77 protein-coding genes, 1 tRNA gene and 3 pseudogenes are annotated in these 92,311 nt (G+C 69.1%); 38 read left to right on the forward strand and 43 right to left on the reverse strand.

The genetic code is table 11. The features are described from left to right. On the reverse strand, positions 1 to 1,364 hold a 1,364-nt coding region (locus tag CHC08_RS30070), incomplete at its 3' end, for a hypothetical protein (protein ID WP_143653392.1). A 191-nt stretch (positions 1,365 to 1,555) separates the two neighbouring features. On the opposite strand from CHC08_RS30070, the gene absR1 reads away from it, so the two are divergent. Beyond that, positions 1,556 to 2,641 carry a beta-glucuronidase AbsR1 gene (gene absR1, locus CHC08_RS30075; protein ID WP_089210753.1) on the forward strand — a complete coding sequence of 362 codons (1,086 nt, stop codon included), beginning with the start codon at positions 1,556 to 1,558 and terminating at the stop codon, positions 2,639 to 2,641. A gap of 226 nt (positions 2,642 to 2,867) precedes the next feature. Here absR1 and CHC08_RS30080 read toward each other — a convergent pair whose 3' ends face one another. Next, a complete protein-coding gene (locus CHC08_RS30080) occupies positions 2,868 to 3,683 on the reverse strand; it encodes a crotonase/enoyl-CoA hydratase family protein (RefSeq protein ID WP_089210754.1) in 816 nt (271 codons plus the stop codon). 393 nt (positions 3,684 to 4,076) lie between these two features. On the opposite strand from CHC08_RS30080, the gene CHC08_RS30085 reads away from it, so the two are divergent. The 6 genes from CHC08_RS30085 to CHC08_RS30110 all read left to right on the forward strand — a co-directional run bounded on the left by CHC08_RS30085 (position 4,077) and on the right by CHC08_RS30110 (position 12,076). Continuing rightward, positions 4,077 to 5,627 (forward strand): acyl-CoA synthetase, encoded by a 1,551-nt coding sequence (locus tag CHC08_RS30085; protein WP_089210755.1) that lies wholly within the window; start codon positions 4,077 to 4,079, stop codon positions 5,625 to 5,627. A 138-nt stretch (positions 5,628 to 5,765) separates the two neighbouring features. After that, complete coding sequence (locus tag CHC08_RS30090) at positions 5,766 to 6,668, forward strand: Zn-ribbon domain-containing OB-fold protein (protein WP_089210756.1); 903 nt, start codon at positions 5,766 to 5,768, stop codon at positions 6,666 to 6,668. After that, positions 6,669 to 7,697 carry a thiolase domain-containing protein gene (locus CHC08_RS30095; protein ID WP_089210757.1) on the forward strand — a complete coding sequence of 343 codons (1,029 nt, stop codon included), beginning with the start codon at positions 6,669 to 6,671 and terminating at the stop codon, positions 7,695 to 7,697. It abuts the gene before it with no gap. Continuing rightward, positions 7,690 to 8,841 (forward strand): thiolase domain-containing protein, encoded by a 1,152-nt coding sequence (locus tag CHC08_RS30100; protein WP_089210758.1) that lies wholly within the window; start codon positions 7,690 to 7,692, stop codon positions 8,839 to 8,841. The genes CHC08_RS30095 and CHC08_RS30100 overlap by 8 nt, the downstream gene beginning before the upstream one ends. Before the next feature lie 21 nt (positions 8,842 to 8,862). Beyond that, positions 8,863 to 10,449, forward strand: coding sequence for an acyl-CoA synthetase (locus CHC08_RS30105; protein WP_089210759.1), 1,587 nt, complete (start codon positions 8,863 to 8,865; stop codon positions 10,447 to 10,449). A 160-nt stretch (positions 10,450 to 10,609) separates the two neighbouring features. After that, positions 10,610 to 12,076, forward strand: a complete 1,467-nt coding sequence (locus CHC08_RS30110; RefSeq protein ID WP_089210760.1) for an aldehyde dehydrogenase (NADP(+)) — start codon at positions 10,610 to 10,612, stop codon at positions 12,074 to 12,076. A gap of 173 nt (positions 12,077 to 12,249) precedes the next feature. Here CHC08_RS30110 and CHC08_RS30115 read toward each other — a convergent pair whose 3' ends face one another. The 3 genes from CHC08_RS30115 to CHC08_RS30125 all read right to left on the reverse strand — a co-directional run bounded on the left by CHC08_RS30115 (position 12,250) and on the right by CHC08_RS30125 (position 18,365). Then, entirely contained in the window at positions 12,250 to 16,275 is a 4,026-nt protein-coding gene (locus CHC08_RS30115; protein ID WP_089210761.1) for an Ig-like domain-containing protein, read from the reverse strand. 450 nt (positions 16,276 to 16,725) lie between these two features. Continuing rightward, positions 16,726 to 17,082, reverse strand: a complete 357-nt coding sequence (locus tag CHC08_RS30120; RefSeq protein ID WP_089210762.1) for an antibiotic biosynthesis monooxygenase family protein — start codon at positions 17,080 to 17,082, stop codon at positions 16,726 to 16,728. Between the two features lie 68 nt (positions 17,083 to 17,150). After that, a complete protein-coding gene (locus CHC08_RS30125) occupies positions 17,151 to 18,365 on the reverse strand; it encodes an FAD-dependent monooxygenase (protein ID WP_089210763.1) in 1,215 nt (404 codons plus the stop codon). Positions 18,366 to 18,514: 149 nt separating this feature from the next. Here CHC08_RS30125 and CHC08_RS30130 point away from each other — a divergent pair, with 149 nt between their 5' ends. Beyond that, positions 18,515 to 19,144 carry a TetR/AcrR family transcriptional regulator gene (locus CHC08_RS30130; protein WP_089210764.1) on the forward strand — a complete coding sequence of 210 codons (630 nt, stop codon included), beginning with the start codon at positions 18,515 to 18,517 and terminating at the stop codon, positions 19,142 to 19,144. A gap of 248 nt (positions 19,145 to 19,392) precedes the next feature. Here CHC08_RS30130 and CHC08_RS30135 read toward each other — a convergent pair whose 3' ends face one another. From CHC08_RS30135 to CHC08_RS30170, 8 genes are all read right to left on the reverse strand, one after another. Beyond that, the gene (locus tag CHC08_RS30135) at positions 19,393 to 20,730 is read right to left on the reverse strand and encodes a pectate lyase family protein (RefSeq protein WP_089210765.1); all 1,338 of its coding nucleotides are present in this window, start codon (positions 20,728 to 20,730) and stop codon (positions 19,393 to 19,395) included. Positions 20,731 to 20,851: 121 nt separating this feature from the next. Continuing rightward, positions 20,852 to 22,168 (reverse strand): ABC transporter substrate-binding protein, encoded by a 1,317-nt coding sequence (locus CHC08_RS30140; RefSeq protein ID WP_089210766.1) that lies wholly within the window; start codon positions 22,166 to 22,168, stop codon positions 20,852 to 20,854. A 241-nt stretch (positions 22,169 to 22,409) separates the two neighbouring features. Continuing rightward, complete coding sequence (locus CHC08_RS52805; protein ID WP_089210767.1) at positions 22,410 to 24,449, reverse strand: DUF6807 family protein; 2,040 nt, start codon at positions 24,447 to 24,449, stop codon at positions 22,410 to 22,412. Then, entirely contained in the window at positions 24,446 to 25,540 is a 1,095-nt protein-coding gene (locus CHC08_RS30150) for a mandelate racemase/muconate lactonizing enzyme family protein (protein WP_245878650.1), read from the reverse strand. The genes CHC08_RS52805 and CHC08_RS30150 overlap by 4 nt, the downstream gene beginning before the upstream one ends. A gap of 34 nt (positions 25,541 to 25,574) precedes the next feature. Further along, positions 25,575 to 26,447: a 5-dehydro-4-deoxyglucarate dehydratase gene (locus CHC08_RS30155; RefSeq protein WP_089210768.1), complete on the reverse strand. Its 873-nt coding sequence runs from the start codon at positions 26,445 to 26,447 to the stop codon at positions 25,575 to 25,577. After that, complete coding sequence (locus tag CHC08_RS30160) at positions 26,448 to 27,332, reverse strand: NAD-dependent epimerase/dehydratase family protein (protein ID WP_089210769.1); 885 nt, start codon at positions 27,330 to 27,332, stop codon at positions 26,448 to 26,450. Positions 27,333 to 27,431: 99 nt separating this feature from the next. Next, on the reverse strand, positions 27,432 to 28,313 hold the full coding sequence (locus CHC08_RS30165) for a carbohydrate ABC transporter permease (protein ID WP_089210770.1): 882 nt from the start codon (positions 28,311 to 28,313) through the stop codon (positions 27,432 to 27,434). Next, positions 28,310 to 29,224, reverse strand: a complete 915-nt coding sequence (locus CHC08_RS30170) for a carbohydrate ABC transporter permease (protein ID WP_089210771.1) — start codon at positions 29,222 to 29,224, stop codon at positions 28,310 to 28,312. Before CHC08_RS30170 ends, CHC08_RS30165 begins: the two co-directional genes overlap by 4 nt. Before the next feature lie 244 nt (positions 29,225 to 29,468). On the opposite strand from CHC08_RS30170, the gene CHC08_RS30175 reads away from it, so the two are divergent. Beyond that, a complete protein-coding gene (locus tag CHC08_RS30175; RefSeq protein WP_089210772.1) occupies positions 29,469 to 30,440 on the forward strand; it encodes a LacI family DNA-binding transcriptional regulator in 972 nt (323 codons plus the stop codon). A gap of 49 nt (positions 30,441 to 30,489) precedes the next feature. Next, entirely contained in the window at positions 30,490 to 31,443 is a 954-nt protein-coding gene (locus CHC08_RS30180; protein WP_089210773.1) for an aldose epimerase family protein, read from the forward strand. A 104-nt stretch (positions 31,444 to 31,547) separates the two neighbouring features. On the opposite strand, the gene CHC08_RS48595 is transcribed toward CHC08_RS30180, so the two are convergent. The 3 genes from CHC08_RS48595 to CHC08_RS30185 are packed head-to-tail and all read right to left on the reverse strand — an operon-like array spanning position 31,548 to position 32,859. Further along, positions 31,548 to 31,991, reverse strand: a complete 444-nt coding sequence (locus CHC08_RS48595) for a hypothetical protein (protein ID WP_143653393.1) — start codon at positions 31,989 to 31,991, stop codon at positions 31,548 to 31,550. Beyond that, positions 31,988 to 32,512: a helix-turn-helix domain-containing protein gene (locus CHC08_RS48600; protein ID WP_143653394.1), complete on the reverse strand. Its 525-nt coding sequence runs from the start codon at positions 32,510 to 32,512 to the stop codon at positions 31,988 to 31,990. Before CHC08_RS48600 ends, CHC08_RS48595 begins: the two co-directional genes overlap by 4 nt. Next, positions 32,509 to 32,859 carry a hypothetical protein gene (locus CHC08_RS30185; protein WP_089210774.1) on the reverse strand — a complete coding sequence of 117 codons (351 nt, stop codon included), beginning with the start codon at positions 32,857 to 32,859 and terminating at the stop codon, positions 32,509 to 32,511. Before CHC08_RS30185 ends, CHC08_RS48600 begins: the two co-directional genes overlap by 4 nt. Before the next feature lie 498 nt (positions 32,860 to 33,357). Here CHC08_RS30185 and CHC08_RS30190 point away from each other — a divergent pair, with 498 nt between their 5' ends. Genes CHC08_RS30190 through CHC08_RS30200 form a run of 3 tightly spaced genes read left to right on the forward strand, consistent with a single transcriptional unit; the run spans position 33,358 to position 34,606 of the window. Beyond that, positions 33,358 to 33,720, forward strand: a complete 363-nt coding sequence (locus tag CHC08_RS30190; RefSeq protein ID WP_143653395.1) for a type II toxin-antitoxin system RelE/ParE family toxin — start codon at positions 33,358 to 33,360, stop codon at positions 33,718 to 33,720. Positions 33,721 to 33,743: 23 nt separating this feature from the next. After that, the gene (locus CHC08_RS30195) at positions 33,744 to 34,163 is read left to right on the forward strand and encodes a helix-turn-helix domain-containing protein (RefSeq protein WP_089210776.1); all 420 of its coding nucleotides are present in this window, start codon (positions 33,744 to 33,746) and stop codon (positions 34,161 to 34,163) included. Beyond that, positions 34,160 to 34,606, forward strand: a complete 447-nt coding sequence (locus tag CHC08_RS30200; protein ID WP_143653396.1) for a DUF6941 family protein — start codon at positions 34,160 to 34,162, stop codon at positions 34,604 to 34,606. The genes CHC08_RS30195 and CHC08_RS30200 overlap by 4 nt, the downstream gene beginning before the upstream one ends. Before the next feature lie 42 nt (positions 34,607 to 34,648). Here the strand turns inward: CHC08_RS30200 and CHC08_RS30205 are convergent, their stop codons facing one another. The 3 genes from CHC08_RS30205 to CHC08_RS30215 all read right to left on the reverse strand — a co-directional run bounded on the left by CHC08_RS30205 (position 34,649) and on the right by CHC08_RS30215 (position 36,662). Further along, entirely contained in the window at positions 34,649 to 35,293 is a 645-nt protein-coding gene (locus CHC08_RS30205) for a LysE family translocator (RefSeq protein WP_089210778.1), read from the reverse strand. A 178-nt stretch (positions 35,294 to 35,471) separates the two neighbouring features. Further along, entirely contained in the window at positions 35,472 to 35,681 is a 210-nt protein-coding gene (locus CHC08_RS30210; protein WP_179282295.1) for a hypothetical protein, read from the reverse strand. A gap of 90 nt (positions 35,682 to 35,771) precedes the next feature. Then, on the reverse strand, positions 35,772 to 36,662 hold the full coding sequence (locus tag CHC08_RS30215) for a LysR family transcriptional regulator (RefSeq protein ID WP_089210779.1): 891 nt from the start codon (positions 36,660 to 36,662) through the stop codon (positions 35,772 to 35,774). 83 nt (positions 36,663 to 36,745) lie between these two features. Between CHC08_RS30215 and CHC08_RS30220 the strand changes: the two genes are divergently transcribed. Continuing rightward, positions 36,746 to 37,261, forward strand: coding sequence for a cysteine dioxygenase family protein (locus CHC08_RS30220; RefSeq protein ID WP_089210815.1), 516 nt, complete (start codon positions 36,746 to 36,748; stop codon positions 37,259 to 37,261). Between the two features lie 24 nt (positions 37,262 to 37,285). Here the strand turns inward: CHC08_RS30220 and CHC08_RS30225 are convergent, their stop codons facing one another. From CHC08_RS30225 to CHC08_RS30245, 5 genes are all read right to left on the reverse strand, one after another. Beyond that, the gene (locus tag CHC08_RS30225; RefSeq protein WP_089210780.1) at positions 37,286 to 38,032 is read right to left on the reverse strand and encodes a PspA/IM30 family protein; all 747 of its coding nucleotides are present in this window, start codon (positions 38,030 to 38,032) and stop codon (positions 37,286 to 37,288) included. A gap of 10 nt (positions 38,033 to 38,042) precedes the next feature. Beyond that, positions 38,043 to 38,777, reverse strand: coding sequence for a hypothetical protein (locus CHC08_RS30230; RefSeq protein WP_089210781.1), 735 nt, complete (start codon positions 38,775 to 38,777; stop codon positions 38,043 to 38,045). Then, positions 38,777 to 40,600 (reverse strand): substrate-binding and VWA domain-containing protein, encoded by a 1,824-nt coding sequence (locus tag CHC08_RS30235; protein ID WP_089210782.1) that lies wholly within the window; start codon positions 40,598 to 40,600, stop codon positions 38,777 to 38,779. The genes CHC08_RS30230 and CHC08_RS30235 overlap by 1 nt, the downstream gene beginning before the upstream one ends. Positions 40,601 to 40,663: 63 nt before the next feature. After that, positions 40,664 to 42,460 carry a substrate-binding and VWA domain-containing protein gene (locus CHC08_RS30240; RefSeq protein ID WP_089210783.1) on the reverse strand — a complete coding sequence of 599 codons (1,797 nt, stop codon included), beginning with the start codon at positions 42,458 to 42,460 and terminating at the stop codon, positions 40,664 to 40,666. 203 nt (positions 42,461 to 42,663) lie between these two features. Continuing rightward, entirely contained in the window at positions 42,664 to 44,010 is a 1,347-nt protein-coding gene (locus CHC08_RS30245; protein WP_089210784.1) for a M20/M25/M40 family metallo-hydrolase, read from the reverse strand. A gap of 297 nt (positions 44,011 to 44,307) precedes the next feature. Between CHC08_RS30245 and CHC08_RS30250 the strand changes: the two genes are divergently transcribed. Together CHC08_RS30250 and ald are read left to right on the forward strand one after the other, a co-directional pair. After that, positions 44,308 to 45,699: an aspartate aminotransferase family protein gene (locus CHC08_RS30250; RefSeq protein ID WP_089210785.1), complete on the forward strand. Its 1,392-nt coding sequence runs from the start codon at positions 44,308 to 44,310 to the stop codon at positions 45,697 to 45,699. A 293-nt stretch (positions 45,700 to 45,992) separates the two neighbouring features. Next, positions 45,993 to 47,108, forward strand: coding sequence for an alanine dehydrogenase (gene ald / locus CHC08_RS30255; protein WP_089210786.1), 1,116 nt, complete (start codon positions 45,993 to 45,995; stop codon positions 47,106 to 47,108). A 118-nt stretch (positions 47,109 to 47,226) separates the two neighbouring features. Here the strand turns inward: ald and CHC08_RS30260 are convergent, their stop codons facing one another. The 6 genes from CHC08_RS30260 to CHC08_RS30285 form a co-directional block, all read right to left on the reverse strand. Beyond that, entirely contained in the window at positions 47,227 to 48,639 is a 1,413-nt protein-coding gene (locus CHC08_RS30260) for a tetratricopeptide repeat protein (RefSeq protein ID WP_089210816.1), read from the reverse strand. 195 nt (positions 48,640 to 48,834) lie between these two features. Next, positions 48,835 to 50,157 carry an urease accessory protein UreH domain-containing protein gene (locus CHC08_RS30265; protein WP_089210787.1) on the reverse strand — a complete coding sequence of 441 codons (1,323 nt, stop codon included), beginning with the start codon at positions 50,155 to 50,157 and terminating at the stop codon, positions 48,835 to 48,837. Positions 50,158 to 50,431: 274 nt separating this feature from the next. Beyond that, entirely contained in the window at positions 50,432 to 50,710 is a 279-nt protein-coding gene (locus CHC08_RS30270) for an SHOCT domain-containing protein (RefSeq protein WP_143653397.1), read from the reverse strand. A 313-nt stretch (positions 50,711 to 51,023) separates the two neighbouring features. Beyond that, positions 51,024 to 51,686 (reverse strand): Uma2 family endonuclease, encoded by a 663-nt coding sequence (locus CHC08_RS30275; protein WP_245878651.1) that lies wholly within the window; start codon positions 51,684 to 51,686, stop codon positions 51,024 to 51,026. 86 nt (positions 51,687 to 51,772) lie between these two features. Further along, positions 51,773 to 52,420: a response regulator gene (locus tag CHC08_RS30280; RefSeq protein WP_089210790.1), complete on the reverse strand. Its 648-nt coding sequence runs from the start codon at positions 52,418 to 52,420 to the stop codon at positions 51,773 to 51,775. Continuing rightward, positions 52,417 to 53,529 (reverse strand): sensor histidine kinase, encoded by a 1,113-nt coding sequence (locus CHC08_RS30285; RefSeq protein ID WP_089210817.1) that lies wholly within the window; start codon positions 53,527 to 53,529, stop codon positions 52,417 to 52,419. The genes CHC08_RS30280 and CHC08_RS30285 overlap by 4 nt, the downstream gene beginning before the upstream one ends. 168 nt (positions 53,530 to 53,697) lie before the next feature. On the opposite strand from CHC08_RS30285, the gene CHC08_RS30290 reads away from it, so the two are divergent. After that, positions 53,698 to 55,446 carry a gamma-glutamyltransferase family protein gene (locus tag CHC08_RS30290; protein ID WP_089210791.1) on the forward strand — a complete coding sequence of 583 codons (1,749 nt, stop codon included), beginning with the start codon at positions 53,698 to 53,700 and terminating at the stop codon, positions 55,444 to 55,446. 356 nt (positions 55,447 to 55,802) lie between these two features. On the opposite strand, the gene CHC08_RS49835 is transcribed toward CHC08_RS30290, so the two are convergent. Next, entirely contained in the window at positions 55,803 to 55,970 is a 168-nt protein-coding gene (locus tag CHC08_RS49835; RefSeq protein WP_179282296.1) for a hypothetical protein, read from the reverse strand. A 143-nt stretch (positions 55,971 to 56,113) separates the two neighbouring features. Here CHC08_RS49835 and CHC08_RS30295 point away from each other — a divergent pair, with 143 nt between their 5' ends. Together CHC08_RS30295 and CHC08_RS30300 are read left to right on the forward strand one after the other, a co-directional pair. After that, positions 56,114 to 56,869: an SURF1 family protein gene (locus tag CHC08_RS30295; protein ID WP_089210792.1), complete on the forward strand. Its 756-nt coding sequence runs from the start codon at positions 56,114 to 56,116 to the stop codon at positions 56,867 to 56,869. Between the two features lie 47 nt (positions 56,870 to 56,916). Then, positions 56,917 to 57,234 carry a DUF3817 domain-containing protein gene (locus CHC08_RS30300; RefSeq protein ID WP_245878652.1) on the forward strand — a complete coding sequence of 106 codons (318 nt, stop codon included), beginning with the start codon at positions 56,917 to 56,919 and terminating at the stop codon, positions 57,232 to 57,234. A 166-nt stretch (positions 57,235 to 57,400) separates the two neighbouring features. Here the strand turns inward: CHC08_RS30300 and CHC08_RS30305 are convergent, their stop codons facing one another. Beyond that, complete coding sequence (locus CHC08_RS30305; protein ID WP_089210819.1) at positions 57,401 to 57,592, reverse strand: hypothetical protein; 192 nt, start codon at positions 57,590 to 57,592, stop codon at positions 57,401 to 57,403. 477 nt (positions 57,593 to 58,069) lie between these two features. On the opposite strand from CHC08_RS30305, the gene CHC08_RS30310 reads away from it, so the two are divergent. Continuing rightward, on the forward strand, positions 58,070 to 58,990 hold the full coding sequence (locus tag CHC08_RS30310; protein ID WP_179282297.1) for a winged helix-turn-helix transcriptional regulator: 921 nt from the start codon (positions 58,070 to 58,072) through the stop codon (positions 58,988 to 58,990). Here the strand turns inward: CHC08_RS30310 and CHC08_RS30315 are convergent. From CHC08_RS30315 to CHC08_RS30330, 4 genes are all read right to left on the reverse strand, one after another. Further along, a complete protein-coding gene (locus tag CHC08_RS30315) occupies positions 58,974 to 60,314 on the reverse strand; it encodes a protein kinase domain-containing protein (RefSeq protein WP_089210794.1) in 1,341 nt (446 codons plus the stop codon). The genes CHC08_RS30310 and CHC08_RS30315 overlap by 17 nt on opposite strands. Before the next feature lie 165 nt (positions 60,315 to 60,479). After that, a complete protein-coding gene (locus CHC08_RS30320; protein WP_089210795.1) occupies positions 60,480 to 62,009 on the reverse strand; it encodes a protein kinase domain-containing protein in 1,530 nt (509 codons plus the stop codon). Beyond that, entirely contained in the window at positions 62,002 to 64,011 is a 2,010-nt protein-coding gene (locus CHC08_RS30325; RefSeq protein ID WP_089210796.1) for a protein kinase family protein, read from the reverse strand. The genes CHC08_RS30320 and CHC08_RS30325 overlap by 8 nt, the downstream gene beginning before the upstream one ends. Further along, on the reverse strand, positions 64,008 to 65,606 hold the full coding sequence (locus CHC08_RS30330) for a protein kinase domain-containing protein (protein ID WP_179282298.1): 1,599 nt from the start codon (positions 65,604 to 65,606) through the stop codon (positions 64,008 to 64,010). Before CHC08_RS30330 ends, CHC08_RS30325 begins: the two co-directional genes overlap by 4 nt. Before the next feature lie 471 nt (positions 65,607 to 66,077). On the opposite strand from CHC08_RS30330, the gene CHC08_RS30335 reads away from it, so the two are divergent. The 3 genes from CHC08_RS30335 (at position 66,078) to CHC08_RS30345 (ending at position 71,771) form a co-directional block, all read left to right on the forward strand. After that, entirely contained in the window at positions 66,078 to 67,019 is a 942-nt protein-coding gene (locus tag CHC08_RS30335; protein ID WP_089210798.1) for a GNAT family N-acetyltransferase, read from the forward strand. A 250-nt stretch (positions 67,020 to 67,269) separates the two neighbouring features. Then, positions 67,270 to 67,959: a response regulator transcription factor gene (locus CHC08_RS30340; protein ID WP_218825566.1), complete on the forward strand. Its 690-nt coding sequence runs from the start codon at positions 67,270 to 67,272 to the stop codon at positions 67,957 to 67,959. 197 nt (positions 67,960 to 68,156) lie between these two features. Further along, positions 68,157 to 71,771 carry a DUF4153 domain-containing protein gene (locus tag CHC08_RS30345; RefSeq protein WP_245878653.1) on the forward strand — a complete coding sequence of 1,205 codons (3,615 nt, stop codon included), beginning with the start codon at positions 68,157 to 68,159 and terminating at the stop codon, positions 71,769 to 71,771. 157 nt (positions 71,772 to 71,928) lie between these two features. On the opposite strand, the gene CHC08_RS48610 is transcribed toward CHC08_RS30345, so the two are convergent. The 3 genes from CHC08_RS48610 to CHC08_RS30355 all read right to left on the reverse strand — a co-directional run bounded on the left by CHC08_RS48610 (position 71,929) and on the right by CHC08_RS30355 (position 74,733). Further along, positions 71,929 to 72,363: a plasmid mobilization protein gene (locus CHC08_RS48610; RefSeq protein ID WP_143653398.1), complete on the reverse strand. Its 435-nt coding sequence runs from the start codon at positions 72,361 to 72,363 to the stop codon at positions 71,929 to 71,931. Next, the gene (locus CHC08_RS30350) at positions 72,360 to 72,674 is read right to left on the reverse strand and encodes a DUF4258 domain-containing protein (protein WP_089210801.1); all 315 of its coding nucleotides are present in this window, start codon (positions 72,672 to 72,674) and stop codon (positions 72,360 to 72,362) included. Before CHC08_RS30350 ends, CHC08_RS48610 begins: the two co-directional genes overlap by 4 nt. 343 nt (positions 72,675 to 73,017) lie before the next feature. Continuing rightward, entirely contained in the window at positions 73,018 to 74,733 is a 1,716-nt protein-coding gene (locus CHC08_RS30355; protein ID WP_089210802.1) for a glycosyl hydrolase family 8, read from the reverse strand. Between the two features lie 135 nt (positions 74,734 to 74,868). On the opposite strand from CHC08_RS30355, the gene CHC08_RS30360 reads away from it, so the two are divergent. The 6 genes and pseudogenes from CHC08_RS30360 to CHC08_RS30380 all read left to right on the forward strand — a co-directional run bounded on the left by CHC08_RS30360 (position 74,869) and on the right by CHC08_RS30380 (position 80,598). Further along, on the forward strand, positions 74,869 to 76,392 hold the full coding sequence (locus CHC08_RS30360) for an N-acyl-D-amino-acid deacylase family protein (RefSeq protein WP_089210803.1): 1,524 nt from the start codon (positions 74,869 to 74,871) through the stop codon (positions 76,390 to 76,392). A gap of 206 nt (positions 76,393 to 76,598) precedes the next feature. Beyond that, complete coding sequence (locus CHC08_RS30365) at positions 76,599 to 77,708, forward strand: alanine racemase (RefSeq protein WP_089210804.1); 1,110 nt, start codon at positions 76,599 to 76,601, stop codon at positions 77,706 to 77,708. 14 nt (positions 77,709 to 77,722) lie between these two features. Continuing rightward, the gene (locus tag CHC08_RS30370; RefSeq protein ID WP_089210805.1) at positions 77,723 to 78,109 is read left to right on the forward strand and encodes a Rid family detoxifying hydrolase; all 387 of its coding nucleotides are present in this window, start codon (positions 77,723 to 77,725) and stop codon (positions 78,107 to 78,109) included. A 31-nt stretch (positions 78,110 to 78,140) separates the two neighbouring features. Next, positions 78,141 to 79,352 (forward strand): hypothetical protein, encoded by a 1,212-nt coding sequence (locus CHC08_RS30375; protein WP_089210806.1) that lies wholly within the window; start codon positions 78,141 to 78,143, stop codon positions 79,350 to 79,352. Positions 79,353 to 79,458: 106 nt separating this feature from the next. Beyond that, a pseudogene (locus CHC08_RS53005) lies at positions 79,459 to 79,651 on the forward strand (hypothetical protein); the annotation flags it as partial. Next, positions 79,648 to 80,598: a hypothetical protein gene (locus CHC08_RS30380; protein ID WP_089210807.1), complete on the forward strand. Its 951-nt coding sequence runs from the start codon at positions 79,648 to 79,650 to the stop codon at positions 80,596 to 80,598. The pseudogene CHC08_RS53005 and the gene CHC08_RS30380, both read left to right, overlap by 4 nt. A gap of 156 nt (positions 80,599 to 80,754) precedes the next feature. Here the strand turns inward: CHC08_RS30380 and CHC08_RS30385 are convergent, their stop codons facing one another. Further along, positions 80,755 to 81,375 (reverse strand): LysE family translocator, encoded by a 621-nt coding sequence (locus CHC08_RS30385; protein ID WP_089210808.1) that lies wholly within the window; start codon positions 81,373 to 81,375, stop codon positions 80,755 to 80,757. 106 nt (positions 81,376 to 81,481) lie between these two features. Here CHC08_RS30385 and CHC08_RS30390 point away from each other — a divergent pair, with 106 nt between their 5' ends. After that, positions 81,482 to 84,259: a helix-turn-helix transcriptional regulator gene (locus CHC08_RS30390; RefSeq protein WP_089210820.1), complete on the forward strand. Its 2,778-nt coding sequence runs from the start codon at positions 81,482 to 81,484 to the stop codon at positions 84,257 to 84,259. A gap of 136 nt (positions 84,260 to 84,395) precedes the next feature. Here the strand turns inward: CHC08_RS30390 and CHC08_RS30395 are convergent, their stop codons facing one another. After that, the gene (locus CHC08_RS30395) at positions 84,396 to 84,785 is read right to left on the reverse strand and encodes a response regulator transcription factor (RefSeq protein WP_204358673.1); all 390 of its coding nucleotides are present in this window, start codon (positions 84,783 to 84,785) and stop codon (positions 84,396 to 84,398) included. A gap of 171 nt (positions 84,786 to 84,956) precedes the next feature. Between CHC08_RS30395 and CHC08_RS30400 the strand changes: the two genes are divergently transcribed. The 8 genes and pseudogenes from CHC08_RS30400 to CHC08_RS53010 form a co-directional block, all read left to right on the forward strand. Beyond that, positions 84,957 to 86,153, forward strand: a complete 1,197-nt coding sequence (locus CHC08_RS30400; RefSeq protein ID WP_245878654.1) for a C40 family peptidase — start codon at positions 84,957 to 84,959, stop codon at positions 86,151 to 86,153. An 80-nt stretch (positions 86,154 to 86,233) separates the two neighbouring features. Then, positions 86,234 to 86,308, forward strand: a tRNA-Arg gene (locus CHC08_RS30405). Between the two features lie 267 nt (positions 86,309 to 86,575). After that, positions 86,576 to 86,860, forward strand: coding sequence for a hypothetical protein (locus tag CHC08_RS30410; protein WP_089210822.1), 285 nt, complete (start codon positions 86,576 to 86,578; stop codon positions 86,858 to 86,860). After that, a complete protein-coding gene (locus CHC08_RS30415) occupies positions 86,857 to 87,129 on the forward strand; it encodes a hypothetical protein (RefSeq protein WP_089210810.1) in 273 nt (90 codons plus the stop codon). Before CHC08_RS30410 ends, CHC08_RS30415 begins: the two co-directional genes overlap by 4 nt. Positions 87,130 to 87,499: 370 nt before the next feature. Next, positions 87,500 to 87,892: pseudogene (locus CHC08_RS30420) on the forward strand (transposase); the annotation flags it as partial. 294 nt (positions 87,893 to 88,186) lie between these two features. Beyond that, positions 88,187 to 89,269, forward strand: a complete 1,083-nt coding sequence (locus CHC08_RS30425; RefSeq protein WP_089210811.1) for a sodium:calcium antiporter — start codon at positions 88,187 to 88,189, stop codon at positions 89,267 to 89,269. A 504-nt stretch (positions 89,270 to 89,773) separates the two neighbouring features. Continuing rightward, positions 89,774 to 90,052 carry an LCP family protein gene (locus CHC08_RS30430; protein ID WP_245878655.1) on the forward strand — a complete coding sequence of 93 codons (279 nt, stop codon included), beginning with the start codon at positions 89,774 to 89,776 and terminating at the stop codon, positions 90,050 to 90,052. Beyond that, positions 90,052 to 90,171 (forward strand): annotated as a pseudogene (locus tag CHC08_RS53010) (PDZ domain-containing protein); the annotation flags it as partial. The gene CHC08_RS30430 and the pseudogene CHC08_RS53010, both read left to right, overlap by 1 nt. On the opposite strand, the gene CHC08_RS30440 reads toward CHC08_RS53010, so the two are convergent. Continuing rightward, positions 90,153 to 91,601, reverse strand: a complete 1,449-nt coding sequence (locus CHC08_RS30440) for a glycosyltransferase family 4 protein (protein WP_089210812.1) — start codon at positions 91,599 to 91,601, stop codon at positions 90,153 to 90,155. The pseudogene CHC08_RS53010 and the gene CHC08_RS30440 sit on opposite strands and share 19 nt — an antisense overlap. A gap of 302 nt (positions 91,602 to 91,903) precedes the next feature. Next, a partial coding sequence (locus CHC08_RS30445) for a PepSY domain-containing protein (RefSeq protein ID WP_245878656.1) occupies positions 91,904 to 92,311 on the reverse strand: 408 nt, incomplete at its 5' end.

The following is a 92,311-nucleotide window of genomic DNA, read 5'->3' on the forward strand; positions in this document are numbered from 1 at the left end:
GACGCGTCGTGCGGGACGGGCACCTTGTACGGAGCGAACACGTCATGCGAGGCGAACATGTCATGCGAGGTGGACGCGTCGTGCGGGACGGGCACTTCGTGTGGAGCGAACACACCGTACGAATCGAACGCGTCGTGCGAGGCGAGCACGGAGACCTCCGTGAGAGATCGCAGTGCCCCGTCGAGGTCCCCCTCGGCCGCCAGCAGCCACGTGCGGGCCGGGGTGGACGCGGACGCTCCGCCCAGAGCCCACCGTGCCGTCTCCAGGTCACCGAGATAGGCGGCTGCGTGGGCGAGTTCGGCCAGGCAGGCGGAATGGTCCGCACGCCGGCGCAGCCCTTCACGACTCCAGGAGAGGGCGTCGCGGATCTCGCCCCGCAGCCTGGCGAGCCGGGCACGGCGGGCACAGAACTCCGGCATCGCCGGCTCGTCCCAGCCGGCGTCCTCCTCGGCCAACCGGTCCCCGACGCCGGCGGGGAGTTCCCGGACATTCCCGCTTCTGGAACGTTCCATAAGGTCGTCGCACTCTGCGGCCAGTGCCGCGCCGAGATCCCGATCGGTACGGCGGAGCCTGTCGGCACGCAACCTCCCGGTCCGGGCACGCAGCACCGGACCGTGCAGGGGATGGACGAGGCGGGCCGCCGACCGGTCGTCGACGTCGACGAGCCTCCTGGCTTCCAGGCGTTCGAGCACGGCCTCCGGCAGGACCGAGGCCTCCAGCGGCTCGCCGAACGCCAGCAGTTCCAACGTCTCCCTCTCCTCCGCGTCGACGTCGCCGATGGTGGCCTCCGCCAGCTCGCCGACACGCGAGGTGACCGGTACCGGGCCCCGCCAGGTCCACGGGCCGGCTTCCCTGGTCAACCGCCCGCTCGCGCGAACGGCGTCGACCAGCTCGCGCAGCAGTCGCAGGTCGCCCTGGCACGCCCGGTGCAGACGACCGGCGGTGAGAGCCTCCACGTGGCCGCCCAGCTCCGCCTCGATGAGCCGGGTCCATGCCTCCCGGGGAAGGGGGTCCAGGGTCAGGCGCGGCAGGAGGTCGCCCGTCCAGAGCCGCGACACCGCTTCCGGCGCACCGCCGTCCGGCCGGGCCAGGACGAGCAGGCGAGTCCGTCCGTGCACCGCCAGGTGGTGGACCAGCGTCGCCGAGGCGTCGTCGAGCAGGTGGGCATCGTCCACGACCAGCACGCGCACCGCCCGCAGCGCCTTCGCCGCCTGGTGAAGGGAGATCGTGTCGGGCAGCAGGTGGGCGAACGCGGCGAGGGGGATCGACCGGGCTCCCGGTGTCCCGGCGACCATAACGTGCTCCGTGCCTCGTACGGCCTCCGTCCCGAGGCGGGTCTTGCCGATCCCGGACGCGCCGATCACGGCGGTGCCTCGGTGACCTGCGGAGAGGCTTCGCCGTACAAGCTCGAGTTCTTCGTCCCGGCCGGCGAACGGCCAGGACGGCCAGAGATTTTCCACGGTAGTGGGAGCCGTACTACTCACATCTGATACAGGCACGATTGAGTAGGTCTCGACCCATGCGCCCGCCGGGTGGCCGCCCTCAGCCTGTTCCCATGAACATTAACTACTGCTCGCTTCCTCCACAGCCCCCGCCGTCGCTGCCGGCGGGCCTCGAAGCCGACCGGCTCGACGCGCTCATCGCCGGGCAGTTCATGTGGCTGAACGGCACGGTCCTCCACTACTACTTCTTCGACGGGGAGACCGACGGGTCCGTCATCCCGATCCCGGGAGAGGGCACCACGCGCTGGGTGTCCTGGGTCGGCGGCAAGGACCAGCAGGACGTCGTCCGCGAGAGCTTCCAGGCGTGGAAGGACCTGGGCATCGGCCTGGAGTTCGCCGAGGTGACCGACAGGACCGAGGCGGAGATACGCATCGGCTTCCAGCGCGGCAACGGATCGTACTCCAGGTTGGGGCGCAGCGCGCTCACGGTCGGGACCGACCAGCGCACCATGAACTTCGGCTGGAGCCTCACGCCCCCGGGCGAACGATCCACGGCCCTGCACGAGATCGGTCACGCCTTCGGGATGGTGCACGAGCACCAGAGCCCGTTCGCGGGCATCGTCTGGGACGAGGAGGCGGTCTACGCGGACCTGGCCGGTCCGCCGAACTTCTGGCCACCGGAGAAGACGCTTAACAACATCATCAGCAAGTACAGGCCCAGCGATGTGAACGGCTCCGTCTGGGACCCGGACTCCATCATGGAGTATCCCTTCCACCCGAGCCTCATTCTGCAGCCGGAGAAGTACCGGGCGGGGCTCTTCCCGCCGGGAAGGATCTCCGAGATCGACGCCGCGTTCGTCCACCGCTGGTATCCGCCGCTCGGAGCCGCCGAGCCGCCCCTGCTCGTCCCCTTCCGCTCGGTCCCGCTCGGTCTGGAAGCGGGGGCCCAGGCCGACTTCGTGATCGTGCCGGAGGCGACGCGTGACTACACCGTCGCCACGTTCGGCGAGAGCGACGCGGTGCTCGTGCTGTTCGAGGAGGTCGACGGGGAGCCGCGCTACCTGACCGGCGAGGACGACGGCGGGCGGCCGGACAACGTTTCCGTGTCGGCTCACCTGCTCAAGGGACGCCGCTACGTCGTCCGGGTGCGTCTGCACTCCGCGTGGGGATCGGGCCAGACGGCGGTCATGTGCTGGTGACCGTCCGGCACGGCCGGGCCCGGGGCGTCGGGGGCCGCGGAACCCGCGGAAGGACCAAGCCGGGCAGTGCGGGTAGACGGGGCTCAGGGTTCCGGGGACCCGTGACGGGATCGAGTTGGGCGGTGCGGGTCGGCTCCGAGGGCGAATCACTCGCCCCGGACCCGAGGGTGAATCACTCGCCCGGGGCTTCGAACGCGAATCGCTTGCCCTGGGCTCCGAGGGTGGCTCATCTGCCCTGGTAGAGGGCCGGGCGCTTCTCCCTGAAGGCTCGGGAGCCCTCCTTGGCGTCCTCGGAGCCGATCACCGGCCAGCCGATGCCGTCGGAGACCTTCAGCGCCTCGGCCTCGGGCAGGCCCAGGGTCTCGCGATAGGCGCGGAGGATGGCCTGTACGGCGAGCGGGCCGCACTCGGTGATCTGGGCGGCGATCTCCAGGGCGACCGTGAGCGCCTGCCCGTCGGGGACGACGCGGTTGACCAGACCCATGCTCAGAGCCTCCTGCGCGGTGACGGGCCGGCCGGTCAGCAGGATGTCCATGGCGAAGGCGTAGGGGATCTGGCGCGGGAGCCGTATCGCGGAACCGCCCATCGGGAACAGCGCGCGGCGGGCCTCGAACAGGCCGAGAGTGGCCGATTCGGAGACCACGCGCAGGTCGGTGCCGACGAGCAGTTCGGTGCCTCCGGCCACGGCGTAGCCCTCGACCGCGCAGACGATCGGTTTTGCAGGCAGCGCCTCGGAGTCGCGAAGCAGCCCCTTCCAGTGGTAGTCGGGGATCTCCGCCACCCGCCGCTGGACCCGGGGGTCGTTCGACGGGGTGCCCATGGCCTTCAGGTCGGCGCCCGCGCAGAAGGTCCCGTTCGCGCCGGTCAGTACGGCGACCCGGACCTCGGGCTCGTCCGAGACGTAGGCCCACGCGTCGGCCAGGCCGACCAGCATGTCCGAGGAGAGCGCGTTCTTCGCCTCGGGCCGGTCCATGGTGACGACGACGATGTGATCGTCGCGCTCGATGCGGCAGTGCGGTGTGCTGATCGGCAGAAGTTCCACGGACGACCCCTATCGCACTAGCAAGCAATTGCTAGGGGATTGTAGATCCGCCCCGGCTCCCACCGCCAGCGGCCTGGCCCATCGCCGGCGCGACGGCCCCGGAGGCGACACGCGGGAGAGGTGATCACGGCCTTCGCGACTACGGCGCCGGTCTCCTGGGAATGAGGGCCGAGGTGAGCGTTCCCCGCGGTTCCGGGTGAAGTGGACCAAGATCGCACTCGGGCTCACAGTTTAGATCAAGCGATTGCTCGCCGCCTCTTCACCGGGTTAGTCTGCCCCTGCGTACGAGAACAGATTCTTGTTCTATCCCTCCCGTACCGCCAGGGTCTTTCGCGATATCTAGAACGTGATTCACTTTGGTGGCAGGGAGCCTTTCGGCGGAGAGGATTTCCGATGGGCACGCTCGGTTTCTGGAGGCTGGCGCAGGCGGATCCGGACTGGATCGCCGCCGTGGACCCGGACGGCGCCGAGCACCGTGCCGGTGACCTGCTCGCCCGTGCCAACCGCCTCGTGCACGGTCTGCGAGAGCTGGGACTCAAGGCGGGCGACGGCCTCTGCGGCCTCGTGCCGAACGGCTCCGACGGGCTGGTGCTCTATCTGGCCGCGCTGCAGGCCGGCTGGTACTACACCCCGATCAACTGGCATCTCACCGGACCCGAGATCGGCTACATCGTCGCCGACAGCGAGGCCCAGGCCTTTTTCATCGACGAGCGCTACGCGGAGGAAGGTCTGCGGGGCGTCACCGAGTCGGGCATCTCCCCGGAGCGCGTCTTCGCGTTCGGGCAGGTGGAGGGGGTGGCGCCTGCCTCGCAGCTGACGGACGGCCGGCCCGCCACCGCCCCCGCCGGCCGTACGGCGGGCGCCACCATGCACTACACCTCCGGCACCACCGGCAAGCCCAAGGGCGTGCGCCGGGCACTCACCGGCCTGGACCCGGACGACGCCGCCGAGTCGATGGCGTTCCTGCCCAGCCTGTTCGGCATCACCCCGGGCAAGGAGAACGTCCACCTGGTCACCTCGCCGAACTACCACACGGCGGTCACCCAGTTCGGCGGCACGGCCCTGCAGATGGGCCACACGCTCGTCTACATGGACAGGTGGGACGCCGAGGAAACACTCCGGCTCTGCGAGAAGTACCGCGTCACCAACTCGCACATGGTCCCCACCCACTTCAAGCGCCTGCTCGCGCTCCCCGAGGAGACGAGGGGCAAGTACGACCTCTCCTCGCTCCGGTGGATGATCCACGCCGCCGCCCCCTGCCCGGTCCCTGTCAAGTGGGCGATGTTCGAGTGGTGGGGCGACTGCATCTACGAGTACTACGCGGCGACCGAGGGCGGCGGCACGCTCGCCACCCCGGAGGGCTGGAAGAAGCACCCGGGCACCGTCGGCAACGCCTGGCCGATCAGCGAGCTGCTCATCGTGGACGAGAACCTGAAGCCGGTCCCGACCGGGACCCCCGGCACGATCTACATGAAGATGATGGGCCTCGCGTTCGAGTACAAGGGCGACAGGGCGAAGACCGAGGCCAACCGCCTCCGGGACCATTTCACCGTCGGCGACATCGGCTATCTCGACGAGGACGGGTTCCTCTTCCTCTGCGACCGCAAGGCCGACATGATCATCTCGGGTGGGACCAACATCTACCCGGCCGAGATCGAGAACGAGCTGACGGTCCACCCGAAGATCGCCGACGTGGCCGTGTTCGGCATCCCCGACGACGAGTGGGGAGAGCAGATCAAGGCGGTGGTCGAGCTCATGCCCGGCGTCGCCCCCTCGCCCGAGCTCGTCACGGAGATCCTCGACTCGCTCAGGGGCCGCCTGTCGAAGATGAAATGGCCCAAGTCCATCGACTTCATCGAAGAGATGCCACGCGAGCCCAACGGCAAACTCCTCAAACGCAAGTTGCGTGATCCGTACTGGGAGGGGCGAGACCGTGCGATCTGAGAGTCACGAGCGCCGGCGTTCCGCCGACCGGGAAGACGCCGTGTTCACGGTGCCCGGGCACCCGGCGTCGCGCCGGTGCCCCGCGATGCACGGGCACCCGGCAGGAAACCGGCACTCAGTGGGGAAGGAAAGGCGCGGATGACCGTGGAAGCGCGAAATCTGGAAGCGCGGTATGTACTGGAGTTCCCCGGAGGTTACACGCGGACGACGGGGCCGGTGATCGGGCGTTTCCTCACCGAGCTGAGGGACGGGCGCATCGTCGGGGTCCGTACGGCCGAAGGCCGGACGCTGGTGCCGCCGCTGGAGTACGACCCGGCGACCGGTGACGCCGTCACCGAGGAGTTCGTCGAGGTCGGCCCCGCCGGGACGGTCGAGAGCTGGTCGTGGGTGCACGCCCCCAGAAAGGCCCACCCGCTGGATCGGCCGTTCGCCTGGGCCCTGATCAGGCTGGACGGCGCCGACACCGCGCTCGTCCACGCGGTCGACGCGGGCGACGTCAAGAGCATGCGCCCCGGCCTGCGGGTCCGTCCCCGCTGGCGGGCCGAGCGCACCGGGCACATCACCGACATCGAGAGCTTCGTGCCCGACGTCACCAAGATCGTGTCCGTGGTCCGCAGCGAGTACGTCGTGAAGCCGGGACTGGCGCTCGCCCGCTTCCTGGAGGGCGTTGCCGAGGGTGTTTTCATCGGCGGCCGGTGCGGCTCCTGTCACAAGGTCTACGTGCCCTACCGGACCACCTGCCCCGAGTGCGGCGTCGCGATCACCGAGGAGGTCGTTCTCCCGGACACCGGAACGATCACGACCTTCGCCATCAACAATCTGCCCGATCCGCGGGCCCCCGAGGTGCCGTTCGTCTCGGCGTACATCCTGCTCGACGGATCCGACCTCCCGATGATCGCCCTGGTCGGTGAGATCGCCGCCCACGAGGTACGGCAGGGCATGCGGGTGCGGGCCGTGTGGGTTCCCGAAGAGGAGCGGACGACGTCCATGTCGAACATCAAGTGGTTCGCCCCCACGGGCGAGCCGGACGCGGAGCTGTAGATGCGGGAGATAGCGGTCGTCGCGTTCGCGCAGACCCGGCACAGCGCCACCGACGACGGGCAGAGCGAGGCCGAGCTGATCGTCGGTGTCCTGGACGAGGTCAGGGCCAAGACGGGGCTGCGCAGGTTCGGCTTCACCTGCTCGGGATCGTGTGACTATCTGGCGGGTGCGCCGTTCTCCTTCGTCTCGGTGCTCGACGCGATCGGCGCCTGGCCGCCGATCTCGGAGAGCCACGTCGAGATGGACGCCGCCTGGGCGCTGTACGAGGCCTGGGTCGCACTCCAGCACGGCGACATCGACTCGGCGCTGGTCTACGGCTTCGGAAAGCCGTCGCAGGGAGACCTTCGGGAGATCATGACGCTCCAACTCGACCCCTACTACCTGGCCCCCCTCGGGCTCGACCAGGTCTCCTTCGCCGCGCTCCAGGCCTCGGCCGCCGGGGCCGGCCGCGCCGAGCTGGACGAGATCGTACGGCGCAGCCGTGCCGACGGCAGGGCGAACCCCTACGCCCTCGACCTGCCCGACCCCGCGGGGAACGACTTCGAGGTCGAGCCGCTGAGGCCGTACGACATCGCTCCGAGCGCCGACGGCGCCGCCGCGGTGGTACTGGCGGCCGGGGATCTCGCCAGGGAGCTGTGCGAGAACCCCGCCTGGATAACCGGCATCGCCCATCGCATAGAGCCCCACTATCTGGGCATGAGGGATCTTGCCCGGTCGGCCTCCGCCGCCGACGCCGCACGCGCGGCGGGGGTCGGCAAGGGTCATGTCGACGTGGCTGAACTGCACACGCAGTTCAGCCACGAGGAGCTCATCCTGCGCGAGGCGCTGGAGCTCGGCGAGGGCACGGTCGTCAATCCGAGCGGCGGGCCCCTCGCGGCGAACCCGGTCATGGCCACCGGCCTCATCCGGATCGGCGAGGCGGCCCAGCGCATCCTGGACGGCGGCGCGAGCCGTACCGTCGGACACGCCTCCAGCGGCCCCTGCCTCCAGCACAACCTCGTCACCGTCATGGAGGCAGAGAATGGGTAATCGTTGCGCGATCATCGGTGTCGGTCAGACCCACTACACGACCAAGCGGCGGGACGTCTCCATGGCCGGGCTGGTCCGTGAGGCGGCGCTGCGGGCACTGGAGGACGCGGGGCTGACCTGGAAGGACATCGACGCCGTTGTCATCGGCAAGGCGCCCGACCTGTTCGAGGGCGTGATGATGCCCGAGTCCTACCTGGCCGACGCGCTCGGCGCCTCGGGAAAGCCGATGATGCGCGTGCACACGGCCGGTTCGGTCGGCGGGTCCACCGCGCTGGTCGGCGCCTCGCTGATCCAGGGCGGCGTGCACGACCGGGTGCTCGTGGTGGCCTTCGAGAAGCAGTCGGAGTCTAACGCGACCTGGGCGCTCTCCACGCACCTGCCGTTCAGCGCCTCGCTGGTCGTCGGCGCGGGCGGCTACTTCGCCCCGCACATCCGCGAGTACATCCGCCGCTCCGGTGCCCCCGAGCACATCGGCCACCTGGTGGCGGTCAAGGACCGCCAGAACGCCCTGAAGAACCCCTACGCCCACCTGAAGATCCAGGGGATCAACCAGAAAATGGTCGAGTCGACCCCGATGCTCTGGGAGCCGATCCGCTATCTGGACACCTGTCCCTCCTCGGACGGCGCGTGCGCGATGGTCCTGTCCGCCGAGGACAAGATCACCGACAGCACCCCCGCCTGGGTTCTCGGTACGGCGATGCGCTCCGAGCCGATCTCCCGCGCGGACCGGGACACGGTGAGCCCGCAGGCCGGCAAGGACTGCGCGGCCGATGTGTACCGGCAGGCCGGGATCACCGACCCGCGCAGGGAGATCGACGTGGCCGAGGTGTACGTGCCCTTCTCCTGGTACGAGCCGATGTGGCTGGAGAACCTCGGGTTCGCCGCCGAGGGGGAGGGCTGGAAGCTCACCGAGTCCGGCGCCACCGCCCTGGACGGCGACATCCCGTGGAACGCCTCCGGCGGAGTGCTGTCGAGCAATCCGATCGGCGCGTCCGGGCTGATCAGGTTCGCCGAGGCGGCGCTCCAGGTCAGGGGGATGGCGGGGGAGCACCAGGTGGACGGGGCCCGGCGAGCCCTCGGGCACGCGTACGGCGGCGGCGCCCAGTTCTTCGCGATGTGGATGGTCGGCAGCGACAAACCCTGATCTCCCCCCAGGAGGGGCTCTATGGAGTTCAACCACGCAGATCTGTTCGAGGGACTGGCGGACGCGATCGGGGACCGCACCGCCGTCATCTGCGGCGACAGCCGCATGACCTACGCCGAGCTGGACGCGCACGCCAACCGGCTCGCGCACTACCTGGAGGCCCGGGGCGTCCGGGCCGGACAGCACGTCGGCATCCATCTGTACAACGGCATCGAGTATGTCGCGGGCGTGCTGGCCACGCTCAAGATCCGAGCCGTGCCGGTCAACGTGAACTACCGCTACGTCGAGGCGGAACTGCTCTACCTCTACCAGGACTCCGACATCGTGGCGTTGCTGTTCGACGTGGAGTTCGACGACCGGGTGGCGGCGGTGGCCCCGCGGGCGCCCGAGCTGAAGCACCTGATCTCGGTGGGCGGCCGGTCCGGGATCGAGGGGGCGGTGCCGTACGAGGAGGCGCTGGCGGGGCAGCCCGAGACGCGCGGATTCCCCGAGCGGTCGGCTGATGACCTCTACATCATCTACACGGGCGGCACGACCGGCATGCCCAAGGGCGTGATGTGGCGGGTGGAGGACCTGTTCTTCGCCTTCGGCGGCGGCAACGCCTACGGTGAGCCGCGCGCCACGCCGGACGAGGTGATCGAGGCCGCCGTGGTCGCCGGGCCGATGACCATGATGGCGGCGGCCCCGCTGATGCACGGCGCGGCCCAGATGGCCACCTTCATCAGCTGGTGGATGGGCGGCACGATGACCTACGTCCGCAAGTTCGACGCGGCCGAGGTGCTGCGGACGATCGAGCGGGAGAAGGTCCTCACGATCAACATCACCGGGGACGCGATGGCCCGCCCGCTGGCCGAAGAGATCGCCACCGGCGGCTACGACCTGTCCTCGCTGTTCGTGCTCAGCTCCACCGGCGCGATCCTGACCGGTTCCGTACGTGCCCGCCTGGAAGAACTGCTCCCCGACCGGATGATCATGGACAGCTTCGGTTCCACCGAGTCCGGTTACACCGCCTCAGCTGTCCCCGGCTCCTCACCCGAGTCGGGCCTGCGGTACCAGCCCAACCCCGTCGCCAACCTGGCCGTGCTCAACGAGGCGCTGGAGCCGGTCAAACCCGGCACGGACGAGCTCGGCACGGTCGCCAGGAGCGGCCGGATCGCCTCCGGCTACTACAAGGACGAGAAAAAGACCCGCAGCACCTTCGTGACCGACAAGGACGGTGTCCGCTGGCTGCTCACCGGCGACATCGCCAAGGTCGAGGAGGACGGCACGATCGCGATCTTCGGCCGGGGTTCGGCCTGCATCAACACGGGCGGGGAGAAGGTCTTCCCCGAGGAGGTCGAGGCGGTGCTCAAGGGCCACCCGGCGGTCTTCGACGCGGTGGTCACCGGGATTCCCGACGAACGATGGGGCAACCGGGTCGCCGCCGTGATCGAGCTCCGTCCCGGCATGAAGCCGTCGGCCGAGGAACTCGGCGCCCACTGCCGGGAGAAGATCTCCGGTTACAAGGTTCCCCGGACGTTCGCCTTCGTCGACGAGATGGTCCGCTCCCCGGCCGGCAAGGCCGACTACCGCTGGGCCAAGGAGACCGCCCAAGCCGCCCAGGCCTGACCACCCTCGCCGAACTTCGCCCGCTGGGATGCCGGGACGGCGGGCGACCTCGCGTTCGGCTACTGGTCCGCCACGGAGTCGCCACTGTCGGGGAAAGCGCTTACCGTAAGAGGGTGGCACCGTACGCGATGTGGCGTGCTCCGTGACGAAAGGCTCTGCGTTGATCCATTCATATGACCCCCGGACCGGCGAATCTCTCGACGAGCCCCTGGCGTCGACCTCGGACGAGGAGGTGGACGCGGTCGTCGAGGCGGCCCGCGCGGCGGGGCCCGCCTGGCGTTCCGGCGACCGGGCCGCGGTGCTCGACGCGATCGCGGGCGCATTGGAGGAGAACGTCGAGTGGCTGTGGCAGGCGGCCGACGCCGAGACGGCGCTGGGGGAGGTCCGTCTGCGCGGCGAGGTCGCGCGGGCCGCCGGGCAGTTCCGGCTCTTCGCCCAGGTGTTGCGTGACGGCGGGTACGTCGAGGCGGTGATCGACCACGCGACGGCCCAGCCGCCGGTCCCCGACCTGCGGCGGATGAACCACCCACTGCCCGGCGTGGCCGGGGTTTTCGCGGCGAGCAACTTCCCGTTCGCCTTCTCGGTCGCGGGCGGTGACACCGCCTCGGCCCTGGCCGCCGGATGCCCGGTGGTGGTCAAGGCGCACGACGGCCACCCGCGCACGTCGGAGCTGTCGGCGGAGATCATCCGAGGCGCCCTGCCCGATCCGGCGCTCCTCGGCCTGGTCCGGGGGCTGGAGGCGGGCAGGCGGCTGGCCCAGCATCCGGCCGTCGTGGCCGTCGGGTTCACCGGATCCATTCCCGGCGGCAAGGCCGTGCAGGCACTGATCGCCGAACGCCCCGATCCCATCCCGTTCTACGGCGAGCTGGGCAGCGTCAATCCCGTGGTCGTGCTGCCCTCGGCCTCCCGTGAGGGGCTCGCCCAGGGGTTCGCCGCCTCGCTGACCCTCGGAGTCGGGCAGTTCTGCACCAACCCCGGGCTGCTGTTCGTCCCCGACGACGTCGAGCTTCTGACCTCCCTCGCCGAGGCGGTCGCCGCGACCACGGGCGGGCCGATGCTGACCGAGCGGATGCAGGGCGGGTTCCTGCGTGGGCTGGCTCGACTCGACGGGCTCACCTCACTGGCCGAGGGGCAGCCCGGGGAGGGCGCCTTCGCGGTGACACCCAAGGTGTTCGTCACCGACCTCGCGGCCTTCGCCGGAAACCTTCAGGTCCTTTCCGAGGAGTGCTTCGGCCCGGCCGCCGTCGTGGTGGTCTACGGTGACCCGGCGGAGCTACCCGCCGTACTGGAGCGGCTGGACGGATCACTGACCGCCACGATCCACGCGACGGACGCCGCGGAGGCGCGCGAGAGCGCAGAGGTGCTGCTCAGGAAGGCGGGACGGCTGATCTGGAACGGCTGGCCGACGGGGGTCGCGGTCCGCTGGGCCATGCACCACGGCGGCCCCTGGCCCGCCAGCACGGCCGCCACCCACACCTCGGTCGGCGCCGCGGCCATCCGCAGGTGGCTGGTCCCCACCGCCTACCAGGACTGGCCGGCCGAGCTGCTCCCGGTCGAACTGCGCGACGACAACCCGCTCGGCATCCCCCGCCGCGTCGACGGAGTCCTCGTCGAGGGCCGCCCCTGACCACATCACTTAAACAGCCAGGACGCCCCCGCGCAGACTGTGCGCGGGGGCGTTTTCCGCCCTCCCGGCCCGGACCCGTTCTCGGCATCCGCCGGATCCTCGGGGTGGCATTGAAGCCGGAACGTTCGCCGACCGCGGCGGTCTCGCAGCCGCGGTCGGCGAACAGTCGCTTGTTACTGGACGGTCACCGCCACCGTGGCCGCGGCCGCGGGCGTGGCGGTCACGTCGGTGGCCGTCGCGGTGAGCGTGTGCTCTCCCGCGGCCAGGGCGGTGGACGAGGAGCAGGTCCACGTGCCGTCGTCCGACGCGGTGGCCGTGCAGACCGGCGTCCCCTCCGCTGTCACGGTCACCTTCGCGTCCGGCTCGCTCGTTCCCGAGACGGCCGGGGTGCCGGTGACGGTGGCGCCCGCCACCGGCGAGGTGATCGTCACCGGCGGAGCGAAGCGGGTGACGGTGGGCACGCCGTCACCGCTGACCTTCACGACGACGCTGTGCACCGTCACCTGCCCGCCGCCGTTGCGGAGCCGGAAGTCGGCGTCGGAGTGCTGCTGGCCGCCGAAGTAGGCGTCGGAGACGCTCACCGTCGCGGTCTTCCAGGTGTTGGTCCCGGTCAGCTGGATGCCGGCCGTTGACTTGTACGGGTCCGAGCTGCCGTTGTCGTAGTGCACGGCGAACGAGCCGGAACCCTGGTCGTAGTAGGAGATGGTGAACGTCGCCGAGTAGAACCCGGCATGGGCGATCGAGTCGTCGATGTCGAAGTAGATGTTGCTCTGGGTGCTGGTGCGTGCGGTCAGACCGTCGATCACCGAGGCGGTCGTCGGCCCGTCGAAGCCGCCGGAAGGCTTCTCGTCCTCACTCATCCCGTACGCGTGGTTGGTCGGTCCCACGACCGCGCCGACCACGGCCGTGCCGGGCGGCAGGTCGGAGGCGTTGAAGCTGACCGCCGCCGAGGCGTCGCCGGTGAGTCCGGTCGGGTCGGCCACCGTGGCGTTGATGGTCTGCTGTCCCCGGGCCAGTCCCCCGTCGGGGGCACAGCTCCAGGCGCCGGCGCCGTTCGCTGTGGTGGTGCACACGACCGCCGATCCCTTGCGCACGGTCACGACACCGTTCGGGATCGTCGTGCCCGAGATGGAGGAGGCGAGCTTGACCGTCGCACCGCCGCGCGGCGTGACGATCACCGGTGCCGGCGGGAACACGCGCCGGTTCGGCACCCAGGGCCCCGTGACGGTCACGCCGACGCTGTGCACGGTGATGCCGTGGTCGGCGTGCAGCCGCAGGTCGGCCCCCGCGTTCTGCAACCCGCCGAAGTAGGCGTCGGCGACGGGGACTTCGGCGGTCTTCCAGGTGCGGCTGTCGGTGAGCGCGATGCTGCCGGCGACCTGGTAGGCCTTCCCCGGCCCGGCGTCGTACTGCACCGAGACGTCGCCGGTGCCGGCGTCGAAGTAGGACACGGCCACCTTCCCGTCGTACGACCCGGTCGCGGCCACGTTGTTGTCGACGTCGAAGTACATGTCGCTGCCGTCGGCCCCCGTCCCGGTTCCGGTCGTGCGCGCGGTCAGGCCGCTCACGTCGCCGGCCGTGGTGGTGGCGCCGGCGGAGCCGCTGTAGTCGACCTGGGTCAGGCCGTAACTCTGGTTGGTGCCGCCGAGGACGGTGCCGACCGTGGCGGTGCCGGACTGCGTGGTCTTGTCGAGGCCGAGCTGCACCTTGCCCAGGTGGCGCGCCGCGGTCGGCGCGCTCCCGGTCACCTCCGCGAACGGCAGGCCGGTGGTGGGCGCGGAGACCTGCTGCACGAGGTACGACTTGTCCTTCTTCACCGGGACGGTCAGGATGTCCTGGCTGGTGGGCGCCACCACCTTGTGGCCGTTCTTGCCGTCGACGACCTCCACCTGCTGACCCGGCCACGGGTTCTTGACCCGCAGCGTGCCGGAGGCGGAGGCCCCGGTCTCGATCGCGGCGGTGACGAGACGGCCGTCCTGCACCTGGACGTCGACCTTGCCGTTGTCCCGGATGTAGACGGTGCCACTGACGTTCCAGTCGCTCGGCCACGCCGGCGCGAAGCGGATGATGCCGTCATAGTCCTGTGCGAGAGCCTCGTTGACCGCGGTCGCGACGCCGGACGCCTGCTCGATGTAGGGCTGGTAGCCGACGGTGTTGCCGAGGTCGGCGAACCCGTTCGGATAGACCTGGTGTCCCTCGGTGATCGAGATCAGGTTGCTGCGCACCTCGGCGGGGTTCTGCAGGCGCGCCGCGTGGATCGCGTCCATCGACCAGTCATTGCCGCCCTTGTTCGGCCGGTGGGCGTAGCTGCGCTGCTCCAGCGCGAAGAGGTTCGGATCCTGGTCGCTCACCGTGCTCCACGGCCAGAGCGGCTCCAGTTCGATGTTCTCGCCGTTCCTGCGCGCCGCGGCGGGCTCGTAGGAGATCGCGAGCACGTCGGTGCCGGTCGCGTCCGCGGCGGCCGTCTCCGCCGCGGTGTAGTGCGGGTTGAGCAGTTGCTTGAGGGTGGGGTCGGTGCGCGGGTACGGCGGGATCTGGGTGAGGGCCTTCGTGGCCTGCTGCACGAGGGCGGCGTCGGCCTTCTTGTCGGTGCCGAGCTCCTTCGCGGCCTGCTGGATGATCGGGAAGAGCACCAGGTCGGCCGCGATGTCGGTGGTCGGGTCGTTGACGGACCACTGGGTCTCGTGCGCGTTGGCGTTCGCGTGCAGCAGGCCGTCCGCGCCCACCTTCTGGTACGCGAGCTGGAAGACCGCCGTGGACTTGATGAAGGGCCAGTACTTCTTCAGCATCTTGAGGTCGCCGGTGGCCTGGTACTGCTGCCACATGTACATCGCCACTTCGGGCCCGCTGGTGATGTTCAGCGCGTTCCAGTTCGGTGCGCTCGCCTGGCTGCAGCTGCCGTTGCCGTTGACCTCGATGCCGTTGCCGTTGAAGCGCATGGTCTCCGACACGCAGGAGCCGGGAAGTCCGCCCATCGCCATCTTGGTCCACGCCTCGATGTCGGCGAGGTCGTCGGAGTACATGTCGAAGATCGGAGTGTTCAGGTCGTATTTACCCGAGCTCATGTTCGCCGAGATCTGCGTGCGCAGATTCCACAGCCAGTACGCCGACGGGTTCCAGGTCTGGGCGTCCTTGTTCCAGGAGAACATGTCCGCCTGGCCCGCCTGGCTGCCGGGGTAGATGCCCTCCCTCATGGACGCCGCCTCCTCGTAGAGGTAGAGCGTGCGCAGGTTCTCCATGTAGGCGGCGGTGCCGTCGGCCGAGTCCATCGCGACCAGGCCCGAGTGATTCCAGTAGCGGTCCCACCAGCGGTCCTGAGCGGACATCAGCTGCGACTCGGGGACGGTCGCGTCCTTGTCGATCAGCTTGCTCGCGGTCTTGGCGGCGTCGCCGCCCGTCCACGCGGGCGATGCCACGACGACGCGGAACGTTCCATCCTCGTGCGGCTTGAAACTGACCTTCACCTGCGTCGGGCCGGCGACCGTGGTCGTCACCTGCCTGCCGCCCGCGGTGATGGCCGCCAGCGAGCCGAACGTCTTTCCGCTGCCGATCGAGGGAGCACCGTCCACCCAGGTCTCGGCGAGGGTACCGATGTCACCGGACACCGCGGCGGCCGGCTTGCGGCCGGACCACAGGTTGATGGTGGCCGTCTGGGCGAGGTCGGGGTTCGCGCCGGAGACCTCGACGATCAGCTCGTCCTTCTCCGCCGCCACCCACGCCTTCATCGACATGCCGCCGCCGGACTCGCGCAGCACGCCGTCCGTCAGATCCAGCCGTCCGCTGAAGTCGGCGGCGTGTGAGATCGCCGACAGGCCCGGGATGTTGACCTGGCCCGGGGACTTGCGGTCCGGCATGGTGTCCGACCGGTTGAGCTGCGCGGTGAAGCCACCCGCCGCCCACGCCGCCACACCCAGCGACCCGTTGCCCAGCGGCATGGACGCCGTGGGATCGGTGTTCGGCGATCCGAGCACGAGGTCGGAACGGCTGACGACCCCGGCCTGGTCGAGCCGGAAGTTCCCGTTCTGCCAGGCCGTCGTCGCCCCCGCCGCCGCCTCGGCCGTACCGGGGTTCACGATGACGATCCCCGCGAGCGCGGCGAGCAGCGCCGACCAGAGCGAGAGGATGCGCCGGAGCGGGACCCGGCGACTGCGGGGGGTGAACTGCACGATGCCCTCCAGGGCTGTACGACGCTCGACCAACGGTCGAAAAATAGTCCGATGAATAATCCGTGCCCGGGGAATAAATGAGCACTAAGTGACCAGATGTGTCGGGATGGCCCGATAACATCGGATGAATGTCCGTTCTAATCCATCCGCTGAGCCGCTGTAAAGACCCGCGACACACAAACGTCTCAGCTCGGAAACCTGAGTGACCCGTACGCAGGGGAAGCGCACGGCCTCGCCACCGGCTTCGGCTGCCGGGCCGTACGGGTTCGGGGGACCGCCGCGGGCTCAGCCGGCGTAGCGGTCGAAGGTGTTCCGGCCGGTGATCGTGCCGGACGCCGTCGTCATCTGACTTGAGGGCCGCGCGAGACGAGCGTTCGATCAGGCGGCGGGAGGTTCAAGGCACCTGCGTAGAGCGGCCTGATTATGAGCGACCCGTTTCTGAACGGTGCGCCAGGTCGCTCGCGTCATCACTCTCGACGCAGATCATGACGCATGCCCTGACAGGTCGCGGTCGAAGGCGTAGGTCCGCTCGACTCGCGCGACCTCGACCCGGTAGCGGGCGTACCAGCGTTCCCGCCCGAGTCGCTGGGCTTCGAGGTGCTCAAGGTCGCCTTTCCAAGCCGTTATCGACTCGGCGTCCGCGTAGTACAGCACGGTGAGGTCGCTGCCGTCGTCGGCGGTGAGCGACTCGCGCCCGAGGTAGCCGGGCTGGGCAACGCCCAACTCCGTCATCCGACGGCTCATCTCGGCGTACCCGTGGGGATCGACGCCGCTCGGCTCGGTGGTGATGATGACCGCGTAGTAGGGCGGCGTGGGGCGTGACACGTAAGGAGCGGCCATGCCTCATGATATTGACCCTTCGCTTCGGCCGGCGGGTGAGGTGCCGTGTGGCAGCGCCGCTTCTCCCGTCAGCTTCGGTAGTCCTTGAGCGTGATGGCGGTGGCGGCCTTGCGGATCGTTTCGGTGATGCGGCCGATGACCCGGTCGCTCCAGGACGCGGGCAGGTGGGGGAGCAGCCTGAGCATCCGGGTCTGGACCCAGATCTGTGCCTTGGACGTCACCACCATCCCCTTGATGTTGGTCTGCGCGAGCTTCTGGTTCTGGGTGACGAAGTCGCGCATCTCCTCCTCGTAGCGGGCGAACGCCGTACGGTGGTCGCCCGCCGCGGCGGCCAGCTCGCCGGCCAGCACGTAGGCGCCGACCAGGGCCAGGCTCGTGCCCTGGCCCGACGCGGGAGAGGGGCCGTAGCCCGCGTCCCCGACCAGCGCCGTCCGCCCGCTGGACCAGCGGTCCATGTGGATCTGGCTGATGGAGTCGAAGTAGAAGTCCGGCGCGTCCCACATGGAGTCCAGCAGCCGGGAGACCTCCCAGGCCCCTCCGGCGAAGGTCTCGGCCAGGATCTTCTTCTGCCGCGCGACGTCCCGGTGGTCGTGGTCGAGGGCCCCCGAGGCGAAGATGAACATGGCCTTGGCCTGGGCGTCCTGCCGCGTGCTGTACATGCCGGCGCTCTTCCCCGGTGCGGGATGCATGAGCTCCCAGCGGTCCAGGCCGAGGTGGTTGGGGGTGGTGAAGATCGAGATGTGGTAGCCGAGGTCGCGGATGAACCGCGACTCGTCGCCGAAGACCAGTGAGCGCACGTTGGAGTGGAGTCCGTCGGCGCCGATCACGAGGTCGAAGGTTCGCGGTGCGCTCCGCTCGAAGGCGACGTCGGCGCCGTCCGCGTGTTCGGTGATGGCGGTGATGGAGTCGTCGAAGATGTACTCGACGCCCTCGGTGATCCGCCCGTGGAGGATGCGGGCCAGGTCGCCCCGCATGATCTCGACGTCGTCGCCCTCGCGCCCGCCGAAGAGATCGGCGTCCATGGTCGCGAGCCGCCTGCCCTCGCCGTCGACCAGCGACGACCCGAGCATGTCGGTGCTCTCCCTCCGGATCTCGTCCAGGATCCCCATGCGCTCGACCACGCCGAGGGCAGCCCCGCGAATGTCGATCTTGTAGCCGCCGGGGCGTGGCGCCGGTGCCCGCTCCACGACGGTGGGGTTGAAGCCGTGGTGGCGCAGCCAGTACGCCAGTGCGAGTCCGGCGACGCTGCCGCCGGAGATGAGGACGTCGAGGTTCTTCGGCACGGGGGGCTCCTGGGTGTCTCGGTCAGGCGGGCGGTTTCGCCGGGGACGTTGCGGTCCCTGCCTGCTCCACGAACTGTACAAGCGTTTAAAACGAACGTCTAGTACAAGCGTTCAAGACAAATGTTTAAGACTCCGATAGGATCCGGGGCATGGGAAATCGTGAGGACCTGCTCGCCGGAGCCAAGCGCTGTCTGTACGAGAAGGGTTACGTGCGCACGACCGCGCGTGACATCGCCACGGCCTCCGGCGTCAGCCTGGCGGCCATCGGCTACCACTACAGGTCCAAGGACGCTCTGATGAACGCGGCGCTCTACCAGGCGATGCAGGAGTGGGGCGAGGAGATCGAACGGGCCTTCACCACCGAGGGCGTCGCCGGAGCCACCCCGGCCGAGCGCTTCGCGGCGACCTGGGACCGGGTGATCGAATCCTTCACCACCCACCGGCCGCTCTGGGTCACCCAGTTCGAGATCATCGCCCAGATCGACCATCTGCCGGAGGTGCGCGAACTGCTCGCGGCGGGAGTGGACGCGGCGCGCGTCGGGCTCGCCGAGCTGTTCCAGAACATCCTCGCCACGGGCGAGGGAAAAGAGGAGGAGCAGGCGGCGGTCGGAGCGTTCTACCAGATGATGCTCACCGGCGTGCTCGGGCAGTGGCTGATCGCCCCGGACAGCGCCCCCTCCGGCCGCGACCTGACCGTGGCGCTCCGGGCCGTCGCGGCGAACATCGCACCGGCCGGCGGGGCGGACCAGGCCGGACCGGCCGGCGAAGGGCGTGCCTGAGCGGGCGGGCGCGACCGAGCCCGCGACCTGTCAGCCGGATCCGGCGACCCGTCGGCCCAGGTGAGGCGGCTCCGTTCGGGACCGGAACGAGGAGAGGGCTCCCGCCTGTGACGGGAGCCCTCTCGTGAGCGAGTGAGCGCGGACGGGCGCGCTCCGTTCTGCCGTGCGGGGTTCAGCCGGCCATTCCGCCGTGGGAGGTCAGCCGGCGGTTCCGCCGTGCGGGTAGTCGGATGCGCTGCCGTGCGAGGTCAGCTGATCTCGCCGACGCCCGCGTGCCGGGAGACCGACAGGCGCACCGACTCCGCCGGGTCGACCCCGGTGTGCAGGGTGGGGGTCCAGCCCGCGTCGGTGCCGAAGTCGGGGTCGTTGACCGCGTTGTAGACGGCGATGAGGTCGATCGGGGTGACCCGGCCGCCGACGCGCAGCACGTTGCCCCGGGCGGTGAGGGTCGTGCCGGCCCAGTTGTAGAGAAGCTTGGCCGGGTCCACCGCGCGGCCGAGGCGGAAGAAGTTGTTCTCGGCGAAGATCTGCGACTGCACGCCCACGCCGAGCGCGTAGACGAAGGTCGAGGCGTCCGGCACCTCGTAGTAGTTGTTGTAGACGTGCACCTGTCCGAAGCGGACGCGGGGGAGCCGCTGGAGCACGTCGTCGAAGTGGTTGTGGTGGACGGTGACCTTCAGCTTGCCCACGTCGGCCCCGGGGGTGTTGGTCGAGCCGATCAGCATCGTCTTGTCGTGGCCGGCGAACCGGTTCCACGAGGCCGTGACGTAGTTGGCGCCGTTGGTGATGTCGAGCTGCCCGTCGTGCACCTGGTACGGCCTGCCGAAGTACAGGGGCTGGCTCGAGTCGGGGTTGTCGCCGTCGGTGAAGGTGTTGTGGTCCACCCACACGTGCGTGGAGCCGGTCACCGAGATGTTGTCGTAGAGGGAGTTCCAGTTTCCCTCGGCGCCGTCGGTCGGGTCCCACTGCGGGAAGCAGTCGGCGGTGTCCTCGAAGCCGATGTTGCGGACGATGACGTTGTCGGCCTTGTCGACGTGCAGGTTGACGCCGCGGATGCGCGCGTTCTTGCCGAGGCCGACGATGGTGGTGTTCGAGCCGACCTTGAGCTTGATGTTCGCGGTCTGCTTCGCGGCCGAGGCGGCCCGCGCGTCCTCCAGCGGGCCCGAGGGCTCGGTGGTCCTGCCCCACACCGCCGGGTCGTACGCGGCGAGGTAGGCCTGCAGGGTGTAGCCGCCGGTCGTGTAGTCGGCGCAGGTCTTGTCGGTGCCGATCGTCCCCTTCACGTAAATGATCTTCGGTGAGGGGGCGGCGAGCGCGGTGGCCAGCTGGGTCCGGGTGGAGACGGTGTGCACGTTCGAGGCCGGTGCGGCCGAGCCGCCGGTGGTGCCGGAGCCCTCGGCGGCCCAGCCGTCGTTCGCGGGCAGGACCTGGCGGCCCGGATCGGTGTGCCGGCCGCTCGGGGAGGCGGAACCGGTGGCCGGGGAGGCGGGGCCGGCGGTGGTCCGGGAACCGGTGGCGGCGGACGCGGGCGGGGTGGCGAGGATCGCCAGGGACAGAAGAGCGGTGAGCGCGACGGCTCGTTTCATGGGGATTCCTCCACAGGTCAGGTGGGAGGGAGGCTCCGTACGGCCCCCGAGAGCCTTCCGGAATGCAACGGACGGGCGCCCCCATGGTCAGGGGATGGGGGCGCCCGCCCGAAGTGGTGGGTCAGCCGCCGTTGCGCTGCTTGTACGCGGCCTGCGCCTCGGTCAGCTTGGTCGCCAGCACGTCCAGGAAGTCCTTGGCGGGCAGGGAGCCCTGCAGGACCTTCTGGAACTCCGGCTCCGAGTCGGTCTTGGTGATCGCGTTGAACTCGGGCAGGTGGTACGGCAGCTGCACGATCTTGGTGGCCGGGTCGTTGAGCACCTTGACCGCCATGGAGACGTGCTGCGACTGCTGGATCCACGCCTCGTCGGCGACCTCGGTGTTGGCCGGGAGCACGCCGGTCTGCTCAGCCCAGTAGCTGTTCATCGCCTTGGAGGCGGCGAACTCGGCGAACTTGTAGGCGGCGTCCTTCTGCTTGCCGCTCGCGAACAGGCCGATGCCCGCGACGGGGTTGGACAGGATCGCCTGCACGCCGGCGTCGGACTTCGGCACGGCCATCGCCGCCACCTTGTCCTTGCCGAGCGTCTCGACGTGGTCGGTGTACGACCCCAGGTTGTGCTGCATGATCGCGATGTTGCCGCCGTCGAACTGGGCGACCATCTTCACGTAGTCGTTGCTGATGTCGGCCTCGGGGGTGACCTTCTTGTACATCCCGGCGAGTTTTTCGAGCGCCGCCACGTTCTTCGGGTCGTTGACCGTCGCCTTGCCGGACGCGTCGAAGACCTCGGTGATGCCGGACTGGCCGTACATCACCTCCAGCATCTGGGCGATCGAGCCCGCGCCGCCGCGGATGGTGAAGCCGTAGCGGTTCTTGGCGGTGTCGGTCAGCTTCTCCGTGGCGGCGAAGAAGTCGCTCCAGTTCGTGGGCGCCTCCAGCCCGGCCTCCTTGAACCAGTCGGTCCGATACCAGAACACGCCCATGTTGGTGGACATCGGCACCATGTAGGTCTTGCCGTCGGGGACGGTCCCCTTGACCGTCGCGACGACCTGCTTGTTCAGCTTGCCGCTCAGCGCACCGCCGGAGAGCCGGTCGTCCACCGCGTCCAGCGACTTCTGCGCCACCAGGCTCGACAGCATCGCGGTGGAGACACCGCCCACGTCGGGCAGGCCGCCGCCGGCGATGGCGGTGTCGTACTTCTGCTGCACCTGCGCGATCGGGATACCGACGTATTTGACGGTGATCGTCGGGTTGGCCTTCTGGAACTCGGCGATGATGTGCTGCCACACCGGGGTGCGCGCGGGGCCGCCGTTGTCGTCCCAGAACGTGATCGTGGTCTTGCCGTCGGCGGACTTCGTCTCGTCCGAACCGCAGGCGGCCAGTCCCGCGCCGAGCATGAGCGCCGTGGTCAGGATCGCCAGGTGTTTCGAGCGTGTGATCATTGTTCGCTGCCTCTCTGTGTCATGTCCCCCGACATCGCTGTAACCGTGCAATCACTGAACTTCGCCCGCGACCTGCCCTTCATCGCGAGACCTCCGCGTAGCCCTTCCGTCCTTCATCGCGAGACCTCCGCGCAGCCCTTCCGTCCTTCATCGCGAGACCTCCGCGCAGCCCTTCCGTCCTTCATCGCGAGACCTCCGCGCAGCCCTTCCGCTCTTCACCGCGAGACCTCCGGCCTGCTCTTCACCGCGAGACCTCCGAGGCGAGCGCCGCGGCGTCGGCACGGCTCAACCGCCCGTCTGCCACGACGGTGACGATCCTTCGCGCGAGGGTGCCCTCGATGAGCAGCGGCGTTTCCCACGCGAGTGCCGGTCCTGCTCCCGGGTATTCCACGACCCGGACGAACCAGGGATCGTCCCGCTGAACGAAGACCAGGGTCCAGTCGGCCGACGCCATGGCGAGCCAGGGGGAGGTGGAGCCGTGCACCGCCTCCTCGCCCTCCGCGTCCTCGGTGAAGACCTGGCGATCGGCGGCCGACCCCGGCGCCCGCCAGAAGAACCCGCCGTATCCGGCTCCGGCACGTCCCTTGGTGGCCGAGCTCCTGACCGGCAACGGCGCGCCGGTGAGGTTCGTCAGCGTGAAGGAGAAGTCGAGGGCCCAGCACCCGTCGAGCTCCACCGCCCGGACGCTCCGCGCCTCGCGGGCGATCTCGGAGCCGTCCGCCCCCTCCCAGGCCAGGGACTCCCCGAATCCGGACGAGTCCCGCCAGGAGAATCCGAGATGCCGCTGCGTCCCGTGGTCCCCGAGCCAGGACGGTCCCCGGTCTCGGACGTAGGTGCGGCCACCCCAGAAGTTGCTGCCGCCCACGTCGGAGACCGCCACGCTCACCCCCAGGTGATGCACGTGGTCGGCGGGGGCGAACTCGGTCACGACCGTCCCGCCCAGGGTCCGTACCGGATGCAGGTAGGGCCGGGGTGATGACGTCCTCGGCAGCCGCGTCCCGATGACGTACTCGGCCACCCGCACTCCCGAGATGTCGACGCCCACCGTCTCGGCGCCTTCGTCCCCGAAGGCCCCCGGCGTCTCGGGCCGGGCGTCCTGTGCGGTCGTCCTGGACCGGGTGTCTTGCGCGGGCGTCGCGGATATCGGGGTGCCCGGTGCCAGTGGCACCCCCACCGGTGTGAGGTCTCCGGCGCGGCGGCCGGCCGGGGCCCACGGCAGTCCCAGCTCCGAGTAGAGCGCGAGACGCTCCGCGCTGGCCGCCGTGACCTCGGCGATCCCGGGCAGCACCCGGCGTTCCTCGTCGATCTCCTGGAACCGGTCCGCGATCGCGAGGGGGTCGGGCGCCAGCCGTACCGACTCCAGGACGCGCATGAAGCCGGCGGTCCGCTCCAGCGGGACGAGCAGGTCCGTGCCTTCGCGGAGGTGGGCGACCAGGTTCTCCAGCAGGTCGGTCCTGGGGTACACCGTGGAGGTCCCGCCGAACTCGACCCGGTCCTCGGTGTAGGTCAGCCGGATCTGCCCGGTCTCGCCGTGCACGATCAGGTAGGGCTCGTGCCGCCGGTCCGCGCACAGGGTGACCGCCACCGTGACCGGGGTTCCGTCGTCCATGCGCAGCCGCAGGCACGAGGTGTCGTCCGCCTCGATCGTGTTGGCGCGGTAGAGCTCGACCTTGACGCTCTTGACGTCGCCTCCGGCGATGGCCAGCGCGGTCGCCGTGGCGTGCGCGAGCGGGTTGGTGAGGGCGCCGTCGACCACCGCCACCCCGTCGACCTCGCGTTTCCCGGCCCACGGGACCCGGCTGAAGTAGGAGTAGGGGCGCTCCCACGCACCCGCGGCGCCGATCCCGGCGACCCGGCCGATCAGCCCGTCGGCGATCATCTTCCGGATCGCGGGGATCGCCTCGGAGCCGAGGCTCTGGAACCCCACCTGGCAGGAGAGACCGGTCTCCCGGGCCACCGCGACGATCTGCTCGTAGTCGGCGAACGTGGCGGCGGGCGGCTTCTCCAGCAGCACGTGCGACCCGGCGCGCAGCGCTCTGGCCGCGAGCCCGGTGTGGGTCTGGATCGGCGTGCACAGGATCGTCACCTCGGCGCCGGTCCGCCCGATCAGCTCGACCAGGTCACCGGAGAACTCCACCCCGGCGGGGAGCCCGTCGACCGGCCGCACGTCGCATACTCCGACGAACTCGACCAGCCCGGCCTCGGACAGCCGCCTGAGATTCCGAAGGTGCCACCAGCCGTGCCCGTGCGCCCCGGCGAGTATCACGCGAACCGGTTTCATTCCGTCACCTTCCAGCGCAGTCCCAGGCCGGAGTGGTCTCCGGCGCGCAGCTCGCACTTGTCGACCGAGACCGGGTACGGCTCCGCGATGAGGCCGAGCGCGGCGAAGGAGGCGTCCTCGACCTCCTCGGCCATGCACGGCAGCGGCAGGGACAGCGCGAGCTGGCCGGAGATCTCCGGCAGCAGGTGCGGATAGACCGGCACCCCGAACGTCCTGGCCAGCTCGGCGATCCGGAGCAGCGGGGTGATCCCGCCCACCCGCACCACGTTCGGCTGGAGGATGTCGCACGCCCCGGCGATCAGCAGGTCCCTGAAGTCGTAGATCGAGTAAGCGCTTTCCCCAACGGCGATCGGAATGTCGACGCTGGCACGCAGCCGAGCCTGCCCGACCACGTCGTCCGCCGGCAGCGGCTCCTCCACCCAGTGCAGTCCGTACTCCGACAGTGCGGCGATCGCCCGCCGCGCCCTCGGCAGGTCCCAGCGCTGGTTGGCGTCGACCATGAGCAGCGTGTCGGGGCCGATCACCTCGCGGACCGCGGCGACCCGCGCCACGTCCTCGCTCAGCGCGTCACGGCCCACCTTGATCTTCACGGCCGGGTGGCCCGCCGCCCGCCAGCGTCGTGCCTGGGCGAGGAGCTCTTCGAGCGAGTAGTGCAGGTTCACGCCGCTGCCGTACACCGGCACGCTGTCCCGTCGCCGCCCGAGCGTCTCGACCAGCCCGGCCGCGCCGCAGCGCAGGTCCCACAGCGCCAGGTCCACCCCGGCCATCGCGATCGTGGTCAGACCGCCGCCGCCCGCCTCGCGCAGATGCCGCCAGAGCAGATCCCAGACGACCTCCGGGTGCGGTTCGAGACCGATGACGGCCTGGCGGATCTCGTTGTCGAGCAGGGCCTGTACGGCCCGGGCCCCGATCTGCGGGGTCCACGAGAACCCGGCTCCCGTCCGCCCGTCGGCCAGCGTCAGCTCAACGATGATCACGTGGTTGGCGGGCACGTCGGCGCCCCACGGCCGGGGCAGCGCCACGGTCTTGAGCGTCGTCGTCAGATCCGTGATCACCGGTCGTTCGCCGCGCCGGGTTCGCTTCGTGCTCATCACTCGCTCACCACCCTTCCTTCGCAGCTCCTCATCAGCCCTCCACCAAGGTCAGACCGGACTTGATCAACCGCACGAGCTCTTCGACGTGTTCGGGGGAGGGGTCGACCAGCGGCGGGCGGACCCCGCCCACGTCCAGGCCGCGGTGCCGTACCCCGGCCTTGACCAGGGAGACCGCGTAGCCGGGCACCTTGGCGCGCAGCCGTACGAGGGGGGCGTAGAACTCCTTGATCAGGTGCTCGTCGCCGTTCAGGTAGGCGACGGCGATCTCGGGGGCGAAGCAGAACACCGCGCTGGAGTAGAGCTCCACACCGATGCCGCGGTAGGCGGGCATGGTCAGCTCGGCCGTCGGCAGCCCGTTGAAGAACAGGAAGTCCGGCTGCTCCTCCCGTACGGCCAGCACGATCCGCTGCATGCGGTCGATGTCGCCGACGCCGTCCTTGATGCCCACCACGCCGGGGAGACGGGCCAGCTCGACCGCCTGATCGGGCTCCAGCACGACCGAGCCGCGCTGGTAGATGATCGTGGGCAGCACCTCGGCGACCGCCGCGACATAGGCGGTGTAGCCCTCGTGCGGACCGCTCGCCAGGTAGGGCGGCATGAGCAGCAACCCGTCGGCGCCCGCGTCCCCGGCCGCGCGGGCCTGGGCGAGCGCGGTGCCGATCGGGCCGCCGGCGCCCGCCAGAACCGGCACCCGGCCGTTCACGGTCTCGGTCGCGATCCGTACGGCCTCCGCGTGCTCGGCCTCCGACAGCGCGGAGAACTCGCCGGTGCCGCAGGCCACGAAGACCCCGCCCGGTTGGTGCTCCAGCCCGAGCCGCAGGTGCTCGGCCAGCACGTCCCCGGCCAGGGCGCCGTCGGCGCCGAACGGGGTGACCGGGAAGAACAGCACTCCGCTGAGGTTCATCTACGCGGCTCCGATCTCTGTGCGCCAGCTCCGCTTCGCCTGCCAGCCGAGCAACCGCCCGGCCTTGGCCGAGGAGAAGGCGGGCGCCGAACCGGTCAGTCCGGCGGCGAGCCCCGCGGTGGCGGGGTTGATCCGGGGAAGAAGCTCGGCCAGGGGCTCGCGGGCCAGCGCGTCGGCGGCGCCCGCGAAGAACACCTCGCCGTTGGGCAGGTCGGGGAGCCGCTCCAGCAGGGTCAGCACCAGATCGGAGGCGTCGCGGGCGTCGATGTAGTTGAACAGCGACACCCCGGCGATCTCCGGCTGGTCCAGCCGCTCGGCCATCGTGTGCCCCGACTGGGTGGGCGCGCCCGCCCACTCCTCGGGGGCGACGACGAAGCACGGCCGTATCGCCGCCAGCTTCGCCTTCGAGGTGCGGGCGAACGTGGCCATCACCTGCTCGGCGACCAGCTTGGACAGGCTGTAGGCGTTCCACGGCGCGACCGGGTGGTCCTCGTCGATCGGCAGGTAGGCGGGGGCCCAGGCGGCCGTGCCGTACCCGATGACCGTGGGGCTGCTGGCGATCACGATCCGCTCGACCCCGGCCGCGGTGGCCGCCTCGCACACGTTGAACGCGAGCTGGGTGTTGACCCTGTAGGTGAAGGCGTCGGTCCGGCTGAACGGGGTGGCGATCGCGGCCAGGTGCACCACGGCGTCCGGGCGGAACCGCGACATCACCTCGAAGGTCTCGCCCAGATCGGTCAGGTCGGCGGGGAGCACGGCGGCGGCCTCGGCGGGGGTGCCCGGCGCGGTGTCCACGCCGATCACCTCGTGCCCGGCGTCGGCCAGCGCGGTGACCACGCTCCGGCCGAACCGCCCCGCGCTCCCGGTGACGAGAGTTCGTGTCATTGGTCGTTCACCGCTCCTCATTCGTTGCGCCGGCGGTCTCGGTTCCCGGCCGGCCGCATTCACCGTGGGGGTTCCCCGCGGACTGTCGCTCGCGGTTTCTCATCCCTTCACCGCTCCCGCCGACATGCCCTGCACCAGGTAGCGCTGGATGAAGGCGAAGACCAGCACGACCGGCACCGCGGCGACGACGCCGCCGGCGGCCAGGGCGCCGAAGTCCACGCTGAACTCGCCCAGGGTGTAGGAGAGGCCGACGGGCACGGTGAACTTCTCCTGGTCGCTCACGAACATCAGCGCGAACAGGAAGTTGTTCCAGCTGTGAATGAAGGCGAACGAGCCGACGGCGACCAGCGCCGGGCGCAGCAGGGGCAGCACCACGGCGAAGAAGCCGCGCAGCCGGCCGCAGCCGTCCACCCAGGCGGCCTGCTCCAGCTCCACCGGGACGTTCCTGATGAAACCGCTGATCAGGATGAGGGAGAGCGGCAGCTGGAAGACCGTCTCGGCGATCACCAGGCTCCACAGCGAGTTGACCAGGCCGAAGGTACGGAAGATCTCGAACAGCGGGATCAGCATCATCGCGCCGGGGATGAACTGCGTGCAGAGCATTCCCATCATGAACAGCTTCTTGCCGCGGAAGTCGTAGCGGGCCAGGGCGTAGCCGCCCGCCAGCGCGATCACCGTGGTCATGAACAGCGAGGCGACGCCGACCATCAGGCTGTTCTGGAAGAAGATCGCGAAGCCGAGGTCGTTCCAGACGACCGCGAAGTTGTCAAAGGTGATCGGCCAGGGCAGCAGCGAGCTCGAACCCCTGGGCCGGAACGCGAACACCAGCATCCAGTAGAAGGGGACCAGCGTGAACACCAGGTAGAGCCCGAGGGGAACCCAGATCTGCCAGCGGCTGACCTTGTTCTTCTCCCCGCGCCCGGTCCGCGGGATCCGCGCGGGTGTGGACAGGCGTGGCCGTTCGGCCGTCTGGAGTGTCATGCCTTCGCTCCGAACTTGCTCATCCGCAGGTAGGCGATCGAGAAGAAGGTCAGGATCAGGAAGGCGGCGGTCGTCAGCGCCGAGCCGTACCCGAAGTCATGGGACTGGACGGCCTTGGCCGCCACGTACAGCGGCAGCGTGGTCGTCGCGTGCGCCGGGCCGCCGCCGGTCAGCGTGTAGAGCAGGTCGACGTTGTTGAACTCCCACACGCAGCGCAGCAGCGTGGACAGGATGATCGCGTCCTTGAGGTGGGGCAGCGTGATGTGGAAGAACCGCCGCCGGCGCGAGGCGCCGTCCACCGAGGCCGCCTCGTAGAGCTCCTTGGAGATGCTCTGCAGGTCGGCCAGGAGCAGGATGGCGAAGAACGGCACCCCGCGCCAGAGCTCGGCGAGCACGGCCGCCCAGAAGACGGTGCCGGAGTTGGCCAGCGGGGCTGCGCCGTACTGCATGATTCCCAGGTCGGCGAGATAGCGCGAGACGCCGGTCGTCGGGTTGTAGAGCAGCACCCAGATGCCGGTGGTCAGCACCCCGGAGACCGCCCAGGGAGAGAACACCAGGGCCCGGGAGAGTCCCCGGCCGATGAAGCTCTCGTTCACGATCAACGCCAGGGCCAGGCCGAATATCAGTTGCAGGAAAACCTCGACGCCGACCCACTTGACGCTGAATCCGAGGCTCTGCCAGAACAGCGGATCCTCGAACAGCAGCCGGCGGAAGTTGTCGAGCCCGGCGAAGCCGTTGTCCCACGGTTTGGTGACGTTGTAGTTCTGCAGGCTGTAGTAGATGACGCTGGCCATCGGGTAGACGAGAAAGCCGAGCATCGCGACCACGGCGGGGGCGATCAGCAGGTAGGGGGTCCTGGCGGCGCGGCCTGGACGGCGGCGTATCCGGGGATTCGCCGTAGTGATTGCCATGCCGGCAACTCCTTCCGATTCGGCGTCACGGGCTGCAACCGGTTGCATGAAACATTGCTGACATCTCCGAGCAACGTCAAGGGCCCAATTTGGTAAACCCTTTCCCAGCTGCTGGTTCGTTGGGATTTAAGGGGATTGAGGTGCTCAAACCAGTCGTACGATGATCCGGACGGTCGACGACTCGACGTTGACAGCGATACAACCGCTTGCATTAATGTGCTGCAGGGCGCGACGAAGGAGCACAGTGGCAGCGACGATCAGGGACGTGGCACAGGCATCGGGAGTCCATGTCTCGACCGTGTCCCGCACCTTCTCCGCGCCTCACCTGGTGAACACCGAGACGCGCAGCCGCGTGCTCGCGGTGGCCGAGGATCTCGGTTACCGGCCCAACCGCGCCGCCCGCGCGCTCACCACCGGCAGGACCCACAACCTCGGCCTGATCGTCGCCGACATCTCCAACCCGTTCTTCCCACCGTTGATCAAGGCGGCCCAGGCGCACGCCAGGGCGCGTGACTATCACGTGTTCGTGGCCGACACCGACGAGGACCCGCAGGTGGAGGAGGAGCTGATCCAGACCCTCACCAAGCAGGTCGACGGGGTCCTGCTCTGCAGCCCGCGACTGTCCAACCGGGTGATAGAGCGGCTCCACGCCGACGTGCCGTTCGTGGTGGTGAACCGGCGGGTGAAGGGGATGTCGACCATCCTGATGGACGTGGGTCAGGGCGCCCGGCTCGCGATCGAGCACCTGACCGGGCTGGGTCACCGCCGGATCGCCCTGCTCTCGGGGCCGAGCGGCTCGTGGACCAGCGAGGAGATGCGCGCGGCCGCCACCGCGATGGACGACGTCGACCTGGTGATCCTCGGTCCCAACGCGCCCACCGAGCAGGGCGGCCTCGCCGTCGCCGACGAGGTGATCGCCTCCGGCGCGACGGGCGTGCTCGCCTACAACGACCTGATCGCCCTCGGGCTCATCGAGGGGCTCTACGAGCGCGGCGTGCGGGTACCGGCGGACATCAGCGTGGTCGGCGTCGACGACATCGTCTCCGGACGGCTGAACCGGCCCAAGCTGACCACCGTGGCCATGCCCACGGCCGCCGCGGGACGGATGGCCGTCGACCTGCTGCTGCAGTCCGTCAACGACGGCGCCGCCACCGCGCTGGCGACCCTGGAGACCAGCCTGATCGTCCGCGAGTCCACCGGAGAGGCACGACGTTGACCGCCGCCCCGCGGCTGAGGCCCGGGGTTCCCACGCCCAAGGAGTTTCGATGAACTTCGGAGTCACCCCGTCAGGGGAGCAGGTCGAGCGGCACGTGCTGACGAACGGGCGGATGCGCGCCTCGATCCTCAGTTACGGTGCGATCCTGCAGTCCCTGGAGGTCTCCGGGGTCGATGTGGTGCTCGGCTACACCGCCCTCGGCGACTACCTGACCCGCAGCCGCTACTTCGGCGCGGTCGTCGGCCGGTACGGCAACCGCATCGCGGGCGGGCGGTTCACCCTCGACGACGTCCCCTACGAGCTGCCGGTCAACAACGGGCCCAACAGCCTGCACGGCGGGCCGGGCGGCTTCTCCAACCGTGTGTGGCGGGTGGCCGGGGTCTCCGATTCGGCGGTGACGCTGGCGTACGTCAGCGCCGACGGCGAGGAGGGCTATCCGGGCACGCTGACCGTCTCGCTCACCTACACGCTGACCGAGGACGCGCTGCGGCTGGACTACCGCGCGACCACCGACGCGCCGACCGTGCTGAACCTGACGAACCACTCCTACTTCAACCTCGCCGGGGACGGCGACATCCTCAAGCACGTGGTCCGCATCGACGCCGGCCGCTACCTGCCCGTCGACTCCACCAAGATCCCGACCGGCGAGCTCGCCCCGGTGGCGGGCACCGCGTTCGACTTCACGACCCCGTACGAGGTCGGAGCCCGGATCGACGACCCCCTGCTGGGCGGCGGCTACGACCACTGCTACGTCCTGAACGGCGGCATCGAGGTCCTCGAACCGGTCAGCGGGCGGGTCATGGAGGTCTCCACCACCGAGCCGGGCGTGCAGTTCTACTCCGGCAACATGCTGGACGGCATCGCCACCGCGTACGGCACGCACGCCGGCCTCTGCCTGGAGACCCAGCACTTCCCCGACTCACCGAACCAGGCGCACTTCCCGTCCACGGTCCTTCGCCCCGGCGAGGAGTTCACCTCCACGACGAGCTACCGCTTCCCCTGACACCACCTGGCCGCAGCCAATCGGACACCGTCGAAAGCGGCATGGAGGGCGGAGGCGACGGCAACGATACTTCTCCCATATCACCGCCCGATGGCCCGTTGTATTCAATCTTCCAATCGAAGAACCGGTAATTGACAACCGTGTATCCCAAGCTTGGCCATCAAGGAAGCGACCCCTTCGCGAACGAATGGGTAGACGTCCCGCCAGGCTATCGCGTCACAGAATAATTTGAGCGCCTCTTGATCCTTTTCGTCAACCCATGCGTCCAGACTTTTATCGCGAGGCGCGTATGTGGCGACCAAAGAGATGGACAGATTGGCTACCGGTTTTGAATCTTCATCGACCAGTTGCCCGGTAACATCGAATTTAAAGGACAGCGAACGATCGGCGGAAGCCGCGCCTGCATTCATTGACAGGTGTAGGTTTTGCCCATTTCCGGGTTCGAGGCGTTCTGCAGAGAAGGCTACCGTTGCAACATCCTGTATCTCAACAAGATTGGCGATTTCTCCGACCGATGATGTTACGGGTTGATGGTTTTCATGACTCATCGCGTGACCAAATTTCTTCCACCGAGAGGTGTGAACTGGTCGGCCGACGGCAGCGGTGTTAATTCAGCTTCAAAGCGGACAGACTCTGTTATTCCAACATGCGTAGAAGCAATCCATCGCACCAGCATGGGCTTCTCGTCTGATTCGTTTGTAATGAAAACTCCCGATGTGGTGGGCTGAGGCCGTCGAACTCGCCAGTCCTGAGAAATCGGCCGGACCTCTCGCTGCTCCAACGCGGCCTCTCGCGGCTCACCGGTGCGGACAAGACGAACATCGAGTTCGAAGCCCATGGCATGTAGGTAATCGGCGAGCGTATTAATGCGAACGTTTCCGTCGCCGCGTAGCACTTGATTTACGGCGGATCGACGTACGCCAACGGACCCGGCTACTTCGCTCTGCGAAAGCCTGGACAGTTTGAGCGCCTGATGAAGAGCGCCTAAAATCTCATGGCGCAGCCGAGCTGCTGCCAACGCCCGAGCACCACGAGCAGTAGAAGCAAATCGATCATAGAGACTCTTCATGATGCTAGATCCTCCCTCCTGACCCAAATGGCCTCGTCGATATAACCGCGTGGCGTCCGCCAGGATTTCTTGATGAACCCGCTGGTTAACCGGATCGCCCCTATCGACGACTTTGGGACATCAAAAAAAGGCAATCGTACGTCGCCTGCCTTGATCTCCTTGATGCCATCCCGCAATTCATTGAGCTCTCTGGGGATGGCGAGCGATCCCGTGATTGCATACCGTTCGAATCGAACAAGGATATCGGCGAGTCTCTCGGCGTCCCTGCGAGCCCGCGATGCTTCCAGCTTCTTGATGAAGGCATCGGCCCTGCACTCGCCCGCAATGGTTCTGGCCGCCTCGATCATCTTGGCCGCACCCCACTCGTAGTAGGTACGCCCGCAGTCCGGGCACAGGCTCCTGTGTACAGTCAAAACTGTACCTCTCGGTGTCGCATCTGTCTCTAGCGGGTTCGCGAAGAACTCACATTGACGCAGTGATGACGTTCGCTTTTCACGAAATGCCGGGAAACCTTACTGATCTGTTACAGGGCAGGATCGCTCATCCGTCTGTGGCCGGAGGTATGAAGGTACACGCAATGGCTGGAATCGGTTGGCCAATCCTCGGCGATCCACCGGTGCAAAAACCTCGCACGACTGCTGCTATATAAACGAAATGCCTTTGTTTGGTTATATGGGCGAATTTAACTCAATTCCGAAGAGGGAGCCGCCGGAACTGATACCGGGCTAAAGATCATTGGATCGCGCCCGCCGGAGTGAGTTCCCTGAGTAGAGAGTGGGCGAACCTCGGGCCGTGTAGGTTCAACACCTTCGCCATCGACAGCCACACGCAGGCAAAGGTGCAGGGTGAAGGACAGACCGAGATCAACGTGGCAGCTCTACACCACGGCTTCTGGATCTGCCGTGGTGAGCAAGGAGATCCACGAGGTCTTGCAGGGCAAGTCGCCGATGGTGGAGCTGGGAAACCTCATGCAGCGCATCGAGGACGGCGAGACGCTTCGACGCGACACCAGGCCTCTGAGCAGGGAGCTGCACGAGGCTCGGCTCACCCGTGAGACGAACGAGTATCGCCTGTACTACGCCGTCAACCCCCGCGGGGAACACGTGCTTCTCGCTCTCAAGTTCCAGCTGAAGGGAAGCTCGGGAGCTCAAGACAGAGCCATGGAAGTCGCGCGGGATCGGCTGACCGAGTGGCGGGGCAGGATATAAGGTGAACCCGATATGAGGAGGTCATGATGGATCAGCACATCGCCGATCTGCTGGGCATCGATCTGGACGACCCCGCCGTGCGCCGAGAGAGCGCGGCCGTTGAGCGTGACATGCGGCTGATCGAGACCCTCGTGAGGACCCGCAAACAGCTCGGCCTCTCTCAGGCGGAGGTGGCGAGCCGGATGGAGCGCAGCCAGCCATCCGTCTCCGACTTCGAGCGCGTCGGCGGAGACCCCCATCTCTCCACGATCCGCCGGTACGCCCTGGCCATCGGAGCCGAGGTCCGCCACACGGTCTGCGTGACGGTGGTCGAGCAACCCGCCACTCAGGCGCCCTCCTCACTCATCGTTCACATGGAGGACGCCAGGGGGGAGTCATCCATGGCGACGCAGAGCAGCGCGACGGGTGCCATGGCGGTCAATCTGATTCACAGGAGCGCATGATGCAGGCGTTCCTTCTCCTGTGCGACTCGGCTCAACCCGACCTGGCCACGGGGAAAATCCATATGCTCGGCGCCGGCTGGTCGGTGACCGGACCCGCCGTTCCACCGATGACGATCGCGGTCTTCCTCCGCCTGTCGTGGAGCGAAGCGAGTTCGCCGCACGAGTTCAGCCTGGACCTGGTCGATGATGACGGTAAGCCCGTGACGGCGCTTTCCCAGGAGGGTGACAGGCCGATTCAGTTCAGCGGGAACATCGGTCTGGACAATGCGGCACAGGCGGCGGCCGACGAAAATCTTCGCAAGATAGGACTGCAGAGCAGCTTTACGGTAAACGTGCCGCCCCCGCCCCTGAATCCGGGCTGTCATTACAAATGGGCCTTCACCGTGGACGGTGAAGAGCTGTCCAGCATCCCCTTCAGCATTCGGCCGCTTCCGGAAGACTGAAGAGGAGAGCGAAAAGCCGGTGGGGCTTGATGCGGGTGGCCGTCAGGTTTTGGCCATCGCGCTCTCGCCGGTGAAGGCGGCCACGGCGCCCAGGCCGAGATAGACCACGCCGCTGGTGAGGTCCAGACGGCGGCGGGCGCGGGCGGAGCGGCGGAGGCGACCGGCCATGGCCGAGGCGAGCAGGGCGAAGGCGCCGTCGCTGGCCATGCCGAGGACGATCCAGATCACGCCGAGCAGCAGGATCTGCGGGGCGATCGGGCCCCGGGTGTGGTCGGTGAACTGAGGCAGGAAGGCCAGGAAGAAGATCGCGGTCTTCGGGTTGAGCACGTTGACCACAAAGCCCTGCCAGAACATCCGGGACCGGGTCGCGAGCGGCGGCTCGACGGCCTCGACCCCACTCGGGCGGGCCATCAGCTTGCGGACGCCCAGCCAGACCAGGTAGGCCGCGCCGAGATACTTCACCACGGCGAACGCGGTCGCCGAGGTCGCCAGCAGCGCGCTGATGCCCAGGGCGGCGGCGGCCACGTGGACCACCGAACCGAGGTGGATGCCCAGCACCGAGATCAGCCCGGCGCTCCGGCCCTGGGAGACGCTGCGGGTCACGATGTAGAGCACCGCGGGACCCGGTACGAGCAGCAGGGCGAGGGTCGCGGCAGCAAAAAGGGCAAGTGTCGTCAGATCCGGCATGGTCGGATTCTAGGCTCGGCCGCTCTCCGACCGCCCCAGGTTTTTTGGCGCTCCCCGAGGCCTTGGCCGCCGGATAGTGCGGACCGCGTCATGGTCGCCGGTGGCGAACTCCCTCAGGAGTTCTTCGTCATGCGAATCGGATAACGCGGACCGCGCCAGGTTTTCAGCGGTGGATTCCTCATGGGCTCTTCACCGCGCGGAGCAGATAACCCGACAGGACGACGACTCCGGCCAGTGCCTGAGCGACCAGAAATCCGCCCAGCGCGGGTGGCTGGGCGGCCAACGCCAGCACCAGCGCGAGGCATCCCAGCAACGCGAGGTCCACACCGTTCGTCGCCCACAGGAGCGGGCCGGTGGGGATCGTTCCGAAATCCGGGGCCAGGGGCATGGTGGACTACGCGGTCACCGCTCGGCGGATCGAAACCGAGGGGCCGGCCTACGGGCACCGTCCGGCGGGCCTGGGGCGGGGGAACGGTCGTCAGGGGCTCTGCCTCGGCGGTTGTTCTGAGCGGGCCGAGGTCGCCAGTGTCGTCAGCAGGGCGGCGGTGGCCGGGGGATCCGGCGGCTCGCCGTAGGTGGCGGCGTAGACGTGCCGGATCGAGCCGGGGATCTCGGCCGCATTGACCTTCGGGTGGTGGTGCGCCCGCAGGGCGAGGCCGGGCAGGGCCGTCACCCCCATCCCGGCGGCGACCAGGGCCTGGACGGCGATGATGTCGTCGGTGGTGAAGGCGATCTCCGGTTCGAAGCCCACGTCGGCGCAGAGGTCGAGCAGGTGGCTCCGGCACCGTTCGCACCCCCCGATCCACCGGGAGTTCCGGTGGGAGAACAGGTCGCCGGTCCTTCCCGCGGTGACCAGGTAGCTGGGGTCGTCCAGCAGGTGGGCCAGGCGGATGCCGTCGTCCTCCGGGTCGGTGTTGTCGTAGCGGAAGATGACCGCCACGTCCACGTAGCCCGCGCGGAGCATGCGCAGGGCGTCGGGCGGCTCGGTCTCGGTCAGCCGCAGCTCCAGGCCGGGGTGTTCCCGGGCGAGCAGGGCGGCGGCCCTGGGCACGAACGTGCCGAGGGCGGAGGGAAAGGCCGCCAGCCTGACCCGGCCCGCGCGCAGGCCCACGTGCGCCGACAGCTCGGAGGCCGCGGAGTCGATGCGGCCGATGATCTCGGTGGCCCGCTCGGCCAGCATCTGGCCCGCCTCGGTCAGCCGGATGCCCCGGCCGGCCTTCTGGATCAGCTTGGCCCCGGTCTCGACTTCGAGCTTGGTGAGGTGATGGCTGACCGAGGGCTGCGAGTAGTGCAGTTCCCTTGCCGCCGCGGTGACCGATCCGGTCCGGGCCACGGCGGCGAGTACGCGGAGCCGTGTGACATCGAGCATCCATCAATTTTATCTATGGGTAACCAGAAAGATAGGCATTAGACCTTATGGGTCACTCGGCGCATTCTTGAATTATGGAAATCATGACACTCGCCCGTCCCGGCCTATCAGAGCTGGTCACGGCGGTTCGAGGGGTCACCCATCGGTACGCCGACCCCAGGACGACGGTTTTCGCCGTGGCCGACGTGTTGCGTGAGCACCTGCCCTCTCCCGAGATCCTCACCGAGGCGGAACGGGCCGGAGACGCCGCCGGCTACGTGGGCCACACCCTGTACACCGAGGACGCCTTCTCGATCATGGCCGTGGTCTGGCTGCCGGGCCAGGAGACGGCGATCCACGACCACATCGCCTGGTGCGCGTTCGGGGTCCTGCAGGGCGCCGAGTACGAGACGCTCTATCGTTTCGACGGCGACCATCTGACCGAGATCGGCCGGTCGGCCAACCAGATGGGTCACGTCAGCGGCTTCGCCCCGCCCGGTGACATCCACAGGGTTCGCAACATCGGCGAGGAGACCGCGATCTCTCTCCACGTCTACGGTGCGGACCTCAGCGCCACTCCCACCAGCGTCCGCCACATCTACGACCTGCCCGTTCGCTGAGATCCACTCCGCCGTACGGCCGGGTCAGCTTTCGACTTCCGGCTTCTTGTTCAGGCCGAGGCTGTCCCTGATGGCCTCCAGGCGGGCGGCGCCCTCGACGTCGATGGAGGCGCGTTCGACCTCGATCATCCGGGCCTCCACGGAGTTGGAGGTCAGTTCGGCCTCGCCGAGGGAGCGGGCGTAACGCTTCTCGATCTTCTCGCGGACCGCGTCCATGGTCGGGGTGTCCCCGGCGGGGGCGAGGCCGGACAGGTCGCCCATGGCCTTGTTGAGCTGCTCCTGCATCTTGGCCTGGTCGAGCTGGGAGAGCAGGCGCATCCGCTCGGCGATCTTCTTCTGCAGGGCCATGGCGTTGTTCTCGACCGCCGCACGGGCCTGGCCGGAGGCCTGGGCGGCCCGTTCGTGCATCAGCTGGGCGTCCTGCATGGCGGTCTCGGCCGCCACCAGCCGGGAGGCGAAGGCGCGGGCCGAGTCCTCGTACGACAGCGCCTTGCGCTCGTCACCCGCGGCCCTCGACTGCTCGGCCAGCAGGATCGCCTGGCGGGCGTTGGCCTGGAGCTTCCCGGTCTCCTCCAGCGAACGGGCGAGCCTCATCTCCAGCTCGCGCTCGTTGCCGATGACCGCGGCGGCCTGCTGGGTCAGCCGCTGGTGCTGTTCCTTCGCCTCCTGGATCGCCTGCTCGATCTGGATCCGGGGGTCGGACAGCTCGTCCAGCCGGCCGGACAGGGCGAAGACCATATAGCGCCAGGCGCGGCGGATGACTCTGAACATGGGGGGCTCCTTATCGATCCAGCGCGTCGCGCGTGATCTGTTCGGTTTCGTGCAGGCCCTGGCGTACTCCCTCAAGGGCGTCGGCGAGCTCGTCCAGCGCCCGGGTCGGCTCCAGCGCTCCGGTCGCCGACATCGCCGACAGCTCCACCACGCGGGCGAGGAGCTCCTCGATGCTGATCGTGCTGGCCTCCATGCGGGCGAGCACCTGCTCGCGGGTCCCGGAGAGCCGGTCGACCACGGCCTGCTGGGAGGCCAGCGAGGCGAGGGCGCGGTCGATGTCCTGGACCAGCCCTTCCTTGGCGTTCTTCCTGGATCGGACCAGCCGCGCGTGCTCCTGCTTGAGCTTGTCGAGGTCGAACCTGGCGAGCGCCGTGCCGGTGAGCGAGGCCTGCTCGGCCAGCCGTTCCAGCGTGGCCATCGAGTCGTTCACCTGGGGCCGCATGAGCGCGATCCGCTCGGCCAGCGGGCCGCGTCTCATCGAGGAGCTCAGCTCGTCCAGGCCGTGCGCGGCCGAGCCGGCCCGCCCGAGCCAGTAGGCCTCCTGGCTCTGCGGGGTGACGACCAGCGCGGCGCGTTCCTCGTCCCGCCCCTGGACGGAGGCGATCCCCGCTTTCGCCAGCCAGACGGCGACCCCGACGAACCCGGCGGCGGCCGGGTGCACGCTGACGGCCCACGCGGCGCCGGCGGCGGTCGCACCGAGCAGCAGGCCCCACGCGTCTTTCAGTTCCTCAACGAAGCGAGTCATCAGAAGTTGGATATCACCGCGGTGAACACCTGGTCGATACTGCCAGGTTTGCGGGAGTCGTAGGCTGCCGCGCTGGTCGCCTCGGAGATCTGCGTGAGCACACCGAGATCGGCGTCCGCGCCGTAGGCGATCGTGAACAGCCGGACCGAATCCTGACCGGTCTCGGTGCGCAGGTCGGGGAGCAGGTTCTCCAGCGAGATGCTGTCGATGTCCTCGTTCTTGCCGTCGGTGAGGAAGACCACCGCGTTGATCGCGTCATCGTTGTGCAGCTCGCGCACGTGCTTGTAGGCGGCGAGCGCGGTGTCGTAGAGGCCGGTCCCGCCGTCGGGGGTCAGGCCCTCCAGCCGGGTCCGCAGGTTTTTGCGCTGGGCGCCGTTCACGGTGGACAGCGGGGACAGCTCCAGATAGTCCTTGTCGCCGTCGCGCGCCGTCGAGAACATCCACAGCCCCACCTTGTCGTGCGGGCCGAACTGGGGCAGCGCGTTGATCGCCGCCTGCTTGGCCAGTTCCAGCTTGTTCTTTCCCGTGTCGGGCACGGGGGCGCCCATCGAGCCCGAGACGTCGATGACCATGAGCACGTTCGCGGGCTTGCGCAGGTCGGCCCAGCTGGAGAGCACCTTGTCGAGCACGTTCGGGGCGGGCGGGCTGAGCGTCGTCTTGGGCTCGCCGGGCAGCAGGCCGTTCTCCTGAGTGATCAGCTTGCCGGCCTTGCCCTCGTACGACCGGAAGGCGAACTCGGCGAACCGCTCCTGCTGCTCCGGGGCCTGCAGATGGGCCAGGAAGTCGGCCGCCACCTGGCGCTTGGCCTCGTCCACCCACGGCTCGGTCAGCACCGCGTAGGGGTTGTCGGAGTAGAGGGTGCCCTCCTTGGGATAGATCGCCGCCAGCGGCACCTTGGGCTTGTCGTGCTTGCCCAGCGTCTTGGGGTCGCCGGTCGGGTTGCCCTGGTTGTAGTCCCAGACCGACTTCTCCTCCACGGCCACCGCGGAGATGTAGCTGAGGCCCGCCCCCGCGTCGTCCGCCCGCTGCAGGTTGGACAGGAACGTCAGCGTCGTGTCTCCGTAGTGCACGATCGAGCGTTCCACGCCCTGCACGAAGTTTCTGGCCTTGGAGTCGGCCACGTTCTTCTCCGACAGGTCGCCGGACAGGCCGGTCGCCGCGAAGTAGGCGCCGACGGTGGCGTTCAGGCCGCTGGTGGAGAAGTTGGGGTTGGTCTTGCCCAGCCGGAAATCTCCCCACTCGGGATGACCGTGCTTGGCCCAGGAGTCGGTGGAGAGCTGCAGCAGGTCGGACCAGCCGAGCTTCTTGCCCGGCCAGCCCAGTGCCTTGGCCATCGGCATGGGCATCGCGATGACCAGCGGCGTCTTGGCGATCGACGGGTTGTCGGCAGCGACGACGGAGGCCTTGTCGGTTCCCGAGATGCGCTGCTGGAGCAGGGTGATCCAGCCGTTGCTCGCGGGGGACCAGACGTCGGGCTGCGGGCCGTCCTGGCGCTCGTCCCAGCCCCGGGCCAGCGCCTGCATCGCGCCACCGCTGGCCTTGGTCTCAATGATCACGTCGGCGCAGCGCCCGCCGACCTTCTTGCCGTTGTAGCCGGAGGCGATGCTCCGCAGCAGCTCGGCCTTCTCCGACGACGCGGCCACGGTCAGGGTGATCCCGTTGCCGTCGCACGCCTTGACCTGCTCGGACCCCTGAAGCTTGGCGGGATCCGTGTCCGCGCCCGCGCTGAAGAATATCCGCAGGCCGACGATCAGAGCTCCGGCGAGAATGATCGCGATGATGAATGGAGCATAGTTCCTGCGTCGGTGCGGCGTCTGGTACAACCCGGCCTCCTGGTTGTGTCGGTACTTATCCGACGAATGAGCCGTCGCCAGAGTTCGTCGCGATTAAAAATTAGAAATGACACTGGTAAAAACCTGGTCAATAGTGTCAGCTCGCGAGGAGTCGTAGGCGGCTCCGTCGGTGGCCTCGGCGATCTGCCTGAGCACTCCCTGGTCCGCGCCCTCGCCGTACCCGATGGTGAACAGGCGCACGTCCGGGTTGAGTTTGCCGAGCAGGTTGTCCAGGTCGCTGCCGCCGGTCTTCTCGTTCTTGCCGTCGGTCAGGAAGACCACCGCGTTGATCGCTCCGGTGTCCTTGGCCCCGCGCATCCGTTCGACGGCCGCGAGCGTGGTGTCGTAGAGCCCGGTGCCGCCCCCGGCGGTCAGCCCTTCCAGCTGTTTGCGGAGCTCGGGGCCGGTCTTCGACACGGAGTCGATCGGGACCAGCTCCAGATAGTCCTTCGCGCCGTCCTGCCTCGTGGAGAAGGCCCACAGGCCGACCTTGTCGTCCCCGCGGAACTGCGGCAGCGCGTTGACCGCCGCCTTCTTGGCCAGCTCCAGGCGGCTCTCGCCGGTGCCCGAGGCCTCCTCCTCCATCGAGCCGGACTTGTCCACCACGATCAGCACGTTGGCCCGCTTGCGCAGCTCCGACCAGCTCGCCAGGACCTTGTCCAGGACGGCCGGGGTGGGCGGGCTGAGGGCGGTGATCTTCGCGCCGGGGTCGACGCCGTTCTTCTCGACGGCCTGGGGGCCCGGCTTGCCGTCGAAGGAGCGGTAGCCGTACGACTGGAACTTCGCCTGCACCGGCGGGCTGTGCAGGTAGGTCAGGAAGTCGTCGGCGACGGCCTTCTTGGCCGCGTCCATCCAGGTCAGCGGGACGTAGGGATGGTCGGAGAAGAGCGTGCCCTCCTTGGGGTTGACCGCCACCAGCGGGGTGCGAGGCGGCGCGTGTCTGCCCAGGGTGGCAGGGTCGCCCGAGGGATTGCCCCGGTTGTAGTCGGTGACCGAGTTCTCCTCGACGGTGATCGCGGAGATGTAGGCCATCGACTCGCCGCGGTCGTCCGCGCGGAGCAGGTTCCCCAGGAACGTCATCGAGATGTCGCCGTAGTGCACGATCGACTGCTCGACGCCCCCGACGAAACTCCTCGTCTTCGCGTCGGCCACGTCACGCGCCGTCAGGTCGGAGGTGGTGCCGGTGGCGGCGAAGTAGGCGCCGATGGTGGCGTTCAGGCCGCTGGTGGAGAAGTTGGGGTTGGTCTTGCCCAGCTTGAACTGGCCCCACTCGGGATGGTCGTACTTCGCCCAGCCCTTCGGATCCGCCGCCAGTTCGGCCAGCTCCGACCAGCCGATGGCCTTGCCCGGCCAGCCCAGGGCCTCCGCCATCGGTTTGGGCATCGCGAAGACCAGGGGCGCGGTCACGATCGGGACCGGTTTGCCGTCGGCGACCGGCACGGTGCCGTCGACACCTCCCGCCTGCTGGCGCAGAAGCGTCACCCACGCCGAGGCGGCCGGGGACCAGACGTCGGGCCGCGCGCCGTCGGACTGCTCGTTCCAGCCCTTGGCCAGTGCCCGCATCGCGGTGCCCGAGTTGGCCTCGTCGATGACCACGTCGGCGCAGCGCCCGGCCACGGCCCGCCCGCTGTACTCCTTGGCGACCTCGCGCAGGATCCCGATCTTGTCCTGGGAGGACGCCACCCTGATCTTCGTCGACTCGCCCGAGCAGGCACTCGGCTCGCTCTCCGCGCCGTTCTCCGTACCGCTGCTGAAGAACCAGCGCAGTCCGGCGATCAGCGCGATGGCGAGCACCACGGCCAGCAGGTACGGCAGGATGCGTCGGCGAGGTCGTGCGGGGGGATAGACCACTGAATGATCGTAGGAAGAAACGTTTTACCTGGAAAGAGCAGTACGCCGCCGGGTTGGCCGACGCATCATGACAAAACGGCTGTTATCGGGTGCCGACTATGCGCATCCCGGTTCCGCGCCCGTGGAAGAGCGGAAGGGCCTCACCCCGTCTGACGGGTGAGGCCCTTCCGCTGAGTCCGAGCCGGCCTTGCCCGGCCTTCTCGCTAGATCGCCGTGGAGCCGTACTCCTGGAGGAAGAGCGCCTCCGTGGTGGCCGTACGGCGGAGCTCCTCGAGGTTCACCCGCTCGTTGGGCGCGTGGATCGCCGCGTCGTCGTCCTCGGCGCCGAAGAGCAGGATCGTGGCGGCGGGGAACTGCTTGACGAACGTGGAGACCAGCGGGATCGAGCCGCCCGCGCCGACGTCACGCGGCGGGCGGCCGTAGGCGCGCTCCATCGCCCGGTTGAGCGCCGTACGGGCCGCGCCACCGGTGTCGGCGAGGTAGCCGGTGCCCAGCGTGTAGTCGCTGACGCTGACCTGGGCGCCCCAGGGGGCGACCTGGTGGAGAAAGTCGACCACGGCGTTCACGGTCGTCTTCGGGTCGCCCGCCGGAGGAACGCGCACGGTCACCCGGGCGCGTGCGACCGCCTGGACCGCGTTGATGGCGCCCGAGACCGTCGGCACGTCCAGGCCGGTGACCGTGATGGCGTAGGAGGCCCACAGCCGGTCGGCCAGCGAACCGGAGCCGACCAGGGAGACGTCGTTCAGCACGCCCGCCGTGGCTCGGAAGTCCTCCTCCGAGGGGCCGGAGCCCAGGAAGTTGCCGCGCGGCAGGCCGGGGACGCGGATGTCACCGTGATCGTCGTGCAGGGCGGCCAGCATCCGGATCAGCGCCGCGAGCGCGTCCGGGGCGGCGCCGCCGAACGAGCCGCTGTGCAGCGACTCCTTCAGGGTGCGCACCTCGACGGTGAAGGCGCCCATGCCGCGCAGCGAGGTGGTGACCGACGGGTCGCCCACCCGCGGGTTGCCGGTGTCGGCGACCACGATCGCGTCGGCGCGGACCAGTTCGGGGTTCTGGGCGACGAAGGCCTCAAGGCGTTCGCCGGCGTACTCCTCCTGGCCCTCGATGATGACCTTGACACCCACCGGGAAGCGGCCCCGGAAGGCGCGGAGCGCGGCGACGTGGGAGATGACGCCCGACTTGTCGTCGGCCACGCCGCGGCCGTAGATCGAACCGTCGATCTCCGTCGGCTCGAAGGCCGGGGTGCGCCACAGCGCGGGGTCGCCCGGAGGCTGCACGTCATAGTGCGCGTAGAGCAGCACCGTCGGTGCGCCGGGCGGGGCGGGGGCCTCGGCGTAGACGGCGGGGAAGCTGCCCTCCACCGGAATCTGCCGCACGTGCGGCAGACCCGCGCTGCGAAGCAGGTCCTCGGTCATGGCCGCGGCGGCGTACACCGCCTCCTCGGGATGGCCGGGAAAGGCTATCGAGGGGATGGAGGCAAGCCGCTTGAGGTCTTGGATCGCCTGGGGCATACCGGCGGCGACGGCGCCTTCGAGCTCATCGGGAGTCACGTCTTTCCCCGTATCTCAATATCTGGTGTGTCCGATCGGATCACAACCGGTGGGAGGGCTGGGTGGGTGTTGTGCGCGGTGCGCTGCGCCTGATTCCAGCACACCGCGATTCCATCGCGCGAAACCGGGGGTCATATGATCTGGACACTCCTGAAATTTGATCGCGGATTTCGTTGTTGTTACACGAGGGATTTGCGGATTCCGGAGTTCTTGCACTCTGGTGCCACGTTTTCACTTGGCAAGGGCTGTTTTGGCATGCAGACTGTTGGGAGCCCAGCTCAACGAGGGAAGATTGTGATGACGCACCCTGAAAATGACGTGGCCTCGCTCATGCAGGCCGCGCAGGACAACCTGTGGATGCACTTCACCCGGCACAGCTCCTACGCGGGCGCCGAAGTGCCGATGATCGTGCGGGGCGAAGGCTCCTATATCTATGACGTGCACGGTAAGCGCTACCTTGACGGCCTCGCGGGACTGTTCGTGGTCCAGGCCGGGCACGGTCGCAGCGAACTGGCCGAGGCCGCCGCCAAGCAGGCTCAGGAGCTGGCGTTCTTCCCGCTGTGGTCGTACGCGCACCCCAAGGCCGTCGAGCTCGCCCAGCGCCTGGCCGCCGAGACCCCCGGAGACCTGAACCGCGTCTTCTTCACCACCGGTGGCGGCGAGGCCGTCGAGACCGCGTGGAAGCTCGCCAAGCAGTTCTTCAAAGTCACCGGCAAGCCGCTCAAGCACAAGGTCATCAGCCGCCAGATCGCCTACCACGGCACCCCGCACGGCGCCCTGTCGATCACCGGCATCCCGGCCTTCAAGGAGATGTTCGAGCCGCTGGTCCCGGGTTCGATCAGGGTGCCCAACACCAACCACTACCGGGCCGACGAGATCACCGGCGTGCCCGGCATGACGCCGGAGCAGTACGGCTACTGGGCCGCCGAGCGCGTCGCCCGTGCCATCGAGATGGAGGGCCCGGACACCGTGGCCGCCGTCTTCGTCGAGCCGGTGCAGAACGCCGGCGGGTGCTTCCCGCCGCCGCCCGGATACTTCAAGCGCCTGCGCGAGATCTGCGACGAGTACGACGTTCTCCTCGTCTCCGACGAGGTCATCTGCGCCTTCGGCCGCCTCGGCACCATGTTCGGCGGGCAGAAGTTCGACTACGTCCCCGACATGATCACCTGCGCCAAGGGCATGACCAGCGGCTACTCGCCGATCGGCGCCATGATCGCCTCCGAGCGTCTCTTCGAGCCGTTCAAGACCGGCACCCAGATGTTCGCCCACGGCTACACCTTCGGCGGCCACCCGGTGTCCTCGGCCGTGGCCCTGGCCAACCTCGACCTGTTCGAGCGAGAGGACCTGCTCGGGCACGTGACCCGTAACGAGCCGGTCTTCCGCTCGACCCTGGAGCGTCTCCTCGACCTGCCGATCGTCGGCGACGTGCGCGGCTCCGGCTACTTCTGGGGCATCGAGCTCGTCAAGGACAAGGGCACCAAGCAGACCTTCAACGCCGAGGAGTCCGAGCGCCTCATCCGCGGCTTCCTCACCCCGGCCCTCTACGAGGCGGGCCTGTACTGCCGCGCCGACGACCGCGGCGACCCGGTCATCCAGCTCGCCCCGCCGCTCATCTGCGGTCCCAAGGAGTTCGACGAGATCGAGTCGATCCTCCGCTCCGTGCTGACGGAGGCGGGGAACCGGCTCTGAGCGCGCCGCCGTACACGACCCGGTAACCGGCGTGTCGTGTACGGCGACCGGCGTGTCGCCGCAGGCGGCCACCGAGCCGCGCATACGGCGGCTCACCGCCACTGAGAACCACGCACGCCGCTCGCGGTCTCATGACCCATGGCGGCCGAGCCACGTACGGGGCTCGCGGCTCACCGAAGCGTGACCGCGCCTGCCTGAACGTACGGGGTTCGCGGCTCACCCAAGCGTGACCGTGCCTCCCTGAATCGGGTGGTGACCTCCGCCCTGAAATTTAAATCCCGAAAGGAACCGTTATGAAGATCGGCGTGCCTGCCGAGGTCAAGAACCACGAGTACCGCGTCGCCGCGACCCCGGCGGGCGTGCACGAGCTGGTTCGCCACGGTCACGAGGTCTACATCCAACGCGGCGCGGGCCTCGGCTCGCACCTTCCCGACGAGGACTACCTCTTCGCCGGTGCGAAGATCCTCGACACCGCCGACGAGGTGTGGGGCCAGACCGAGATGATCCTCAAGGTCAAGGAGCCGATCGCGGAGGAGTACCACCGCATGCGTGCGGGGCAGGTGCTCTTCACCTACCTGCACCTCGCGGCCGGCCGCGAGTGCACCGACGCCCTGCTCAAGCAGCAGGTCACCGGCATCGCCTACGAGACCGTCCAGGTCGGCAACACCCTGCCGCTGCTCGCCCCGATGTCCGAGGTCGCGGGCCGTCTGGCCCCGCAGGTCGGCGCCTACAACCTGATGCGCTTCAACGGCGGCCGCGGCGTGCTGCCCGGCGGCGTGCCCGGCGTGGCCCCCGCCAAGATCGTCGTCATCGGCGCCGGTGTCTCCGGCCTCAACGCGGCGCAGATCGCGGTCGGCATGGGCGCGGACGTCACCGTCCTCGACCTCAACGTCGACCGGCTGCGCTTCATCGACGCCATCTACCAGGGCCGCCTGAAGACCCTCGTCTCGACCTCCTACGCGATCGAGCAGGAGGTTCTCGAGGCCGACCTGGTCATCGGCGCGGTGCTGATCCCGGGCGCCAAGGCCCCGACCCTCGTCTCCAACGAGCTGGTCTCCCGCATGAAGCCGGGCTCCGTGCTCGTCGACATCGCCATCGACCAGGGCGGCTGCTTCGAGGACTCGCGCCCGACCACGCACGCCGAGCCGACCTACCAGGTCCACAACTCGATCTTCTACTGCGTGGCCAACATGCCGGGTTCGGTGGCCAACACCTCCACCTACGCGCTGACCAACGCGACGCTGCCCTACGCGGTCAAGCTGGCGAACCTGGGCTGGAAGTCGGCACTCCAGCAGGACCCCGCCCTGGCGCTGGGCCTCAACACCCACGCGGGCCGGCTCACCAACGACCAGGTCGCGCTCGCGCTCGACCTGCCGTCCGTGCCGGTCTCAACGGTCATCGCCGCCTGATCCGACACCCGTACGGGCCCCGCTTGGCGGACGGACCGGAAAAGCACGGCTCCATGGTCGCACCCGTGACCGTGGAGCCGTGCTTTTCCGATCTTTACGAAGGCAGGCCCGGTCGTCCTCACGGCGCCCGGCCCGAGCGCAGGGCGCGGGCGGTGATCAGGACGTGCTCGACCTCGGCGGGGCTCGGCCAGGGAGCGCTGCCGGGACGGAGCAGCGCGGCCCGGACCAGGGCCAGATGCTTGATCGCCCCCGGGGGCAACCCGCTCCGCTCGGTCAGCCAGGCCACGACGTCGGTGTGGTCATGCAGCGGCCGGGTGACGATATCCCAGGTGCCGAGGATCTCGGTCAGCTCGCCGATCTTCAGCGGAGTGCCGCCCCGACGGGACACGGCGGCCGCGGCCAGCTCGGCGCGGGCGACCAGCTCGGGCTCGGTGGTGCGGTCCCAGATCGGGGACGGCGGGTCCGACAGCCAGCTCTCGGCCTCCTGGGAGAAACCGGCCGCCGAGAGCAGCGAGGCCAGCTCGACCGCGGCCCGGTGGTGCCCGGCCCGGGCCGCCTGGCGGAACCAGTGCTGTCCGCCCTGAAGGTCATTGTGCTCGGCGATGAGCAACAGCCCGAAGTTGAAGGCCGCCTCGGGGTCGCCGCCCGCCGCGGCACGGCTGAACCAGTGGCCCGCCGCCTGCGAGTCGCTCATCTCCACACACACAAAACCGGCCGTCCGCTGATCGTCGATCCGTCCGGTGTGGGCGGCCCGCTCGAACCAGGCACGGGCGGTGCGCAGATCCCCGTGGGTCAGCGCGATCCCGCCGAGCTGGGACGCGGCCCCGGGATGCTCGTTCTTGGCGGCCAGCCGGTAGAACGCCTCGGCACCCTCCGGATCCCGGTTGGCCTGCAGGAACAGGCCCAGATGGTAGGCCGCGTCGGCGTGGCCGCCCCTGGCTGCCAGCTCCCACCAGCGCAGCGTCTCCTCCTCCTCGCCGGAGGCGTAGGCGAGGAATCCCAGGTCGTTGGCGGAGGCGAGGTCGCCGTCCATCGCCGCCCTGCGGTGCCACTCCCAGGCGGACTTCGTCTCGCCGCCGTCCTCGCAGATCAGCGCGAGTCGCCGGGCCGCGGCCCGGGAACCCGCCCTGGCCGCCCTCTCGAACCATCGCCGGGCGGCCGGCATGTCACCGCGCTGCTCCAGCAGGAGCGTCGCCAGGTTCACCGCCGCCTCGACGTCACCGGTGTCCGCGGCGAGCTCGTACCACGCCACGGCCTCCACCAGGCTGCCGTGCTTCTCGTGCCAGATGCCGAGGTTGTACGCGCTGTCGATGTTGCCCCCGACCGCCGCCCGCTCCCACCAGTGCCGCGCCGCCGAACGGTCGCCATGCTGGGCGAAGTGGCGACCGAGCAGGTGCGCGGCCTGAATGTCACCGCCGTGCGCGGCGAGCAGCAACTCGGTCTCGCGGTCCGTGTCGTTCTCGTGCTCGGTGCTCCGGGGGATGGGTATCAAGACCGCAGCCGTCTCCCGATCGTCAGGCCACCACCCCATGTCGCCCTCCCCGCCGACGATGCACAGCCGATAGCGCACAGACTGTCACGTAACCATGCGACAGCGGAGCGTTATTACCGACTTCGGTCTTCCGGCGCGCTCGGAGGAACGCTCATCGAAGGGCGCGGAGGAACGCTCGGAGGGCTTGGAGAGATCCTCATCGGAGGAACGCTCATCACGCTCATCGGGGAACGCTCAGAGGAAGGTGATGAAACCCACGTACATCCCCATCGAACAGACGTAACGCAACGATCCAGGAGGGCGCGGGTCAAGCCGTACGGTGGCGGGCAGGGCCACGTCGCGGCCGTCGATCGTGAGCATCCGGGTGCAGCCGGGGGCGCCCACGAGGTGGAAGACGATCTCGGCGGACACGCCCGCGCGGGCGGTCACCACCCCCGGCCGGTAGCCGCGGTCGGTGGCCCAGACGTCGATCCGCTGGGTGCCGTCGGCGCGCACGGTCGCCGCCGCCGCGGGCGAACCGCCGGAGCCGGGAAGCCAGCCGCCCAGGCTCATCCCCGAGGCGATCGTCCACAGGCCCGTGGCCAGCGCGACGATCCCCGCCAGCGCCGCCAGCCTGGTCGTGGCGACCCGTCGAAGGGCCAGCCCGAGCAGCGCGAACGCGGGCGCCGTCCCCACCGCGAACCCGGCCATCACCGCCGCCCCGCCCAGCGCGGATCCGCTGGAGACCGCCACCACCTCGGTGCTGAGCGTGACCCCGCAGGGCAGCAGGATCGTCGCCGCTCCCAGCATCACCGCCCTGACCCCGGGAGCGACCACCCCGCCCCCGAAGGTGAGAGCCCTCTCCCCGGAGGCGGTCGGTTCGGTCCGGGAGACGAGCGTCCCGCTCCCAGAGGCGGCCGGTCCGTTCCCGGAGGTGATCGTCCCGCTCCCAGAGGCGGCCGGCCCGGTCCCGGAGGTGATCGTCCCGTTCCCGGAGATGGCCGGCCCGCTCCCAGAGGTGAGCCTTTCGTCCCCAGAGACGGCCGGTCCGTTCCCAGAGGGGAGCGTTCCGCCCTCGGGGACCGTGGCCTGTGAGGCGATCGTCCTGCCCCCGAAAACCGTGGCACGGAGGGCGATCACCTTGCCTCCGAAAGCCGCCGCCCGGGAGGCGACGGTCCGGTGCGGGGCGCACCCGACCGGCTCGCGCCTGAACATGCGGGCACCGAAGACCATGACCGCGATCCCCGCCACGACGAGCAGCGCGGCCCTCACCTCGGGTCCCAGCTGTACGGCGGAGCCGACCAGGCCGAGAAGCGCCCCGGCCACCACGTGCGAACCGGAACGGCCGGCCAGAAACAGCGAGACGACCGCAGGACCCGACGGCTCCCGGACCATAGGGCGGTCCCCGCCACAGACAGGGTTTTCACGGGAGGTGAGCCCGGCGAGCAGGCCCCCCTGCATCGCCGTACACGAGGCCGTGCCCGCCACCAGCCCGGCGGCGAGCCCCCCGGCGAACAGCGCGGCCAGGCCCGCGCTCAGCGGACGGCCAGAGTTGCGATCCAGATCCCCACGGAGCAAAACTAACCATGCCAGATCGGAACCGACAGTAACAATATATTCACTTTGTGCTCATAACATGCTCCCCTGGGCGGGGTTGAGCTTGCATCCCCGAGACATACGGGCCGACGCCCCCGGAGAGACGGTCCTGTACCCCCGAGGGTGTGAGCCTGTGCGTGTGAGCCTGCGCCCCCCGAAGGGGTAGGTCTGCGCCCTCGAAGGTGCGGACCTGGCCTCCCGGGGGTGCGGGCCGGCCCCCGAAGGTGCGAGCCTGGGCCCCGGAGGGGTGCGGGATCTACGAGACGCCGCCCCTCAGGACCGAGGTGTGCTCGAAGTATTCGTCGCTGCTCATCTCGCCGCGGGCGTACCGCTCGGCGAGGATCTGTTCCGCCGACGCGGTCGTGCTGACCGGACTCGACGGGGACGCGCGGTGGCCGCTCCACGGCCCCCACCCGTTGCGCCGGGCACGGAACGCCAACGTCGCCAGTGCGACCCAGAACAGGATCCAGAAGGCCGGAAACACCGGCCACCACATCCCAGGCCCCCAGTGCGGAGCCAATGCGAGGACATCCATGTCTACCTCCTTCGACGCTCTCCACATTCCTCTGGAAAGCCACGAAGGGAATCGCCCCGTCGTCTCATCTCGCTCTACCGCGCGGGGCGTACGGGTCCCGTTATGCGCGCCCCGGACCTTACGAGTGTGCGAACCCCGTTATGGGTCGCCAAGGGTTTGCGGGGCGGTGAGGTCTGTCGCGGGTCGAGGGAACTCGCGGGGTGGCGCTTGTTCCGGCTCGACGGGATCTCGCGGGCTTACCGGCCTTGTCACGGGTCGCCAGGAGCTTGGGGTGATACGGGTCGCCCAGGATCTCGCGGGCGTATGGGCCTCGTTACGAGTTGCCGGGATCTTGCGGGGGGACGGGGCTTGCCTGGAGGTTACTCAGGATCTTCTCGAAGGCCGAGGTCTCCAGGGTGAAGCCGACCGGCTCGGGGATGTGCAGCGCGGAGCCCACCGCGACGCGGGTGAGGGTCTGGTATTCCCCCGCCTTTGGATCGCTGAAGACCGTCACGGTGGGAGGCGTGGCCACGGGGTCGATGAGCAGCATCAGGGGGACCAGCCCGGAGGCGTAGAGGTCGGGTTTGCGGTCGCGGTCGTCGACGACGCTTCCCGGCGACACGATCTCGGCGACCATGAGCAGGCCGGAGGAGAGCAGCTCGCGGGCGCCCCAGCGGGGGCAGTCGGCGGGGGCCAGGACGAAGTCGGGCTCGACCGGATCGCGGGGCCCGTCGATGCAGACGTCGACGTTGCCGCTGAAACCGTCCCACCCCTTCTCCTCGATGAGCGGAAGGAGGGCGCTGTAAAGGCGCATTGCGATTCTGGCGTGCTCGGGGGTGCCCACCGGGCTCACTATGAGTCTCCCGTCGATGATCTCGGTCCGTAGTCCGGGAAGTTGGGGAAGCGCGTCGAAGAGCTCGCGCGCCGTACTTGGCAGGGGCTTGGACGCGGTCTCGGGTGAAGGCCGTAGTTTGGCGTGGCTCCGCTGCGATGTCATGGCCATTCCCCTCCGTGTTTTGATGAACACGTTGAGTATCTCGGTTGGAGGGGCCAAGTACGAGGTTTTCCCGGTAGGGCGGAGGGTCAGCCCCAGCCGGGGCGGACCAGGCCGGACTCGTAGGCGATGACGACGAGCTGGGCGCGGTCGCGGGCGTGCAGTTTCATCATGGCCCGGCTGACGTGGGTCTTCGCGGTGGCCGGGCTCATGAAGAGTTTCCGGGCGATCTCGTCGTTGGTCATGCCCGTGCCGACCAGGGTGAGGACCTCGCGCTCGCGGTCGGTGAGCAGGCCGAGGTCGTGGCCGGAGCGGGGTTCCTTGGCGCGGCTGGCGTATTCGGCGATCAGGCGGCGGGTCACGCCGGGGGAGAGCAGGGCGTCGCCGGCGGCCACGACGCGGACGGCCTGGATGAGCTCGGCCGGTTCGGTGTCCTTGACCAGAAAGCCGCTGGCGCCGTTGCGGAGGGCCTCGAAGACGTATTCGTCGAGCTCGAAGGTGGTCAGAATGATGATCTTCGGTCCCGGGGGCATCTCCCGGGTGGCGGTCAGCCCGTCCATGCCGGGCATGCGGATGTCCATCAGGACCACGTCGGGTTCGTGCTCGGCGGCCAGGCGCAGGGCCTGCGCGCCGTCGGAGGCCTCGGCCACCACGGTCATTCCGGGCTGGGCGTCCAGCAGGGCCCGGAATCCGGCCCTGACCAGCGCCTGGTCGTCGGCGAGGACGATCTTGATCATGCGGACTCCTCCGGGATCGGCAGCCGCGCCTCGACGCGGAAGCCCCGTCCATGATGTGTGGCGGTCAGTGTGCCCCCGAGGGCCGAGGCCCGTTCGCGCATGCCGGGGATGCCGTTTCCGCTGCCCAGGCTCTCTCCGGGGGTGTCGCCGCCGGAATCGGTGACCTGGATGGTCAGCGCGCGGGAGCCGTACTCCAGCAGGACCGTGACCGAGGCGCCGGGAGCGTGGCGGGTGACGTTGGTGAGGGTCTCCTGCACGATGCGGTACCCGGCCCGTTCGACCCCGGGCGGCAGGGGCCTGACCTCGCCGGTGACCTGCTTCACGACCGGGAGCCCGCTGCGCTCGATGAGCTCGTCGAGCCGGTCCAGCCCGGCGGTGGGAGAGCGGGGCGCGTCGTCGCGCAGGACGTTGAGCACCGAGCGCATCTCGGTCAGCACGTCCTTGGAGGCCTGTTTGATCGTGGTGAGCGCCGTGCGCGCCTGTTCGGGGTGATCGTCGATCAGGTGCAGCGCGGTGGAGGCCTGCACGTGGATGAGGGAGATGTTGTGCGCCAGCACGTCGTGCAACTCCTGGGCCATGGTCAGCCGCTCCTCGCTGGCCTGCCGCCGGGCCTCCTCCGTCTCCGTCCGCTCCCGTTCGGCCAGCCGTTCCTTCCTGACCCGTGCGAACTCCGCCACCGCCAGCACGATTCCCATGATCGCGGCCACCGCGAGGTTGTGGAACCAGCCGGAGACAGGGTCCGGGGCCAGCCAGTTCGTGTAGACGACGAAGAACGCGTAGGCGAAGGCCCAGGTCGCCGCGACCACGCGGCGGTGACCGAGCAGGATGGCGTTGTACGCGGCGATGATCGGGCTGATGAAGACCGGGCCGTAGGCATGGCCCCGGAGGATGAAGACACAGGTGACGACCACGGTGACGAGCAGGACGGGCACCGGGTGGCGGCGCCGGGCGAAGAGGGCGAGTGGTCCGACCAGGAGCAGCGCGTTGCCGAGCGGGTCCACCGGGACGCGGTCGCTCTGGTTCCATTCCACCCCTTGGGTGCCCATGACCTGGACGAAGCCGGCGAACAGGGGGAGCAGCCGTTCGATCCAGCGGGGTTTGGCGCGCACGCTCAGCACTTTACGGCCGCCCCGCTGACCGGTGCGTCCGTCCGGGGAGGAAGGAGGGACTACATCGCCGGTAGTAGGGAAAAGGTCGATAAATCGGACGGGCTGAATTGACGGGCAAAGGGCTGACAAGGCGGACGGCTTGAGTCAAGCTGTCTGCGGGAGGCCATAATGATCACTCATCGCATCGCCGTTCCCCTTGCCGGAATCCTGGCCGGGACCTCTGTCCTGTTTGTACAGCCCGCGGTGGCGTCACCGCCCGCGGTGGAGAAGAAACCCGTCGCGGAAGGGTATGGCGGAGCGGTTTCGACCGTCGACCTGGACGCGAGCAAGGTCGCGCTGGGGGTGTTGCGCCAGGGTGGCAACGCGATGGACGCGGCGATCGCCGCGGCGGCCACGCTCGGCGTGACCGAGCCGTACTCGGCCGGACTGGCCGGGGGCGGGTTCATCGTCTACTACGACGCGCGGCACAAGAAGGTCCACACGATCGACGGCCGCGAGGCCGCGCCACAGGCGATGGGTCCGGCGTCCCTGGAGGGCATCCCGTTCGAGGAGGCCGTGACCAGCGGGCTGTCCGCGGGGGTGCCCGGCAGCGTGGCGCAGTGGGAGCTGGCGCTGCGCAGGTTCGGCACGCTCTCGTTGAAGCAGGCGCTCAACCCCGCGATCGAGGTCGCCTCGAAGGGGTTCGCGGTCGACCAGACCTTCTACGACCAGACGGCCGCCAACGCCGCCCGGTTCAAGGACTTCACCTCCACCGCGAAGCTCTATCTTCCCGGTGGCGCCCCGCCGCCGGTCGGATCCACGTTCCGCAACCCCGAGCTGGCCGAGACCTACCGTCAGCTCGGCAGGCGCGGTGGCGACTGGCTGTACGAGGGTGCTCTCGGCGCGGAGGTCGTGGCGACCGTGAAGGCTCCGCCGGTCACGCCCGGCTCCACCCGCAAGATCCGCCCCGGCCTGATGGAGACGTCCGACCTGAAGGCCTACCGGGCGCTGGAGCGGCTGCCCACGAAGATGACCTACAAGGGCATGGACGTGTACGGCATGGCGCCCCCGTCCTCGGGAGGCTCGACGGTCGGTGAGGCGCTCAACATCCTCGAAGCCCTGCCCAGGATCGGCCTGCACGAGTATCTGGAGGCGTCCCGCCTCTCCTTCGCAGACCGAGGCAAATATGTCGGGGACATCCCGGGTGTGCCGCTGAAGGAGTTGCTGTCCGACGGGTTCGCCAAGGAGCGCGCCTGCCTGATCGGTGACCGGGCGATGCCCCACCCGGCCCCGCCGGGCAACCCCGACGGGCGCTACGGGCCCTGCCCGGTCGCGCCGTCGGCGCAGGCCACCGCGACGCCCGCCGAAGGCCCGGAGACCACCCACCTGGTCGTGACCGACCGATGGGGCAACGTGGTCGCCTACAACATCACGATCGAGTCGACCGGCGGCAACGGCATCGTCGTTCCCGGACGGGGCTTCCTGCTCAACAACGAGCTGACCGACTTCACCTTCGGCCCGGCCCCCGGCGACCCCAACCTGCCCGCGCCCGGTAAGCGGCCCCGGTCGTCGATGGCCCCGACGATCGTCCTGGCGGACGGCAAGCCGTTGCTCGCGCTGGGTTCTCCCGGCGGTGCCACGATCATCACCACCGTGCTGCAGATCCTGGTCAACCGCTGGGACTTCGGCATGTCCCTGCCCCAGGCGCTGGCCGCCCCCCGAGCCAGCCAGCGCAACATCGCCCAGACCCAGGCCGAGCCGGACTTCATCGAGCGCTACGGCCCCGAGCTCACGCTCAAGGGGCAGAGTTTCGCGCCGACCCCCGAGATCGGCGCGGCAACCGCCATTGAGTTCCTTCGCAACGGAAGGCTCCAGGCGGTGGCCGAACCCGTCAGGAGGGGCGGCGGCAGCGCCCTGGTGACGAGCGAGCGCCGGTAGGACCGTCACCGCTGATCGGCGAATTCGCCGATCAGCGGTGACGATTGCCGGTGCGGGGCGTGGATTCTCGATGAGATCGGGAGATCGCGACGAGTTCCGTCACCCGCTGGAGGTCGCACTCCCCGCCGGGCTCTCCGCAAACGCGAAGCCGCCGGGCCTTCCATGAACGTGAAGCTGCCAGGTCGTGCGTGGAACGTGAAAACCGTCGGGCCCTGCCGCGAACATGAAGGCCGCCGGGCCCTGACGTGAACGTGAAGCTGTCGATGCCCTCCAGAGAACGTGAAAGCCGCCGGACACTCCAGGGCACACGAAAAGCGCCGAGGACCAGGCCGTCGGCGCTGTCGGTTGCTTGGCTGTTAGAGCAGCAGGTATGCGGCAATGACGACGATGACCAGCACCGCGACGCCCGCCACTATCGGCAGGGTGTACGACCGCTTCTGAGGGACGGCCTCCGCCTCCTTGCCCTGCGCGAACGCGCGAAACGCCTGGGTGTTACCTGCTGGGTCAATCTGAGGATCAGACATGGGTCGACTTTAGCGACATCAGGTGTCCTCTCGACACCGATTTGTGGCACTTTTGCAGATACTCGTGGCGCGTGAGACCGGCGCGGAGGGTGAGGTGCGGTACTGCGGAGAGGACCGCCGGTCAGGGCGGATAGCGTGGGGGCATGTTCCGGATCCTGTTCTCTCCTCGCGTGATGGCGCTCCATCTGCTCGCGATAGGAGCGCTTGTCGCGTGTGGGCTGCTGGGCCGCTGGCAGCTCGGCGTCTTCGAGGATTCCGGTAAGCCCCATGCGCTGCTAGACCCCGCTCCGGTCGCGGTCGGCACACTCACGCAGGCGGGCAGGCAGATGACGACCGACGCGGTCAACCGTCAGGTGACGGCGGAGGGGACCTTCGACGCGTCGAAGCAGCTCCTGGTGGCCGAACGGGACGAAGGTCTCTGGCTGCTCGTCCCGCTCGACCTCGGCGACGGCACCTCGATCCCCGTCGTGCGCGGGTGGGTGGCCGCGGCGGGCGATCCGGCGATCACCGCCGTGCCGGCGGGCAAGGTGACGGTCACCGGGCGGCTGCAGCCCTCGGAGACCCTGGACAGCGTGGCGCGCCGGCCCCGGCAACTGCCTCCCGGGCAGGTGATGACCGTGTCGTCGGCCGAGCTGATCAACCTGTGGAAGGGCGTGAAGCTGCGCAACGGGTTCGTGGTGGCCGCCGGGGAGTCCCCCGCTCCGGCCGTCGCGGCCAAGCCGGTGAACATGCCCCCTCCGACCGAGCTGGGTGGGTTCACCTGGCGCAACCTCGCCTACGCCGCCCAGTGGTGGATCTTCGGGCTGTTCGCGGTCTTCATGTGGTGGCACTTTGTGCGCGACGCCCTGCGAGGACCTACGGCGGAGCAGGAGCCCGAGCCCGAACCCGCCGCCGTGTGAGCCCCCCGACATATCGTTCCTGTGCCCGAACTCCCAGACCGAGGTAGATGACCGTGGAATCCGCCCTCAAGCCCTTTCGCATCCTGGCGTACATCGTCGGCACGATGCTGCTCGTCCTGTCCACCTGCATCGTGCTCAGGTACGGCTTCGGCATCGAGCAGCCTTCAAAGATCGTTTCCCCGATCCACGGTTTCCTCTACATGCTCTACCTGGTGGCGACGATGAACCTGGGAATGAAGGCCCGGTGGTCGTGGCAGTACATCGTGGGCGTGATGCTCGCGGGCACCGTGCCGTTTCTGTCGTTCGTGTTCGAGCGCAAGGTCACCCGGCGCGTGGAGGCCGAACTCGCGGCCGCGCCCGCCTGACCGGCTCGGCCTCTGATCGGTCCGGCTCCTGCCCGGCCAGGAGTCTCTGCTTGGCGCGGCCCTTGACGGGTTCGGCGCGGCCTTCGGCAGACCGCCGGACTCCGAGGGCCACATGAAGCAGGCCGGGACCTGCCCCTGTGAAGGGCGGGTCCCGGCCTGCGTCGGCTCAGCGGCCGAGGCCACGCCTGCGAGAGCGCTTGAGCCGCTCGCGCTGGGATGGGTCGAGCATCATGTATCCGATGACCGGGGCGGCGATGACGCCCAGGATGACCAGCAAGGTCACGAGACCCGGCAGGAAGATCCACGACAGGACCACCGCGGCCCCAGCACCGATCGCGTACTTCTGGATGGGCGACATCCTCAACATCCTCCGAACGCGGGGCGGACGCCCCTTCTGTTGTTCATTGTGCGTCGCCTACTCAACGTGTGGGCCCACCGACAGGGTTCCATCCGAGATATATCGTGATCCGGCCGGAACCCCGGGGATGCGAGATCGCCCGGGAGCCGTGTGTCCTGCCCGCTCCGAGGGTAGATGCCGCTGGGATCCTCCGGAGTCTCTCCGATGGCCGTGAGGATCCCGGCCGTGATCTCGTCCGGATCGGCGCATGGACGCTCGGCGGGCACGGGCCCGGCGGGTGTGGATTCGGCGTGCCGGCTCATCCGTGATCACTGCGGATTCCGTCGTCTGCCAGTAGTAGCGAAAAAAGAAGTTAACGCATCTATGGGCGTTTCGTGGTGATCGTTCTACGGAAGAGTAAGAAAGGCTGTCCATGCCGATATGGACGGCCGGTTCGGCGTTTCGTCGGCAATCACGGTGATCATAGGGGGACGGGCTGTGAGCGGCACTGAGCAGGAGCCGGCGCGAGCCGAGCTCAGTGCGGTCGGGCAGGCGCTGGAGATCCTGGGGGATCGATGGGTGCTACTGATCTTGCAGCGGGCGTTCCTCCTGCGGATCCGGACCTTCGCCGGGTGGCGGGACGCGCTGGGCATCTCCGAGTCGGTGCTCGCCTCCAGGCTCAAGGAGCTGGTCGGTCACGGGATCTTCGAACTGTCGGCCTACCGGAACGGGCGGACCCGCTACGAATACCGGCTGACCGAGCGGGGACTGCGGTTGTGGACGCTGCTGGTGGCCATCCACACGTGGGAGCGTGACTGGGCGGACCGGAGGCAACTGCAGCCGCTCCGCCATGACCTCTGCGGCGAGGACGTGAAGCCGTACCTCGGGTGCGGCGCCTGCCTGGAGCCGATGAGCGCCCGTGACACCCGGACCGAGCCCGGTCCGTCGGCCATCTTCTCCCGGATCGGCTCGTCCCGCCGGCATCGCCGTACGGTCCGATCGGTCGCGGAGTCCGACCTGATCGGCTACTGCCCGGACTCGATGGAGATCCTCGGCGACCGCTGGAGCACGAGTGTCCTCGCCGCGGCCTTCCTGGGGACCAGCCGCTTCGTCGACTTCCAGTCCGGCCTCGGCATCGCACCCTCGGTGCTCACCGACCGCCTGCGCCGCTTCGTCGAACTCGGCGTCTTCGACCCCCGCCCCGACGGCTCCTACCGGCTCACCGACAAGGGCCTGGCCTTCTTCGAGGTCTTCGCCTTTCTGGTCGACTGGGCCCAGGGCGAGCTTCCCGGGCGCGAGGGCTCGGGGCTGTCCATCGCCCACAGGCCGTGCGGCGCCGCGTTCGACCCGGTCCTGTTGTGTACGGCCTGCGTCCGGCCACTCCGCCGCCGCGAGGTCCGCTTCATCTTGTCCGGCTGAGGCCTTCCAGAATCCATTGAGTGATCGTGAACGCGCCCTTGCGCGTGCTGTGGTCGCCGTCATCGGCACCGCGACGTTCGTACTGAACGACGACCACGAGGTTGGCCGCTCGGAAGACCACTCCGGTGTTGTAGGAGAGCTGGCTGTTCTCGTACGTGTATGCCTCCGTGGCGACGCCGGGGAGCGCCGTCACGGGTATGATCTTGTTCAACGGAAGGCCGGCCTCCGTCGTAAGCGGCCCTCGCTCTTCTTCGAGGAAACGGGCGTAGAGCTTGCGGGCTTCTCCGGCGGAGGTGAAAGAGAAGGCGTCGATCCCGAGTGTGTAATTCCAGCTGTCCGGCAGGCCCGTCGTATCAGCGGTATCAGGGGTTTGCCACTTGCAGTGAGAAGTCCCTTCCTTGGAGGGTGTGGTCTCCAGCGACAGTTCGGCCGCCTGTTTCCGAGAGATGAGCTTGCAGGGATCGAACGGCTTGGGGAAGAAGGTGGGGAGCGCGACCGGGGTGATGGACGGCGCCGGTTCGGAGGGGCGGGGCCAGAGCCAGAAGGTGGCGCCTCCCAGGACCAGGACGGCGGTGACGGCCGCAGTAACGACGAGGGGGCCGCGGCGGGGGCCCCGCTGCGCGGGGCGGGGAGCGATCCTCTCCAGCGTCAGCCGGACCGAGGTGGCGTCGGGGTGGTGGGCGGGCTCCACGGCCAGCAGCTCGTCCAGCAGCGAGGTCAGCGGGCCCGAGCCAGTCGAGCCGGTGACGGGGTCGGCCAGGGGCGTTCCGTCCGCCAGGCGAAGGCCGGCCTGGGATCCCGTGTCCGGCATCCGGCCCTCGACGGCGGCGAACAGGGTGACACCCAGGTCGCGCAGCTCGTCGGCGGGGACGGGGGAGGCGATGCCGGTCAGCACGACCCGGCCGCCGGGGGCCAGCAGCACGGCGTCGGGGGTGGCGGCGAGGTGAACGCCCCGCTCATGGGCGGCGGCCAGGGCGTCCAGCACACGCAGGCCGATCTCGGCCGCGCGCTCCGGAGCGAACGGGCCGTCGGCGCGGACCGTCTGGAGCAGTGAACGGCCCTCGACCGACTCCATGACCAGCCACATCCGGTCGGGAGTGGAGATCACGTCGTGGAGGGCGGTGATGCCGGGATGCCGCAGGCCGGCCGTGGCACGGATCTGCCCGAGGAGCCGGTCGCGGTGCGGGCCCGGGGGCGGGAGCCGTACCTCGGAGATCGTGACGTCGCGGTGGAGCAGCTCGTCGCGCGAGCGCCAGCTCGTGCCCGTGGGGTCCCGGCGCTCCAGCATGCGGTAACGCCCGGCAAGGAGGCTGGGATCGCTCATACCGACCGCCTCGCCCGCGCCGACCGCCTCGCCCGCGCCGACCGCCTCGCCCGCGCCGACCGCCTCGCCGGCGCCGGCTGTCTTGACCGCGTCGGTCGTGCTCTCCGAGCCTGCCGTTTCACCCCTGCCGGTCGCCCTGTCGCGTTTCCCGTGACGCGGGAGTTCTCAGTCACGGCTGTTCAACTCCTCGGCGACCTGGCGCGCGGCGTGCAGGGCGTGCTCGCGCAGCTCGGTGCTCGCCTGTTTGCCCTTCTCCGACACGTCGACCTTGATCAGCAGATTGCTCACCCGGAAACGGATGACCGCGTGGACCTCGTCCAGGGCGACTACGTCGTAGGAGAACGCCTCCGCCCCGACCCGGCCCACGTTCCTGAGCGGGCCGACCGAGCCGACGAGGCCGGTTCCCTTATCGGCGACGATCCCGGTGCGCTCGGCGATGAAAAACGCGTGGGCCGCGTCGGGGCCGCTCTTCCCCGGCACGGAGCCCTTGAGGCCGAGGGCGACGCGGAGGCTGCGCTTGTCGGCCGCGTCATTGTCCCAGAGGCAGTACGGTTCGCCGTCCTGCCCGGAAGGCTTCATGGGAGTCGGGGACGCACTCGGCACCACGGCCTTGCTCTGGGACTCCGTCAGCAGGGTGCACGGGTTGGGAGCGGTGGGGAAGCGCCCGGCGCGGGGATCGGGAGCGCCCGGCGAGGCCGTGGGCGTCACCGGCCCGTCGAGGGACGCCAGCAGCATGGCTCCGGCCGCTCCGATCGCGACCGCCGCCAGCACGACCCCGGCGATCAGCCCGGTACGGCGCGGCTTCGGCGGCGGCGCGATGGCCAGTGGTGCCGCTGCCGGCGGGGCGGCCGCCACGGGCAGCGCCCCCGGGTCAAGCCCCTGGGCGACTCGGTGCAGGGCGGTACGGAGCCCGGCCTCTCCGGGACGCTGCCTGGGGTCCTTGGCCAGTACGGCGAGCAGCACGGGCGCCAGGGCCGCCGCCCGGGCGGGAAACGGGGTCTCCTGGGTGAGCACCGCGCCGAGGGTGGCCACCGGGGTGTCGCGCTGGAAGGGGCCCCGGCCCTCGACGGCCGCGTACAGGGTCGCGCCCAGGGACCACAGGTCGGCGGCGGGGCCGTCGCCGGTGCCGCGTAATCGTTCGGGGGCGATGTAGCCGGGGGAGCCGACCAGCGCGTCCGGCGAGGTGAGCTGGACCTCGCCCTCAAGCGTGGCGATGCCGAAGTCGGTCAGCAGCACCCCGCCGTCCTGGGCGAGCATGATGTTGGCCGGTTTCACGTCACGATGCACGATGCCCCGGCTGTGGGCGAGGGCCAGCGCGTCGAGTACGGCCAGCCCGATCGCGGCCACCGACCGCGGTGGGAGCGGTCCGTCCGCGCGCATCGCCTGGCCCAGCGAACGGCCTCTGACCAGGTCCATCACGATCCACGGACGGCCGTCCTGCGCGATGACGTCATGCACGGCCACGATGGACGGATGGCTCAGCCGGGCGGCGGCACGGGCCTCGCGGAGGGTGCGTTCGCGCATCTCGACGCGGTGCGCCTCGGGCAGGTGCGGGTCGATCCGCACCTCCTTGATCGCCACCTCGCGGTGGAGCAGCTCGTCGAGGGCCCGCCAGACCACGCCCATCCCGCCCTCACCGAGGCGTCCGAGCGCGCGGTAACGGCCCGCGAGCACCGGGAGCGACGGGTCAGCCATGGGTCTTCAGGGACTCGGCGATCCAGCGGGCGACCTTCTCGGCGTTTTTTGTGATCTTGCCGTCGGAGTCCGTCTTGATGCCACCCCGCTCGTACTCGACCTCGGCGATCAGGTTGCTGACCCGGAGGACCACGGTCACCTTGTAGGACCCGCCGTACAGGTTGATGGAGTTGTAGCCGCCGAAGGAGAAGGCCTCCTCGCCTATCCCCTTCAGGTCCTTGGGCGGGGCGGGCTTCGGGGTGGTGAACTGGGCCTTGTCGACGAAGTCCTTCTTCTTACCGGCCAGATACTCCTTGGCCCTCGCCAGCTCGGAGCCGTCCTGCTTCTGGGCGACCAGCCGTACGCGGAGGTCGAACTTCTCCACGTTCGGCTTGCGCCAGTCGTGGGAGTTGAGCCAGTTGCACTCGGCGGCCTCGACCTCCGAGCTCTTGAACCCCGGCACGACCTCTTCGGCCTGCTTGTCGTCGAGCAGGCCGCACGCCCTGGGAGCGGCGGCAAAGCGTCCCTTGGCCCCGGCGCCCTCGGCGGAGTCGGCGACGGCATCGCTCTCGCCGGAGCCGCTGAGCACCGAGGTGAGCAGGATGCCGATGGTGACCGCCATGGCGATGAGCAGGGTGCCGGTCAGCGCCACCACGGAGCGGGGCACGAGCACTCCGGCTCGCAGATCGGAGCGTTCGGTGGGGCCGGTCGGGGCCTGCGAGGGAGAGGCGAGGGGGATGTCCCTTCTCGTTCCGGTGCCCGGGGCCGGCTCGCGCGAGGTGGGATCGTCCGGAAGGGACGGAGCGCCGGGCATGGGCGGGGCGGAGAAGAGAGGCGGGGCGGGGAGGGCGGAGGTCCGCTCGTAGGGGCCCGGCGGGGTGGGCGCGGTCGGCTCCGAGCCGGGGGATCCGGGCGTTCCACGGTCCAAGGGTCCGGTCGCTCCGGGCGTCTCCGGGCCGAGAGGTCCGGTTCCACGGCCGGTCGCTCCGGACGCGTCCGAGCCGAGGGGTCCGGGCCCACGGTCGGGGGATCCGGGCGTCTCCGAGCCGGAGGGGCCGGGTGTTCCAGCGCCGGAGGGGCCGGATGCGCCGGAGCTGAGGGGTCCGGACGTTTCAGGCGTTCCGGGGCTGAAAGTTTCGGTCGTACCGGGTGTTCTCGGGGCGTAAGGCGTCGCGTCGCCGTTGAAGGGCCCAGGTGCGCCGGGCATCCTGAGGTTGAAGGGCGCCGTGACAGGGCCGCCGGTTCCGAGCGCTTCGGGGTCGGAAGGCGCCGCGGCATCGGAGCCGAAGGGCCCGGGGCCGCTCGCCCCGGACCCGAACGACCTGGGGGGTGGGGGGAACGCGCTGGAGCCCGGCGGCAGGGAGCTCTGTGAGGAGAACGGCGGGGGAAACGCACTGGAGCCGGGCGGCAGGGAGTTCTGTGAGGAGAACGGCGGCGGGAACGACTCCTCGAAGCGGGGAGGGGACGCCGCCATGGCGGCGCGGGGGACGGAGGCCTCGCCACGGCTCTGCGCGATGTCGAGCAGAGCCATGCGCAGGAACCCGGGGGCGGGCCGTTGCGTGGGGTCTCCGGACAGCAGGCTGAACAGGATGGGGGCGATCGGCCCCGCGTTCTCCAGGGCGCCGCCGGGCGACGGCGGGTGCCCCTCGACGGCGGTGTAGAGGGTGGCGCCGAGCGACCACAGGTCGGCGGCGGGGCTCGTCACCCCCTCGGGAGCGGTGAAGACCGGGGACGGAAGGGTCGGTCCGGTGAGGATGATCTGGTCGTAGGGGCCGAGCAGCACCGAGCCCGGCCGTACGTCACCGTGGAGCATCCCGCGGTTGTGCACGGCCACGAGCTGGTCCAGCACGGCCAGGCCGACCACGGCGGTCCGTTGCGGCGGCATCGGCCCGAGCCGTCCGATCACCTGTTCCAGCGAGGCCTGCTCCAGCACCGACGGGACCTCCGTCCCGGTCTCGGAACTGAGATCGGTGGGCCCGCCGGCGTGCCTGCCCTGTGATCTGGGGGTGTCTGGATGGTTCATCCGCCAGCCTTCTGCTTGTTCAGCGCGTTCGCGATCCAGGTGGCGGCGGTGTGGGCGCCCGCCCGGATCGAGGGGCCGTCCTCGCTGCCGTCCACCACGGTGTAGCCGACGTCGACGACCAGGTTGTCGACGCGGAGGACCACGAAGCTCTGTTCGAGCCTGCCGGTCTTCCGATTTTCGTAGACGTCGTAGCCGAAAGCCTCGTTCCCGACCGGTGCGACCGGCAGCGGCCCCGTGGAGCGGGCGGAGCGGGCGCCGGCCTGGATATCCGACCAGCTCCAGGCGAGCTGGCCGCTGGGGATGGCGTTGTTGCGCTCGTTCACGAACAGCTCGTGAGCCTGGCGCGGGCTCTTGCCCCACTGCTTGTTCAGGCCCGAGGGGCGCACCTCCAGGCCCAGGCCGCTGACCGTCCACCGGCAGCCACCGTTGCTGGTCGGTTTTCCCTCGTCGTTCAGTGCCGGGAGCAACCGCTGGACACTGGCGACGGGGAGCAGCTTGCACAGGTCCACGGGGGTGGCGAAGGCACCGGGTTTCTCGCTGAGCGCGGCAGGCTTCTCGACGACCGTACGGTCCGCCGACAGGTGGACCACGCCCATCGTGGCCCCGATGACCACCGCGACCACCGCCACCTCGACGGCGGCCCACAGCGCCGCTCCCCTGGGCTGGAGGAGGGGCCGGAGGGCCGGAGCCGGCTGGGGGCGGTGCGGCGCCGCCGCGGGCACAGGCGCGGGCGCAGGCGCGGGTGTGGATGCGGGTGGAGGCGTGGTGGCCGTACGGCCGGCGGCGAGCTCCTCCAGGGCGCGGGCCACGGTCTCGAAGGACGGCCGGGCCTCGGGCAGGGGGTCCAGCATGAGCATGAGCAGCGGGCCCAGCGCGCCCGCCCGCTCAGGCTGTCTGGCCGGTTCGGTGAGCACCCGGCTGATCGCCGCGATGGGAGTCGCGGCGGGGTGCGGCGGCAGGCCCTCGACGGCGAAGTAGAGGGTCGCGCCGAGCGACCACAGATCGGAGGCGGGAGTGCCGCGTTCGCCGCGCAGCCGTTCGGGGGCGGCGTAGTTGGGCGCGTCGACGAGGTGGCCGGTGCGCCCGGAGGTGACCTCGCCGTCGACGACGGCGAGACCGAAGTCGGTGAGGACCGCTCTGCCCGTCCTGGTGAGGAAGACGTTGCCCGGCTGGACGTCGCGGTGCACCATCCCGGCGGCATGGGTGGCGGCGAGCGCGCTGAGAATGCCCACACCGACCCTGGCCGCCTGGTGGACCGGCAGCGGCCGCCGATTGCGGACGGTCTGTTCCAGGGACGCGCCCGACAGTCGCTCCATGACGAGCCAGGGCCGCTCCTGCTCGATGATCACGTCGTGGACGGTGACGATCGAGGGATGCTTGAGCCGGGCGGCCAGGTTGGCCTCCCGGAGCGCGGCGGCGTAGGTCTCCTGCCGCCGGACGGGGTCGAGGTCCGGCGGAAGCCGTATCTCCTTGACCGCCACGTCACGGCCGAGCGTCTCGTCGGCGGCAAGCCAGACCGTGCCCGACCCACCCTCGGAGAGGGGGTTGAGCAGCCGGTAGCGGCCTGCCAGCACTCGAGTGTCGATCCTGCTCACCCCGTTCACTATCCGATCGCGGACAGCAACATAGTCACTTAGCGGCATATGGACCAATGAAGAGGGATTCCCTTGCGGGTTGTGTGCCCCTTGTACCCCCTACACCCTTTAACCTCCGACATCCTCGGCGTTCGATGGTTCCCCGTGGAGCAGCGGACGCCGGATCTCGGACGGTCGCCGGAGGCCAGGCCGGTGCTCGTGGGCGCTCCACATGTGCCCGGTGTGGCGGCTTCCATGTTCGGCGGAATCGTTGCCCCCGACCCGGTGCGGACAGGCGCTGACGTCGATCACTTCGTCACGATACGACGGGAGAATATCTAGTTGATGCCGGAACGAAGGCATCGATACGCTGACCGTCCCTTCGAGCCGGAGGAGGTGAGGAGCAGATGTTCGCCAACCCGGTCACTCGCTCCCGCCTCGGGCAACAGACCGCCTGAGGTCCCCGGGAGCGCACGCTCTCTGGAGTTTCCCTTGTCTGACCTGCTTTTCCGTCCGCTCGAAGCGGGCGAGTCCGACCTGTTCCACCGCTACGGCGCGCTGCCGGCCTCCGGCGTGGGCGCACGTGCGCTCTCCTTCGAAAAGCTCGATTACCGACCCGAATGGGTCTGGGTCGCGCTGCGCGGCGACGAGGTCGTCGCCAGGGCGGGATTCTGGGGTCCGCCGGGCTCCAGGCATCCCTTCAGCCTCGACTGGTTCGACCCGGGTTCGGGCCCGGACCGGATCGAGGTGGGCGCAGAGCTGCTGCGGGCCGCCTACGCCGCGCTGGTCACGCCCGGATACACCGCGCCGTCCGGCGCGCGGCCGGACTACCACCTGTTCCTGCCGAGCGACTGGCGTGAACGCCCCGACGCGTTCGCCGACGCCTCCGACCGGATCGCCGCGGCCGAGAAGGCGGGGCTGCGCCAGTCCGTCGAGCGGCTGAACCTGCGCTGGATCCCCGAGTACGGCCTGCCGCCCAGGTCCACCCGGCTGACCTTCACCCCGGTCCTCGACGAGGAGACGATGGTGGACCTGCTGGCCAGGATCGCCGAAGGCAGCCTGGACCACTGGGACCAGCGCAACCTCGCGGAGAAGGGAGCGAGGGCGACCGCCCTGGAGACCGTGGCGGAGGTCGCCGCGATGCCCGGCGGGCGTGGCCGGTGGCGGCTCGCCCGCGACGCGTCCGGGGCACTGGTGGGCATCGTGATGCCCACCCGAAACTCCAGGACCGCGACGATCGGCTACGTCGGGGTCGATCCCGTCCACCGCGGCCACGGCTACGCCGACGACCTGGCGACCGAGGCGATGCACATCTTCGTCGCCGAAGGTGAGCTCGAGGTGAACGACAACACCGACGTGGGCAACGCGCCCATGGCGGCCTCGTTCGCCAGGATCGGCTATCGGATCACCGGCCGCCGGCTGATCCTCGTCTGACCCGGGTGGGGCCTCCGCTCCCTCGGGGGGCCCCACATCCGGCAGGGCATGCTCCTGAGCGGGAGACGCGTGTCCTGGGGAGAACACTTGCCTGAGCGGGGAACGCGTCCGAGGGGAAGACCCGTGCTTGAGCGAGGACGTGCACCCTGGGAGAGACCTGCGTCTAGGGGAGACGTGCGCCTGGGGGATGCGCAAAACCTGCACAATTCACCGCAGTTCATCTGCACAGGTCCGGTCTACGCTGCCCGGCATGGCAACTCCTCAGCAACGACGTGTCCTCGTGGTGGAGGACGACGAGACGATCGCGCGGGCCGTACGGCACCGGCTGGTCGCGGAGGGCTTCGAGGTTCAGGTCGCCGGGGACGGGGAGGCCGCGCTCGCGGCCTACGCGAAGACCGGGCCCGACGTGGTGGTGCTCGACAGGCTGTTGCCCGGACTCGACGGGCTTGAGGTGTGCCGCCGGATGCAGGCGGCGCGGCCGGTGCCGGTGCTCATGCTCACCGCGCTCGGCGAGGAGACCGACCTGCTCGTGGGGCTCGGGGTCGGGGCCGACGACTACATGGCCAAGCCGTTCAGCATGCGCGAGCTGGTCGCCCGGGTGCACGCCCTGCTGCGCAGGGTGGAGCGGGCCTCCCAGCTGGCCGTGGACGACACGGTCATCCGCGTCGCCGACATCGAGATCGACACCGCCGAGCGCCGGGTCTACGTGCGAGGCGCGGAGGCGCAGCTGACCAGGACGGAGTTCGACCTCCTCTGCCGCCTCGCCGAACGCCCCGGCCAGGTCTTCGAGCGGGAACGGCTGCTGGCGGACATCTGGGGCTTCTCCGAGGCCGCGGCCACGCGCACCGTCGACAGCCACGTGCGGGCCCTGCGCCGGAAGCTCGGCCCCGGCGTCGTCCGGACGGTGCACGGAGTCGGCTACGCCCTCGTCCGCCCGTGAACATCGGCCGTGAACATCGGCCGTGCCGTCACTCGTCCGCGGGCGTCGGCCGTGTTCTCGCTCGTGAGTCTCGGTTGAACCGTCGCCTGCCCTGGACATCGGTCATGTCCCTGCCCGTCCGTGGGTGTTGGTTGCGCCTTGTTCGTCCGTGAACCGATTCTCCTTTTTCTCACTCCAAGACTGGGATGCGTCAATCATTGAGACCCCTCGACTTCCTGGGCCGGATCAAGGTCAAGCTCGGGATGGTGATCCTGCTCGCCGTCGCGGCGGCGTTTGTCGTCAACGAGGTCGGCATCAACGCCGGCTACTCGCGAAACGTGCGCGTCGCGGTGGCCGGGGCGCTCGCCCTGATCATGATGCAACTGCTCGCGCGGGGGATGACGAAGCCGCTACGGGAGATGGCCGCCGCCGCGCAGACCATCGCCAAGGGCCGGTACGGCCTGCGGGTCACCGCGACCTCCCGCGACGAGGTCGGTGAGCTCGCCCGCGCCTTCAACGCGATGGCGGCCGATCTGGGCGAGGTGGACAGGCAGCGGCGGGAGCTGGTGGCCAACGTCAGCCACGAACTCCGTACGCCGATCACCGCGCTCCGGGCGGTGCTGGAGAACGTGGTGGACGGGGTCTCCGACCCCGACCCCGTCACGCTCGGCACAGCTCTCGCCCAGACCGAACGGCTGGGCCGGCTGGTCGCGCAGCTCCTCGACCTGTCCCGGCTGGAGTCGGGATCCCGGTTGATCGAGCTGGAGGACGTCGAGCTCCGGGCGCTGTGCGACCAGGCGCTGCGGGAGGCCGTACTGGCCAGGGAGGGTGTCACGGCCCGCTGCGAGGTCCCCGAGGAGCTGAGCGTCCGCGCCGATTCCGACCTCCTGGCGCAGGTCCTGGCGAACCTGCTGGACAACGCGGTACGGCACAGCCCGGAGGGCGGAGTCGTGGTGCTGGCGGCGGCCGCCGAGGGAGACGGGGTACGGCTGCGCGTGACCGACAGCGGGCCGGGAATCCCGGCCGAGGACCGGGCGCGGGCATTCGAGCGCTTCTCCCGCCTGGACGCGGGCCGGGCGGCCGACGGCGGCGGCGCCGGGCTGGGCCTGGCCATCACCAAGGAGATCGTCGAACTCCACGGCGGCTCCATCCATGTCGAAGACGGTGTCGGCTGCCATGTGGTGGCCGACCTTCCTGGAAGGATCATGATGGACACCCCCCTGTCCTCTCCTGCCTCGCCCGGCAGGGGTTCCCCCTCCTCGGCGGGGGACAGAGCCTCCGAGGATCCAACGGCCCCCGCGCCTTCCGGCCCGGATACGGGCGGCGCGCCACCCGGGACCGGCGAGACGTCCGAGCCTCACGAAGCCGCCGAAGCTGACCGGGCGTCCGAGCCGCGTGACGTGTTCGCGGCCGGTCATCGGTCCGAGCCGCGTGACGTGCCTGGGGCCGGTCATCGCTCCGGGTCCCGTGACGTGCTTGAGCCCGGTCATCGGTCCGAGTCGCGTGACATGCTTGAGGCCGGTCATCGGTCCGAGTCTCATGACGTGCCTGGGGCCGGTCATCGGTCCGAGTCTCGTGACGGAGCCGAGGCCGGTGAGGCGTTCATGTCTCACGGAGCCCTGGTGACCGCCGAGGCGCCCGAAACCCGCGCGGGATCCGAGCCCGTGCTCGCCTCCCCGGATCTCGAACCCTCCGCTTACGGACCGGCGGCGCCCGACGCGCGGCAGTTTCCCCCCAAGCCGATCCTCATGTCCGGCGGGGACACGTACCGGCCCGGTGGTGTGCGGCAGGGGCGGGGGCGAAGCTGGATCGGAGCGTTCCTCGGGCTCGTCATCGGAGGTTTCTTCGGCCTGGTGTGCGGAGGGGTCGTGGGTGTCAGCCTCGCGGTGCTGGACCTCAGGGTGGGCATGCTGATCGGTCTCGGCCTCGCCGTGGTCGGGGCGTTCATCGGCACGGTCGTCGGCGCCACCACCCCGGGAGGCGGACCCTGGGCCGGCCAGGCGCAGGTACCGCTCCCGCACCGCCCCCCGGCGCAGGGACCTGGCGCGCCGGTCACCGTACCGAGGCCGGGCCCGAGGGATTCGGAGAGCGAGCCGCCCCTGGAGACCTCAGGAGAGACGGCACAGCCGCCGGGCGGCATGGGCGGACAGGCAGGCGCAGGAACGCCGGGGGCGCCGGTGACGCCTGCGGCGTCCGAGAGGTCCGGGGCATCTAGCCCGTCCGTGGCGTTCGTGGCGTCCGGCCCGTCTGGAGTATCCGGGGCGTCCCGGATGTCCGGGGTGCCGGGAGCACCCGGAGAGCTGAGAAGCCCCCGGGATCCCTCCTCCTTCGGAGGGCCGGGAGGGTATGAGGCTCCGCCGATCTTTCCTCGGCCGGATCTGCCGAACACCCCCCGGTGGGTGCTGCCGGTGTCCGCGGTCGTCGGGCTGCTGGCCGCGTTCGCGGTGCCGTACAGCAGGGCCGGGCTGGGGCTCGTGCTCGTGGCCGTCGCCATGGGGGCGGCGGCGGTCCCCGCGGTGCGCAGGAGGATCACTCCCTGGTCGGCGGGGATGGGGGTGGTCGCGTACGGGCTGGTCGCGGTGGCGATGTTCAGGGACGCGGACTGGCTCGTCGGACTGCTCCTGCTGGCCGGATTCCTGACGGCCGCGCTCGCTCTGTCGGGGGCCGGGCGCGGCTGGCTCGGGGTGGTCAGGGGCGGGGCGTCAGTGATCCTGGGGCTGTTGCCGGTGCCGTGGTTCCTGGGGCCGCAGGTCAAGGGGATGGCGGTCCGCAGGCGGTTGATGCCGATCCTGGTCGGGGGCGGGCTGACCATCGTGCTCGTGGGAGTGTTCGGCGCGCTGTTCGCCTCGGCGGACGCGATTTTCGCCCAGGCCGTCCAGCGGGTGTTCAGCGCGCAGGACTGGGCGGAGACGGTGCCGCTGCGGATCCTGCTCTTTGTGGTCTTCGGGTTCGTGGTCGCCTCCGCCGTGCTCGTCGGCCTGCGGCCCGTCGTGGAGCCCAAGGCCCCGGACCTGCGGGTCACGGTGAGCCGCAGTCTCTGGGTGACCCCGCTGACCGCGCTCAACCTGCTGTTCGCCACCTTCGTGGGGATGCAGCTGACCGTGCTGTTCGGCAGTACGGACTGGGTGGCGTCGGCCACCGGGCTGACCTATGCCGAGTACGCGCGTTCCGGGTTCTTCCAGCTGGTCATCGTCAGCGTTTTCGTGCTGGCCATCGTGGCCGTCGCCTCGGGGGCGGTCGAGCTCAGGGGCGTCGACCGCTGGCTGATGGCGGGGCTGCTCGGTGTGCTCTGCGCGCTGACCATGGTCATCCTGTTCTCCGCGCTGCACCGGCTGGACCTGTATGCCGAGGTCTACGGGCTCTCCCGGCTGCGGGCCTCGGTGGAGGCCACGATCTGGTGGCTGGGCGGGATCTTCGTACTGGTTCTGATCGCCGGTGCGGTACGGCTCGTCAGGCGGGGGCACGCGGGGTGGCTGCCCAGGGCCGTCGTCGTGATGACCAGTGTCGCGCTGCTGGCGTTCGCGGTGTGGAACCCGGACCTCCGGGTCGCGGAGACCCAGATCGCCATCCGCGGCGTGGACCGGATCGACCTGGACTACCTGGGCGACCTCGGGGCGGAGGCCGTACCCGCGCTGGACCGGCTGCCGGAGCCGTCCCGTAGCTGCGTGCTGGCGGCCGTGGTCAGGGCGAACGAGCTCGACCGGCCCGACCCGTGGAACGGCTGGAACCTCGCCCGGCGGCAGGCCAGGGAGGTCCTTGAGCGGCGGCCGGTGCTCAAGCCCGTCTCATGCCCGCAGACGTTCTACGGACTGGAGGCTCCCTACCGGGACTGAGTGACCTTGAAAACCGCTGGATCGGGTGACCGGTCTTGTGAGTTCGAACGCCATGCTGCTCCGCTGAGCACGTGAAACGGCGTCTGACCGAGGCAACCAGCCTTGGTGAGGCGCCGCTGATCGTTTCTGGGACAATCTTGTGGTTCGGCTTTCCGGACTACTTTTCAGTCTTGATTTTCTTCTTGCGCGCACGACGCAGTGACTTCAGAACCAATGGTTGATCGCGCGATTCTCCTGTCGTATCAAGCCTGATACCGCTACGTTCCAAGAGCCCCACGATGTTCAGAACCGAATTCTGAAGCTGTCGTGTTTCCTCTCCCGACAGCACTGCCGCAGGCGGGGCGGCAGGTGCCATTGCCGCGGCTTCCAACCCCACCTTGCGCAACCAGGCGCTCAGTTTCATTCCCGCCGCCGATGCGGCTGCGGTCAGCAAACCGAGGTCACTGGGGCTGACACGCACCGATACGACACGATCAAGGACGGCAGGCGTGGATTCCTCGGCCACCTGTTCGCGATTGTCGTAGAACCACCTGGCACGCTCTGCCTCGTCCATCGCGGAGATTTCCTGTGCGGTCGGTTCATTGTCGATCATGGCGAACTCCTCTTCGGTGTGTCGTATGCGGTAACCGGGCGCGCTGTTTCCAGTTCGTACACACCCCAGTCGCGCTTCTTGGTGACGGGATAGAGAACGACCACGGTGACGCATCGCCCCGCATCGGTAACGCCCACCAGGAGATAGTGATCAGGTATCGGTTTCCCGTCCCTGCGTGACTGGCGCACGTCGGGCATGTTGCGGACGACCTGCTCGATCTCCTCTCGCGAGATGCCATGTCGCTGGGCATGGTCGATGTTCCATTCGTCCCAATCCAACGGCAATTCGATCATCGGGAGCGGCTTGCTCATCCGCAACCTTCCCTGTCATACAGATTACCCCGTCATTGTCATACGAATCGGCCTCGGAGGTAGGACGTCAGGAAACCTCGCCAACCAGTCCGTTGCAGGTCAACGGTGCACGCTGGGGATGCGCCTCGTCACCCAGATCATGGAAACCGTCTCGCCCGCCGCCCTGGGTAGAGCTGCTTTTCGTGGTGATGGAGTCGGTTTGTCCGTCATTCGTCCAAGGACGATCTGCGCCCCGCAGGCCCCGTTCCCATCCCACGCGATACGGCTCCCGCCCTTGCGGGCGGGAGCCGTATCTTGATCGATTCAGGGAATCCGATGGCTGCCGGTCACGATGATCGCTGGATCAGGGGACCCAGTGGTTGCCGGTTACGGTGATCATGACCTGGAGTTGGAGGCTGGTCGAGTAGTAGTCGCTGGACGTGAACGGGGTGTTGAGCATCTTGGTCCAGAGGGCGTCCAGCCAGGCCTGGCTGCCGGAGTCGGTCAGCGCCGCCACCGCGAACGGGGCGAAGAAGGCCGGCTCGCTGCCGCTGGAGATCTGCGTGCCGTTGAGTGAGTAGCCGACGGCGATCTTGTTCGGGTCGCCGCCGGTCTTGCTCTTGATCCAGGTGTTCAGCTTGCGTGCGGCGGCGAGCGACTTGGCGTCGCCGCTGGTCACCGCGTCGTTGCCGATCCGCCACGGGTCACGGCAGGCGTTCCACCAGTACTTGCCGTCGCTGACGTCCTCCAGGACCTCGCCCGGGGCGGGCTTCGGGGCGGTGTTGGTGTTGACCACGAAGTCGGCCAGGAGGCCCGTGCTCGCGGCGTGGTTCGCCTGCTGGGAGGCGATCAGGTTCTGGTGGTTGGTGCGGACGGTGTCCCAGATCGTGTCGCCGGTGGCCTTACGGAACGCCCGGAAGTGGTCGATCATCCAGTCCGACGAGCGGCTGATCCAGAAGTATTCGTCGCCGGAGCTGCTCCAGTCACCGAGCTTCATCAGCTTGGTGGTCGGGTTGACCTCGCCGGCCTTGATCGCGTTGATGTGGTTGATCGCGAGCTGCTTGTAGTTGTAGGTGCCCGCGCTGCCCCACTGCCGGTCGGCCAGGAGCAGGCCGTAGGCCACGTCGAGGTCGCCGTCGGTGGCGGAGTCGCTGCCGTTGACGCTCTGGCAGGCGGTGTTCTGCTCGGCGGCGAGCAGGCCGGGGGTGATAGAGGACGGGTGGGCCAGGACGTACTTCACCAGGCCGTCGAAGATCTTTTTGGCGTCCGGGTCGGCTCCGGCCATCGTGGCGGAGATGACCATGCCGTAGCCCTGGGCCTCGGCCACGTACGGGTGGTCGGCGTCGGGGGAGATGATCTGGTACCAGCCGTTGCCGCAGTTCTGCTTGACGAAGGCGGCCTTCCAGCGGGTGTAGTAGTCGACCACCTTCTGGTCGAGCGTGGCCTGGGCGCCGCTCGGCCGCAGCGTCCCGGCCGCGTAGGGGATCACATGGGAGCCGAACGGCACGCCGGGGCCGCCGGTGGGCGGGGTGGGCGTCGGGGTCGGGGTCGGGGTAGGAGGCGTGGTCGGGCCGCCGACGGCGCCGTATACCTCCATCCCGTACAGCGAGTAGCCGTAGGCGGTGCCGCGTGCCGTGCCGTACAGCCGCACGTAGCGGCCGGCGCCGGAGAGGGTCAGGTCGTCCGTGGCGCCGTCGCCGGTGGTGGTCGAGTAGACGTCGGCCCAGGCGGAGCCGTCGGACGAGGTCTGGATCTTGTAGGACTTGCCGTACGCCGCCTCCCAGGTCAGTTTGACCCGGGAGATCGTGGCGGACTGGCCGAGGTCGACGCGGATCCACTCGGGGTCGTGGGCCTCCACGGAGGCCCAGCGGGTGGAGGCGTCGCCGTCGAAGGCGTTGGCCGCCACCAGCGTGGAGTCCTCGCTGGAGGAGGAGGTGGCCGGGCGGCCCTGGGACAGCAGGGAGTCGGCCGCATAGCTGGGTGGCGCCGCCACCAGCGCGAACACCGATGCGATCAGTGCCAGGGCCAGTGCCAGGACGAGGATGGTCGTGGGGCGTTGGAGACGGGGTCTCGCATGCACAGCGGATGCCCTCTCTGCGTCATCTAGTTAGGAAAGATTCCTAACTAAGAAAGGATGGCATCATTCCTGACATGTCGCGGTCAAGGGGTCTGGGGGGCCCAAATTTCCGCGGCTTCGGAATGATTGAATCCGGTCATGGCATTCGATGTGTTGATCAGGGGCGGCTGGGTGCTGGACGGCACGGGCGCCCCGGCGTACCGGGCCGACGTCGGCGTCACGGGAGACCGCATCGCCGCCGTGGGCCGTCTGGACGGCGCGGAGGCCGCGACCCTCATCGACGCGGCCGGCCGCCGCGTTATGCCCGGCCTGATCGACTGCCACGCTCACGGCGACGCCCTCGTCTTCGACAGGGGGGTGCAGCTCGCCGCGCTCCGGCAGGGGGTGACCACGTTCGTCCTCGGTCAGGACGGCCTGTCCTACGCGCCCGCGTCCACCCCGGAGACCTTCGCCTACGCCACCCGCTACTTCGCGGCCGTCAACGGGACCCACCCGTCGGCCGACGGGCCGCTCGGCGTCGGAGAGCTGCTCGCGGGCTATGACAGGGCGACCGCGCTGAACACCGCCTACCTGCTGCCGCACGGCACGATCCGCTACGACGTGATGGGCGCCGCCGAGCGGGCCGCCACCTCCGGGGAACTGGCCGCAATGCTCGCCCATGTCGAGCGCGGCCTGGAGGAGGGGGCGGCGGGGCTGTCCACCGGCCTGGAGTACGCCCCCGGCCGCTACGCCGACGCCGCGGAGATCGCCGCGCTCTGCGCACCGCTGGGCGCCTTGCCGTACGTCACGCACATGCGCGGGTACGGCGCGCAGGCCGTGGAGGGCATGGCCGAGGTGACGGACGTCGCCCGGCGGTCGGGTGCCGCCGTGCACGTCTCGCACTACCACGGCCCGGCGGCCACGCTCCTGCCCCTGGTCGACGAGGCACGCCTCGAAGGGCTCGACGTCACCTTCGACACCTACCCCTACCTGCGGGGCAGCACGATCCTGGCGATGGTCGCGCTGCCGTCGTGGCTACCCGCCGCCGACACCGACCGGACGCTGGAGCTGCTGGAGTCCCACCCGGTCGAGTGGGACGAGTCGCTCTGGCCGAGGATCACCTTCTCCCACGTGCCGGGGACCGAGTGGGCCGAGGGCCTGTCGCTTCCGGCGGCCGCCGCCGAGACGGGGGTCGAACCGGGCGAGTTCTGCCGCAGGATCCTGATCGACACCCGGCTCGAAGCCGGATGCGTGCTGGCCCGCCCGGACGAGGGCCCCCAGGCCGAGGAGTCGGTCCGCACGATCCTGCGCCACCCGGGTCACACGGGTGGCTCCGACGGCATCTACGTCGGCGGCCACCCTCATCCGCGCGGCTACGGGGCCTTCGCCCGCATGCTCGGCCACCACGTCCGCGAGACCGGCGACTGGACCCTGGAACAGGCCGCCGTCCACCTCGCCTCCCACCCCGCACGCCGCTTCGGTCTCGGAGCCCGCGGTCTCATCCGTCCGGGACAGGCCGCCGACGTCATCGTCCTGGACCCCGAGACGGTCGCGGACAGGGCCACCTACGCGGACCCGCGCATCCTGGCCACCGGCGTCGACGACGTCCTGGTCTCCGGAGTCCCCGTCCTGTCCGGGGGGCGATTCACCGGGGCCACTCCGGGCAGGGCACTGCGGCCCTGAGAACCTCGCGGCCACTCCGCCGCGGGGTGTCCCGCGCGGATCCTGCCGGGAGAGCGGTCCTGGGCAGGACGTCACGGCCTTGGGGATCTCATGGGGAAGCCGCCTCCTTGAGATCAGTCCGGCGAGGCGCCGCGGTCGTGAGGGTGCGGGCCTGGGGACGCGGGCCTGAGAATAGAGTCCACCAAAGCAATCAAAGGGGGCGTCGCGTGAAGGGGATCGTGGATCCCGAGAGGGCAGTGGGGTCATCGCTGTTCGGAGGGGCGTTCAGCTTCCCCGTGATGGTGGCGCACCGGAGCGCGCTGGAGCACAACATCACCACGCTCGCGGTCTTCGCCCAGCAGCACGGTCTGATCCTGGTCCCGCACGCCAAGACCACCATGTCGCCCGAGCTGATCCGGGCCCAGCTCGACGCGGGCGCGTGGGGGCTGACGGTCGCCACTCCCAGCCAGGCGCTCACCCTGCGCGAGTTCGGCGTCTCCCGCATCATCCTCGGCAACCAGGTCTTCGACCCGGCCGGACTCGACGCCATCGCCGCCCGGCTCGCCGAGGACCCGTCGTTCGAGTTCCTCTGTTTCGTGGACTCGGTGGCCGGGGTGGAGACGCTGTCCGCCCATGCCGGGGCCAGGCCGTTCCAGGTGCTGGCCGAGCTCGGTCACGACGGCGGGCGGGGCGGCAGCCGTACGCTCACGGAGTTTCTGGAGGTCGCCTCGGCCGCGCAGGCGGCGGACGGCGTCGAGCTGGTGGGCGTCGCCGGATACGAGGGGGCGCTGGGGTCGGCCGCCGAGGTGCGGATCTACCTGCACCGGCTGCTGGAGGCGCTGGAGCACCTGCGGGTACGCAACCCGATCCTGTCGGTGGGCGGCAGCCAGTGGTTCGACGTGATCGGCAGGGAGCTCGCCGCCTGCCAGGCCAGGGTCATGCTGCGCAGCGGTGCCTACGTCTCCCACGACGACGGCTACTACCGCGAGCGCACGCCGTACACCCGGATCGAGGGGGAGCTGCGGGCCGCGCTGGAGGTCTGGGCGCACGTGCTGAGCATCCCCGAGCCCGGCCTGGCCGTCGTCGGGTTCGGCAAGCGTGACGCGCCCTTCGACGAGGGGCTGCCCGTGCCGCGCGGGCGCATCGCCGATGCCACGGTGCTGAAGGTCCAGGACCAGCACGCCGTCCTACGGCTCGCGCCGGACTCCCCCGTGAAAGCGGGGGATCTGGTGTCATTTGGGATCTCCCATCCGTGCACCGCCTTCGACAAGTGGCGGGTCATGCCGGTGGTGGACGACGATTACGTCGTCGTCGACTTGATTACTACGTATTTCTGATGAGGGGTGCTGACATGAGCGACAAGCAGGAGCTGCGGACGGACCAGGGCGCGGCGCCGATCGGGGCGTACTCGCAGGGACTCGTGGTCGGGGATTTCGTCTACACCTCGGGTGCGGGCCCGCTGGACCCCCGGACCGGCGAGGTCGTCGGGACCGACGTGGCGGAGCAGACCCACCAGACGATGCGGAACCTCGGGGCGATCCTTGAGGCCCACGGTCTGGGTTTCGACGACGTGGTGAAGTCGACGGTGCACCTGCAGCACCTCAAGCGTGACTTCGCCACCTACAACGAGGTCTACAAGTCCTATTTCACCCGCCCCTATCCCGTCCGCACGACCGTCGGGTCCGACTTGATGGACATCCTGGTCGAGATTGACTTCGTGGCTTACCGGGCGCGTTAGAGTCTGACCGACTTCTTGGGAGGGCGGCGGCTTGGACAGCTCGCTATACGTCTATGTCGAGGACGTACGCGGGGAGGGCCTGGAGGCGGTCCTTGACCGGGTCATCGGGTACGGCGTGGCGGGGGTGACCGTGGCCGCCGCCTATCACCGTGCCCGCGATGTCACCCCGCACGGCCGGCCCCGGGTGACGATCCGCAGGGACGGGGCGCACTTCGCGCCGCCCGAAGACCTGTTCGGCGGTCTCCGCCTGGTCCCGCCCGTCCAGGACGGGGCCGAGGAGGAGCCGCTGGCCGCACTCCGCCTGGCCACGGCCGAGCGAGGTCTCGCGCTGCACGGCTGGACCGTCTTCCTGCAGAACACCACGCTCGGCCTGGCCCACCCCGACGTGACCGTGCGCAACTGCTTCGGCGACCGCGGCTCGCCCACCGACCTGTGCCCCTCCCACCCGGACGTCCGCCTGTACGCGGTCGCGCTGGGCCGGGCGGTGGCCAGGCTGGGGGTGGACAGCGTGGTCGCCGAGGGGCTGCACTTCGGCACCTTCGGTCCCGGTTACCACAACGAGCGCAGCTTCGTCCCGCTCGGGCCCATGGATCTGTTCCTGCTCGGCCTGTGTTTCTGCGACTTCTGCATGCGCCGCGCGGCCGACCTGGGCGTCAAGGCCGAGGTGGCACGCGAGGAGTGTTCCAGGATCGTCGGCGGGGTGCTCGACGGTGACCCGCCCGCGCAGGGCGAGGTGACCCGGGCGGCGCTGACCGCCTACGCGGGGCCCGAGGTGGTCGCCTACGCGCGAGCCCGCTCCGAGGTGGTGACCTCGCTGGTCTCCAAGATCTCCACGGCCGTCACCGACGAGGGCTCCAAGCTCGTCTACCTCGACGCGACGGGCGCGTACAAGGGCTACACCGACGGCCTGCCCTCGGCGGGGCTCGCGGCGCACGACGCCTGGCAGCTCGGCGTGGACCTGGTCGCCCTCGGGGATCTGGTGCCCTCGCTCGGCGTGCTCGCCTACGCCCGCGACGCGGCCAGGGTCGCCGACGACGTGAGCGCCTACCGCCGTTCGACGGGCAAGGACAAGGAGCTGCGGGTCGTGCTCCGGCCGGGCCTGCCCGACACCGACTCGGCCGACCGCCTGGCCGCCAAGGTCCGCGCCGTCCGGGCCGCGGGGGCAGACGCGGTCGACTTCTACGCCTACGGGCTCATGCCGTACCCGATCCTGGACCGAATCCCGGGCGCGCTCTCGGGCTGACCGCTCCTCGGGCTCCCGGACGTGTTCTCAGATCGGCCGGTTCTCGGCTCCGTATGCTTTCGAGCCGGCCGATCCTCGGCTCCCGGACATTGCCTTCGGGCCGATCCTCAAAGAGCAGCTCGACCTGGAGCAACAACGGCGGTCGGACCTTCGAGGGCGTCGCCGTCCGGGTCGCCCAGCGCACCGTGGCGATGGCGACGGACATTCGGCACAACAACATGATCGACGCACCGATGTTCGTCGGCCGTCTCTGCGATGATCCTTCGGCTTATCCCTTCCCTACAGAAGGACGACAATGATGGCACGGAAGATCATCATCTCCGCAGTCGCGTTACTCGTGTTGACCCCGGCCGCGCGAGCCGACGCCGACGCTCCTTGGGGCGATCCGGTGCGTGCGGTCAACGCCCTGCTGGCCAAAGGCTCCGGGCTGACATTCAAGGAGACCGGCACCGTAGGCATGCACTACCGGGACGCCGGCTCGACCCCGACCGGCACCTTCCGCTACAACGGCGGCTACATCATCAGGACCAAAGGCGCGGCCAACCTGTCGCGCTCGGGCGTCGTCGCCTCCAAGATGACCCGTACCCTGGAGTTCGACTCCGGCTGGCGGAATCTGCGCGAACAGGCCGCGCAGGGAGACCCCTGGGCCTTCGACATGAATGCTCAGCAGCAGGCCCACTACAAGATCAGCGTCAAGGGCTACTCGTACGCCTCCGGCCCGCTCTACAAGCCCAAGGTGCCCGCTGGGAAGACCTGGGCTCGCCTCGGCAAGCTGCCCGGTGCCGACGCCGCCTACGGTGACCAGGTCATCAACGTGTTCGAGCCCGGGACCCTGAAGGCCCTCATGGCCAGGAGCAAACGCGGCGACATGCTCACCTTCGCCGACGACGCTCACGGCAAGCGGCACCGCGTGCCCTTCTACAACGGGAACGCAACGTTCGCCCAGCTTTTCGCCCTGTCGCCGACCTTCCGCAAGGTTCTCGGTGGTCGCCTGCTGCCCGAATACCGCAACATCCGGATCTTCTGGAGCATGACCTTCACCAAGGAGGGCCTGCCGATCCAGGTGACCTCCGGCTGGGAACGCCTCGACAAGAGCTTCCCGCAGCAGAACGGCAACCTGAGCACGTGGTACGGCTTCGGCCCCCATGCCGCCATCGCGCCGCCTCCCGCCACCCGGGTCGCGACTCCGAACCGCCAGCCTTTGGGCGACGACAGGATCGACGCCTTCATGCGTCCGTTCGGCTGATCCGCAATGGGATCGTCGTTCGCCGGGGCCGACTTCTGATTCCGGCGCGCGGGAGCGTGGCGGCCGAGAACCACACGAAACGAAGGGCGTCAGCCGTGTCGCGCTCCTCGCCGCCGCGCTCTTCCGTTGCCGGGTGGAGCGGCCGGGACGGTGTGATCAGGTGGAGCGGCCGGAGAACGCGGTCGCGATGCCGAGTCCCAGGTAGATGACCCCGCTGAGGTGGCTCATCAGGCTCGACCGGTTCCGCATCCGCCTGCCGAGCGCTCCCGCTCCCGCGGCGTAGATCAGGTCGGTGATCAGTCCCAGGACCAGCAGGGTGCTGCCCAGGATGATGATCTGCAGCGGCACCGCGCCCGCCTCGGGGTCGACGAACTGCGGCAGGAACGCCAGGAAGAAGAGGATCACCTTGGGGTTGAGCACGTTGACGATCACGCCTTCGAGGAAGATCTTCCGCAGCGGCTGCGGATCGGCCTCCCGGGTCCTGAGCTCCTGCCTGCTCGTCAGCGCCCGGATGCCCAGATAGATCAGGTAGGCCACGCCGGCCCATTTGATCACGTTGAAGAGTGTCGCGGACCGGGCTATCACGTAGGAGAGCCCGGCGGCGGCCGCGGCGATGTGCACCATCGTGCCCGTCTCGACGCCGAGCGCGCTCGCGACTCCGGCCGCCCGGCCCTGCGCGATGCCCCGGGCGGCGATGTAGAGGTGGTTCGGTCCCGGTACCAGAACCAGTGCCAGGGACGCGAGGGCGAATATCAGAAATGTGGACAACGAGACCATGCGCCCGACCCTAGGAGTCGCTTTGGTCCCGTGGTCAGGGCCAATGAGAGGGCCCTTTTAAGGACCAATCGGCCCGCTGTCGGTGTGCCGTGCCATACTCACCGACGTGGGGTGGCAAGGCGCGCAGAGCGCTCTAATCGGGCGATCGGCGGAGCTTGACCGCCTGACCGCGGTGCTCGACGCCGCAGCCGGCGGGCTGGCCGGGGTGGCCCTCCTGGGTGGTGACGCGGGCATCGGCAAGACCCGCTTGGTCGCGGAGTTGGCCGCGCAGGCCAGGGCGGACGGCTTCGCCGTACTCGTCGGGCAGTGCGCCGAGCTCGGTGACGCCCTGCCGTACCTCCCGCTCGCCGACGCTTTGCGCGGTGCGAGGGGAGAGCTGCGGGAGGCGCTCGACGCGCGGCCGGTCCTCGGCAGGCTGCTGCCCGGCGGCACCGACCTCGGCCAGGAGAGCACGTCGGGCCTGACCCAGCAGCAGCTCTTCGGCTCGATGCTCGGATTCCTGTCCGTCCAGCCCGTGCTGCTGGTTCTCGAAGACCTGCACTGGGCCGACCAGTCCACCCGCGACCTGCTGGTCTTCCTCAGCCGGATGTTGCAGACCGAGCACGTCTGCCTGATCGGCACCTATAGGACCGACGACCTCAACCGACGCCACCCGCTGCGCCGGGTTCTCGCCGAGCTCAAGCGCCTCCCGTCGGTGACGGCCGTCGAGCTGAGCCCGCTCGACCGCGAGGAGATGACCGACTACCTGGTCTCGATCGGCGGCACCGACGCCCGGATGATGGGCGAGGTCGTCGACCGGGCGGAGGGCAACCCGTTCTACGCCGAGGAGCTCCTGGAGGCCGCGTCCGACGGGTCCTTGATGACCGACGGCCTGGCCAGCCTGCTGCTCTCCCGGGCGGAGCTGCTCTCCGACGCCGCCCAGCGGGTGCTCAGGTGCGCGGCGGTCGCCGGCCGCCGCGTCGACCATGACCTGCTCCAGCAGGCCTCGGGCCTGGAGAACCTGGCCTTCGACGACGCCATGCGGGAGATCGTCTCGCGCGGGCTGCTCCGCCTCGACGGGGAGTACGGCTATGCCTTCCGGCACGCGCTCCTCCAGGAGGTCGTCTACACCGACCTGCTGCCCGGTGAGCGGACCCGGACGCACTCCGAGTTCGCCCGCCTGCTGACCCTGCGGGAGGGTGCGGCGGCCGAGCTCGCCTACCACTACCTGGCCAGCCACGACCTGGCCGGAGCCCTGGCCGCGTCCGTCGAAGCCGGGCGGCGGGCCGAACGCCTGGGCGCCCCCGCCGAGGCGCATCGCCACTTCGACCGGGCGCTCAGCCTCTGGGACCGGGTCCCCGACGCGGAGCGGCTCGCGGGGCTCGACCACACCGGACTGGCCACCCGCAGCGCCGCCGCCGCGGCCGACAGCGGCGACAACCACCGGGCGATCTCCCAGTTGCGGCGGCTTCCGCCCTCGGCCGAGGTCAACGAGCGGCTGGCCTACTTCCTCATCGACGCGGACGAGGAGAAGGGGGCCATCGCCGCCGCGCACGCGGCGGTCGAGATGGCGCCCGAGGGCCCCGTGCTCGCCCGCGCACTCGCCACCTACGCCCGCGCCCTCTACTGGAGCGAACGACACGACGAGGTGGAGCCCCTCGCCACCCGGGCCCTGGAGGCGGCGCGCGTCAGCGACGCCGCCGACGCGGAGACCAGCGCGCTGATCACGCTGGCCTCCCTCGCGGCGCTCGCCGACGACATCCCCCGGGCAACGAGGCTGCTCGCCTGCGCGACCGCGGAGAGCTCGGGCAACCTCGCCTTCGACCTGCGGGCGATCTTCACGTACGCCCGGGTCCAGTATGAGTACGGTGACCTCGGGGAGGCCGCCGTCACGGCCGACCGAGGTCTGCGACTGGCACACGAGACCGGGCTCAACTGGAGCACCTACGGCACCGACCTGCGCTTCCTGCGCTTCCTGATCCACTACGTGGCGGGAGAGTGGGACCTGGCGGAGCAGGTCGCCGCCGGCTTCGGCATCCGCGTCGGCACCCCCGCCGAGGCTGTTCTCTCGTCCTTCGCGCTCTTCGTCGAGGTGGCGCGGGGCAGGCCCGTCGTGGAGGAGCGGCTCTCCTGGCTGAAGCCCTTCTGGTCTTCCGACGTGCTGGTGTCCTACATGGCCCGCGGCCTGGCCGCCGAACACGCCCTGTGGCGAAACGATCCCGAGACGGCGCTGGAGCACGTCAACGCGGGGCTCGAAGAGCTCATTCCCAACGATCCCGCCATAATCCGGCTTCGGACCACGGGCCTGTGGGCGCTGGCCGACCTGGGGCGGGCCTCGGAGGCGGATGACTTCCTGGAGCGAGCCAAACTGCCCGCCGTCAACGGCCCCGGTTCCGGCACCCGGGGTCCGCTGGGGCCCGAAGGGCTGGCTTGGCTGGCCAGGGCCGAGGCCGAATGGCACCGCGCGCACGGCCGCGTCGACGTCGAGGCGTGGCGCGCGGTGGTCGAGGCGTTCGACTTCGGATTCGTCTACGAGACCGCGCGTTCGCGGTGGCGGTTGGCCGAGGCTCTGCTCGCCTCCGGCGACCGTGCTTCGGCGCTGAAGGAGTGGGAGCGCGCCGTCCAGGACGCCGCGTCACTGGGCGCCCAGCCGCTGAGCGCCGCCCTGGCGGAGCTGGGCCGCAGAGCCCGGTTCACCTCCCCGGAGCGGCCTAACCTGCTGACCGGGCGGGAGCAGGAGGTGCTCGCGCTGGTGGCCGAGGGGCTTCCCAACCGTGAGATCGGCGAGCGGCTGTTCATCGCGAACAAGACGGTGAGCGTGCACGTCTCCAACATCATGGGCAAACTCGGGGCCTCCTCCCGCACCCAGGCCGTCGCCGCCGCCCGCAGGGAAGGTCTGCTCTGACCGTGGGGAAGGTCTGCTCTGATCGCTGTGGCGGGAAGACGGATCCAAGCCGGCCGATGAGAGGGGAGGCTGGACCGGCCATCGTGATGGGAAAGCAAGGCCGGTTCAGTGGCCGTGGTGAGAAGGCGAGCCCGCTCTAGCCGCTGCGAGTGGCCAGGGCCAGATCGCGGACGACCTGGATGAGCTCGGCGGGGTCGAACGGCTTGGTGAGATAAGCGTCGACTCCGATGCCGAGCCCTCGCCGCTTGTCGTCCTCCTGCGCCCGTGCGGTGATCAGAACCACCTTGATGTGGCTGGTGCCCTCGTCGCATCGCAGCCTGGTGGCGGTCATCCAGCCGTCCAGCCTGGGCATCATGACGTCAAGCGTGATCACGTCGGGCATGACGTCCATCACCCGATCCAGGCAGTTCTGGCCGTCGAAGGCGGTCTCCACCTGGAACCCTTCCAGGGTCAGGTTGACCGCGATGAGCTGCCGGATGACGTCGTCGTCATCCACTACCAAGACCTTGCCCAGAAGCTCGCCCACGGGCGTGAGGCTAACTCCTTCATCCGCGCCACGCGCGGGTTTCACGGGATGTGTACGCAGAGCTATCCACAGGCGACAGGTTTTCCACAGAATCTGGTTCGGATCCTTGGGGATCACCCCGTTCCGCTGATCCTGGGGCCTCGATCGTTCATCGAGCCCAGGAGGGCCTGCGTGATCACGACACTCATCACCGCCACCATCCTCGCGAGAGTCCTTGCCGGGGGCCCTCAGGCGCCTGTGGCCCATCCCTGCTCGGAAGTCGGCGATAGCTGGGAGCAACTGCTCTCCGAGGCCGCGCTCCCGGACAACGGCTGGCGACGGTTCCTGGAGAGCATCCGCACCGCCCTCGTCGCTGCCTGCGAGGTCGGCCGATCGGAGTCCGAGCCCGCACCACAGGCCGGATCCGCGCCGCAGGCCGGCCAGACAGGGCCTGGAGGCGTGCCGCAGGCCGGCCAGGCGGGATCCGGGGCTCCACCGCAAGCTGATCTGGCGGCACCGGAGGGCACACCGTGGACCGGCCGGGTGGCAGAGCCCGGAATCGGGCAGCGAACTGACCGGGCAGGATCTGGGGACGTGCCGCAGACCGACCTGAATTCCGGAGTCTCACCGCAGGTCGACCAGGCAGGTTCCGGGTTCGCGGCAGGAGACGTCCGCGGCGATGCCGATCTCTCCGCCACGGATGACGAGCGGACGGTGGGCGCGGACGGCTCCTCTTTATCCGACCTATCAGAGCTATTCGAGCCTCCCACCCGCGTTCGCCCGCCGGCTGTCGTCTCTTCCGCGCGGCCGAGAGCCTCCCAGCCTTCGACGCCGAAGGCCTCCAGGACTTCGCCTTCACCCGCGTCCACCCAGCGGTCGCAGCACCCATTCGACGTCAAGCCCGCCCAGCGGTCACAGCGCCCGTCCGACCTTGAGTCCGCCAAGCGATCACAGGGGCCTTCTCGACTCACGCCCGCCAAGCGGTCACAGCCCCTGGACCACGGCCAGATCGCGGCGGTTGCGGCGCTCCGCCAGATCGGCACGCCATACGTCTGGGGCGGTGGTTCGAGCGCGGGCCCGACCGGTGGCGGCTTCGACTGCTCGGGCCTGGCCCTGCACGCCTGGTCCAAGGCGGGAGCCGCCCTCACCCACTACACCGGCAGCCAGTTCAAACAGGGCCGTCGCGTGCCGTTCTCCCAGCTCCGCCCCGGTGACCTGGTCTTCTTCGGAGGAGGCACGGGCGACCCCGCCCACGTGGGCGTCTACGTGAAGGACGGTGTCATGGTGCACGCTCCCAAGCGCGGCGACGTCGTCAGGACGACAAACTTCGCCGCCTCCGCCTACTACCGCCTCGGCTACCGGGGAGCCGTCCGTCCAGCTCCCAGATAACACACCTTCCCCTGAGATCACTTGCTTCACGCCGTGAGTGTCGGTTCCCCTCAAGATGCTGGTAGCCTAATCACTCGTTGGCCCCCTTAGCTCAGGGGATAGAGCACCGGCCTCCGGAGCCGGGAGCGCAAGTTCGAATCTTGCAGGGGGCACCAACGCTTCACCAGGGAAAACCTGGCAACGACCTGCGGAAACGCAGGTCGTTTTGCGTTCCGGGGTGTGTCACCGGTTGTAGCCGTGTGCCACTGGGGTATCGATCTTGATAGTGCTGGACGCGAGCCTCAAGTGATCTCACGATCTTTTGGTCGAGCTTCCACGCGCGTCACCCTCAGCCCCGTAACGTGGGCTCGAGGGATTTGGGATGCCAGCCGTCCTTCGTCGTGGACGCTATCGTACGAAGTCGAAGGGGAGAGGTGTCGCAGATGAGTGCTCAGCCCATACACCCGCACGAGATCAGGGTTCCGCACACCATCGGCGGGATCTCGGACGCCTTGCGGGGCGGACGTCGGGCGCAGTTCTTCGCCGAACTGCTGGAGGCACAGCAAGGCGAGGAGTTGGACGGCGTCCTCGCTGCCTGGTGGGGTCGTGCGATGCTCGACACCGACCCTGACCGTGATCGAATTCACGCGGCCGCCGAGGCTGGAACTCTCCCCACGACGACCATGGACGAGATCTTTCACCGTCGACAGAAGAACAACACGCAGTGAGCGATGAAGAGGCCGGCCTCTGGCCGGTTGTCCCATCGGAAATTGTGAGCGACACTCTTGCCGATCCGAAAGCCTCTCCCGAGGTCTTCTCCGCTGTGGCTGCGCTCACGGTAGAAATCTGCGAAAACCCCTGGTTGGTGGGAAGCGACCATCTGGGTGAAGATCCGGACTGGCGGGAAATTATCATCCCCAAGGGGTACGGCATCGCTGAGTACCGGATCAATCGAGCCGACCACAATGTAATCCTGACGAGGATCGTGCTTTTCTAGCAACCCTCATGTTGCGCGTAACCGGCACTCTTGCCACGTCTACGTGGCGTGGAAGCAGGGCTGCCTTGAATACGGAACGCGCCGGATACCGTATGTGCCAGAAAAGATTATCTCGCTCTGACCTGCGAGAAAGGACCATCAACCCAAGATAACGATCGATCAGGACCGGGTTCGCCCTTGGGTACGGAGATCGGGCGCGGAATCGGTGTGAATACGGTACGGGGCCGCGAGGTGGTCCTGGAACTCAGCGTGCCGGAACTGGTACACAGGGCCTACGCTGCGAAGCAGACCGAGCCTGTGCGCGTCATCGAGAAACGGCATGAGCCGGATGGGCAAATTGCGGTGGCAAGCCTCGTAGGCCACCACGGCCAGCCCGCAGTTGATCCCCGTGCTGGAGAAGATACGGGTCCGCGGGCCGGTCGGCCGTCCCCGCACCCGACCCGATGCGGTCGCCGGAGACAAGGCCTACTCCTCCCGCGGAAACCGCACCTACCTGCGGGAACGCCACATCAAGGTGGTCATCCCGGAGAAGAGGGACCAGGCTGCCCACCGGAAGAACAAGGGCAGCAGGGGAGGCCGGCCCGTCAGTCACGACGCCGATCTGTACAAGGAGCGCAACACCGTCGAACGGCTGATCAACAAGCTCAAGGCCTGGCGGGGCATCGCCACTCGCTATGACAAAACCCCCGCGAGCTACCTCGCCGGCCTCCACCTTCGCGCCGCGATGATCTGGATCAAAGACCTCACCCGGACCACCCATTGATCACAACCCAATACGCGCCCTAAGCGCGGTCCGGAACAGGTGAACGACCCACGAATGGTATGGGGTATATTGTGAGCGTTTGCGAAGGGGAGTAGCCCTGTAAATCGGTCGTCGACATGCTGGAGCTCCGGTGAGTTCCCGGTGGCCGAATCTGCCGGCTGAGGCAGGTGGGCGAGACCTTCGATCCCTTGTCGGTGACGCATATGCGCATCGTGGGGGTCGAGGTCGCCCGGGCTCCCAATTCGCCCCATATCCTCGCCCCCCGCCGTGCGGGAGAGCTTGAGGACAGCGCACATGTGGCATTTCGCGCTACTCATCGCATGCGCGGTGATCATCTATCTGTCGTGTGAGTGGTTCGTCAACGCGGTCGAATGGCTGGGCCAGCGGCTCAACGTCGGCAAGATGGCGGTGGGTACCATCCTGGCCGCCTTCGGCACCGCGCTGCCGGAATCGGTGGTGACGCTGATCGCCGTCACCACCGGCACCACGCCCGAGGCCAAGGACATCGGGGTCGGCGCCGCGATGGGTGGCCCGCTCGCGCTGGCCACGGTCGCCTACGGCACGACCGGCGTCGCCCTGCTGCTCAAGCGCCGCCAGCGTCGCAACACGCACCTTTCCGCGGTCGGCGCGGCCGAAGGCCGCGCAGCCGCGGATGCTGCGGGCGGCGGCGATGGGGAGATACTGGCCGATCCGGTCGAGGCCGCCCGGCTGGCCAAGGACCAGCGGTGGTTCCTGGCGGTGTTCGTGTTCAAGGTCGTCCTCGGGCTGGTGGCCTTCGCCATCAAGCCCTGGCTGGGCCTGGTGTTCTTCGCCACCTACGCCGTCTACTTCTGGCGCGAGATGCGCGGCGGCGACACCGGCGGCAGCGGTGCTCACGAGGATGAAGATGAGCTGGAGCCGTTGAAGTTGCAGCCCAAGGCGGCCTCCCCGGCTACCTGGGCGGTGCTGGTCCAGACACTGGCCGCGCTCGTGGTCATCTTCTTCGCCTCCCAGACGTTCGTGTCCCAGCTGGACGCGATCGGCCCGATGATCGGTTTGTCCGCCGCCGTCACCGCGCTGCTGCTGTCCCCGGTCGCCACCGAGCTGCCCGAGATCATGAACGCGATCATCTGGGTGCGCCAGGGCAAGACCAAGCTGGCGCTGGCCAACATCTCCGGCGCGATGATGATCCAGGCCACCGTGCCCAGCGCTCTGGGCCTGCTGTTCACTACCTGGAAGTTCGACGCCGCCCTGATCTGGGCCGGTGCGATGACCATGGTCGCCATCGTGTACCTGCTGTTCACCATCCGCTCGCACAAGCTCACACCGGCCCGTATGGCCTGGGCCGGGGTCTTCTATCTCGTCTTCGCCATCGGGCTCATCCCGATCCTGACCTGACCATGCGCAGCCCGCACCGTCGCGTCGGCCACAGGCCAGCCGGTATGGATCACAGCGCGCCATTGGTGCACCTCGCCCCCACCCCAACGAAAGCAGCCCGACATGACGATCATCGATCGCGCCCGCGCCTTCCTGCGCAGCCCCAAGGGACAACGGCTTACTCAGCAGGCCCGCGAGCAGCTGAGCAAGCGCTGGTCATCCCTTCGCGGTGGGTCCCTCCCGCATGGCGTGCGGGGGTGGCATGGGGCGTTCTGATCCGGGCACTTTCCGAGGGCGGGGACATCCTGTCCCTGGCCCGGTCGTGTTGGCGATGTCAACAGAATGAGTTGCTCCCTCCGCCGAAGATCGCAAAGGGTACTCGCTAGAAAGTACCCTTCCCCCGGGGAGTTGCCTCCCTCTGGGGGTCCCGGTAGTAATCGCCGCAAAAGCAACGAAAATGCTGGTCAGAGCCTCGGCGAAGGGTCTTTCAGCGAACCTTGGAAGGGCCCCTGACCTGCATATCCGTTGGAAATTTCGCCGATCCTACTGGAACCCCAGCACCTGGCGGGCCAGTCGCCGCACCTGGGCATGATCAACGAGTCGTTCCACTCCGGCGGCATCGGCTGCACTTGGAAGACCGTCGAGACCCTGACCGGGATCCGCATCGACCACTTCGTAAAGGTCGACTTCACCGGTTTCAAGGGCATGGTCAACGCGGTCGGCGGCGTGGACGTGTGCGTCCCCCCGCCGATCAACGACACCAAGGCCCTGCTGCACCTGCCTGCCGGCTGGCGCTGCGGGTGATGGACGTGGTGTCGGGCTCCCCCGCGGCACGGGCCGAGCTGCGGCCTGGCGACCTGGTGTTGAGCGCCGGACACAGCCCCGTGGGCGACGCGCAGAGCCTTCAGCGGCTGATGTTCGCCGAGGCGATCGGGCGGCCGTTGCCGATCACGGTGTTCCGCAACGGCGCGCTCGTGGACGTCATCGCCGAGCCGATGGAGCTGGAGACGGTCTGACGGCCGGAGACGGCTCCCCCGTAGGAGCCCGGTACCGCGGGCGCTGGCTCCCCCGTAGGAGCCGGTACGGCGGGCGCCGGCTTGACGTAGGTGCCGTTGCGGCGGGCCAGCAGCTCCTCCAGAAGGGCGTCCCACTTAGCGCCGACGGACTCCACGTCGTAGGTGGCGGCGGTCGCCAGAGCGCCCTCGGCCAGCCGGTGACGCAGCTCCTCGTCCTCGATGACGCGGATGAGGGCGGCGGCGAGGTTGGCGTTGGTGCGCGGCTTGACCAGCAGCCCGTCGACCTCGTCGGTGATCATCTCCTTGGGGCCGTGCGGGCTGTTGAAGCTGACGATCGCCAGCCCCTTGGCCATCGCCTCCAGGATCGTCATGGGAAAGCCCTCGTGGCGGGAGCTGAGCGCGAAGATCGAGGCCTTCTCCAGCTCGGCGCCGACGTCGGTGGTGGGACCCGGCAGTTCGATCTTGCCCTGTAGCCCCGCCTCGGCGACCTGGGCGCGCAGGTTGTCCTCCTGCGGCCCCGCGCCGAAGATGCGCAGGGTCCAGTCGGGATGGGCGGCGGCCACGGTCTCCCACGCGGTGATCAGGCGGTGGAAGCCCTTGAGTTTGGTCATGCGGCCGACGGCGATCACGACCTTGTTCTCCAGCTTGGAGATCTCGCCGGTCATGGGCGGCACGGCGTTGGGGATCCTGGCCAGCTTCCTGGGCTTGCGCCGCAGCGTCTCGCGGTAGTCGCGCAGGTCGGCCTTGGTGAGGGTGACCAGCGCGTCGAAGTTGCGGTAGCGACGCTTGATGAGCTCCTTCACCTCCTGCGGCTGTCCCTGCAGGGCCACGTGCTCCTGGCCGATGGTGATGACGCTCGGCGGGGCCAGCTGGGCCAGGGCCAGGTTGAGCCCAGGCCTGGTGGCCATGATGACGCCGGTGTCGACCGAGCGGATCCATCGGGCCAGCTGCAGGTCGGTCCACACGTTGAAGCGGTGGTAGGCGGCCTCCTGCGGCGGGATGAGCTTGCTCGGCATCTTCGACAGCCGGCCGCGCAGGCCGGTCCGCGGGACCAGCCTGTCGTCGAGGAAGCGGAACTTCACCCTCGGGTCGACGGGGAAGAACGGCTCCTCCGCCTCCTTGAGGATGGAGACGATCTCCACATCGTGCCCGGCCGAGGCCAGGTAGCCGGCCAGGTTGAAGACCGTTCTGATGGTGCCGCCCATGCCGTACGCGTGCAGGAGCAGGATCTTGATCTGGTGCGTGGACGGGGGTGGCGCGGCCCGTTCGCGCCTTCGGTTGCTGGCCTCGAACAGCCGGTAAATGGCCGCCTTGCCCTTGCCTGCCAGTGCACGCACCTGTAGGGGTCCCCTTCTCGTCTGCTTCCGGGCTCACGCGCTTGCCTGTCCCCGTGGCGCATTTCCCCGCTTTCGCCCTTTAGACGCTCCAATGAGGCAGAAGGTTGCAAAAGACGCTTAAGGGGATTCCAGTGGTATCGGCGAAATTTCCAACGGATATGCAGGTCAGGGACCCTTTCAAGGTTCACTCTGAAAGACCCTTCGCCGAGGCTCTCACCAGTATTTCCGTGTTTTTGCGGCGATTACTACCGGGACCCCCGCAGGGAATGCTCAAGGGTTGTTGATCGGCCCTCTTCCGCCGATCAGCCGTGGTGGCCGCTGTTGTGGTGGCCGCTGTCGTCGCGGCCGCTCTTGAACTTGATGATCTTTCCGGTCTTCGTCGAGACGTAGACCTCGTACTCCCGTCCGCCCTTGCGCAGTTCGAACTTCCAGGTGCGGTAGCCGTGCTCCACCTCGCGCTCGACCTTGGTCACCCGCGCGCCGGGGACGCGCTTCTTGGCGATCTGCAGGGCCCTGCTGTAGGAGATGCTCGCCGCGCCGGCCGGCGCGGCGACGGCCGTGGCCGTGACGGTTCCGGCGGCGGAGGTGATGGTGGCCGTCTGCTGCGCGGCGAGGGCGATGCCGCCCGAGCCGGCCAGGAGGGCGGCGGTTCCGAGGGTCGCGATGGTCATTCTGGTGATCTGTTTCATGGATCCAGGTTCGCCGCGATC

The sequence above is a fragment of the Streptosporangium subroseum genome, from assembly GCF_900188345.1.
GTDB lineage: Bacteria > Actinomycetota > Actinomycetes > Streptosporangiales > Streptosporangiaceae > Streptosporangium > Streptosporangium subroseum.

Bases quoted from the DNA above. Each gene is read 5' to 3' on its own strand.
- CHC08_RS30095 (WP_089210757.1), top strand. From the start codon at position 6,669: ATGCGGGAGATAGCGGTCGTCGCGTTCGCGCAGACCCGGCACAGCGCC.
- CHC08_RS30185 (WP_089210774.1), bottom strand. From the start codon at position 32,859: ATGATCGAGGCGGCCAGAACCATTGCGGGCGAGTGCAGGGCCGATGCC.
- CHC08_RS30300 (WP_245878652.1), top strand. From the start codon at position 56,917: ATGACCGTGGAATCCGCCCTCAAGCCCTTTCGCATCCTGGCGTACATC.
- CHC08_RS30165 (WP_089210770.1), bottom strand. From the start codon at position 28,313: ATGACACTCCAGACGGCCGAACGGCCACGCCTGTCCACACCCGCGCGG.
- CHC08_RS30250 (WP_089210785.1), top strand. From the start codon at position 44,308: ATGACGCACCCTGAAAATGACGTGGCCTCGCTCATGCAGGCCGCGCAG.
- CHC08_RS30085 (WP_089210755.1), top strand. From the start codon at position 4,077: ATGGGCACGCTCGGTTTCTGGAGGCTGGCGCAGGCGGATCCGGACTGG.
- CHC08_RS30200 (WP_143653396.1), top strand. From the start codon at position 34,160: ATGATGCAGGCGTTCCTTCTCCTGTGCGACTCGGCTCAACCCGACCTG.
- CHC08_RS30275 (WP_245878651.1), bottom strand. From the start codon at position 51,686: ATGACATCGCAGCGGAGCCACGCCAAACTACGGCCTTCACCCGAGACC.
- CHC08_RS48610 (WP_143653398.1), bottom strand. From the start codon at position 72,363: ATGATCGACAATGAACCGACCGCACAGGAAATCTCCGCGATGGACGAG.
- CHC08_RS30225 (WP_089210780.1), bottom strand. From the start codon at position 38,032: ATGTTCAGAGTCATCCGCCGCGCCTGGCGCTATATGGTCTTCGCCCTG.
- CHC08_RS30340 (WP_218825566.1), top strand. From the start codon at position 67,270: ATGGCAACTCCTCAGCAACGACGTGTCCTCGTGGTGGAGGACGACGAG.
- absR1 (WP_089210753.1), top strand. From the start codon at position 1,556: ATGAACATTAACTACTGCTCGCTTCCTCCACAGCCCCCGCCGTCGCTG.
- CHC08_RS30105 (WP_089210759.1), top strand. From the start codon at position 8,863: ATGGAGTTCAACCACGCAGATCTGTTCGAGGGACTGGCGGACGCGATC.
- CHC08_RS30215 (WP_089210779.1), bottom strand. From the start codon at position 36,662: ATGCTCGATGTCACACGGCTCCGCGTACTCGCCGCCGTGGCCCGGACC.
- CHC08_RS30130 (WP_089210764.1), top strand. From the start codon at position 18,515: ATGGGAAATCGTGAGGACCTGCTCGCCGGAGCCAAGCGCTGTCTGTAC.
- CHC08_RS30220 (WP_089210815.1), top strand. From the start codon at position 36,746: ATGACACTCGCCCGTCCCGGCCTATCAGAGCTGGTCACGGCGGTTCGA.
- CHC08_RS30090 (WP_089210756.1), top strand. From the start codon at position 5,766: ATGACCGTGGAAGCGCGAAATCTGGAAGCGCGGTATGTACTGGAGTTC.
- CHC08_RS30370 (WP_089210805.1), top strand. From the start codon at position 77,723: ATGAGCGACAAGCAGGAGCTGCGGACGGACCAGGGCGCGGCGCCGATC.
- CHC08_RS30315 (WP_089210794.1), bottom strand. From the start codon at position 60,314: ATGAGCGATCCCAGCCTCCTTGCCGGGCGTTACCGCATGCTGGAGCGC.
- CHC08_RS30160 (WP_089210769.1), bottom strand. From the start codon at position 27,332: ATGACACGAACTCTCGTCACCGGGAGCGCGGGGCGGTTCGGCCGGAGC.
- CHC08_RS30290 (WP_089210791.1), top strand. From the start codon at position 53,698: ATGATCACTCATCGCATCGCCGTTCCCCTTGCCGGAATCCTGGCCGGG.
- CHC08_RS30180 (WP_089210773.1), top strand. From the start codon at position 30,490: ATGAACTTCGGAGTCACCCCGTCAGGGGAGCAGGTCGAGCGGCACGTG.
- CHC08_RS30410 (WP_089210822.1), top strand. From the start codon at position 86,576: ATGAGTGCTCAGCCCATACACCCGCACGAGATCAGGGTTCCGCACACC.
- CHC08_RS30385 (WP_089210808.1), bottom strand. From the start codon at position 81,375: ATGGTCTCGTTGTCCACATTTCTGATATTCGCCCTCGCGTCCCTGGCA.
- CHC08_RS30140 (WP_089210766.1), bottom strand. From the start codon at position 22,168: ATGATCACACGCTCGAAACACCTGGCGATCCTGACCACGGCGCTCATG.
- CHC08_RS30150 (WP_245878650.1), bottom strand. From the start codon at position 25,540: ATGAGCACGAAGCGAACCCGGCGCGGCGAACGACCGGTGATCACGGAT.
- CHC08_RS30325 (WP_089210796.1), bottom strand. From the start codon at position 64,011: ATGAACCATCCAGACACCCCCAGATCACAGGGCAGGCACGCCGGCGGG.
- CHC08_RS30100 (WP_089210758.1), top strand. From the start codon at position 7,690: ATGGGTAATCGTTGCGCGATCATCGGTGTCGGTCAGACCCACTACACG.
- CHC08_RS30155 (WP_089210768.1), bottom strand. From the start codon at position 26,447: ATGAACCTCAGCGGAGTGCTGTTCTTCCCGGTCACCCCGTTCGGCGCC.
- CHC08_RS30205 (WP_089210778.1), bottom strand. From the start codon at position 35,293: ATGCCGGATCTGACGACACTTGCCCTTTTTGCTGCCGCGACCCTCGCC.
- CHC08_RS30260 (WP_089210816.1), bottom strand. From the start codon at position 48,639: ATGGGGTGGTGGCCTGACGATCGGGAGACGGCTGCGGTCTTGATACCC.
- ald (WP_089210786.1), top strand. From the start codon at position 45,993: ATGAAGATCGGCGTGCCTGCCGAGGTCAAGAACCACGAGTACCGCGTC.
- CHC08_RS48600 (WP_143653394.1), bottom strand. From the start codon at position 32,512: ATGAAGAGTCTCTATGATCGATTTGCTTCTACTGCTCGTGGTGCTCGG.
- CHC08_RS30210 (WP_179282295.1), bottom strand. From the start codon at position 35,681: ATGCCCCTGGCCCCGGATTTCGGAACGATCCCCACCGGCCCGCTCCTG.
- CHC08_RS30360 (WP_089210803.1), top strand. From the start codon at position 74,869: ATGGCATTCGATGTGTTGATCAGGGGCGGCTGGGTGCTGGACGGCACG.
- CHC08_RS30425 (WP_089210811.1), top strand. From the start codon at position 88,187: ATGTGGCATTTCGCGCTACTCATCGCATGCGCGGTGATCATCTATCTG.
- CHC08_RS30295 (WP_089210792.1), top strand. From the start codon at position 56,114: ATGTTCCGGATCCTGTTCTCTCCTCGCGTGATGGCGCTCCATCTGCTC.
- CHC08_RS30120 (WP_089210762.1), bottom strand. From the start codon at position 17,082: ATGGCCGCTCCTTACGTGTCACGCCCCACGCCGCCCTACTACGCGGTC.
- CHC08_RS30195 (WP_089210776.1), top strand. From the start codon at position 33,744: ATGATGGATCAGCACATCGCCGATCTGCTGGGCATCGATCTGGACGAC.
- CHC08_RS30270 (WP_143653397.1), bottom strand. From the start codon at position 50,710: ATGGATGTCCTCGCATTGGCTCCGCACTGGGGGCCTGGGATGTGGTGG.
- CHC08_RS30350 (WP_089210801.1), bottom strand. From the start codon at position 72,674: ATGAGCAAGCCGCTCCCGATGATCGAATTGCCGTTGGATTGGGACGAA.
- CHC08_RS30170 (WP_089210771.1), bottom strand. From the start codon at position 29,224: ATGGCAATCACTACGGCGAATCCCCGGATACGCCGCCGTCCAGGCCGC.
- CHC08_RS48595 (WP_143653393.1), bottom strand. From the start codon at position 31,991: ATGAGTCATGAAAACCATCAACCCGTAACATCATCGGTCGGAGAAATC.
- CHC08_RS52805 (WP_089210767.1), bottom strand. From the start codon at position 24,449: ATGAAACCGGTTCGCGTGATACTCGCCGGGGCGCACGGGCACGGCTGG.
- CHC08_RS30380 (WP_089210807.1), top strand. From the start codon at position 79,648: ATGATGGCACGGAAGATCATCATCTCCGCAGTCGCGTTACTCGTGTTG.
- CHC08_RS30305 (WP_089210819.1), bottom strand. From the start codon at position 57,592: ATGTCGCCCATCCAGAAGTACGCGATCGGTGCTGGGGCCGCGGTGGTC.
- CHC08_RS30320 (WP_089210795.1), bottom strand. From the start codon at position 62,009: ATGGCTGACCCGTCGCTCCCGGTGCTCGCGGGCCGTTACCGCGCGCTC.
- CHC08_RS30280 (WP_089210790.1), bottom strand. From the start codon at position 52,420: ATGATCAAGATCGTCCTCGCCGACGACCAGGCGCTGGTCAGGGCCGGA.
- CHC08_RS30230 (WP_089210781.1), bottom strand. From the start codon at position 38,777: ATGACTCGCTTCGTTGAGGAACTGAAAGACGCGTGGGGCCTGCTGCTC.
- CHC08_RS30135 (WP_089210765.1), bottom strand. From the start codon at position 20,730: ATGAAACGAGCCGTCGCGCTCACCGCTCTTCTGTCCCTGGCGATCCTC.
- CHC08_RS49835 (WP_179282296.1), bottom strand. From the start codon at position 55,970: ATGTCTGATCCTCAGATTGACCCAGCAGGTAACACCCAGGCGTTTCGC.